At 64.4% G+C, this 110,900-nt stretch carries 110 protein-coding genes and 1 pseudogene; 70 read left to right on the top strand and 41 right to left on the bottom strand.

Annotation, left to right across the window (positions count from 1 at the left end):
• Positions 1 to 258 precede the first annotated feature (258 nt).
• A complete protein-coding gene (locus JQ573_RS10575; RefSeq protein WP_212309877.1) occupies positions 259 to 693 on the top strand; it encodes a twin-arginine translocation pathway signal in 435 nt (144 codons plus the stop codon).
• A 52-nt stretch (positions 694 to 745) separates the two neighbouring features.
• Here the strand turns inward: JQ573_RS10575 and JQ573_RS10570 are convergent, their stop codons facing one another.
• Together JQ573_RS10570 and JQ573_RS10565 are read right to left on the bottom strand one after the other, a co-directional pair.
• Positions 746 to 1,948: an FAD-dependent monooxygenase gene (locus JQ573_RS10570; RefSeq protein WP_212309876.1), complete on the bottom strand. Its 1,203-nt coding sequence runs from the start codon at positions 1,946 to 1,948 to the stop codon at positions 746 to 748.
• Between the two features lie 7 nt (positions 1,949 to 1,955).
• Positions 1,956 to 2,201: a zinc-finger domain-containing protein gene (locus JQ573_RS10565; protein WP_092115185.1), complete on the bottom strand. Its 246-nt coding sequence runs from the start codon at positions 2,199 to 2,201 to the stop codon at positions 1,956 to 1,958.
• Positions 2,202 to 2,450: 249 nt separating this feature from the next.
• Here JQ573_RS10565 and JQ573_RS10560 point away from each other — a divergent pair, with 249 nt between their 5' ends.
• The gene (locus JQ573_RS10560) at positions 2,451 to 3,596 is read left to right on the top strand and encodes a hypothetical protein (RefSeq protein WP_212309875.1); all 1,146 of its coding nucleotides are present in this window, start codon (positions 2,451 to 2,453) and stop codon (positions 3,594 to 3,596) included.
• Between the two features lie 64 nt (positions 3,597 to 3,660).
• Positions 3,661 to 4,413, top strand: coding sequence for an alpha/beta fold hydrolase (locus tag JQ573_RS10555; RefSeq protein ID WP_212309874.1), 753 nt, complete (start codon positions 3,661 to 3,663; stop codon positions 4,411 to 4,413).
• Between the two features lie 15 nt (positions 4,414 to 4,428).
• Here the strand turns inward: JQ573_RS10555 and JQ573_RS10550 are convergent.
• Positions 4,429 to 5,805, bottom strand: a pseudogene (locus JQ573_RS10550) (hypothetical protein); the annotation flags it as partial.
• A 197-nt stretch (positions 5,806 to 6,002) separates the two neighbouring features.
• Here JQ573_RS10550 and cysE point away from each other — a divergent pair.
• The gene (cysE, locus tag JQ573_RS10545) at positions 6,003 to 6,830 is read left to right on the top strand and encodes a serine O-acetyltransferase (RefSeq protein WP_212309873.1); all 828 of its coding nucleotides are present in this window, start codon (positions 6,003 to 6,005) and stop codon (positions 6,828 to 6,830) included.
• A 138-nt stretch (positions 6,831 to 6,968) separates the two neighbouring features.
• Positions 6,969 to 7,187 (top strand): DUF3126 family protein, encoded by a 219-nt coding sequence (locus tag JQ573_RS10540; RefSeq protein ID WP_050406403.1) that lies wholly within the window; start codon positions 6,969 to 6,971, stop codon positions 7,185 to 7,187.
• Positions 7,188 to 7,252: 65 nt separating this feature from the next.
• Here JQ573_RS10540 and JQ573_RS10535 read toward each other — a convergent pair whose 3' ends face one another.
• Positions 7,253 to 7,963 (bottom strand): hypothetical protein, encoded by a 711-nt coding sequence (locus JQ573_RS10535; protein ID WP_212309872.1) that lies wholly within the window; start codon positions 7,961 to 7,963, stop codon positions 7,253 to 7,255.
• Between the two features lie 219 nt (positions 7,964 to 8,182).
• On the opposite strand from JQ573_RS10535, the gene JQ573_RS10530 reads away from it, so the two are divergent.
• The gene (locus tag JQ573_RS10530; RefSeq protein ID WP_092115175.1) at positions 8,183 to 8,512 is read left to right on the top strand and encodes a DUF6949 family protein; all 330 of its coding nucleotides are present in this window, start codon (positions 8,183 to 8,185) and stop codon (positions 8,510 to 8,512) included.
• A gap of 155 nt (positions 8,513 to 8,667) precedes the next feature.
• Positions 8,668 to 9,198: a gamma carbonic anhydrase family protein gene (locus JQ573_RS10525; RefSeq protein WP_092115174.1), complete on the top strand. Its 531-nt coding sequence runs from the start codon at positions 8,668 to 8,670 to the stop codon at positions 9,196 to 9,198.
• 4 nt (positions 9,199 to 9,202) lie between these two features.
• On the opposite strand, the gene JQ573_RS10520 is transcribed toward JQ573_RS10525, so the two are convergent.
• Positions 9,203 to 9,457, bottom strand: a complete 255-nt coding sequence (locus JQ573_RS10520) for a hypothetical protein (RefSeq protein ID WP_212309871.1) — start codon at positions 9,455 to 9,457, stop codon at positions 9,203 to 9,205.
• 87 nt (positions 9,458 to 9,544) lie between these two features.
• On the opposite strand from JQ573_RS10520, the gene JQ573_RS10515 reads away from it, so the two are divergent.
• From JQ573_RS10515 to JQ573_RS10505, 3 genes are all read left to right on the top strand, one after another.
• Positions 9,545 to 9,856 carry a hypothetical protein gene (locus JQ573_RS10515; RefSeq protein ID WP_212310808.1) on the top strand — a complete coding sequence of 104 codons (312 nt, stop codon included), beginning with the start codon at positions 9,545 to 9,547 and terminating at the stop codon, positions 9,854 to 9,856.
• Positions 9,857 to 10,011: 155 nt separating this feature from the next.
• Positions 10,012 to 10,512, top strand: coding sequence for a hypothetical protein (locus JQ573_RS10510; protein WP_212309870.1), 501 nt, complete (start codon positions 10,012 to 10,014; stop codon positions 10,510 to 10,512).
• 202 nt (positions 10,513 to 10,714) lie between these two features.
• Entirely contained in the window at positions 10,715 to 10,864 is a 150-nt protein-coding gene (locus JQ573_RS10505; RefSeq protein WP_212309869.1) for a hypothetical protein, read from the top strand.
• 504 nt (positions 10,865 to 11,368) lie between these two features.
• Here the strand turns inward: JQ573_RS10505 and JQ573_RS10500 are convergent.
• The 3 genes from JQ573_RS10500 to JQ573_RS10490 all read right to left on the bottom strand — a co-directional run bounded on the left by JQ573_RS10500 (position 11,369) and on the right by JQ573_RS10490 (position 13,215).
• A complete protein-coding gene (locus JQ573_RS10500; RefSeq protein ID WP_212309868.1) occupies positions 11,369 to 11,860 on the bottom strand; it encodes a hypothetical protein in 492 nt (163 codons plus the stop codon).
• A gap of 161 nt (positions 11,861 to 12,021) precedes the next feature.
• A complete protein-coding gene (fabA, locus tag JQ573_RS10495) occupies positions 12,022 to 12,561 on the bottom strand; it encodes a bifunctional 3-hydroxydecanoyl-ACP dehydratase/trans-2-decenoyl-ACP isomerase (RefSeq protein WP_409334663.1) in 540 nt (179 codons plus the stop codon).
• 24 nt (positions 12,562 to 12,585) lie between these two features.
• Positions 12,586 to 13,215, bottom strand: coding sequence for a TetR/AcrR family transcriptional regulator (locus JQ573_RS10490; RefSeq protein ID WP_212309866.1), 630 nt, complete (start codon positions 13,213 to 13,215; stop codon positions 12,586 to 12,588).
• A 71-nt stretch (positions 13,216 to 13,286) separates the two neighbouring features.
• On the opposite strand from JQ573_RS10490, the gene JQ573_RS10485 reads away from it, so the two are divergent.
• A complete protein-coding gene (locus JQ573_RS10485; protein ID WP_249131596.1) occupies positions 13,287 to 13,727 on the top strand; it encodes a hypothetical protein in 441 nt (146 codons plus the stop codon).
• A 128-nt stretch (positions 13,728 to 13,855) separates the two neighbouring features.
• Here JQ573_RS10485 and JQ573_RS10480 read toward each other — a convergent pair whose 3' ends face one another.
• The 6 genes from JQ573_RS10480 to JQ573_RS10460 form a co-directional block, all read right to left on the bottom strand.
• Positions 13,856 to 14,470, bottom strand: a complete 615-nt coding sequence (locus tag JQ573_RS10480) for a transglutaminase-like cysteine peptidase (RefSeq protein ID WP_092115167.1) — start codon at positions 14,468 to 14,470, stop codon at positions 13,856 to 13,858.
• Positions 14,471 to 14,804: 334 nt separating this feature from the next.
• Positions 14,805 to 15,422, bottom strand: a complete 618-nt coding sequence (locus tag JQ573_RS10475) for a PilZ domain-containing protein (RefSeq protein WP_092115166.1) — start codon at positions 15,420 to 15,422, stop codon at positions 14,805 to 14,807.
• Between the two features lie 149 nt (positions 15,423 to 15,571).
• A complete protein-coding gene (locus JQ573_RS10470; RefSeq protein WP_212309865.1) occupies positions 15,572 to 17,122 on the bottom strand; it encodes an FAD-dependent monooxygenase in 1,551 nt (516 codons plus the stop codon).
• A 255-nt stretch (positions 17,123 to 17,377) separates the two neighbouring features.
• Positions 17,378 to 17,617: a hypothetical protein gene (locus tag JQ573_RS40125; RefSeq protein ID WP_249131594.1), complete on the bottom strand. Its 240-nt coding sequence runs from the start codon at positions 17,615 to 17,617 to the stop codon at positions 17,378 to 17,380.
• Between the two features lie 5 nt (positions 17,618 to 17,622).
• Positions 17,623 to 18,336 carry an acyl-CoA desaturase gene (locus tag JQ573_RS10465; protein ID WP_249131592.1) on the bottom strand — a complete coding sequence of 238 codons (714 nt, stop codon included), beginning with the start codon at positions 18,334 to 18,336 and terminating at the stop codon, positions 17,623 to 17,625.
• 191 nt (positions 18,337 to 18,527) lie between these two features.
• Positions 18,528 to 19,055 carry a hypothetical protein gene (locus tag JQ573_RS10460; protein ID WP_212309864.1) on the bottom strand — a complete coding sequence of 176 codons (528 nt, stop codon included), beginning with the start codon at positions 19,053 to 19,055 and terminating at the stop codon, positions 18,528 to 18,530.
• Positions 19,056 to 19,302: 247 nt separating this feature from the next.
• On the opposite strand from JQ573_RS10460, the gene JQ573_RS10455 reads away from it, so the two are divergent.
• From JQ573_RS10455 to JQ573_RS10445, 3 genes are all read left to right on the top strand, one after another.
• Complete coding sequence (locus JQ573_RS10455; protein WP_212309863.1) at positions 19,303 to 20,454, top strand: zinc-binding dehydrogenase; 1,152 nt, start codon at positions 19,303 to 19,305, stop codon at positions 20,452 to 20,454.
• Between the two features lie 121 nt (positions 20,455 to 20,575).
• A complete protein-coding gene (locus tag JQ573_RS10450; protein ID WP_212309862.1) occupies positions 20,576 to 22,522 on the top strand; it encodes a cyclic nucleotide-binding and patatin-like phospholipase domain-containing protein in 1,947 nt (648 codons plus the stop codon).
• Between the two features lie 58 nt (positions 22,523 to 22,580).
• Complete coding sequence (locus JQ573_RS10445) at positions 22,581 to 23,720, top strand: amidohydrolase/deacetylase family metallohydrolase (protein WP_212309861.1); 1,140 nt, start codon at positions 22,581 to 22,583, stop codon at positions 23,718 to 23,720.
• Positions 23,721 to 23,876: 156 nt separating this feature from the next.
• On the opposite strand, the gene JQ573_RS10440 is transcribed toward JQ573_RS10445, so the two are convergent.
• Complete coding sequence (locus JQ573_RS10440; RefSeq protein WP_212309860.1) at positions 23,877 to 24,569, bottom strand: hypothetical protein; 693 nt, start codon at positions 24,567 to 24,569, stop codon at positions 23,877 to 23,879.
• A 275-nt stretch (positions 24,570 to 24,844) separates the two neighbouring features.
• On the opposite strand from JQ573_RS10440, the gene JQ573_RS10435 reads away from it, so the two are divergent.
• The gene (locus tag JQ573_RS10435) at positions 24,845 to 25,693 is read left to right on the top strand and encodes an SDR family NAD(P)-dependent oxidoreductase (RefSeq protein WP_212309859.1); all 849 of its coding nucleotides are present in this window, start codon (positions 24,845 to 24,847) and stop codon (positions 25,691 to 25,693) included.
• A gap of 25 nt (positions 25,694 to 25,718) precedes the next feature.
• On the opposite strand, the gene JQ573_RS10430 is transcribed toward JQ573_RS10435, so the two are convergent.
• The gene (locus tag JQ573_RS10430; RefSeq protein WP_212309858.1) at positions 25,719 to 26,939 is read right to left on the bottom strand and encodes an ABC transporter substrate-binding protein; all 1,221 of its coding nucleotides are present in this window, start codon (positions 26,937 to 26,939) and stop codon (positions 25,719 to 25,721) included.
• A 515-nt stretch (positions 26,940 to 27,454) separates the two neighbouring features.
• Between JQ573_RS10430 and JQ573_RS10425 the strand changes: the two genes are divergently transcribed.
• The gene (locus JQ573_RS10425; protein WP_212309857.1) at positions 27,455 to 29,464 is read left to right on the top strand and encodes an SPFH domain-containing protein; all 2,010 of its coding nucleotides are present in this window, start codon (positions 27,455 to 27,457) and stop codon (positions 29,462 to 29,464) included.
• Between the two features lie 495 nt (positions 29,465 to 29,959).
• Here JQ573_RS10425 and JQ573_RS10420 read toward each other — a convergent pair whose 3' ends face one another.
• Positions 29,960 to 31,570 carry an ABC transporter substrate-binding protein gene (locus JQ573_RS10420; protein ID WP_212309856.1) on the bottom strand — a complete coding sequence of 537 codons (1,611 nt, stop codon included), beginning with the start codon at positions 31,568 to 31,570 and terminating at the stop codon, positions 29,960 to 29,962.
• A gap of 360 nt (positions 31,571 to 31,930) precedes the next feature.
• Here JQ573_RS10420 and JQ573_RS10415 point away from each other — a divergent pair, with 360 nt between their 5' ends.
• From JQ573_RS10415 to JQ573_RS10395, 5 genes are all read left to right on the top strand, one after another.
• Positions 31,931 to 32,791 (top strand): xanthine dehydrogenase family protein subunit M, encoded by an 861-nt coding sequence (locus JQ573_RS10415; RefSeq protein WP_212310733.1) that lies wholly within the window; start codon positions 31,931 to 31,933, stop codon positions 32,789 to 32,791.
• 4 nt (positions 32,792 to 32,795) lie between these two features.
• The gene (locus JQ573_RS10410) at positions 32,796 to 33,278 is read left to right on the top strand and encodes a (2Fe-2S)-binding protein (RefSeq protein WP_212309855.1); all 483 of its coding nucleotides are present in this window, start codon (positions 32,796 to 32,798) and stop codon (positions 33,276 to 33,278) included.
• Positions 33,275 to 35,533, top strand: a complete 2,259-nt coding sequence (locus tag JQ573_RS10405) for a xanthine dehydrogenase family protein molybdopterin-binding subunit (RefSeq protein WP_212309854.1) — start codon at positions 33,275 to 33,277, stop codon at positions 35,531 to 35,533. The genes JQ573_RS10410 and JQ573_RS10405 overlap by 4 nt, the downstream gene beginning before the upstream one ends.
• Positions 35,534 to 35,785: 252 nt before the next feature.
• Positions 35,786 to 36,748 carry a type I pantothenate kinase gene (gene coaA, locus JQ573_RS10400; RefSeq protein ID WP_409334664.1) on the top strand — a complete coding sequence of 321 codons (963 nt, stop codon included), beginning with the start codon at positions 35,786 to 35,788 and terminating at the stop codon, positions 36,746 to 36,748.
• A gap of 185 nt (positions 36,749 to 36,933) precedes the next feature.
• The gene (locus JQ573_RS10395; RefSeq protein WP_212309852.1) at positions 36,934 to 39,477 is read left to right on the top strand and encodes an SIR2 family protein; all 2,544 of its coding nucleotides are present in this window, start codon (positions 36,934 to 36,936) and stop codon (positions 39,475 to 39,477) included.
• Positions 39,478 to 39,527: 50 nt separating this feature from the next.
• Here the strand turns inward: JQ573_RS10395 and JQ573_RS10390 are convergent, their stop codons facing one another.
• Positions 39,528 to 40,472: an ornithine cyclodeaminase family protein gene (locus JQ573_RS10390; RefSeq protein WP_212309851.1), complete on the bottom strand. Its 945-nt coding sequence runs from the start codon at positions 40,470 to 40,472 to the stop codon at positions 39,528 to 39,530.
• 142 nt (positions 40,473 to 40,614) lie between these two features.
• Between JQ573_RS10390 and JQ573_RS10385 the strand changes: the two genes are divergently transcribed.
• Both JQ573_RS10385 and JQ573_RS10380 read left to right on the top strand, forming a co-directional pair.
• Positions 40,615 to 41,355 (top strand): hypothetical protein, encoded by a 741-nt coding sequence (locus JQ573_RS10385; RefSeq protein ID WP_212309850.1) that lies wholly within the window; start codon positions 40,615 to 40,617, stop codon positions 41,353 to 41,355.
• Positions 41,356 to 41,578: 223 nt separating this feature from the next.
• Positions 41,579 to 41,965: a hypothetical protein gene (locus JQ573_RS10380; RefSeq protein ID WP_212309849.1), complete on the top strand. Its 387-nt coding sequence runs from the start codon at positions 41,579 to 41,581 to the stop codon at positions 41,963 to 41,965.
• Between the two features lie 111 nt (positions 41,966 to 42,076).
• Here JQ573_RS10380 and JQ573_RS10375 read toward each other — a convergent pair whose 3' ends face one another.
• Positions 42,077 to 42,658 carry an HdeD family acid-resistance protein gene (locus JQ573_RS10375; protein WP_212309848.1) on the bottom strand — a complete coding sequence of 194 codons (582 nt, stop codon included), beginning with the start codon at positions 42,656 to 42,658 and terminating at the stop codon, positions 42,077 to 42,079.
• Positions 42,659 to 42,898: 240 nt separating this feature from the next.
• Here JQ573_RS10375 and JQ573_RS10370 point away from each other — a divergent pair, with 240 nt between their 5' ends.
• Complete coding sequence (locus tag JQ573_RS10370; protein ID WP_212309847.1) at positions 42,899 to 43,120, top strand: dodecin; 222 nt, start codon at positions 42,899 to 42,901, stop codon at positions 43,118 to 43,120.
• A gap of 369 nt (positions 43,121 to 43,489) precedes the next feature.
• On the opposite strand, the gene JQ573_RS10365 is transcribed toward JQ573_RS10370, so the two are convergent.
• Together JQ573_RS10365 and JQ573_RS10360 are read right to left on the bottom strand one after the other, a co-directional pair.
• Positions 43,490 to 44,050 carry a GNAT family N-acetyltransferase gene (locus tag JQ573_RS10365; RefSeq protein WP_212309846.1) on the bottom strand — a complete coding sequence of 187 codons (561 nt, stop codon included), beginning with the start codon at positions 44,048 to 44,050 and terminating at the stop codon, positions 43,490 to 43,492.
• Positions 44,051 to 44,068: 18 nt separating this feature from the next.
• Positions 44,069 to 46,426 carry an Orn/Lys/Arg decarboxylase N-terminal domain-containing protein gene (locus JQ573_RS10360; RefSeq protein WP_212309845.1) on the bottom strand — a complete coding sequence of 786 codons (2,358 nt, stop codon included), beginning with the start codon at positions 46,424 to 46,426 and terminating at the stop codon, positions 44,069 to 44,071.
• 147 nt (positions 46,427 to 46,573) lie between these two features.
• On the opposite strand from JQ573_RS10360, the gene JQ573_RS10355 reads away from it, so the two are divergent.
• On the top strand, positions 46,574 to 47,743 hold the full coding sequence (locus JQ573_RS10355) for an acyl-CoA dehydrogenase family protein (RefSeq protein ID WP_212309844.1): 1,170 nt from the start codon (positions 46,574 to 46,576) through the stop codon (positions 47,741 to 47,743).
• Between the two features lie 39 nt (positions 47,744 to 47,782).
• Here JQ573_RS10355 and JQ573_RS10350 read toward each other — a convergent pair whose 3' ends face one another.
• The 4 genes from JQ573_RS10350 to JQ573_RS10335 all read right to left on the bottom strand — a co-directional run bounded on the left by JQ573_RS10350 (position 47,783) and on the right by JQ573_RS10335 (position 51,770).
• Positions 47,783 to 48,205: a cupin domain-containing protein gene (locus JQ573_RS10350; RefSeq protein WP_212309843.1), complete on the bottom strand. Its 423-nt coding sequence runs from the start codon at positions 48,203 to 48,205 to the stop codon at positions 47,783 to 47,785.
• A gap of 147 nt (positions 48,206 to 48,352) precedes the next feature.
• Positions 48,353 to 48,970 (bottom strand): tetratricopeptide repeat protein, encoded by a 618-nt coding sequence (locus tag JQ573_RS10345; RefSeq protein WP_212309842.1) that lies wholly within the window; start codon positions 48,968 to 48,970, stop codon positions 48,353 to 48,355.
• A gap of 376 nt (positions 48,971 to 49,346) precedes the next feature.
• Positions 49,347 to 51,080: an adenylate/guanylate cyclase domain-containing protein gene (locus tag JQ573_RS10340; RefSeq protein ID WP_212309841.1), complete on the bottom strand. Its 1,734-nt coding sequence runs from the start codon at positions 51,078 to 51,080 to the stop codon at positions 49,347 to 49,349.
• Between the two features lie 135 nt (positions 51,081 to 51,215).
• On the bottom strand, positions 51,216 to 51,770 hold the full coding sequence (locus JQ573_RS10335; RefSeq protein ID WP_212310732.1) for a PAS domain-containing protein: 555 nt from the start codon (positions 51,768 to 51,770) through the stop codon (positions 51,216 to 51,218).
• Positions 51,771 to 52,273: 503 nt separating this feature from the next.
• Here JQ573_RS10335 and JQ573_RS10330 point away from each other — a divergent pair.
• Both JQ573_RS10330 and JQ573_RS10325 read left to right on the top strand, forming a co-directional pair.
• On the top strand, positions 52,274 to 53,071 hold the full coding sequence (locus JQ573_RS10330; RefSeq protein WP_212309840.1) for a rhomboid family intramembrane serine protease: 798 nt from the start codon (positions 52,274 to 52,276) through the stop codon (positions 53,069 to 53,071).
• Between the two features lie 189 nt (positions 53,072 to 53,260).
• Positions 53,261 to 53,689: a CBS domain-containing protein gene (locus tag JQ573_RS10325; RefSeq protein WP_092115142.1), complete on the top strand. Its 429-nt coding sequence runs from the start codon at positions 53,261 to 53,263 to the stop codon at positions 53,687 to 53,689.
• Positions 53,690 to 53,692: 3 nt separating this feature from the next.
• Here the strand turns inward: JQ573_RS10325 and JQ573_RS10320 are convergent, their stop codons facing one another.
• Positions 53,693 to 54,724, bottom strand: coding sequence for a patatin-like phospholipase family protein (locus JQ573_RS10320; RefSeq protein WP_249131584.1), 1,032 nt, complete (start codon positions 54,722 to 54,724; stop codon positions 53,693 to 53,695).
• Positions 54,725 to 54,996: 272 nt separating this feature from the next.
• On the opposite strand from JQ573_RS10320, the gene JQ573_RS10315 reads away from it, so the two are divergent.
• Together JQ573_RS10315 and JQ573_RS10310 are read left to right on the top strand one after the other, a co-directional pair.
• Positions 54,997 to 56,067 (top strand): hypothetical protein, encoded by a 1,071-nt coding sequence (locus tag JQ573_RS10315; protein ID WP_212309838.1) that lies wholly within the window; start codon positions 54,997 to 54,999, stop codon positions 56,065 to 56,067.
• A 280-nt stretch (positions 56,068 to 56,347) separates the two neighbouring features.
• On the top strand, positions 56,348 to 58,843 hold the full coding sequence (locus tag JQ573_RS10310; RefSeq protein ID WP_212309837.1) for a bifunctional diguanylate cyclase/phosphodiesterase: 2,496 nt from the start codon (positions 56,348 to 56,350) through the stop codon (positions 58,841 to 58,843).
• A 177-nt stretch (positions 58,844 to 59,020) separates the two neighbouring features.
• Here JQ573_RS10310 and JQ573_RS10305 read toward each other — a convergent pair whose 3' ends face one another.
• Entirely contained in the window at positions 59,021 to 59,584 is a 564-nt protein-coding gene (locus JQ573_RS10305) for a nitroreductase (protein WP_212309836.1), read from the bottom strand.
• Positions 59,585 to 59,668: 84 nt separating this feature from the next.
• Entirely contained in the window at positions 59,669 to 61,714 is a 2,046-nt protein-coding gene (thrS, locus tag JQ573_RS10300; RefSeq protein WP_212309835.1) for a threonine--tRNA ligase, read from the bottom strand.
• Between the two features lie 229 nt (positions 61,715 to 61,943).
• On the opposite strand from thrS, the gene JQ573_RS10295 reads away from it, so the two are divergent.
• On the top strand, positions 61,944 to 63,245 hold the full coding sequence (locus JQ573_RS10295) for an ATP-dependent Clp protease proteolytic subunit (protein WP_212309834.1): 1,302 nt from the start codon (positions 61,944 to 61,946) through the stop codon (positions 63,243 to 63,245).
• A 120-nt stretch (positions 63,246 to 63,365) separates the two neighbouring features.
• The gene (locus JQ573_RS10290) at positions 63,366 to 64,502 is read left to right on the top strand and encodes an MFS transporter (RefSeq protein WP_212310731.1); all 1,137 of its coding nucleotides are present in this window, start codon (positions 63,366 to 63,368) and stop codon (positions 64,500 to 64,502) included.
• A gap of 1 nt (position 64,503) precedes the next feature.
• Here JQ573_RS10290 and JQ573_RS10285 read toward each other — a convergent pair whose 3' ends face one another.
• The 3 genes from JQ573_RS10285 to yidD form a co-directional block, all read right to left on the bottom strand.
• Positions 64,504 to 64,830: a GrlR family regulatory protein gene (locus JQ573_RS10285; RefSeq protein ID WP_212309833.1), complete on the bottom strand. Its 327-nt coding sequence runs from the start codon at positions 64,828 to 64,830 to the stop codon at positions 64,504 to 64,506.
• Positions 64,831 to 64,992: 162 nt separating this feature from the next.
• Positions 64,993 to 65,160: a hypothetical protein gene (locus tag JQ573_RS10280; RefSeq protein WP_212309832.1), complete on the bottom strand. Its 168-nt coding sequence runs from the start codon at positions 65,158 to 65,160 to the stop codon at positions 64,993 to 64,995.
• A 101-nt stretch (positions 65,161 to 65,261) separates the two neighbouring features.
• Positions 65,262 to 65,573, bottom strand: a complete 312-nt coding sequence (yidD, locus tag JQ573_RS10275) for a membrane protein insertion efficiency factor YidD (RefSeq protein ID WP_207830661.1) — start codon at positions 65,571 to 65,573, stop codon at positions 65,262 to 65,264.
• 282 nt (positions 65,574 to 65,855) lie between these two features.
• Here yidD and JQ573_RS10270 point away from each other — a divergent pair, with 282 nt between their 5' ends.
• Entirely contained in the window at positions 65,856 to 66,773 is a 918-nt protein-coding gene (locus JQ573_RS10270) for a hypothetical protein (RefSeq protein ID WP_212309831.1), read from the top strand.
• Between the two features lie 37 nt (positions 66,774 to 66,810).
• On the opposite strand, the gene JQ573_RS10265 is transcribed toward JQ573_RS10270, so the two are convergent.
• Positions 66,811 to 67,257: an iron-sulfur cluster assembly scaffold protein gene (locus JQ573_RS10265; RefSeq protein ID WP_029080129.1), complete on the bottom strand. Its 447-nt coding sequence runs from the start codon at positions 67,255 to 67,257 to the stop codon at positions 66,811 to 66,813.
• A gap of 240 nt (positions 67,258 to 67,497) precedes the next feature.
• Here JQ573_RS10265 and folE point away from each other — a divergent pair, with 240 nt between their 5' ends.
• The 10 genes from folE to JQ573_RS10215 all read left to right on the top strand — a co-directional run bounded on the left by folE (position 67,498) and on the right by JQ573_RS10215 (position 76,461).
• A complete protein-coding gene (folE, locus tag JQ573_RS10260) occupies positions 67,498 to 68,178 on the top strand; it encodes a GTP cyclohydrolase I FolE (RefSeq protein WP_212309830.1) in 681 nt (226 codons plus the stop codon).
• 28 nt (positions 68,179 to 68,206) lie between these two features.
• Positions 68,207 to 68,635 carry a phosphoribosyl-AMP cyclohydrolase gene (gene hisI / locus JQ573_RS10255; RefSeq protein ID WP_212309829.1) on the top strand — a complete coding sequence of 143 codons (429 nt, stop codon included), beginning with the start codon at positions 68,207 to 68,209 and terminating at the stop codon, positions 68,633 to 68,635.
• A gap of 250 nt (positions 68,636 to 68,885) precedes the next feature.
• Entirely contained in the window at positions 68,886 to 69,497 is a 612-nt protein-coding gene (locus JQ573_RS10250) for a c-type cytochrome (protein WP_212310730.1), read from the top strand.
• Between the two features lie 13 nt (positions 69,498 to 69,510).
• Positions 69,511 to 70,761, top strand: coding sequence for a c-type cytochrome (locus JQ573_RS10245; protein ID WP_409334665.1), 1,251 nt, complete (start codon positions 69,511 to 69,513; stop codon positions 70,759 to 70,761).
• Between the two features lie 113 nt (positions 70,762 to 70,874).
• Positions 70,875 to 71,054 (top strand): hypothetical protein, encoded by a 180-nt coding sequence (locus JQ573_RS10240; protein WP_212309828.1) that lies wholly within the window; start codon positions 70,875 to 70,877, stop codon positions 71,052 to 71,054.
• Positions 71,054 to 71,617 (top strand): cytochrome C oxidase subunit II, encoded by a 564-nt coding sequence (locus JQ573_RS10235; protein ID WP_212309827.1) that lies wholly within the window; start codon positions 71,054 to 71,056, stop codon positions 71,615 to 71,617. Before JQ573_RS10240 ends, JQ573_RS10235 begins: the two co-directional genes overlap by 1 nt.
• Positions 71,607 to 73,232 carry a b(o/a)3-type cytochrome-c oxidase subunit 1 gene (locus tag JQ573_RS10230; protein WP_212309826.1) on the top strand — a complete coding sequence of 542 codons (1,626 nt, stop codon included), beginning with the start codon at positions 71,607 to 71,609 and terminating at the stop codon, positions 73,230 to 73,232. The genes JQ573_RS10235 and JQ573_RS10230 overlap by 11 nt, the downstream gene beginning before the upstream one ends.
• Positions 73,229 to 74,020, top strand: coding sequence for a c-type cytochrome (locus tag JQ573_RS10225; RefSeq protein WP_212309825.1), 792 nt, complete (start codon positions 73,229 to 73,231; stop codon positions 74,018 to 74,020). The genes JQ573_RS10230 and JQ573_RS10225 overlap by 4 nt, the downstream gene beginning before the upstream one ends.
• A gap of 91 nt (positions 74,021 to 74,111) precedes the next feature.
• Positions 74,112 to 75,116, top strand: a complete 1,005-nt coding sequence (locus JQ573_RS10220) for a transglycosylase SLT domain-containing protein (protein ID WP_212309824.1) — start codon at positions 74,112 to 74,114, stop codon at positions 75,114 to 75,116.
• Between the two features lie 163 nt (positions 75,117 to 75,279).
• The gene (locus tag JQ573_RS10215) at positions 75,280 to 76,461 is read left to right on the top strand and encodes a DUF2336 domain-containing protein (protein WP_212309823.1); all 1,182 of its coding nucleotides are present in this window, start codon (positions 75,280 to 75,282) and stop codon (positions 76,459 to 76,461) included.
• Positions 76,462 to 76,520: 59 nt separating this feature from the next.
• On the opposite strand, the gene JQ573_RS10210 is transcribed toward JQ573_RS10215, so the two are convergent.
• The 3 genes from JQ573_RS10210 to JQ573_RS10200 form a co-directional block, all read right to left on the bottom strand.
• Positions 76,521 to 77,099, bottom strand: coding sequence for an Hpt domain-containing protein (locus JQ573_RS10210; RefSeq protein WP_212309822.1), 579 nt, complete (start codon positions 77,097 to 77,099; stop codon positions 76,521 to 76,523).
• A 9-nt stretch (positions 77,100 to 77,108) separates the two neighbouring features.
• A complete protein-coding gene (locus JQ573_RS10205; RefSeq protein WP_194460645.1) occupies positions 77,109 to 77,654 on the bottom strand; it encodes a response regulator in 546 nt (181 codons plus the stop codon).
• A gap of 108 nt (positions 77,655 to 77,762) precedes the next feature.
• Positions 77,763 to 78,542 (bottom strand): NAD kinase, encoded by a 780-nt coding sequence (locus JQ573_RS10200; RefSeq protein ID WP_092115127.1) that lies wholly within the window; start codon positions 78,540 to 78,542, stop codon positions 77,763 to 77,765.
• Positions 78,543 to 78,704: 162 nt separating this feature from the next.
• Here JQ573_RS10200 and JQ573_RS10195 point away from each other — a divergent pair, with 162 nt between their 5' ends.
• A complete protein-coding gene (locus tag JQ573_RS10195) occupies positions 78,705 to 80,288 on the top strand; it encodes a S10 family peptidase (protein ID WP_212309821.1) in 1,584 nt (527 codons plus the stop codon).
• 410 nt (positions 80,289 to 80,698) lie between these two features.
• On the opposite strand, the gene JQ573_RS10190 is transcribed toward JQ573_RS10195, so the two are convergent.
• Positions 80,699 to 81,580, bottom strand: a complete 882-nt coding sequence (locus JQ573_RS10190; RefSeq protein WP_212309820.1) for a LysR substrate-binding domain-containing protein — start codon at positions 81,578 to 81,580, stop codon at positions 80,699 to 80,701.
• A gap of 182 nt (positions 81,581 to 81,762) precedes the next feature.
• Between JQ573_RS10190 and JQ573_RS10185 the strand changes: the two genes are divergently transcribed.
• Together JQ573_RS10185 and JQ573_RS10180 are read left to right on the top strand one after the other, a co-directional pair.
• A complete protein-coding gene (locus tag JQ573_RS10185) occupies positions 81,763 to 82,224 on the top strand; it encodes a (2Fe-2S)-binding protein (protein ID WP_212309819.1) in 462 nt (153 codons plus the stop codon).
• Positions 82,225 to 82,226: 2 nt separating this feature from the next.
• Positions 82,227 to 84,404, top strand: coding sequence for a xanthine dehydrogenase family protein molybdopterin-binding subunit (locus JQ573_RS10180; RefSeq protein ID WP_212309818.1), 2,178 nt, complete (start codon positions 82,227 to 82,229; stop codon positions 84,402 to 84,404).
• A 275-nt stretch (positions 84,405 to 84,679) separates the two neighbouring features.
• On the opposite strand, the gene JQ573_RS10175 is transcribed toward JQ573_RS10180, so the two are convergent.
• A complete protein-coding gene (locus JQ573_RS10175) occupies positions 84,680 to 86,059 on the bottom strand; it encodes a M20/M25/M40 family metallo-hydrolase (protein WP_212309817.1) in 1,380 nt (459 codons plus the stop codon).
• Positions 86,060 to 86,240: 181 nt separating this feature from the next.
• Positions 86,241 to 87,137: a DUF2189 domain-containing protein gene (locus tag JQ573_RS10170; protein ID WP_212309816.1), complete on the bottom strand. Its 897-nt coding sequence runs from the start codon at positions 87,135 to 87,137 to the stop codon at positions 86,241 to 86,243.
• Positions 87,138 to 87,704: 567 nt separating this feature from the next.
• Between JQ573_RS10170 and coxB the strand changes: the two genes are divergently transcribed.
• The 6 genes from coxB to JQ573_RS10140 all read left to right on the top strand — a co-directional run bounded on the left by coxB (position 87,705) and on the right by JQ573_RS10140 (position 93,250).
• A complete protein-coding gene (coxB, locus tag JQ573_RS10165) occupies positions 87,705 to 88,538 on the top strand; it encodes a cytochrome c oxidase subunit II (RefSeq protein ID WP_212309815.1) in 834 nt (277 codons plus the stop codon).
• Positions 88,539 to 88,609: 71 nt separating this feature from the next.
• A complete protein-coding gene (gene ctaD / locus JQ573_RS10160) occupies positions 88,610 to 90,385 on the top strand; it encodes a cytochrome c oxidase subunit I (RefSeq protein ID WP_212309814.1) in 1,776 nt (591 codons plus the stop codon).
• Positions 90,382 to 91,086, top strand: coding sequence for a cytochrome c oxidase subunit 3 (locus tag JQ573_RS10155; RefSeq protein WP_212309813.1), 705 nt, complete (start codon positions 90,382 to 90,384; stop codon positions 91,084 to 91,086). The genes ctaD and JQ573_RS10155 overlap by 4 nt, the downstream gene beginning before the upstream one ends.
• 15 nt (positions 91,087 to 91,101) lie before the next feature.
• The gene (locus tag JQ573_RS10150; protein ID WP_212309812.1) at positions 91,102 to 91,824 is read left to right on the top strand and encodes a heme-copper oxidase subunit III family protein; all 723 of its coding nucleotides are present in this window, start codon (positions 91,102 to 91,104) and stop codon (positions 91,822 to 91,824) included.
• A gap of 9 nt (positions 91,825 to 91,833) precedes the next feature.
• Positions 91,834 to 92,241, top strand: coding sequence for a cytochrome C oxidase subunit IV family protein (locus JQ573_RS10145; protein ID WP_212309811.1), 408 nt, complete (start codon positions 91,834 to 91,836; stop codon positions 92,239 to 92,241).
• 100 nt (positions 92,242 to 92,341) lie between these two features.
• Positions 92,342 to 93,250 (top strand): heme o synthase, encoded by a 909-nt coding sequence (locus JQ573_RS10140; RefSeq protein WP_212309810.1) that lies wholly within the window; start codon positions 92,342 to 92,344, stop codon positions 93,248 to 93,250.
• Positions 93,251 to 93,383: 133 nt separating this feature from the next.
• Here the strand turns inward: JQ573_RS10140 and JQ573_RS10135 are convergent, their stop codons facing one another.
• A complete protein-coding gene (locus tag JQ573_RS10135) occupies positions 93,384 to 93,602 on the bottom strand; it encodes a GDCCVxC domain-containing (seleno)protein (RefSeq protein ID WP_212309809.1) in 219 nt (72 codons plus the stop codon).
• Positions 93,603 to 93,849: 247 nt separating this feature from the next.
• Between JQ573_RS10135 and JQ573_RS10130 the strand changes: the two genes are divergently transcribed.
• The 15 genes from JQ573_RS10130 (at position 93,850) to JQ573_RS10060 (ending at position 106,961) form a co-directional block, all read left to right on the top strand.
• Positions 93,850 to 94,407, top strand: a complete 558-nt coding sequence (locus JQ573_RS10130) for a sigma-70 family RNA polymerase sigma factor (protein ID WP_212309808.1) — start codon at positions 93,850 to 93,852, stop codon at positions 94,405 to 94,407.
• Positions 94,404 to 95,045: an NrsF family protein gene (locus JQ573_RS10125; RefSeq protein WP_212309807.1), complete on the top strand. Its 642-nt coding sequence runs from the start codon at positions 94,404 to 94,406 to the stop codon at positions 95,043 to 95,045. Before JQ573_RS10130 ends, JQ573_RS10125 begins: the two co-directional genes overlap by 4 nt.
• 86 nt (positions 95,046 to 95,131) lie before the next feature.
• The gene (locus JQ573_RS10120; protein ID WP_212408706.1) at positions 95,132 to 95,431 is read left to right on the top strand and encodes a hypothetical protein; all 300 of its coding nucleotides are present in this window, start codon (positions 95,132 to 95,134) and stop codon (positions 95,429 to 95,431) included.
• Between the two features lie 114 nt (positions 95,432 to 95,545).
• The gene (locus JQ573_RS10115; protein ID WP_212309805.1) at positions 95,546 to 95,905 is read left to right on the top strand and encodes a hypothetical protein; all 360 of its coding nucleotides are present in this window, start codon (positions 95,546 to 95,548) and stop codon (positions 95,903 to 95,905) included.
• A 102-nt stretch (positions 95,906 to 96,007) separates the two neighbouring features.
• Positions 96,008 to 96,415 carry a FixH family protein gene (locus JQ573_RS10110; protein ID WP_212309804.1) on the top strand — a complete coding sequence of 136 codons (408 nt, stop codon included), beginning with the start codon at positions 96,008 to 96,010 and terminating at the stop codon, positions 96,413 to 96,415.
• Positions 96,412 to 97,860, top strand: a complete 1,449-nt coding sequence (locus tag JQ573_RS10105) for an efflux RND transporter periplasmic adaptor subunit (RefSeq protein WP_212309803.1) — start codon at positions 96,412 to 96,414, stop codon at positions 97,858 to 97,860. The genes JQ573_RS10110 and JQ573_RS10105 overlap by 4 nt, the downstream gene beginning before the upstream one ends.
• A complete protein-coding gene (locus JQ573_RS10100) occupies positions 97,857 to 101,060 on the top strand; it encodes an efflux RND transporter permease subunit (protein WP_249131582.1) in 3,204 nt (1,067 codons plus the stop codon). Before JQ573_RS10105 ends, JQ573_RS10100 begins: the two co-directional genes overlap by 4 nt.
• 89 nt (positions 101,061 to 101,149) lie before the next feature.
• Positions 101,150 to 101,602, top strand: coding sequence for a hypothetical protein (locus JQ573_RS10095; RefSeq protein ID WP_312011448.1), 453 nt, complete (start codon positions 101,150 to 101,152; stop codon positions 101,600 to 101,602).
• A gap of 77 nt (positions 101,603 to 101,679) precedes the next feature.
• Positions 101,680 to 101,991, top strand: a complete 312-nt coding sequence (locus tag JQ573_RS10090) for a hypothetical protein (protein WP_212309802.1) — start codon at positions 101,680 to 101,682, stop codon at positions 101,989 to 101,991.
• A gap of 9 nt (positions 101,992 to 102,000) precedes the next feature.
• Positions 102,001 to 103,419 (top strand): TolC family protein, encoded by a 1,419-nt coding sequence (locus JQ573_RS10085; RefSeq protein ID WP_212309801.1) that lies wholly within the window; start codon positions 102,001 to 102,003, stop codon positions 103,417 to 103,419.
• 12 nt (positions 103,420 to 103,431) lie between these two features.
• Positions 103,432 to 104,787: a multicopper oxidase family protein gene (locus JQ573_RS10080; protein ID WP_212309800.1), complete on the top strand. Its 1,356-nt coding sequence runs from the start codon at positions 103,432 to 103,434 to the stop codon at positions 104,785 to 104,787.
• Between the two features lie 56 nt (positions 104,788 to 104,843).
• Entirely contained in the window at positions 104,844 to 105,305 is a 462-nt protein-coding gene (locus JQ573_RS10075) for a cupredoxin domain-containing protein (protein ID WP_249131580.1), read from the top strand.
• A 29-nt stretch (positions 105,306 to 105,334) separates the two neighbouring features.
• The gene (locus tag JQ573_RS10070; protein WP_212309798.1) at positions 105,335 to 105,631 is read left to right on the top strand and encodes a copper-binding protein; all 297 of its coding nucleotides are present in this window, start codon (positions 105,335 to 105,337) and stop codon (positions 105,629 to 105,631) included.
• A gap of 165 nt (positions 105,632 to 105,796) precedes the next feature.
• A complete protein-coding gene (locus tag JQ573_RS10065) occupies positions 105,797 to 106,546 on the top strand; it encodes a cation transporter (protein WP_212309797.1) in 750 nt (249 codons plus the stop codon).
• Positions 106,547 to 106,694: 148 nt separating this feature from the next.
• Complete coding sequence (locus JQ573_RS10060) at positions 106,695 to 106,961, top strand: hypothetical protein (RefSeq protein ID WP_212309796.1); 267 nt, start codon at positions 106,695 to 106,697, stop codon at positions 106,959 to 106,961.
• A gap of 95 nt (positions 106,962 to 107,056) precedes the next feature.
• Here the strand turns inward: JQ573_RS10060 and JQ573_RS10055 are convergent, their stop codons facing one another.
• Positions 107,057 to 107,602 (bottom strand): lipopolysaccharide assembly protein LapB, encoded by a 546-nt coding sequence (locus JQ573_RS10055; RefSeq protein ID WP_212309795.1) that lies wholly within the window; start codon positions 107,600 to 107,602, stop codon positions 107,057 to 107,059.
• A gap of 279 nt (positions 107,603 to 107,881) precedes the next feature.
• On the opposite strand from JQ573_RS10055, the gene JQ573_RS10050 reads away from it, so the two are divergent.
• The 4 genes from JQ573_RS10050 (at position 107,882) to JQ573_RS10035 (ending at position 110,422) form a co-directional block, all read left to right on the top strand.
• Positions 107,882 to 108,202 carry a His-rich protein BRANT gene (locus tag JQ573_RS10050; RefSeq protein WP_212309794.1) on the top strand — a complete coding sequence of 107 codons (321 nt, stop codon included), beginning with the start codon at positions 107,882 to 107,884 and terminating at the stop codon, positions 108,200 to 108,202.
• 218 nt (positions 108,203 to 108,420) lie between these two features.
• Complete coding sequence (locus JQ573_RS10045) at positions 108,421 to 108,861, top strand: hypothetical protein (RefSeq protein ID WP_249131579.1); 441 nt, start codon at positions 108,421 to 108,423, stop codon at positions 108,859 to 108,861.
• A gap of 392 nt (positions 108,862 to 109,253) precedes the next feature.
• A complete protein-coding gene (locus JQ573_RS10040; protein WP_212309793.1) occupies positions 109,254 to 109,970 on the top strand; it encodes an outer membrane protein in 717 nt (238 codons plus the stop codon).
• A 212-nt stretch (positions 109,971 to 110,182) separates the two neighbouring features.
• Positions 110,183 to 110,422 carry a DUF6719 family protein gene (locus JQ573_RS10035; RefSeq protein WP_050402822.1) on the top strand — a complete coding sequence of 80 codons (240 nt, stop codon included), beginning with the start codon at positions 110,183 to 110,185 and terminating at the stop codon, positions 110,420 to 110,422.
• Between the two features lie 63 nt (positions 110,423 to 110,485).
• Here the strand turns inward: JQ573_RS10035 and JQ573_RS10030 are convergent, their stop codons facing one another.
• Complete coding sequence (locus JQ573_RS10030) at positions 110,486 to 110,737, bottom strand: hypothetical protein (RefSeq protein WP_212309792.1); 252 nt, start codon at positions 110,735 to 110,737, stop codon at positions 110,486 to 110,488.
• Positions 110,738 to 110,900: the final 163 nt, after the last annotated feature.

The following is a 110,900-nucleotide window of genomic DNA, read 5'->3' as shown; positions in this document are numbered from 1 at the left end:
GGGCCGGCTGAGTGAACGACGTTAGTGCCGATCCGCGCGCGAGCAACTTTCGAAAATACGGGGCGCTCGTCTTCTTGGCCTAGCTCCGCTATCCGCTACTACCACGCGCGCTTTCAAAGGCTTAACCTGCGGCTTGCAATTCCATTTGCCTCGGCAGCCGAGCATTGGGATAAGCAGCGCGCCGCCGCGATTGAGCCTCAATCCGGACACCGGCGGCTGCTTTAGGCAATCTCAACACTGTCGGACTAAGAAAGCTGAATGTCTGTTCGTCTCCCACGCCGCCCAAATCTGTCGCGCGCGGCAGCCATCGTTGCGCTGCTCGCCTCGGCTGCGGGCGTTTCCGGCTGCGCGCAGATCGGCGACAGCGTGCCGTCGGCATTCGCCGATCCCGCCAAATACGATCTGTATGATTGCAAGCAGCTCGAGACCGAGCGCAAGAATCTCACGTCTCGCGCGACGGATCAGGAAAAGTTGATGGCCAAGGCGGAGACCGGCGTCGGCGGTACCGTGGTCTCCGAGATGGTCTATCGCAACGAACTGATCTCGATCCACGCCCAGCAGAGGCTTGCGGATCAGGCCTGGCGCGCCAACAAGTGCCATGAGAGCCCGCCAGACACGCCGGCGGCGGCCGCACCTGCGGCGCCTGCGCCGGGGGCAAAGGGCTCGCGCGCGCCGCGAGGCCTCGTTCACTAAAGTCAGCGTTTCCGGAAGAACCGGTAGCTGTGTGCGGGCAGGCGCGCTCGGCTCAGGCGCGCCAGTCGTAGATCCAGTCCTGCCGCGCCAGCATGCGCTGCGGACCGATGGCGCGGATCGCAAGATCGCGCGCGATCGCCAAGGGTCCGCTCAAATGATAGATGCGGCCCTGCTGCCGCGCCATGCGCTGCACCTTCAGCACGCGTCCGCGCCGCATCTCGGCGTAGCGCTTCAACGCGGCGGGAATGCCTGCGGTGTTTTCGCCGGTGCAGTCGGCCAGGGCCTTGGCGAGCACGGCCGCATCCTCGATCGCCATGCCGGCGCCTTGCGCGGCAAACGGCAGCATCGCATGCGCGGCGTCGCCGAGCAGTGTCACCGCGCCTTCGTTCCAGCGGCCGATGTCGGGCAGGGTGAACAGCGCCCATTTGCGCCAGCCGTCGACCGCGCCGATCAGCATCCGCGCCGTGGCGGGCCAGCGCGCGGTAGCGAACGCGCCCTTGATCTCGTTGATGTCGCCGGGCGCGCTCCAGCCCGGCCGGTTCCAGGTGCCCGACACGATCGCGACCACGTTGACCTGACGGCCGGCCGAGATCGGATAGGCCACGAGATGCGCGTCCGGCCCCATCCACAGCTGCACGCGCGGCGCGGTGTATTCACGCGGCAGGGCGGTCGCGTCCAGCGTGCCGCGCCAGGCGATCAGGCCGGAGAATTGCGGTTGTACATCCGGAAACAAATGTCCGCGGACCGACGACCAGATGCCGTCCGCGCCGATCAGCGCAACCGCCAATTCCTCCTGCCGTGCGTTGCCGCGGCGCTGCACCACCGTCAGCCCCTTGGCGTGCTTCGTCACGTCCTCGAACTGGCAGCCGAGCCGCAGATCGATATCGGGATGGTCGTTGACGGCGGCCTGCAACGCGGCCTGCAGATCCGCGCGGTGGATCACCCAATAGGGGGCACCGGCGCGGAACTCGGCGGCCCGGCCGAGCGGCATCCGCGCAATCTCGCCACCGGCCCGCGCGCTCAGGATGTTGACGGATTCCGGCGTGACCACGCGCCGCGCAAGCGGTTCCTTAAGCCCGAGCTTGACCAGGATGCGGCTGGCATTGGGAGAGAGCTGGATGCCGGCGCCCGCTTCCTCGAGCCGTTCGGCCTTCTCCAGCACGACGACGCGAAAGCCCTGTGCCGCCAGTGCAAGCGACGCCGTCAGTCCTCCGATCCCGGCGCCGGCAACGATGACGGTTCGCGTCAGCGCCACGGAGCGGTCAGGCGACCTTGTCTTTCAGCACGCATTCCGGCGGCCGTGCTTCGCCGGCAGCGAGGTCGGACGCGAAGCGATAGAGTGTCGAACAGTACGGGCAGATGATCTCGCTGTCGTTGCCGAGGTCGAGGAACACGTGCGGATGGTCGAACGGAGGGTTGGCGCCCACGCACATGAACTCCTGCGACCCGATCTCGATCACCGAGACACCGGCATCGTTATGGAAGTGCGGGACGACGTGGTCGGACATATTCTCACCTTGGTGGCAACGATGGGCAGACGCAATCAACAGCATGCGGCATCGCGAAATGCCGCGCACCATACTGGCGGGAACAGTTGATTCCTAGAGCCCCGATGGCTCATTTGCTCATGCAAATTCGACACAATCTTGTCGTCCCAGAGAAGCCCTTCTTTGGTCGGAGCCGTTGTGTCGCAAAAACGGCACACTATTTCCAAGGCGAGCTGAACAAGGCGAATTAAACTTGAGGTTTCAAGCGGAATGAACGGGGTGCGCCTCAGTTTGGCGGTGGCCGGCCTGGCAGCGAGCGCGGCCGTAGGCGCGGCCATTTGGCCGCACGCCCGCGACGCCGGTACGGTGCTGTCAGCGCGGAACGATCCGGCTGCGCTCGCCGACCTCAGGCTCAATTCCGTCCTGCGCAACAACCCGGCGTTGATATCGGACAATATCGAGGCGGCGCTCGCCTCCGGAGATGCCGATCTTGCGACCAGCTTTGTCGCGCTCGCAAGCGAGAAGAACATCGCGCTCAGTGATGAACTCACAAAGCGGGTCGACGACGCGCGCGCCGAGCAATCGTCCACCGCACATTTCGCCAAGGGATTTGCCACCGGCCTCGTGACCGGCAATGCAGACGACGTCGCAAGCCTGTCGGGCACGGTCGCGGGCGACCTGTTCGTGTTCGGTGACGTCAGGGACGTCGTGCGCGAGGGCAAGCATCTCGTGATGGGCGAGGACACCGACCGACTGGTGCTTGGCCTCGCGGCCGCCGGGCTCGCCGTGACTGCGGCTACCTATGTGTCGGTCGGCGGCGCCGCGCCGCTGCGCGCCGGATTGACGCTGGTCAAGGATACGCGCAAGGCCGGACGGCTGAGTGAGGGGATGATCGAATGGGCCGGGCGCTCGACCCGCGAGGTGGTCGATCAGCCGGCGCTGCGTGAGGCGGTCGCGTCCGGCTCGGTGCTGCGGCCGGCGGAAACTGCAACCGCGATCCGCGCGGCATTCCGCGCCGAGAAGGCCGGCGCGCTGGTGCGCGTCGCCAAGGACGTCGGGCGCATCGGCGAGGCGGCCGGGGTTCGTGCCGCGCGGGACACGCTGAAGGTCGCGGAAAACCCGCAGGAGATCGCGCGCGCGGCCCGCCTCGCGGACGTGAAGGGCGGCCAGACCCGCGCGATCATCAAACTGCTCGGCCGCGGCGCGCTGCTGCTCGTGGCCGGCACATTCAATCTCACCATGTGGCTGTTCGGCGCGCTGTTCGCACTGTTCGGCTTCCTGTCGTCGATCAAGGCCACCACCGAGCGAACCACGGCGTGGTGGCTCAGACGAAGCAAGGCGCTGCGGCTGAAGCGGCAGATGACCGCGCAGGCCGCGCTGGCGAGTATGCCCGCCCAAGGCCAGGTTTCACGCTAAGCTTGCGGTCGCCGGTCGATCGCAAATCCCAAATCCTAAGTCCCAAGAAAAAACGGAATCGAAGATGCCGAGTTTCCATCACGGCGATGTTGAGATTGCCTATATCGACGAAGGCGCGGGCGAGCCGATCGTGCTCGTGCACGGCTTTGCGTCGAGCAAGAACGTCAACTGGATCTATCCGACCTGGGTGTCGGAGCTCGTCAAGGCCGGCCGCCGCGTCATCGCGCTCGACAATCGCGGCCACGGTGAATCCGCCAAGCTCTACGATGTCGCGCAGTACGAGATCGCGACCATGGCAAGCGACGTGATCGCGCTGATGGATCATCTCGGAATCGCGCGCGCCGACATCATGGGCTATTCGCTGGGCTCGCGGATGACGGCAATCCTGGCGCGTGAGAATTCCGATCGGGTGCGTTCGGCGATCCTCGGCGGCATCGGTATCGGGCTGATCGAGGGCGGCGGCCCCGGCGAGGCCGTCGCGCTGGCGCTGGAGGCGCCGTCGCTCGACGATGTCACCGATCCGGTCGGCCGCACCTTCCGCGCCTTCGCCGATCAGACCCGTTCCGACCGCCGCGCGCTCGCCGCCTGCCTGCGCGGCTCGCGCCGCCTGATGACGCGCGAGGAAGCCGCCGGGATCCGCGTGCCGGTCCTGATCGCGGTCGGCACCAACGATGAGATCGCAGGCTCGGCGTCAGCGCTCGGCCGGATCATTCCGGGTTCGCAGGTGCTCGACATTCCGAACCGCGACCACATGCGGGCGGTCGGTGACAAGGTCTACAAGACCGGCGTCATCGACTTCCTGTCGCGGCGAAAATAGCTCGTCGGCATCGTTCTCGGCATCGTCCTTGGCGAAGGCGCGCGCCGCCGCGATCAGCACCACGAAGGTCGCGATCCACACCATGCGCGCGCCATAGCGGTCGTGCGGCCCCGAGATCACGCCACAGACGGCGGCATTGCCGAGCAGAGCGAGCGTCACCGTGCCCGCCAGCAGCGTCAACTCGTCGAGCCGTCGCTGCCACAGTCCACGGCCGAACAGGATCACGACCAGGAGCATCGAGGCCAGCGCGACCGGCACGTGGATGCGATTGATCGCGGTGAAGTCGAGGGCCCATTGTTGTTGCCGCGCGGCGCGCATCGGCGCGACCTGCTTGGGAATATAGCGCTCGATGATGCCGTAGGTATGCGGGATCCAGCCCGAGGAGCCTTCGCCGGTCGCGACATCCAACAGCTGGTCCGCGGTTGCCGTCAGCGCCGCCCTGGCCTGCCATGTCGGATATTCGGCCAGCGAACGCACCACGATGTGGCCCATCTCGTCATTCAGTCCCTGAAAGCGGCCGAGCGTGTTGAACATGCTGTGACCCCACAGGAAGTCGTCGGCGGTCGGCGGCAACTCGTCGCGATAGGGACAGAGCTTCAGGTTCTCCTTGGCGCAATGATCGCGCAGATATTGCGCGACGATGCCATCCTGCAGCATGCGGCCGAAGGCGACGCCATAGCCGCCGGGTGTCCAGGCAAGCTGTCCCGACAGCGCGAAGTTCGCCGCCAGCAGCATCACGGCGGCGGTGACGATGGTCAGGCTGCCTTGCATGAGCCCCGCGACCGGGACGCGGCGGCCGAGCCACGGACGCAGCATCCAGCCGACGCAGCACAGACCGAGCAGTACCGCGAGCGTCGCGCTGTGCGTGGCGGCGGAAAACGCGATGAACCCGAACAGCACCGCCTTCTCGAGCGTCGAAATCCGCTCGCCGTGCAGGACGAGGATAAAGAGCGCGAGCACCGAGAGGCCGGCAAAGATGTCGGTCAGCAGCATGCTGGCGAGCCAGGGCAGGGCGGTGGTGGCGATCAGTGCGAGGCTGATCGCGATCAGCCGGACCGGCCGGGCGAGCTCGAGCATGCGCAGGGTCAGTTGCAGGATCCAGAGCGTCGCCAGGGTCTGGATGCCGAGGTTGAGCCAGAATCCCGATGTCTCGCCGACATGGAGGTAGATGCCGAACACTGTGGACCGGCTCGGCACCAGATAGCCCTCGTACCAGCGCGCCAGATAGCCGCCGGTATCCCATTGGAGCAGCGGATAGCCGTTCCAGAAGGCAGGCGCGAGCAGGAGGAGGGGAATGGCAATGGTGGCGATCCAGACCGACCGTGCATCGGTCAGGCGCCCACGTAACGTCCGGGTATTGATGATGTTTCCCCCTTTATTGGGGCCGACCATGCCCAAAACCACACTCGGGACGAAATCCGCCAATAGTTGCAGAAGCACGGCTTGATTTCGGCAAAATCCCGACCAACTCCCCTAGACGTCGGCCCGGGGGGCGTTCGGCTGGGGTTTACCGTACCGAGCCTTCCCGGGACGCGCTGGGTTCACCGTGCTATAACGCACATCAGAACAACCGAATTGCGAGAGCAGCTATGGCAGTTCATCAGGTCAATCCGCAGGGGAGCAAGCTCGCGGCACTCGATCCGATCTGGGATCGAATCCGCGGCGAGGCGGAAGACATCCTGCGCCGCGAGCCGGAGCTCGCATCCTTCATCTATGCGACCGTGTTGCATCATGAGCGCCTGGAAGATTCCGTGGTCCATCGCATTGCCGATCGGCTCGACCACGCCGCGCTGTCGGGCGACCTGATCCGCCAGACTTATGGTGAGGCATTGCGCGATGAGCCCGATATCGGCAACGCCTTCCGCGCCGATCTCGTCGCCGTCTATGACCGCGATCCCGCGACCTCGCGCTTCATCGATCCCTTGCTCTACTTCAAGGGCTTCCACGCGCTGCAGACCCATCGTCTCGCGCACTGGCTCTATCAGAAGGGCCGCAAGGATTTTGCCTTCTACCTGCAGAGCCGCTCGTCGGCGGTGTTCCAGACCGACATCAATCCGGCGGCCAGGATCGGCCGCGGCATCTTCCTCGATCACGCCACCGGTTTCGTCTGCGGCGAGACCGCCGTCATCGATGACGATGTCTCGATCCTGCATGGCGTCACGCTCGGCGGCACCGGCAAGGAGAACGAGGATCGCCATCCGAAGATCCGCCACGGCGTGCTGATCGGCGCCGGCGCCAAGATCCTCGGCAATATCGAGATCGGTCATTGCGCGCGGATCGCGGCGGGCTCCGTCGTGGTCAAGCCCGTGCCGCACAACGTCACGGTCGCGGGCGTGCCGGCGAAAATCGTCGGCGAGGCCGGCTGTGCCGAGCCGTCGCGCACCATGGACCAGATGCTCAACGCGATCGGGCTTTGATTTCACTCGCTTTCTGATCGGTACCGCGCTTTAGCGTGTGCGCAACATCACGTCGCCAAAGCCTGAAAAGGCTCTGGCGATCTTTGCCGTCTCGTCCTAAAACTCCCCCGAAAATCATCGACCCGATTGGAGACGGCTGTGGACGTACAGGAAGTCAGGAAGCTCGACGCGTATCTCAAACGCGTGTTCAGCAATCCCAAGATCCGCGTGGTGCCGCGGCCCAAGAAGGACGACTCGGCCGAGGTCTATATCGGCGAGGAGTTCATCGGCGTGCTGTTCGTCGACGACGAGGACGATGATCGCTCGTTCCAGTTCCAGATGGCGATCCTGGAAGAAGATCTGGGCGAGCAGGGCTGAACGGCCTTAAGGCCGTCATTGCGAGGAACCCGCGGAGCGGGCGTCGCTCCGGCGCAATGACGGCGTTACCCCTTCGCGCTGTGCATCTGCGCGGAGAGGCGGTTCATCGCGGTGGCGATGTCGCGCCATTGCGCAAGCCAGCTGCGTGGAAAGCGGAAGGTCAGGTCGGCGCCCTCGATGCGCTGCTCACTCAGGCACATGCCGGGCGTCGAGGTATCGCGCGTGCAGCGTGCGATCAGCTGCGGCTCGCTCGCGGTGAACAGGTCCTCGCCGCCATAGGGCGTGCCGTCGCGGAACGCGCGTGCCGTCAGGCCGTCATCGGTGTTCGCACGCTCGTCGAGATAGCGCGGATAGATCGTGCGCAGCCGCATGTCCGGCGCGAGTGAATCGTGATGTGCCGCGATCGACACGAAGATCCTGTCGATCGGCTGCACCTTGTCCTCGACCGTATCGGCGCTGTAGTGCTTCGGCGCGGCAGGCGCCGCCAGCGACGGATAGAGGAAGCTCAGATCGACGCGCTCCTGCGGCCCGGAGTGGCGCTGGATCTTCATGCGCACGGCCATGGTCGGCACGTTGAACAGCGTGCCGCCGACGCTCACCGGCAGCCGCGACGGATCGCTCGGCGGGACGGTCGTATAGGTCGGCCACAGCAGATAGGCGACGAGCGCAATCGCACCGGCCGCGATGACTGCCGAGGCGATGATCGGAACGAGATGCGCGCGCGGATTGCGCCGGGTGTCGCGGGCGAGATGCTGGGCGGTCGAGAGTAGCGTCATGAGCCAGGCAAAGAGCAGGCCGGGAGTGGCCGAATCACCTGCCGAATATGCCACGTGACGCGGAATTTCCGTACGATTCCAATGGAATCCCGCAGCGAATGGCCATGCGCAAACGCCTCGCCGGGCGCGGCCGGTTAACCTTTCCTTAAGGATGATGTGGCGGCCCGCCGTCAATTCTGCGAAGCAGGGTGAGTGGCCTGTTGCGTAGCGGAAGTTCCGATGTCGCCCGATACCTTGAATTCCCTGTTCTCGCTCTTCATCGGCTTCGCGCTCGCCGGCGCATTGGCCAGCGGTTATCAGGCGATGGCGGAGCGTCCGGCCGGCTTCGGCCTGCTGCAGGAGGGCGTGGCGCCGAGGACCTTTGCCGCGGTCCCGTTTCTCGTCTTCGCTGCACCGTTCATCATCATGCGCAACACGCTGCGTGGTGCGCGCATCGAGCGCCGCCGTTTCGAGTTCGTGATGATGGCAACCGTCATCTCCGGCTTCTGGAGCCTGATGTCCGGCACCTTCTTCGTGATGACGCTGCGCGCTGCCGGCGTGATCGGGTGATCCGCGCCGGATCCTGATCCGTGTCCGGATCATGGGCGGGCTTGCTTGAATCGACGTCGTCCGCTGTGCCAAGGTCACTTTGATCTGAGCTTCGACGCGTTTTCTTCACGCGAGGCGGCGTCCACTTCGCTCGAAAGCGCTCCAGGGAGACCTTCATGGCGATCTACGAACTCGACGGGCAGGGGCCCGATCTTCCCGCCGACGGCAGCTACTTCATCGCCGACAATGCCGTCGTGATCGGCAAGGTGCGCCTCAAATCCGCGGCGAGCGTCTGGTTCGGCGCCGTGCTGCGCGGCGACAATGAGTGGATCGAGATCGGCGAAGGCTCCAACGTCCAGGACAATTCGACCCTGCATGTCGATCCCGGCTTTCCCCTGACCATCGGCAACAACGTCACGATCGGCCACAATGCGATCGTGCACGGCTGCACGCTGGAAGACGGCGTGCTGATCGGGATGGGATCGATCGTGATGAACGGCGCGCGCATCAGGCGCGGCAGTGTCGTCGGCGCCGGCTCCGTCATCACCGAGGGCAAGGAGTTTCCGGAAAACTCCCTGATCATCGGCGCGCCCGCGCGCGTGGTGCGTACGCTGGACGCCGCGCAGGCCGAGGCGTTGTCGCGGCCGGCGAAGTCCTATGCGATCCGGGGCCCGCAGTACAAAGCCGGACTGAAGAAGATCGGCTGAAGCCTCAGCGCTTCCGGCCCTGCTTACGTGCGCGCTTCGGTGTTGCGGGGCCTGGCTTTGCCGCCTCCCGCGGTCTCGCTGCTTCCTGAAGTCTTGCGCTCTTGCGCAGCGCATCCTTCAGGTCGATCGGAATACCGTGCTTCTTGAGGAGGTCGGCGAAGGCCTCGTCCGCCAGCTCCTGCAACGTCGCCATCCGGTCGCGCCCAAGCTGCTTCAGCTTGTCGGCAGTGTCGTCGTCAAATTCGATCAGCTTGCGCAAATTGCATTGCTCCCAAACTGTATTGCCCCAACGCCTGTGGGAACCGGCGTTTTGCGGACCCGTTGATGTCCGCAAGGGAGAATTGCCATGCGCAAATTATCCGTCACCGCCGCAGTCGCGACAATCGCCATTCTGCTGGCGCCCACGATTACCGTTGCTCAAGGCACCGGAAGCGGCGCTGGGAGCGGGAGCCCCTCGTCAGCCAGCCCGACATCGCCGCAAGTCGCGCCACCGCCGCCTGGCACCAACAGCGCCGGCACGGCGCAATCCTCCGGCCGGCTGAATACCGGTGAGGGCGTCACCACCGGCTCGGCGTCGAGCGAGAGCATCGACAGGGCGATCGCCGACGAGAACAGGACGGTCGACCGCCGGGTCAATGGCATCTGCCGCGGCTGCTAACTTTTGACGGCTGCGCCTTGATGAACGCGGGTCGCGCAGAAGTGAGCGTGACACAAGCGCGCGGTTGAAGCCGCGGTCCTACATTGAGTTAGCATGCGCGGGACGCGGCGGAGGAGGCTTGCAAAGAAAAGCCTTGGACAGAGGAGTGACGGGTGATGTTGCGTAAAACGATGATTGCCTTGCTGGCGACGGCCACGGTCGGCCTGTTCACGGTCGATGCCGCGTCGGCGCGCGGTGGTTTTGGTGGCGGCGGCTTTCACGGCGGTGGTGGCTTCCATGGTGGCGGCGGCTTTGGCGGCTTCCACGGTGGCGGCGGCGCCTTCCGCGCCATGGGCGCGGGCGGTGGCTTCCGGTCGGCTGCAATCGGCGGTGGTTGGCACGGCGGCGGCTGGCATGGTGGAGGCTGGCACGGCGGAGGCTGGCATCGGCGCGGCTGGGGCTATCCGTTCGCGGCGGCCGCGATCGGGTTCGGCCTGGGCTATGGCGCCTACGATTACTATGACGGCTACTACGGCAACCCGTACTACGCCGGTTACGGCTACGACGACGGGTATGGCTACGGCTATGGTTATGGTGACGGCGGCTGTTACGTCGTGCGCCGTCGCATGCTGACGCCGTATGGCTGGCAGGTGCGACCGGTGCAGGTTTGCAACTGAGACATCTGCCGACGCATGGCCGGTCCATCGGATCGCCATGCTGATGGTCTTGGAATGATCGGCGCGGCCTCGGTGTCTTGATGCCGGGGCCGTCGCGCATTGGTACGCTGCTTGCAGCACATTGCAGCAGTCTGTGTGTGAACGCGTCGCGAAAACAAACGGTCCGGCTGCGATTGGAGCCGGGCCTCAGAGGATATCAGAGATGCTGACCATTCCTGATCTGACATTGTTGTTCATGGTTGTTGTTTCGGGCCTCGCCATCGCATTCGTCTACATGCTCCACGAGCTCGAGCCGAAGCTTGCACGGCTGCGGCAGCGAAGCGATCGCGTCCTGCGCGACCGCACCAGGTAGGCGGCAACGCGGATCGCTGCGGCTTCAGCGGCAGCGATGTCGCGCGTGCAGAGCCGTCACCCGAGCACGCCTTATTTCTTCAGCTGCGCCTGCATCTGATTCCATTCGTCCTCGGCCGCTTCCTTGTGGGGTGGCGAGCGCAAGCCGGCTTGCCGACCTCGCGCGCGTGAAGGCCGCTCTCGATGTCGGGAGTCAGATGTTTCCGGGGTGGGCGGCCCCAAAAAACAAGGCCGTCGACGTAGTATACCGTCAACGACCTTGCCAGCCCCGGATATTGAAATCGGCTCACGCCATCCGGTGATTAAAGATGACTCGGATTCGAAGTCGGATATGTGAACCAGTTCACAAAGTCCGGATTAATTCACGGTAACGGGCACTCATGCGGGGCTGCTGCCGGCAGGCCTGGAGCCGGAAATTCCACCTTAGCTCCTGATGTTGTTCGAGATTTGGTACATTTTGATGGCCGCGCTGGTGACCGCGCTCGGCGTCTTCGGTCTTCGGTCGTCAACTGCGCGATCTGTGGCGCTTCCGGTTGGCGCTGCGGGTGGCCTTCGACCGCTTGCGCGGCTCGGACTCCGCGACCGGCTCATTGGCCTGCGCGCTCGCGAGCGACTGGCGCAGGCCCTCGACCTGTTCAGTCAGTGCGGCGACCTGGTCGGAGAGCTTCTTGGCGTCGCCCTGCTGCGCGGCGAACTGTTTGCGCATGGCCAACAGCTGGTCCTGCACCTCCTGCAACTGGTCGATGGATTCCTGCTGGGTCAACTCCATCCCCTTGGTCTTTTCAACCAGGGCCTCGGAGACCTGCGCGGTCCGCGCCTGCAACTGACGGACGGCGACCATCCGGTCGGTCTCCGGCACGTTGCCGCTGAAGGCGCGCCACAGCGTGATCGAGCCGATCCCGAACAGCACGAGCACCAGCGCCACGGCGCCGATCGCGATCGGCTGCACGCCGATCAGGCTGCTGGCTTGTGCATTCCGGGGGGCAAGTTCGACCATGCGACCAGAACCGGACATCAATTGAAAGGTTCCGAATAGCACAACCTCGGCGCGGGCAAAACCCCCGGGGATTCAAGCAGGTGGCGAGGGGAGTGCAAAACTCGCCGCAAATTCCGGGGGCTCCTGCCTCAAAACGGGACTGTCCGGCGCGCGTCCGTGGCTCAGTCCGTAGGCGCGATCAGGCCGACCCTCATGTCCTTCGCCAGATAGACGCACGCGCCGTCGGCGAGCACGCGGCCGTCGGCGATGCCCAGCACCAGCCGGCCGCGCCTGATCTGACGCATGTCGACCTCATAGCGCACGAGCCTGACGCCCGGCGTGATGTGGCCCCTGAACTTGACCTCGCCGACCCCGAGCGCGCGGCCTTTGCCCGGCGAGCCCGACCAGCCGAGCCAGAAGCCGATGATCTGCCACATCGCGTCGAGCCCGAGGCAGCCGGGCATCACGGGGTCGCCGGCAAAGTGACAGGCGAAGAACCAATGGTCCGGTGCAACGTCCAGTTCAGCGGCGACGCGGCCCTTGCCGAAGGCGCCGCCGTCGATGCCGATGTCGGTGATGCGATCCATCATCAGCATCGGTGGCGCCGGCAGCTGCGCATTGCCGGGGCCGAAATAGCCGCCCGCGCTCGAGCGCAGCAGATCCGGCTTGCTGTAGGACGATTGCGGCGTGTGAAAATCATGCGGGTTGAACAAGATGGCCACCGACCTTGGGGTTATAGTTGAACGTTAGAAGCGGCTGCGCCGCGTGGCTTTTGGCCTCACCGGCGGGGACTTGGCAGTCAGGCGCAGCGCCGCGGCCATGAAGGCCCAGATGTCGCCGGTCAGCCTTGCCGGATCCGGCCGCCGGTCGGCAGTGAGCGCGCCGATCAGCGCCTGGCGGATGCCGCCGATCATCAGCGCGATGGTGAGGTGAGGGTCGAGGTTGCCAGGTACGATCCCGTCGCGCTGCGCGGCTTCCAGCATGCGCGCACCGCCTGCAAGCTGGCGGCTGGTGAAGGCGGTCTCGACATCAAGCACTTCGGGCGCCCGGCTCAGCGGTCCGATCACCAGCGGCGCAAACGGGTGCTCATAGTGAAAGGCGACATAGGCGCCGATCCGCGCCTTCTCCCGGTCGGCCCAGTTGCTGGCGGGCAGTTTGGCGCCGCCGAAGGCGGCCTCATCCAGATGTTCATAGAAGTCTTCGACCACGGCGGCGATCAGGCCGGCCTTCGATCCGAAGTGGTGATAGGCGAGCCCGACCGAGACCTGGGCCCGTCTCGCGACGGCCTGCATCTCGAGATGCCCTTGGCCTTCGATCAGCTCCCGTTGGGCTGCGGCGAGCAGCCGCTCGCGTGTCCCCTGGCTCGTTACGCCCATCGCTTGCCCGTTTCTTGAATTGAATTCAATTCAATAGAGCGGATGTTAGGATGTCAAGCTTGGGGCGCCGGATGGCCGAGCGTACCGGTGCAGGGCATGCGATGGCGTTTGCGATCAAGACCGAGATCTCCGAACCGCGGGCGAATACGTTCGTCTTCACCGCGCAGAAGACCATGTATGGCGGCAAGCACATCGCGGCCGACGACATCGTGTTCGTGTTCGCGAGCGAGAACGAGGGCGGCAACGGCCTGATCGCCCGCGCGGTGGTGACCTCCGTCGAACCGGTGCCGCGCAAGCCGGGTAACGCCAGGCAAACGCCGCGTGTCAGCATCGCGGTCAGGAGTGTTGCGCTGTCGAAGCGGCCGCTGGGACGCGACGCGCTCAAGCGCTTCAAGGATTGGGACGACGGGCGGCCCGAGACCGAGCTCAATTTCAAATTCTACCGCCAGGCCACCAACAAGATCGTCGGCATCTCGGACCAGACGGCGGCCTTCCTCGATCGGTTCTTCTGATCGGTCACCGTGTCCCCTCAAAAAGGTTGCGCCCACCCTTTGGGGGAAGGGTGGGCGCGCGCGAACCGGTCTGGGACGGGGAGGGGTGGGGATGTGACCGGGTCGCGAACTCGATTGCTTGTTGCCGCTCAGCGCGAGCTTGCGGTTGAAACTGCCGGGCGGTTGTCGCCGAGCGAGACCCACACGTTGGGATCGCTCTGCGATTGCCGCTTGACGAAGCGGTAGCCGGTCTCCGTCCAGGCGACGATGCTCTCGTTCTGATTGTCGAGCACGAATTCGCCCTTGTCGGTCTTCACGGTCAGCACCGCGTGGCCTTCGCCCTTCTTGTCGCGGACCACCGTGATCAACAGCGCCTCGCGCGGCCAGCCGGCGTCCATCAGCATCTTGCGCTTCAGGAGCACGTAGTCCTCGCAGTCGCCGTAGCCGTCTGATGGCAACGACCATTTCTCGATCACGCCCCAATGATCCATGTCGGTCATCGGCTTGATGGATTCGTTGACCCACTTGTTGACCCGCACGAGGTCGCGCCAAGCGGTCTGCGACAACACGATGTCGCGTGGTTGCGTCTTGCCGCCGCGGCACTCGGCGGGATTGTCGGCGCAGAATTCGACCCAGCCGATCGGCGAGCGCGCAACGTCACCCAGGCTGGCGTAGACCACGTCGCCGGCCTTGGCCGACACGCACGTCGCAAACAGAATGGCGGCAACCGCCAAACCTTTCCCCTGTCCCCTGAACCCAAACATCGTGGCCCCCGTTCTTCTTGTTGGGACCACGTTTCGCACAAAGCTTTTGCGCCGCCGCTAAGTGCGCGAAGTAGATTTGACGCGAATACTGGTAAAAGCTGCGGCGAATTCGATCTTTACTTGAATCTAATTTGCGTAAAATTTGAAACATCTGCAATTGATTCAAATTTTATCTATTAACGCGGCAAACGCTGCGCTTGCACGGTTTGTTGCCTCAAACGCTCTGGCCGTTAACCGCCGATTTTACTGCGCCAAACGCGCCGAAGGCGGCCACCGGGTGCACCGGAGGCCGCCTTCGCGGGCTGAAAACGGGCGACTTGAGCGGTTTTTCGCTTTACCTCGCGGTAACGCTCTCTTCGAGCGTTTCCGCCGACTGCTCGTGGACGAACTCGAGCGCGAAGCCTTCCTCGAGATTTCGCACCACACGCGCCTGCACCCTGCCGAGCATCACGAGCGACTTCAGCGGCGGGCGGTTCTCCGCGGCGATCGCAGCACCGGACAGCGAAAGGTCGATGATGCGGCAGGTCATCCGCGAGCCGTCTTCCTGGGTGAGCAGGGCAATCGGGTTGCGCGGCACGATACGGTCGTGGCGGCGATCCTCGGGCAGATTGAGGATGTCGCGGTTGGCGAGCCAGGTGAGCTGGGCGGCGAGCTTGTCGCGCTTGCGCGCGGTGGCGCCGATCGTCATCGCAAAGCCGTTGTCGATGATGCGGGTGATGCGGCCCTCGACCCGGCCGATATGGTCGAGATAGGCGATCACTCGGTCGCCGACATTGCCGATGCCGGGTGCCAACAGCGCGAGGCCGCCCGGGGACATGTTGATAATCTGGCAGGGAAACTCGCGCCGGTCGGGCAGCATGTAGCGGCCGAGCAGGTGCACCTTGACGCGCTGGAAGCGCCGCCGCTCCTCGGCAACGGGGACGACGGTAGTTTTCTTTTGTGCAAACGACATCACAACAAACCCGGCCACCGTCCATTCGGAGCCCCGACGACCCTAAGGCTGATAGGGTTAACGGGGCGTTACGGTTGTGAAAGGGAACCCGGACACGGAGCGAGAGTGACAAGTGAAGCTCACGTGCGCCGTATCCAGGGACGTTAGGCTCATTCAGATGCCGCGTCAGGTTCTCCGAACCATCGCGCTGCGGCTTGAGCAGTCTCCTCCAGATCCGGTTCGATGTCTGTGGCCCAAGCCACAAACCCGTCGGGGCGCACCAGCACCGCGTTCAAGCCCAGCCGATCCAGGGCATCGCTAGTGAGATAGCCGATCCGCCCGCACCAACGCTCGGCCAACGCGCGCAGAGGGGAGCGCGGCTCGAAGTCGAGCAGCAGGCCGCGCCCGTCTCTGAGCAATTCGCCGAGCCTCGTCCCGCAGGCGAGCGCGAAGTCGGGCGCGCTGCGGCCCACCAGCGGATGGTCGCCGCCAAGATCGTAGCGCAGCGAGACGCCCCACACGCGCTCGGCAAAATAGGTCGCGCCGTCGGGCGTCGCGATCAGATCGCGGATGATGGCTTCGAGCGCGCGCGAGCTCCGGCTCGGCCGCATCAGCGCGACCTGGGCGCGCGACCAGTCGAGGATCTGCGCGCCCACCGGATGCCGTTCGCTGCAATAGCTGTCGAGCAGACCGGCCTGCGCGTCGCCGCGGATCGTGGCCGCGAGCTTCCAGCCGAGATTCATCGCATCGCCGAGCCCGAGGTTGAGGCCCTGGCCGCCTAGCGGGGAATGGATGTGCGCGGCATCGCCGGCGAGCAGCACGCGTCCCCTCCGGTAAGCCGTCGCGTGACAGGCGCGATCGGTCCAGGTGGTGGCAAGCTGGAGCGCCGTCAACGTCACGTCGGTCCCGGAGACACGGCGCAGCACCGCCTGCACATGCTCGCGCGTGATCTCTTGGGTGCGGTGGAAGGCGCCGCCGTCGAAATCGACCATCGCGATGGTGCCGGGCCGCGCGTAGGTATACATGCCGGTCGGCGTGTAGTGGCGGCCCGGGCGGAGCGTGTCCGGATCGGCGATCTCGACCTCGACCGAATAGCCGGTGAACTCCGGATCGGTGCCGACAAATTCAAAGCCGCCGGCCTTGCGCACCGTGCTGCGCCCGCCGTCACAACCGACCAGCCAGCGTCCATGAAACGTCTCGCCGCCGGCGCGAACGATCACGCCGTCATCCGACTGATCGAACGCCTCGACGGCCGCGCCGCGCCTGATCTCGACATCCATCGCGATTGCGCGCGCGGCGAGCGCGGATTCGAGCGACTCCATGTCGACCGCCATGCTGGTGCCGGCCGGACCCGGCAGGCGAAACGGCCATTTCGCAGTGTCGATATCGTCGTGATAAAACTGGATGCCGGCGAAATGGCCCGCCGGGCGGCGCGGCTGCTGCATCCAATGCGCGCCGTTCGACGCATTGCTGCCCGAGCCATCATTCGCACGCGGCGGCGCCGCGATCTCGTCCAGCATCCCGCGACGATAGAGGGCCTCGATGCTGGGCGCCGAGAGGCCGCGCATGCCGAACGGCAGCCGTTTCAACGGCGAGCGCGGGTCTGTGGCCTGCTCGAGCACCAGGACTGAGAGCTTTGCGAGCCGCAGCTCGCAGGCGAGCAGCAGTCCGACCGGGCCGGCGCCGGCAATCACGACATCATGGGGAAGGGGCTGGTGCACGAACTACTCCTTTGTCGATGTTCGACCGGAGCGGTTCGTCGGATTGAGAACCACACGGACGAACAATGGACGCTTCGACAGCGTCCGGTGTTCGTCGTGGGGATCTCATGCACGCAGCGGGAGACCAGAGCTTTCGTTTTCGAAACGACTTCGATTTCGAAAGGACTTGGGCTTACCAAACCAAGTCTGCCTTTTCCGACACGGGCGATATAGCGGCATCGCGACAGCTCCGCAATGGCGATCCGTGCGTGCAGGTTATGGGAACAACGCAGGGCCGCGATGTCCCGGTGCGACCGCATCGGCGTTATCAGGACCGCCGACGCGGCGCGAGCCCGGGCGCGGCGCGAGGTTGTCTGGCGTCTTGATGTTGCTGGCGAGGCCTGCTGCCTCGAACGCCTTGATCAGCCACCAGCCGAGATCGATCTGGCCCGGCAACAGCCCGAGCTTGGCGGAGCCCGGATAGGCGTGGTGATTGTTGTGCCAGCTCTCGCCCATGCTGATCAGCCCGGCGATGCCGACATTGTAGCCCTGGGCTGCAACGCCTCGATGACCCAGGTCTGTCCGCCCTTGCGATGCGAGTAGTGACCGATCAGCCAGTGACCGGTGACGCAGACGGCGACCCGGACGCAGATGCCCCAGACCAGCCAGCTCCACGAGCCGATCGCAAAGAACAGCAGCGCCCAGGGCAATTGCTGCCACATCCAGCTTCGTTCGACGAAGGCATAGAAGCGGTCGTTGGCGAGCCGCGGTTCGACCCGGAAGACCGGCGGCTGCTTCAGCACGAGCGTGCAGTGCAATTGCCACCAGCCATCGCGCCAGAAGCCGGCGCGGTGGCAGGAGTAGTCGTGGCAGGCCGCCTGGCGTTGCGCCCAGTCGCGGAAATCGTGCAGCCGCACCATGCCGTAGGGGCCGGCCATCCCGACCAGCGTGCCGAGATAGACGCAGAGCCGTTCGAGCCATAGCGGGCAGTCGAAGCTCGCATGGATCAGGCGGCGATGCATGCCGACCGAATGGCCGAAGCACAGCGTGATCGCGCTGGTCACGACGAACAGCGCGAACGCGCTCCACGAGAACAGCAGCGGCCCGAACACGATCGCGACCGCGGTCATGCCGCCGAGCCACAACGACTTTGCCGGCGCCCATTGCACGCGCCCGTCGAGCGGGTCGGTGCTGTCGTCCGCGAAGATGCGCTCGGACCCGGGTTGCAGCTTCATTCCGTAACCTGAAATTGTGCTGAAGGTTGGGGTGAAGCGGCCGTTGCTGTCAATCCGCCGCGCACCTCCATCATGTCGCAGCAGATCGGGCACGACCTGATGTCGTTCGTGATCTCTGACAAGGTCGAGGCGTTCGCGCCCGACGGCACCGCGATGAAGTGACGATCTCCGTGCGAAGGCGGCGCAGCGGGTTACTTGGCTTCGGCGTCCATGGCCGGTTCGGCCGGCACCGCCGGTGGCTCAACAGTCACGGCCTTGAGCACCTTGCGTTTCGCCGCGCGGATCTCGAGCTGCAAAGGCGGCTGGTAGGAGCCGGCTGGCGGTTCGAACATGAAGCCGTGGTGCCCATCGCCCTTGTTGAGCTTGAGCAGATCCCTGCGGAATTGATCGGCGACGACTTCGGCAACATGATCGCCGTTGAAATAGATATCGATCGTGACTCGTTTGTCGGGGTGCTGGTCGTACAGGGCCCAGCCGGCGATCCGGTTCTCGTTGAAGACGTCGACATGGCCGGTGACCTCGCCCGAAAGGCTCTCGATGCCGGCTTCGATCACCTCGAGGTCGCTCTTGTAGATCGATCGCGTGACGTCGAAGCTGAAATGCGCGGTGTCGACACATTGGTCGAGCAGGTTCTGCCGATGTTCCTTCATGCGTTGCAGCGTGTCCAACTCGCCCAGCTTGACGTACATGCCGACGATGCCTTCGATACCAGGATTCATGGTGTCGTTCCCCGCAATGCTACAAGCCTATTGGCCCTCAGTTGCGTTCACAATCAACGGTTCTTTGCGATGCTTCCTTGCGGAAAAATACTCCGGTCAAGACTTGAAGCGCGTCGTCCCGCCAAGCCTTTCATCAAGGTCTGTCATGAAGGCCTTCATGACAGGCGTTCATGACATCCCGATCATCCTGACCTAAAGTCGGTGCGGCCGAACCCGGCCCAATGACAAGGACAGGGAGAGCGAACCGATGCAGCAGATCCGCGTATGCACGCATGACGGACCTGGAGCCAAGCCTGTAATCCGGACCGTGCCATGGCCGGATGTCGGCAAAAAGGCGGCCTTGATCAAGGTCGGCGCCTGCGGCGTTTGCGGAACCGACCTGCACATCCTGAAGGGACACTGGCCGAAGCCGCTGCCATGGCCGTTCACGCTCGGCCACGAGCTCGGCGGTGTGATCGTCGAATGCGGCCCGGAGTTCACCGAAGACTTCATGAGCAAGCCGCTGCAGGTGGGATCGAAGGTGATGATCCCGCCCTTGATGCCGTGCGGCCGGTGCTATTACTGCATCCATTATCCCGAGAGCGCCAACAAGTGCCTGACGCCGGTGTATTACGGCCGCTATCTCGGCTTCGACAAGGCGCCGCACATGTGGGGCGGCTGGGCCGAATATGTCTATGTCGATCTCGACATGCTGCCCGGCACCAAGATCTACAAATTGCCTGACGATATGTCGCTGCGGCTGGGCGCACTCTCGGAGCCGCTGACCTCCTGCATTCGCGCCTTCAACCGCGCCACCCGCGCCGGCGGCTTCAGCTGGGGCGACACCGTGGTGATCCAGGGCTCCGGGCCGATCGGCATCCTCGCGGTCGCGGCCGCGCAGGAGATGGGAGCGGGGCGGGTGATCTGCGTCGGCGCGCCGGAAACGCCCCGGCTGGCGCTGGCGCGCAAGTTCGGCGCCGAGGCGACCGTCGATATCGAACGGCTGAAGACGCCTGAGGAGCGCATCAAGGCGGTGCGCGACATCGTCGGCGGCTTTGGCGCCGACCTCGTGATGGATTGCTCGGGCCATCCGACCGCCGGCCCAGAGGGCATCGAGATGCTGCGCGACGGCGGCACCTATGTCGAGATGGGCCAGTTCACCGACGCCGGCTCGATCAATACGTCGTGGCACCGCATCTGCACCAAGGACCTCAACGTGCTCGGCTCCTGGGGCTTTACCGGCAACGACCTGCCGCTCGGCGTCGACATGCTCTACCGCACGCGCAACAAATATCCGTGGCTCGACATGCAGACGATCTATCCGTTCACCGAGGACGGCGTCGCGCGCGCGGTGGCGGACGCGATGGCGATGAAGACGGTGAAGTCGACCATCGTGCCGTGGCCGGAGCTGGTCGGGTGATGCAGGCCAATGGAAGCCTCGCTATTCCTGTTGCAGTGCTCCCAAGGAATGCCGGCCGGCCGCCGTCAGGACCGGCCTGATATCGCTCGCCGGGACGGCGGCCCGGCGCTAACATCCGTGCATGCAATCGAACCGTGTGCCGCCGAGCGCAACGTTTGCGTGGGGAAACCTGTCCGAGGACTTCGCGCTGTTCCGTACGCTCAGCGCGGAGCAGCGGCTGATCGCCTTTGGCGCGATGACCCGGCGCGACCTGGTGCGTGGCGAGCTGCTGGTCGAGCAGGGCGGCGCCTCGGATTCATTGTTCCTGGTGCTGCACGGCGCGCTCGCCGTGCACCGGACCGATCATCCCGAGCCGATTGCGGAGCTTCGCGCCGGCGAGCTGGTCGGCGAGATCGGCTTCTTCGCCAACATCCCGCGCACGGCCAATGTGATCGCGATCCGCGATTCCAGCGTGCTGGTGCTGACGCGCGCGGCCTACGCGCGGCTTGTCCAGGAAGCGCCCGGCATCGTCGAGGCGCTGCTTGCCGCGCTTGCGCAGCGGTTTGCCGTCCAGACCGCGCGCCTGTTGCCCGTCCGGGCGTCACCGAAGGCGCGCACCGTCGCGCTGATTGCGGGCGGACGGGAGCCGGTGCCGGCTGCCTTTGAACAAAGGCTGCGCCTGAGCCTTGCCGCCGCAGGTGCCGAGATCGTCGATCTCGCGCGCATTCAGGCCATGTTCCCCGGCCGCGCGCTGGACTCGTCCGAGGTCGCCGACTGGCTCAACCGGATCGAGTACGACGCGCCGCTGGTGGCTTATTTCGGTGGTGCGGAAGCATCCGAATGGGCGCGCAAGACCATTCGCCAGGCCGACCTCGTGGTGTTCGCCTGCCGCGGTGATGCTCCGCCGCCGGTTCTCACCGAGATCGAAAGCTTCGCCTGCGCCGTGCATCCGGCGTCGGCGCGGCGCCTGGTTCGCGTTCATGATATCAGGCAGCACGAGGTCAGCGGCACCGCGGCCTGGCTGGCGCGGCTGCCTTGCTTCATGCATCACCATGTCGCGCTCGAAGACCAGATCGATATCGAGAGCCTGGTTCGCTTCCTGTGCGGCCGCGCGGTCGGGTTTGTCGCCGGCGGCGGCGGCAGCCTCGGCACCGCGCATGTCGGCATCTACAAGGCGTTCCGCGAGCGCGGCGCGATGTTCGACATCTTCGTCGGCACCAGTGTCGGTTCGGCGATGGCGGCAGGCTTTGCCAAGAACTACGACGCCGAGCATCTCGAGCGCGGCACGCATGAGATCTTCGTCTCCAGCCGCAGCTTCCGCCGCCCGACCTGGCCGCGCTACGCGCTGCTTGACCACAAGGCCTTCGATCGGGCGCTTGCCGATCAATATGGCCACACCTGCCGGATCGAGGATTGCTGGCGGCCGTTCGCGGCGGTCGCGACCAATCTGTCGACGCACAATCTCGAATTGATCCGGACCGGCCTGCTCTGGCAGGCGGTGCGGGCATCCAGCGCCATCCCCGGCCTGCTGCCGCCGTTCTACACGAAGGACGGTTCAATGCTGGTCGACGGATGCCTCGTCGACAACGTTCCGCTGGCGCAAATGCATCAGATGAAGAGCGGACCGAACCTGGTGGTCCATTTCGGCGAGCCGGCGACCGAGATGTTCGACGTCGACTATGCCGCGCTGCCGGGAAGGTTCGAGCTGCTCGCGTCGCTCTTGACGCCGTTCCGGCGGAAGGCGCTGCCGGCGGCGCCGAGCGCCGTCAACGTGCTGTGGCGGAGTCTCGTTGCGCATCAGCGCTACGATACGCTGCCGACGACGCCGCTCGACTTCGTGATGCGCCCGCCGACGCCGGATGGCGTCGACGTGACCGATTTCGACCGTCATCAGGAAATCTTCGAATCCTCGTACCGCTGGGCTCAGGAGACTATCTCCGCCTCGGAGGCGGCGCATCATCCGGCCGTTGCAGCGATCGTCGCGTCGGCCAAGGGGACGGACACGGGTGCGGAGTTGGCCGCGAACAACAGCGCGGATCAGACGACGACGGTGACCGCACCCATTTCCCACCAGGCCCGCGTCGGCTGAACGTCTTGCAGGCGGCGTCGAAGTCGATCATCGTGCCGGCCGAAATCCGGAGATGACGATGCCTTTCGATTTGATTCTGCGTGGCGGACGGGTGATCGACCCGTCGCAAGAACTCGATGCGGTGACGGATGTCGCCTTTGCCGGCGGCAAGGTCGCCGCGGTCGGCCGGGAGCTGAAGGCCGATCCCGCAACCGAGGTCCGCGATGTCTCGGGGCAGATCGTCTCGCCGGGGATCATCGACCTGCACACCCATGTCTATTGGGGCGGCACCTCGCTCGGCATCGACGCGGAGGAATTTTGCCGCAACTCCGGCGTCACCACCTCGGTCGACACCGGCAGCGCCGGTCCCGGCAATTTCGCCGGCTTCCGCAAGCACGTGATCGAGCCGAGCCAGGTCCGCATCCTCGCTTATCTGCATGTCTCGCATGCCGGCATCTTCGGCTTCTCGGACCGTGTGATGGTCGGCGAGAGCGAGGAACTGCGGCTGATGAATCCGGTCGAGGCGGCGCGCGTGGCGGATGAGAACCGCGACCTCATCGTCGGCATCAAGGTGCGGGTCGGCCTGTTCGCCTCGGGTACCTCGGGGCTGGTGCCGCTCGAGATCGCGCTCGAGGTTGCCGAGCAGGTCGGCATGCCCTTGATGGCGCATATCGACCATCCGCCGCCGAGCTACGAGGAGGTGCTCGCGCGCCTGCGCCCGGGCGATGTGCTGACCCATGCGTTCCGACCGTTCCCCAACACGCCCGCGACCGCGCAGGGCACGGTGAAGAAGGTGGTGCTGGAGGCGCGCGAGCGCGGCGTGCTGTTCGACATCGGCCATGGCAAGGGTTCGTTCGCCTTCAAGACCGCGCGTGCGATGCTCGCCAACGGCTTCTACCCCGACACCATCTCCTCCGACATCCATCAGCTCTGCATCGACGGTCCCGCCTTCGACCAGGTGACGACGATGTCGAAATTCCTCTGCATGGGGATGTCGCTGCCGGACGTGATCGCGGCGTCCACCGTCAACGCCGCGATGGCGCTGCGGCGGCCGGAGCTCGGCAGTCTCAAGCCCGGCAGCGTCGGCGACGCCACGCTGCTCACGATCAGGGAAGGGCAGTTCGATTATGTCGACGTGGTCGGCGAACACCTGACCGGCGATCGCAAGATCGCGTCCGAAGGCGTTGTGATCGGCGGACGCTGGCGGCATCCGAGATAGAGCGTACGCTCAAAGAATCCGCATCGGCTTCTCCCCAAAAGCCGGCTTCGAGGGCGGTCCGAATCGATGCTGGGAATTGAACGTTTCGCAGGCATCCGGCAGCAATTACCGGGTCATACGCAATGACCGCTTCGGGCCAAAGGGGGCATCCTTTCGTCAGTCATTTTTATACCCCTTAAGCACAGCTGACATCTGGCCCTTTTCCTTCAGCCATTGCGGCCAATTTTCTGGCCGCGGCGTCACTGGATCGTCGGTCAATTGTAGGACGACACGTTTGAGCTGGACGCCTGGCCCAAAATTCGCAGCTAAGTCATCGGGCGGAAGATCGACATACCTGTGCTGACCGTCGATATCGACGAACCGTATTAGCCGTGGCAGCGTGACAAATGGCACGTCGCGCGGCCCGCGTTGACGAAGCAAGTCTTCAAGCGCCGTCTTCTTCCGAGCATAATCGGCCGCTCCACCGGATAAGCGATAGGCCGCAAAGGGCAGGCATCCGATATCGTCAAACAGGCAGAAAACCTGCTCATTGCGCTCGGCACGCTGCGCGGCTGTCCTTGTCGCATTCGAGAATGTTAGAAACAGCAAGCCCTTTTCGCCGAGATCGACGGTTGGTGCATATCCGACAGGCAGCGGAAATGAGTTGTACTGGCTGGGAGACCAACTCGGCTCTATATTGTAAGAGAGGTCAATGACGCTCGATCCGGTCTTGATCTGGTCGCCGTCCTGTACCTCGACGGTGAGCCGGTAGCGGACGTGAACGGTATAAAAATTGAGCCACAATAAGCCGACCCCAGCGATCACCAGACCTACGGGTACGCCGAGCGCTGTCAGGCAGCCGTTCCGCATTCGATATCTCTCAAGCCCAAAGCTTTACGGATCAACCAATCGCCAAATATTACTGGTTGTATGAAATATCGTCGTCAACCGATAATGTTTCCAATGCTCAATTTTGAATGAAGCAGGCGACTTCCGTTCTGGGTCCAGGAGTGGACATTCCGCACACTTCCCAATCGCTTGAAAGTGCGGTCATATGGCGGCCGGTGACGCTTGCACCTTTGACATTGGACGTTGACACTTGGCGCCCTGGGGCGAGGGTGTCTGCTTGCACGGGGGGAATGCGCGTGAAGGAACTCGCTGGAAAGACTGCGTTTGTCACCGGTGCAGCGTCGGGCATTGGATTGGGGATTGCGACCGCTCTCGCCCAGGCGGGGGTGAAAGTCATGCTGTGCGATATCGAAGAGGCGGCTCTGTCCGCGGCGCTCGAGCAGCTGAGGCGCACCAACGTCGATGTTGACGGCGTGAAAGCCGACGTCTCGCTCAAGGCCGAGCTCGCGGCGGCCGCCGAAGCCACGACTGCCCGCTACGGCAAGGTGCATATCCTCGTCAACAACGCGGGCGTCGGCGGCGGTGGGCCCTATGGCGCCTGGACCGACGCGGCATGGGATTGGACCATGGGCGTCAACCTGATGGCGACCATTTGGGGGATCGAGATTTTCGGCCCGTTGATCGAGCAGCATGGCGAGGGTGGACACATCGTCTCCACAGCCTCGATCGCTGGCCTTATTTCAGGGGAGAGCAATGCATACAACGTTTCCAAGTATGGCGTCGTCGCGCTGTCCGAGGGCCTGCGGCGTGAACTCGCGCCCCGAGGGATTGGCGTATCGGTGCTGTGTCCCGGGTTCATCCGCACTCAAATCGTGGACTCAAGGCGCAACCTCCCCAAGCGCTTCGACGGGGCGGTCCGTGCCTTGCCGACTTCAGGCCCACGTGCCGAGCAGATCAGTCTGATCCGGGAGCGCATCTCTCAGGGCATAGAACCCAACTATGTCGGTGAACTCGTCCGCGAAGGCGTCGAAAACGACTGGCCCTATATCTTCACCGACCTCGAATTCGAGCCGATGGTCGACGCGCGCTTCGCCGCAATCAAGCAAGGCTTCGACCACATTCGCGGGCGCAACCCGAAACGTTGAGCATCCGAGATGACCGGTGGATCCTCTAGTCGGCGACGATTGGCCCGAACGGTTCCCATCGTTCGCCGGTGAAGTGCATCATCCGGAACTGCTTGATCACACGATAGTCGGTGCGGCTGGTGTTGATGGCAAGGCCCGGCAGCAGCAGGTCGAGCTTGACGTCCTTCAGACTGGCGGCCTGACGCATGATGTTGTCGCGCGAGACATCGTCGCCGCATTGTTGCAGCACGCGCACCAAGAGCTCGGCTGCGCTATAGCCGTAGACCGTGAAGAGGCTCTTCCTGTCGCCGTCCGCATAATACGAGTCCATGAACGCGCGCCATCGCTTCATGCCCGCATCGTCGGCCCAGGTCGGGTCGGCGGCCTCCTTGAACGAGCTTGCCGAGATCAGCCCTTTGGCATTCTCTACTCCCGCCGGCACCAGCACCGCGTCGATCGAGGACGAGCCGACGCCGAGCAAATGCAGCGGCTGCCAGCCGAGCTCGGCCGTCTTGCGGATGGCCTGGGCGGCGAATTTCGGTGCAGCCATGTCGATCAGCACATCGACCGCTGCGGCCTTGAGCCGGACCACCTGCGTATCGATGGTCGGGTCCGTCGCATCATAAGGGGCTTCGGATGCCAGCATGGCCGGCGCCCGCGCGCCGAGCGCGTCCTTCAGCCCCGCGAGATACTCCTTTCCGCTCTCGTCATTCTGGTAGAGCAGGCCGATCCTGGCGTTCGGATGATTGTCGAGAATGAACCGCGCATAGACGCGGATCTCGGTCCGCAGGTTCGGCGCGAATCCCATGGTCCAGGGAAAGTTGACCGGATCCTCGAACCGCGTGGCGCGCCCACCCGCGAACAGCTGCGGGATATGGCGGTCGTTGAGATATTTCTGCACCGCAATGTTTGAGGCGTTACCGACGCCCTGGAACGTGAACAGGACCTCGTCGCGCTCGACGAGTTTGCGAACCTGCTCGACCGTCTTGGCCGGCGTTGCGGCATCGTCATAGGAGATCAGGTTGATCCGGCGGCCGTTGATGCCGCCGCCGTCGTTGATCATCCGGAAGTAGGCGGCCTGCACCTTGCCGATGACGGAGAAAGCCGACACCGGGCCGCTATAGGGCATCGTCTGTCCGATCCTGATTTCGCTATCGCTGGCGCCGGGATCGTATTTGCGGTCTTCGGCGAGCAGGTCGGCCGCAGCAAACAGACTGAGGCTGATGATTGCGGCTCCGGCTGCCGGTCTGTACCAGCTCTTACGCATCACGCGGCTCTACGGCTGCCGATGTCGTCGACGGGACGTCGCGCGCGCCGGCCTGCTGCAACGCAAGCATTCCCTCATGGTAGAATCCGCGTGCTTCCATGCCGGTTTCTCGCGACGCCGGTTCAGCAAACAGACTCCATAGCATTGGCGCGCGCATGCGGTCTCGCGATGTGTCGGGCGTTTTGCCCGAAGCGGCGTCGACATATTCCCGGCTGATCAGCGAGCCACATTGCTATGAAGGCGTGAGCTCCCCGGCCGGGACTTCGCGCCTCTTGCGCGCCAACGCCGCGTCAAGCGCGCCGCTGCGAATGATGTGCAATCGCAGCACGCCGTTCGCGCCGATCGATGTCGCGCGATCAGTCCAGCGGTTCATGCTGTCATCAAAAAAAGATTGGCGGTGCGAATAATGTTCACGCCTTGCGCCACCTAGCCCTCGCATCACATCTCCGCATCGCAATTCTTGGGTGCAGGTTTGGGCTCCCAAACCGCCCAGTTGCGAATTGTGGAGATGGACTATGGACTTCCTCGGTTTTCTTAATGGTTCAGGTTTAACCCAGCCTGCCATTTGGATCGCTGCAGCGGTCGCGTGTGTGATCCTGCTGCGCATATCGAACGTATTTCGCTACATTCCCAACAACCAGGTCGGCATCGTCGAGAAGCTGTGGGCGATCAAGGGCTCGATCGACGGCGGCTTCATCGCGCTGAACGGCGAGGCCGGCTACGAGCCGGAGGTGCTGCGCGGCGGCCTGCACGTGATGTTTCCCTTCATGTACCGGATCCACCGCTCGGACCTCGTGACCGTCGGCCAGGGCAAGATCGCCTATGTGTTCGCGCGCGACGGCGCGCCGCTGGAGCCTTCGCAGGTGCTCGGCGCCAACGACAGCGAAGACAAGTCGGACTTCCAGGACGCGCGCCGCTTCCTGCTCGGCGGCGGCCAGAAGGGACCGCAGCGCAAGATCTTGCGCGAAGGCACCTATGCGATCAACACCACGCAGTTCGCCGTCATCACCGACGAGCGTGTCTATGGCCATGCGCTCAGCGAGCGGGAACGCGGCGTGCTGGAGAGCATGCAACTCACGATCACCGAGCGTTGGGGCTTTGCGCCGGTCGTGCTGGCGGCCGATCACGATCTGGTCGGCATCGTCACCGTGCATGACGGCCCGTCGCTGCCTCCGGGCGAGATCATCGCGCCCGAAGTCGGCATCGAACTGCGCGACGCGGCGACCTTCCACAACAATTTCCAGGAGCCCGAGAAATTCCTGCGCGCCGGCGGTTATCGGGGCCGCCAGCTCCAGGTCATCGTCGAGGGCACCTGGTACATCAACCGCCTGTTCGCGACCGTCGAGGCGGTGCCGAAGACGGTGATCCCGGTCGGTAATGTCGGCGTCGTCATCTTCTACACCGGCCCGCGCACCGACGATGTCTCGGGCGAGCAGTATCGCCATGGCGAGCTGGTGCTCAACGGCGGCCGCGGCGTCTGGAAGGACCCGCTGCTGCCCGGCAAGTACGCCTTCAACACCTATGCCGGCAAGATCGAGGTGATCCCGACCGTCAACTTCATCCTGAAATGGGTACGCGGTGAGGTCGGTTCGATGAAGCTCGACGAGAACCTGTCGGAGATCTCGCTGATCACCAAGGACGCGTTCGAGCCGACGCTGCCGCTCTCGGTGGTGATGCATATCGACTACAAGAAGGCGCCGATGATCATCCAGCGCTTCGGCGACGTGAAGAAGCTGGTCGAGCAGACGCTCGACCCGATGGTCAGCGCGTTCTTCAAGAACATCGCGCAGAAGATGACGCTGATCGAGCTGTTGCAGAACCGCGCCGCGATCCAGGAGGAATCGGCGCAGGTGATGAAAGCGAAGTTCGAGGGCTATTCGCTCGACCTACAGGAGGTGTTGATCGGCACGCCGCGCGCGGCCGCGAACGACCACACCATCGAGAACATCCTGATCCAGCTCCGCTCGCGCCAGATCGCGCGCGAGCAGATCGAGACCTATCAGGAGCAGGAGAAGGCCGCGGTGCAGGAGCGCGCGCTCAACGAAGCCAAGGCGACGGCGGCGGCGCAGACCGCACTCACGCAGTCGCTGATCCAGGTCAAGGTCAACGAGAACGAGGGCGCGGCTGCGCTCGCCCGTGCGCAGAAGGATGCCGAGACCCGCAAGGTGACGGCAGCGGCGGTCGGCGAGCAGTCGCGGCTCGAAGGTCAGGGCGAGGCCGACCGGGTGCTGGCGGTCGGTACCGCCAACGCGCAGGCGACCAAGTTGTCGGTCGATGCCTATGGCGGGCCGGAATACCGGCTTGCCGAGCAGAACTTCGCGAAGTTCGCCGATGCGCTGACGCGGATCAACCAGCCGCTGGTGCCGCAATTCCTGATGTCGGGCGGGCAGGGGCAGGAGGGCAACAGCGCGGGCCTGATCCCGACCGCGATGCTGAGCTCGATGTTCGGGCAGATGATGCCCGGCGCATTGGAGAAGCTGAAGGGCGAGGCACCGAAGGCCGCGCGCCGCACCAACGGCCAGTGAGGCGGCGATACTCAGGCGAGTCGAATAGCAGGGAAGTGTGCTCCCTCTCCCGCTTGCGGGGAGGGGCAATCGCATATGGCAGCGAAAGCTTGGCGCTGCTATTTCCACATCGTCATGGCCGGGCTTGTCCCGGCCATCCACGTCTTTTTTCACGCGGAAACCAAGACGTGGATGCCCGGCACAAGGCCGGGCATGACGAGTTTGTGGAGGGATCGAGCGCATATGCGATAGCCCTGCGCTTGCGGGGGAGGGGCATTTGCATGAATTCGGAATATTAGAAATATATTGGTGATTTGCCCGACGTGTCAAGTTGCCCGGTGGCGGCCGTCGGCTACTTTGCATGGGGTTGTTTTCGATATTTTCGCGGCGCGCAGCGGGGCGGCCCGGGGTGGAGGCTCGCTCCGCGAGCCAGGTTCTGGAGAAAGCCGATCAACCTGCCTGCGTGCTGCGGCTAACCTAACGATGATCTGCGGCGCAAAGATCGCGCCGCCGATCCTATTCGGTCTTGTCGACGTTCCAGAACACCGGCGGCGCCGGGCCTTCCAGCACGCCGGTGAGCGATTTGCGCCAGGCGCTCGGCAGGCGGAACTGGCCGAGCGGGACATAGATCACCTGCTCGTAGGCTTGCTTCTGGATCTCCACCGCGAGCTTCTTCTGCTCCTCAGGTGAGGTGGCGCGGGCGTAGGCGTCGCGCATCTGCTCGAGCTTGCCGTCCTCGGGCCAGCCGAACCAGGCCCGCTTGCCGTTCGCGGCGATCTGGTTGTTGACGATCGGGTTCATCACCTCGGTCGCGCCTGTGAAGGTGAAGAACAGGTTCCAGCCGCCTTCCTTGGGCGGCTTCTGGCTGGCGCGGCGGCTCACTACGGTCTGCCAGTCGGTCACCTGCGCGTCGACGTTGAAGCCGGCTGTGCGCAATAGCTGCGCCGCGACGGTCGGTGGCCCCTTCAGCGTCTGCACGTCGCCGGGGATCATGATCACGACGGGCGTGCCGTCATAGCCCGAGGCGGCCAGCGCCTTCTTCGCCTCGGCCATGCCGTTGCCCTTGATCAGCGTCTCCGCGCCGGCGTCGCTGGCGAGCGGCGTGTCGCAGGCGAAATAGGAGCCGCAGATCTCGTAGTACTTTGCGTTGCCGACGGTGGCGTCGAGCACGTCCTTCTGGTTCATCGCCAGGAATGCCGCGCGCCGGATCTTGGGATTGTCGAACGGCGGGTGCAGGAAGTTCATCCGGCCCTCGATCTGGAAGCCGAACTTGTTCAGCACGGCCACGGTGAGATCGGAATTGGCTTCGAGCACCGGCACCAGGTCGATCGAGGGCTGTTCCAGGAAGTCGATGTCGCCGGATTGCAGCGCGTTGATCGCGGTCTGCGCGTCGGGCATCGTGATCCATTCGACGCGATCGACCTTCGCGACCTTGCCGCCCGACAGCCAATCCGGCTTTTCCTTGCGCGGCAAATAGTCGGCGTTCCGTTCATAGACCGCCTTCACGCCCGGCTGGAATTCGGCCTGCACGAACTTGAACGGCCCGCAACCGATCTGCTCGGCGATCTGCTTGCCCGGTGGCGTCTCCGCGAGCCGCTTCGGCATCATGAAGGCGACGTAGGAGGAGGGCTTTGCCAGCGACTCCAGCACCAGGCCGTACGGCTCCTTGAGCTTGAGCACGATCGTCTTCGGTCCGCCGGCCTCAAGGGAGGCGGTGAATTCGGCCAGCTTCTGCGCCATGCCGTCAACGACGGTCCAGCGCTTCAGCGAGGCGATGCAGTCCTCCGCCGTGACCGGCGCGCCGTCATGCCATTTCAGGCCGTCGCGCAGTGTGAAGGTGTAGGTCAGCTTGTCGTCGGAGATCGTCCAGTCCGCCATCTGCGGCCGGACCTTGAAGCTTGAATCGATGCCGAGCAGCGTGTCGTAGACCATGTAGCCATGGTCGCGGGTGATGTAGGCGGTGGTGAAACCGGGATCGATGATGCGTAGGTCCGAGTGCATCACCGCCGAGATGGTCTTGCCCTTGCCGGCGGCGATGGCTCTCGATGAGAGGATAGCCGGGGCCGCCATCGCCGGCGGCACGCTGGCCGCGAGCTTGAGGAGCGTTCTGCGCGAAACATCGACCATTCGCCGTCCCCCGATTTTGTCGTTGCGCCGGCACGTAGGCCGCAGCGGCCTGCATGCTTCACCAATCCGTGACGCAAAGCAAGCAAGGGCCATGCCGCCAATCTCAGGATTTCGGCGGCGGGTTCGCGTGGACCGTGACGTGAACGTTCGATGACCGCGGCCGCGTCGCGCGCCACCGCCGGCACCGCGCAAGCGCGCATCCTGCATAGGAGCCTGCGCTTCCTGCCGCACCTCGCAGGCTGTTCGGACGGCGATCCGCCGTGTAGGCTTGCGGTCTGCCGGCCAGCGATAAGGCCATATCCCGCACATCCCTGAGGGAACAAGCAGCCGAGGGAGACCAGAAGAACCGTCATGACCGATATCCGATACGTAGCACCGCGCACGCTTGATGAAGCGATCGGCGCATTTGCTGCCGCCGGGAGTGCCGCCCGCATTATGGCAGGGGGTACCGACTTATTGGTGCAAATGCGCTCCGGCCTGGTGCGGCCGGGATTGATCGTCGACATCAAGAAGATCGGCGAGATGACCGAGATCACCGAAACCGCCAATGGCGGTTTCCGCGTCGGCGCTGCCGTCTCCGGCATGGAGCTCGCCGACCACGCACGCTTCGGCAAGGTTTGGCCCGGCGTGCTCGAGGCGGTGAACCTGATCGGCTCCAAGCAGGTGCAGGGCCGCGCTTCCGCCGGCGGCAATCTCTGCAACGGCTCGCCGGCCGGCGACAGCGTGCCGGCGATGATCGCGGCGGGCGCCGTCGTCACCGTGCAGGGCCCGAACGGCCGCCGCGAGCTCAAGGTCGAGGATGTGCCGGCCGGACCGGGACGGACCAACCTCAAGCCGGGCGAGATCCTCGTCAGCTTCACCTTGCCGCCGCGGCCCAAAGGCTCGGGCGACGCTTACTTGCGGATGATCCCGCGCACCGAGATGGACATCGCGGTGGTCGGCATCGGCGTCAGCCTGACCTTGAAGGACGGCGTCTGCACCGCGGCTCGCGTCGGCCTCGGCGCGGTGGCGCCGACCGCGCTGCTGGTTGAACCGGCGGCAAAGGCGCTGATCGGCTCGGAGCTCGAGGACGCCGCGTTGGAGGCGGCTGCTGCGGCATGCCGCGCCGCCTGCCGTCCGATCGACGACAAGCGCGGCACCATTGCTTACAGGACAAAGACCGCCGGCGTGCTGCTCAAGCGCACCGCCGCGATCGCCGCCCAGCGCGCCGGAGGACACTAGCACCATGCCGAAACTGCACGTCACCACCTCGGTCAACGGCGAGCCGGTCGAATTCCTGTGCGAGCCGTATGAGACCATGCTCGACGCCTTGCGCGGACAATTGGGCTTGACCGGCTCCAAGGAGGGCTGCGCCTCCGGCGATTGCGGCGCCTGTTCGATCACGCTCGACGGCAGCCTGATCTGTTCCTGCCTGATGCTCGCGGCCGAGGCCGAGGGCCACGAGATCCGGACCATCGAGGGCATGGCCACGGGCGACAGGCTGCATCCCTTGCAGCAGAAGTTCCTCGAGCATGCCGCGCTTCAGTGCGGCATCTGCACCTCGGGCATGCTGGTCGCCTCCGAGGCGCTGCTCGCCAAGAACTCAAATCCGACCGAAGAGGAAGTCCGCTTCTGGCTCGCCGGCAATCTCTGCCGGTGCACCGGTTACGACAAGATCGTCCGCGCGGTGATGGAGACCGCCGCCGAAATGCGGGAGATGCGGCCATGAACGTCGTCAACAACAAATGGATCGGTCAGCGCACCATCAGGCCCGATGGCGTCGACAAGGTGACCGGCCGCGCGGCGTTCGCCGCCGACACCACCATGCCCGGCATGATCTGCGGCAAGGTGTTGCGCAGCCCGCATCCGCATGCCCGCATCAAGTCGATCAACACCACCAAGGCCGAGGCGCTGCCCGGCGTGAAAGCGGTGGTCACTTCGCGTGACATCGTCGACTTCACGATCGAGAAGGGCGCCGTGATGCTCGGCATCCAGGACATGCGCTGGATGTGCCGCAACGTGATGGCGCGCGACAAGGCGCTGTTCCCCGGCCATCCCGTCGCCGCCGTCGCCGCGACCACGGAGGCGATCGCCGCGGAAGCCTGCAAGCTGATCGAGGTCGACTACGAGGTGCTGCCCTGGGCGATCGAGATCGACGACGCCTTGAGGCCTGACGCGCCGATCCTGCACGAGTTCAACAGATTCGACGGCAAGCCCTCGAACATCATGGGCCGCATCGAATCCAAGAAGGGCGACATCGCGCAAGGCTTCAAGGACGCCGACATCGTCGTTGAGCGCTCCTTCACCACGCGACCGGTGCACCAGGGCTACATCGAGCCGCATGCCTGCCTGATCTCGGTCGCGGCCGACGGCAAGACCACGATCTGGTCGTCGAGCCAGGGCCAGTTCATGGTGCGCGCGATGACCTCGATGCTCACAGGCATCCCGCAGAGCGACATCCGCGCGATTCCCGCCGAGATCGGCGGCGGCTTCGGCGGCAAGACCATCGTCTATCTCGAACCGCTTGCGACCTTGCTCGCCAAGAAATCCGGCCGCCCGGTCAAGATGGTGATGACCCGCGAGGAGGTGATGCGCGCCACCGGGCCGACCTCGGGCTCGAAGAGCACGGTGAAGATCGGCGCCAAGAAGGACGGCACCATCGTCGCCGCCCATGGCAGCTTCTACCTGCAGGCCGGCGCCTTCCCGGGCTCGCCGATCCGCGGTGCGGTCGGATGCAGCTTTGCGCCCTACGACATTCCGCATGTGCTGTCGGAAGGCTTTGACGTCTGCTCCAACCGCTCCAAGGTCGCGGCCTATCGCGCACCCGGCGCGCCGATCGGCGCCTATGCGGTGGAATGCGTGCTCGACGAGCTCGCAGAACGCCTCAAGATCGATCCGTTGGCGCTGCGGCTGAAGAATGCGGCCAAGGAAGGCACCAAGGCCGCGCACGGCCCGGTGTTTCCGCGCATCGGCTATATCGAGACGCTGGAGGCCGCCAAGAACCATCCGCATTACGCCGCGCCGCTCGGCAAATATCAGGGCAGGGGCGTTGCCTCCGGCTTCTGGTTCAACGCCGGTGGCGAATCCTCCGCGCAGGTCAACATCACCGAGGACGGCAATGTCGTCGTCACCACAGGGCATCCAGATATCGGCGGCTCGCGCGCCGGCATCGCCAACATCTGCGCCGAGCTGCTCGGCATCGACTACAAGCGGATCTCGGTCATCATCGGTGACACCCAGACGGTCGGCTTCTCCAACCTCACCGGCGGCAGCCGCGTGCTGTTCGCCTCCTCGATGGTGGTGACGCAGGCGGCCGACAAGGTGATCGCCACCTTGCGCGAGCGCGCGGCGAAGATCTGGGAGATCGACCCTGAAGCGGTGAAATGGGAGAACGGCGCCGCGCATCCGGTGAGCCCGAATGCCGGCCAGTTCGAGCCGTTGACGCTCGCGGACCTTGCCGAAAAGGCGCCGTCGCAGGGCGGCCCGATCGGCGCCAGCGTGCAGCTCAACACCCAGGGCGCCGAGGGCGGTTTCGGTACGCACATTTGCGACGTCGAGGTCGACGTCGATCTCGGGATCGTGCGCGTGATCCGCTACACCGCCGTGCAGGATGTCGGCCGCGCCGTGCATCCGAGCTATGTCGAAGGCCAGCTGCAAGGCGGCGTCGCGCAGGGCATCGGCTGGGCGCTGAACGAGGAGTACATCTACAACAAGGACGGCAAGGTCGATAATCCGGGCTTCCTCGATTACCGGATGCCGGTCTGCTCCGACCTCCCGATGCTCGACTGCGCGCTGGTCGAGGTGCCGAACCCGAAGCATCCGCAGGGCGTCAAGGGTGTCGGCGAGGTGCCGCTGGTCCCCGTCATGGCCGCGGTCGCCAATGCCGTCCACAACGCCCTCGGCAAGCGCTTCTACAGCCTGCCGATGTCGCCGCCGAAGGTCTCGGCGGCACTGGACGCACCGGCGCAGCAAGCCGCGGAGTGATTGTGTAGGGCGGATTAGCCGAAGGCGTAATCCGCCGTCCTTCCGTGCATCGAGATGCGGCGGGTTACGCTTGCGCTAACCCGCCCTACGATTCTGGCCGAGACAGTCACCTTGTAGCCCGGATGAGCGAAGCGATATCCGGGGAGAGACCTTCCCGCATATCGCTTCGCTCATGCGGGCTACTCGTTTGCCATCAAGCCTCCGGCGCAGGGCCATTGACGCCGCTGGCTTCACCTCGGCAAGATCGATCGGATGCATCAGGCTCACCGTGAACGGATGAGAATGACCCACCCCGACGAGCTCTCCGCCTACATGATGTTCGGCCGCGGCGACTGGGCGGCATTGCGCTCCAGCACGTCGCTGACACTGTCGGACGGCGATCTCACGGCGCTTCGCGGCTTGAACGGGCCGATTACGTCGGCCGAAGTCAGCGACGTGTATCTGCCGCTGACGCGCCTGTTGAACCTGCATTTCTCGGCGGCCCGCAATCTGATGCAGGTCAAGGCGGAGTTTCTCGGCCGGCCGGCCCGCCCATCGCCCTACATCGTCGCGTTGGCCGGGAGTGTCGGCGTCGGCAAGAGCACGTTTGCCCGTGTGCTGTGTGCGCTGCTGGCCGGCTGGGCCGACCACCCGCACGTCGAGCTGGTGACGACCGACGGCTTCCTGCATTCCAACGCTGTTCTGGAAGAGCGCGGCCTGATGCGGCGCAAGGGCTTTCCCGAGAGCTACGATCTGCCGCGGATGCTGCGGTTTCTCGCGGCAGCCAAGGCGGGTGAAGGTGAGCTCGAGCTGCCCGTCTACTCGCACCTGATCGGCGATATCGTGCCGTCGGAACGGCAGGTCATCCAGCAGCCGGACATCCTGGTGTTCGAGGGCCTCAACGTGCTGCTGGCACGCGGCACGGCGCCGGTGGTGGTCTCGGATTTCTTCGACTTCTCGATCTACCTCGATGCCGATGAGGCCGACATCCAATCCTGGTATGTCGAGCGCTTCCTCAGGCTGCAGCCGACCGCGTTCCGAAACCCCGCCTCCTATTTCCACCATTACAGGGACCTGCCGCCCGGCGACGCGCGCGAGGTCGCGGAGCGGCTGTGGCGTGAGCATCATCGCGCCAATCTCAGGGAGAACATCTTGTCGACGCGGACGCGGGCCGACATCGTACTGCGCAAGCGCTCCGACCATTCGATCGGCGAGGTCTGGTTGCGGGAGACGTAGCAAAAACGTAAATTTGGCCCGGAGAGCGAACCGAAATCGGATGGAGCTTTTCGTGCATTTTGTTGCGCCGATGGGATAAATAGTTCGTCGGCTTGTCGGTTTGTCGGATTTACTCTTAAGGGCCGTCTTGCAATGATGCGCGCATACACCTTTGGATTGTGCGGTGCATTCATTGCGAGGGGATCATGCAAATCGACGATGCGGACAAGCAATATTTGCTCACCTCTATGAAGCTTGGCGAAGTAATTCTCATTCTTGGAGCTGGGGCCTCGGCCAGCAGCAAAAATTCGAAAGGCGAAGACGTTAAGGTCGGGCTGAATCTTGCGAAGGTGGTCGCTGAGCGCGCCGGCATGCCTTACAATCGTGAAAAATTAACCGATGTCCTTGCCGCCACAAGCTCGGTACTGAGCAGAGCGCAATTGATTGACTTGCTGCGCCGAGAGTATGTCGGAATCATACCATCCAGTGAATTGGAGCACTTGTTCTCGTACAGCTGGAGACGAGTTTATACATGGAATATCGACGATGCGCTGTTGAACGTGAGGCGGCGCTCCGTCCAGCATCGACGCTACTATAACGGCCTAATCGACAAAGCTGCCGAATTAGAAGGGCTTGAGCAGCTCCACGTCGTCTTCCTCCACGGTGAGATTACCAAACCGGAACACGGCTTTATTCTTACAGAAACCGAGTATGCTACTTGGCTGAAGTCGGACAAGCATTATTGGTACAACCGCGCAGCGCAAGATTATCTGGCATTTTGCCCGGTTTTCATCGGTTCTTCGCTACAAGAGCCGATTTTGAACGCGGAGCTCGAGCGCGCGCGTCGAGAAGCAAATTCGAACTTTGGACGAGCATTCCTCGTTACTCCTGACAAATTGAGTCCGATTGAGGTCGGGAGTCTTAGGGCTCGAGGCATAACTCACCTTAGGGGGACGCTCGAAGAGTTCTCCAATTGGCTATCCGTGAATTTGCCCGGAGGGCGAGCGCCTAAACAGGTTGTTGCGGAAAACAACAATTATTCGAACGAAGCGTTGGACTCCTTGACCCGCGAGGATATGGCCGCTGCGCACTTCCTGCACCATGTTTCGAACCAACAGCTGAGCCAAGCCCTTGGCAGCATGTCTGCCACTGCAAAGTCGACCATGGCGAGACAATTTCTGCGCGGGTTTCCTCCAAGTTGGAGGATCGCGTCATCAGATATTCCAGTTCAATTGGAGGCATGTAGCAAGCTTTACGAGACCCTCTCCGCTGCTGTCGGCGCCAACCAGCGATTGTTCATCGTTACCGGTCAATCCGGGAGTGGGAAGACCACCGCGGTCATGATGACTTTGCTGCGTTTTATACATGAGCACCAGGACGTAGATCTATTCGAGCTGAGCCCTGACGTGCGATCTGCAAGACGAGCGTTTCAATTGTTGCGCAAAGTCAGCGACCGCAAAACGATAGTTTATATCGGGGACCTTTTTCTTTTCGGCGACGCCTTTCGCGAAGATCTCGATGTTTTGTCGGGTCAGGATGTAATGGTCGTATCGACCGCGAGATCCGGTGAGTGGCGAGATCGGCTGGCCCGAAATCTTCCTGATATCGAGCCGTTTACGTTTCAACGTTTCGGCAGGAAAGATTATGACCCGCTTATCGATCGGCTTATTCAGTATGTTCCTTCGCCTCGATTTCGTAAGTTGAGCCGCGCAGATCAGCACAAGAAGTTGGCCGAATCGGGCAGCCAACTCCTAATCGCGTTAAGAGAGGCAACCGAGTCGCAGAACTTTACCGATATTATCACGGACGAGTTTGAGAACTTACCTGATCAAGACACGAAGTTTCTTTTGCTGATTGTCGGATTATCGACAATGGCGCGCGTCGGAATTAGCCGAGAGGGCGCGATTGAGGCTTACGGCACGTCCGCTAAGGGGCGCTCATTTGAGGCTGCCCTCGCTGCCCTTGAGGGCATAGTCGATCAAGCCGATAATAGAAGGCTTTACGCTCGTCACGAACTTTACGTACGGCATATCGTGGAAAACATCGCGACTTTTGCAGAGTTCTCTGCCGTAATTAAGTCGATACTGCGTACATACCTCAAGTACAACATTCCGATAGTTCGCAGCGTCAATCGGCTAGACTCGCAGCTATTCAAATTCTTACTCAATCATGACTTCATTTTTGTGCACGCCGACCGGCACGGGGATAGGGCTTCAGGCCAGGAAATATACGCCGAATTCGAGGTGGAATTCCAATTGGATGGCCACTTTTGGCTTCAATACGGTCTGTACCTCGCTGAGATCAACGATTTGACGGGCGCAATCGATAAGTTGCGCATGTCGGTGAAGGCTTATCCCGATAATCCGTATGTTGTTCATGCGCTGGCTGACGTCCAACTTCGCGTAGCTAAGAATCGTGCAGCGTACGATACGTTGACAAGGGTTCTTATCGACGAAGCAGTCAAGGCTCTCAAACTTCAAGATGCGTCGGCGATCGAAAGCGATATCTATCCCATCGTTACGCTGGCGAATGGCCACATCTCAGCGCTCCTGCGACACAAGCAAACCGCCGCGGCTCGCAATGTTGCCAGCCAATACTTCGACCGTCTACAACAGCTCGAAAAGAGGCTGGCATCTCCGTCATTGACGACCATGAAGGAAAAGGTTTTTCGCTTCGTGACCTTGAATGAATGGCACGACAGACCTATGCACGTCAAAAAGCGCTCTGATCTCGGCAAGTATGATGCCTAGCGCGGATCAGTGTGAAAGGCGCGAAGCGTCTAGTCGAAAACTTATGCACATTACCTCAGCTCTTTCCCCAACTGTGCGAACACCGTCTCGCAGGTCATCAAGTCCAGATGCCCGCCGCCGGCGTTCTTGAAGAAGGTGATGTCGTCGGCGGACAGGCGGCCGGCGACCTTGCCGGTCGCGAGGTCGTAGTGATCGCCGAGCACGTCACTCTCCTTAATCGCGCCGCTCGCGATCGGCGCCAGAATGTCGCCGACGCCGTCGAAGGCGGATTCCCTTCGGTCAACGAAGATGCGCGAGCGCCGCGCCGCCTCGTCGTCGGACTCGCGGGTGTCGGGGGTGAAGCCGCCGACCAGATCGAGATGGGCGCCGGGCTTCAGGTTCGCGCCCTTGACCAGCGGCTCGCGCGAGCGGGTGCAGGTGGTGATGATGTCGGCCTCGCGTGTCGCGGCGTCGAGATCGGTGACGACATCGGCGGCGATGCCGTCGCCGTCAAGCTGTGCGGCGAGCTCGTACGCGCGCTCGGCCGTCCGGTTCCAGATCCGCACCCGCTTCAGCTGCGGCCGCACCGTGCGGTGGCCGCGCACCAGCCAGTGCGCCATCTCGCCGGCGCCGACCACCAGCAGCGTCGCGGCATCCGGCCGCGCCAGATGCTTGGCGCCGAGCGCGGAGTCCGCGGCGGTCTTCCAATGGGTGATCTCGGCGGCGTCCATCACCGCCAGCGGCCGCCCGTCATTGCCGTCGAACAGCACGCAGACCGCCTGCACGGCCGGCAGCTTGCCGTGCGCGAGGTTGCCCGGGAAGCTGGTGTAGAGCTTGGTCATCATGAAGCGGCCGGCATCGACCGCGCTGCGGGTCACCAGCTGCTGGCCCCTGTCGTCGCCGAGATAGCCGTCCTTGACCGCGATCTTCGGCCGCCGGTGCGCGGCCTCGATCGCTTCGATCAGGATCGGAAAGGTCAGGACGCGGTTGACCTCGCGGTCGTCGACAATATGCACTGTTTCTCTCCTCGGGCGCGCCGGACGCCCCAAAAGCGCTCCGGACTGATAGCGCGTAGGGAAGGCCAGTCAACCGGACATGCGCCGCCGCGCGGCACTTGCTATCCTGCGCACCTGATTCTCTCGCAGGTCCTTGCAAGCCGTGGTTGCAGTCGTCGTCGCCATCCTGATCTTCATGCTGCTCGGCGGCGCCGCGCTTGCCACCATGGCGATCCATGGCCGGCTCCAGGACCATCACCGCAGCGACGAGACCAATACCTCGGTACGCCTCGTCGCGACCCTGTTCGTCACCATGCCGTCGCTGCTGCTCGGTCTGATGATGAACAATTCGGCCAACACCTATGCGGCGGTTGACCGCAACCTGCACGTCTTCGCGACCGACCTCATCCTGCTCGACCGCAGCCTGCGGCCGCTCGGCCCCAGCGCCGACGAGCCGCGCAAGCGGCTGCTCGCCTATGTCGAGCAGGCGCTCAAGGATGCCCCGATCTCGCGCGCGAACGAGGTGTCCGAACATCTGCTCGACGAGGTCGGCAACAGTCTCCGCGAGCTGAAGTTCAACGACGAGCAGAGGATTGCGCTTTGGAACGACGCCCGCTCGGTCTATCGGCAGGCGGTGCAGCAGCGCTGGACCTTTGTCGAGCAGTCCGACGGGTCGTTCCCGTCACCGCTGATCTGCATCCTGGTCGGGTGGCTGACGCTGATGTTCGCGACGCTGGGGTTTCGCGCGCCGCGCAATGCGGTGGTGGTCTCGACCTATATCGCCGCCGCGGCGCTGATCTCGGCCGCGATCTATCTGATCCTCGAAATGAGCACGCCGTTCTCCGGCCCGATCCAGCTCTCCGACCGCCCGCTGGTGCGCGCGGCAGAGGAGATCAGACGGTAAGCATCAGGTGCTGTAGCCCGGATGAGCGAAGCGATATCCGGGATAGTCTCCCGCATATCGCTTTGCTCATGCGGGCTACGGGCCGGTATCGGCACGCGCTCTCGCCTTTATTCCCCTCACGCCCGTCTCTCGGCCGAAAATTCTTCGCGCGCAGCCAACGGAATACGGTGCGTCCTCCGGCGTCCTACGCATGCAAGCCATTTGCATTCGAAAGGGAGACACCATGAAGACAACGCTCGCACTCGCGTTCGCTACTGCCGCTTCGTTTGCGCTCGCGTCCGCCGCCTTTGCCGCGCCGCCGACCAAGACCGGCACCACGGCGAAGGGCTCAGTCCTGACCGACGCCAAGGGCATGACGCTCTACACCTTCGACAAGGACAGCGACGGCAAGTCGGCCTGCAACGGCCCCTGTGCCACGAACTGGCCGGTGCTGAAGGCGGAAGCCAGCGACAAGGCCGAAGGCGGCTACACCATCATCGCGCGTGACGACGGCTCGAAGCAGTGGGCCTACAAGGGCAAGCCGCTCTATACCTTCGCCAAGGACCAGAAGGCCGGCGACATCACCGGCGACGGCTTTCTCAACGGCGCCTGGCACCTCGCGCAGCCCTGAGCATTGCAGGGAGAACTGCAGCGAGGGTTAGCGCAAGCGTAACCCGCCATCGTTCCGCCTGTGAGATTTGCGGCGGGTTACGCTGTCGCTAACCCGCCCTACATTCGCGCGTCACGCTCGCTGCTTCAGCGCCATGCCCATGCTGATCCAGCTGACGCCGGCGCAGATCAGGTCGACGCTGAGGAAGATGCCAAGCACGTAAAGGCTCGACACCGGCCAGCGCGCCAGGATCATGACCCCGAGCACCAGCGTGATCAGCCCGGAGATCGCGACCATTCCCCACGGCGCTGCCGAGTTCATGCCGAACGCCAGGAAGATGCGGACGATGCCGGAGACCACCAGCGCGATGCCGAGGAATAGCGTCAGGGTCGCTGCGGCGAGCAGCGGGTTCTCGAAGGTGATGAAGCCCGCGACGACATAGAGCGCGCCGAGCAGCAGCCAGAACAGGAACTTGCCCCAGGTCTTGAACTGGAATGCGTTGATGATCTCGGCAACGCCGGCGACGATCATCATCGCGCCGACGAACAGCACGCTGACGACGGTGGCAAAGAACACGCTGCCGAAGGCGAGCACGCCTGCGATCAGGTAGATCACGCCAAGGGCGACGATCCAGCCCCACTTGGCGCGAAGGTTGGCAAGCCCGGATCCGAGGCTGTGAGGAGGTGTGGCGGGTGAGCTGGACGCTGTCGACATCGTATCGCTCCCGAATACTTGGTCAAACCATGCTACCATAGGTCATGGCGCGGACAAAGCCAGGCGCCCGGCTGGCACCAAATGCATGCTGGCACCAAAGGCGCCGCAACACGTTGATTCAAGTCAACCGGTGTGTTGCCGCGCAGCATTCGTCGTTTGACGACAGCCCGTACCGGACGACGGACTGTCCGGATCGGAGTGCGAATTGTCCGGATCGCGCATCCACCCAAGGAGGTCGACATGCCCACCACGCACGACAAGGACCACGTCTACAAGATCCTCGAACTGGTCGGATCATCGGACAAGAGCATCGAGGCGGCGATCGAGAACGCCGTCAGCCGCGCGTCGAAGACGGTCCGGGAAATGAAATGGTTCGAGGTGGTGCAGACCCGGGGCCATATCGAAGACGGCAAGGTCCGCCACTACCAGGTGGCGCTGCGGGTCGGGTTCACGCTGGAATAGGGCGCTCAGGGCAGCTTATCGCGAGAGCGCGAGGCTGAATCGCATCCTCATCTGTCATCGCCCGGCCTGTGCGCAATTGCGCACATGGACCGGGCGATCCAGTACGCCGCGGCTTCTCGGCTCAAGCACAGCCGTCTCTGGAATACTGGATCACCCGCATGCGCGGGTGATGACACCGCGTGTGTGAGGCCTTGAATCGAGAACCATCCTCATCGTCGTCCTGGCGAAAGCCAGGACCCATTACCCCAAATGTCAATTGTTGTGCGACGCTGGGGCCGCTGTCCCGTTCATCACCGAATGCGGTGGTTATGGGTCCTGGCTTTCGCCAGGACGACGAATGGCAGGGAGCCGCGCAGCCCCCATCACCCATCACCGCCGCGACAGCGGCGCGGGTGGCGGCGGGGCGGTCGAGCCGGCGGCGAGCGAGCGCTGCACCATCACGGTGTCGGACCAGCGGCCGTAGCGATAGGCGACACCGGGCAGATGGCCGACGCGGGCAAAGCCGAAGCGGTCGTGCAGCGCCAGCGACGCGGCGTTGTCGCTGTCGATGTAGCCGATCATCTGGCGGAAGCCGGCCGCAGCACAAGCGTCGACCAGTTCCTGCAACAGCCGGCCGCCGACGCCCTTGCCGGTGAAGCCGTGGTGAATATAGATCGAATGCTTCACCGTGTAGCGATAGGCCGGACGCTTGCGGAACTGGACCACATAGGCATAGCCGACCACTTCGCCCTCGCACAGCGCGACCAGATGCGGCAGGCGGGTGTTGCGCAGATTCTTGCGGCGGTCGCGCAGGTCGTCGGGCTCCGGCGTGCCGCTGTCGTCGACGCTCTCCTCGATGCCGTGGCGGATGTGATAGCGGTAGATCGATAGCATCGCATCGACGTCGCCGTCGCGCGAGGGTCGGACGGTGATCTTGTGATCATTCTCCATTGTGTTGCGTCCGCTGGCCTATTCGGACACGACATAGGTGTAGAAGCGGACGCGGCCCGCGTCGTCGATCTCCTTGTAGATGCCCTGGACCTCGACCTCGAAGCCCGGGAACGCATTGAAGCTCGCCTCGAACATCCGCAAGTAGTCGATCATCGGCTTGCTGCGTTCCGACAGTCGCTCGCCGGGCACGATGGTGGCGATGCCGGGCGGGTAGACCACGAACGGCGTCGCGGCGATGCGGCCGAAGATCTGGTCGATCGGCAGATAGTCGACGTCGTTGCGGATCAGATATTGCGCCGCCTGGCGCGGCGACATCGCGATCTCCGGGAGATGCTCGGGCAGGAATTGCTTGGCCTGCAGCGTGCTGACGCCGCCGTCGCGGAAGAAGCGGTGCATGTCGCCGCAGAGGTCGCGCAGCCGCACTCCGGTGTAGCGTTGCGGGCGGCGGCGGAAGAATTCGGGGATGACGTCCTCGACCAGCGCGTTGTCGTCGTGCAGCTTCTTGAAGGCGACGAGCCCGGACACCAGCGTGCCGGCCTTGCTGGCCTCGACGCCCGGCGTCAGCAGGAAGAGCAGGGAGTTGAGGTCGTTCTTCTCGGCGACGATCTGGTTCTCGCGCAGATATTGCGCGACGACCGGGGCGGGGATGCCGTGATCGGCATAGGCGCCGGTGGCGTGGTCGAACCCCGGCGTCAGCAAGGTGAGCTTGTTCGGGTCGGTCATGGCAAATCCCGCGGTCAGCTCCGGGAAGCCGTGCCAGGTTTCGCCCGGGCTGAGCTGCCAGTAGGACGGATTGGTCGCGAGCTGATCGGTCGAGATCGTCTCCCAGGCGACATTGTGCACGCCGTTCTCGCGCGCGACGTCGGGGATCATCACGCGGTCCGGCACGAACGGCTCGAAGAACCAGCGCCGCTCGGCGCGCGTCTCCTTCTCCTCGAACTCGCGCTTCACCGCGCGGATCTTCTTGCGCAGCTCGATGCCGAGCCGGATCGTGTCGTCCCAAAGCACTTCGCCGGAGCGGCCTTTCATCATCTGCGCGCCGACGTCGAGCGAAGCGAAGATCGGATAGAACGGCGAGGTCGAGGCGTGCTGCATGAAGCTTTCGTTGAAGCGGCGGTGCTCGACCCGGCGCTTCTGGCCCTTGATGTGGCGGTCGCGGATGTGGATCTGCGAGGCCTGCGAGAAGCTCGCGAGCTGCTTGTGGGTCGATTGGGTGGCGATGATGCCAGGCGCCTCGGGGCCGAGATTGGCGAGCCCCATCGCGAAGCGGCCGGAATAGATCGGGTGGAACTTCATGAAGCCGGCCCAGGCCTCGTCGAACAGGATGTAGTCGCAGAGATGGCCGATCCGCTTGAGGATCATCTCGGCGGAGTGGATGGTGCCGTCATAGGTGCACTGCTCGACCACGGCGACGCGGAACGGACGCTCCTTCTTCCAGGCGTTCTCGTCCTTGACCAGCGGGTGCTTGCGGATCTGGTCGCGCAGCGCGCCCTCGTCGAGCAGGTCCCAGCGCATCGGGCCGATCAGGCCCCAGGCGTTGCGCACCGTCGGCACATAGACCGGGATGCCGCCGCCGATCAGGAGCGCGCCGTGATGCGCGGCCTTGTGGTTGTTGCGGTCGAACAGCACGAGATCGCCATCGGTGACCAGCGAGCCGAGCGCGACCTTGTTGGATGTCGAGGTGCCGTTGAGCACGAAATAGGTCTTCTCGGCGCCGAAGATCTTGGCGGCTTCCTTTTGCGCCCGCAGCGCCGGCCCCTCATGGGTGAGAAGGTCGCCGAGATCGAGCACGGAATTGTCGAGGTCGTCGCGGAACACCGCCTCGCCGAGATGTTCGACGAACACCCGGCCGATCGGGCTGCGGCTGTAGAACACGCCGCCATTGTGGCCCGGGCAGGTCCAGAGCTGGTTGCCTTCCTCGGCATAGTCGACCAGCGCCCCGAAGAACGGGGTCTTCAGGTTCTCGGCATATTGCTTCAGCCTGGAGATCAGGTTCTTGGCGATGAAGGGCGGGGTTTCCTCGGACAGGAACACGTAGCCGTCGATGAAATCGAGCACCTCGACCGGCAGGTCCTCGAACCGCTTGCGGCGGATCAGCAGGAGGATCGGGAAGTCGAGGCCGCGCCGGCGCATCAGATTGATCAGCGCCGCGGTCTTGCCCTCGAGACCCTTCTTGCCCCAGTCGACCACCATGCAGCCGATCGCCGCATCGGTCTGCACCGCGATCTCGGCATCTTCCAGTTTGCGGGCGCGGACCACCTCGAAGCCGGAGCGCTCGATTTCGGCGATGATCTGGTTGAAGCGGATGCCTTCGAGGTCGTCGGCCTCGAAAACCGGCGCCGCGAACAGGAAGTTGAAGCGTTTGAAATAGTCCATGCATGTCCCCGAAACTGGTCCGCTGAACCTGTCTGCACAATTCATGACAAAGAGATGACGGTCCCTCTGCGACGCCAAGCCCGATGGTCAAATTCGCGTCCACGCGCTGAATTCCCGATATTGCCAGCTCTCGGAAAGGAAGGCGTCATGCCCCAGCCTGCCAAAGATCCTGCCAGATCCAGCGTTGCAGACCATTTGACCGCGCTCGAGCGGCTTGCCCCGCTGATTGCCGAGCAACGGGCGGATTTCGATCGGGAGCGCCGGCTTCCCGACGCCGTGGTCCGCGCCCTGGCCGAGGCCGGAATGTTTCGGCTGTATCTGCCGAAAGCGCTGGGCGGGCCGGAATTCTCGCCGCTCGACTTCATGACGATCGTCGAGGCGGCCGCCGCGCTCGACGGCTCGGTCGGCTGGCTGGTCGGTAATGGCGGCGGCATGAGCCGGGCCGGCGGCTATCTGCCGGAGGAGGTGGTGCGGGGCTGGTTCGCCGATCCGCTGGCGTTCATCGCGAGCGCCACCGGGGCGATCGGGACGGCGGTCGAGGTCGAGGGCGGCTATCGCGTCAGCGGACGCTGGCCGTTCGGCAGCGGCGCGCCCCACGCGACCAGGTTCATGGGGCTGGCGAGCGTCAAGGGGCCCGACGGCAAGGACAGCCCGCCGATCTGCTGCTACGTCGATCGCGCCGACGTCCGCCTCCACGACACCTGGTTCGTGTCCGGACTGCGCGCCACCGGAAGCTGCGACTTCGAGATGCAGGACTGTTTCGTGCCTGACAGCCACACCCATCCGCTGGTCGACTTCAAGCCGACCCAGCCGGGTATCCCGTACCGGCTGCCGGGGCTCGCGGCGTTTTCCTGGACGGTCTCGGTCGTGCCGCTCGGGATCGCGCGCGGCGCGCTCGACGCCTTCATCGCGCTCGCGGGCAAGAAGCCCCGGCTCGGTGGCGTCGGCCAGCTGCGCGACGGTGAACTGGTCCAGTCGATGGTCGGCCGAGCCGAAACGGCGCTGCGCTCCGCGCGGGCGCTGCTGGTCGAGGACATGACGGAGCTGATGGCGGCGAGCGAGGCCGGAGGCGAGCGGCTGATTGAAGCGCGGCTGCTGCACCGGATCGCCTGCGCCAATGCCGGCGAAACCGCCGCGCGTGTCGTCGAGATGATCGCGGCGGCCGCCGGCACGGCCGCGATCTTCGAGACCGGTACGCTGGAACGTTCGATCCGCGACGTCCAGGCCGCGATCAAGCATGTCGCGATGACCCCGATCAGCTACGGGCTGGTTGGCCGCGTAAAACTCGGCCTGCCGCTCGGCACGACGCGGTTTTAAGCAGGGCCGCCGGCGGTGCAGGCTTCTTGCGTCGAGCGGTCAGGAAGCGACCGGCACCAGGCCGTAGCGCAGCATCGTCTCTTTCATCCTGGCTGGATCGGGCGCACCCCCCGCCATCAGGGCCGCCATGTCCTTGAAATATTGCGGTCCGAGCGCGCCGGGGCTGAGGAGGCAGAGGCAGGTCGCCGGACCGTTCGAGCGGTTGGTGAAGCCGTGCACGACACCGCGCTTGATGAACACCGACTCGCCGGGCCCGATGTGGATCTCCTTGCCGTCGACCCGCCAGGTCGAGACGCCCGAAAGCCCGTAGATCGTCTCGTCCCAGCTCTCGTGATAGTGCGGAATCGGCATCCGGGCATTCGGTTGCAGCGTCATCTCGAACAGATCGACGCTGCCGCCGGTGGTCTCCTTGCTCTGCAGGAATTTGAGCTGCAACGTACCGAAGTCAATCAGATCGGGCATGACGGACTCGCAAATGGTTCGGGTGCCCACGATAGCGGACGGCGCCGAAGGAAGCCAACGGCGCGTGCAGCCCGGACGCGCGATGCGATGTCCGGGCCGGATCTAGTGATCCCGCATTCCGCTCATGTCGGCTCCGCGCCGGTGCGCTCAGTAGACGAGGTTCGTACCCGGCGGCTTCTCCAGTGCGGCTGCCAGCGTGCGATACTCCTCGCAGTCGGTGCCGCAGATCTCGCCGATCCGCTGCAGATGATACTGCGCCTGGTCGCGGTTGCCTTGTTCGATCTGCCACAGACCGTAGTAGTTCCACGTCAGCACGTGGTTGGGATCGGCCTTCAGCGCGCGCTCGTACCAGACCTGCGACTGCTTGTAGTCGCCGAGCTTGCGATAGGAGTAACCGATCAGGTTCGCGACATCAGGATGATCATCGCGGCCGAGCGCGTGCAGCTGATCGATCGCGGCGGCGTAGTCGTTGCGTTCGTAGATCGTCGCATAGGCCGCGCGATAGCTGTCGCGGAATGCCGGATCATCGAAGCCGGATTGCTTGATCGGCTTCTTGACCCTGTGCGTGGTCTTTCTGTCCTTCTGCTGGGGATAGGCCGGCGCAGGCGTGCTGTAGCTCGACCCGTAGAAGTCTCCGCCGCCCGCTCCTCCTCCGCCGCCACCACCACCTCCACCGGCGGCGAGGGCAGTGTGCGGTGGGAACAGGATGATCGGCGCTGTCAGAAATGCCGTAAGCATTGCGAGCTTCATCGGTGACTTGATCATGCGCACCTCCCGACTAGACGTGGACAGTCATTGATCTGAAGCACTAACTCCCGATCGCGAGAGACATTCCGCGCGTTCTGAAAAATTGTTTGCCGATGCGGCAATCGCACTGTCGCTTCCGAACGTCGCGCGTGCACGTGCGCCGAATGTTTTGTTCGCACCATCGAATGGCGGAGTGGAAACTAACATCGGTGTTAGAATTGGGCCGGTCGCACATGGGCAGTGTGAAGGGCAGGTCAGCGTCAATGCGTGTAGTCCGGATGAGCGAAGCGATATCCGGGATCTTTCTTTCCGCATATCGCGGAGCCCGTCATCGGGCGCGCATGTCGCGCGAGCCGTTGACTCATGCGGGCTACAACCGCCGTTACTTCCGCCGCTACTTCTGCTCCAGGTACCAGGCGCCGTCCCAATCCGCCGCCGGCAGATTTTGCCTGAACGCTGCGACGCGTGCCTTCATGGCGATCGACGGGCCGTCGCCCGGCGCCGCAGCCAGTGCCGCAGTGAAAGCTTGCTCGGCGTCGTCCCAGCGGCGGTCGCGATAGGCGGCGAGACCATCGGCGTAGCGCTGCCGCAACTCGGTCTGCGCCGGCGTCAGTTGATCCTTCTTGCCGAGTATCTCGAACACGGCGACCGGCTGGGTCTGGCCGACGGCGACGAGGCGGTCGATCTCGCGCAGCTCGATGGTCGCGGCGCAGGCGCTCGCGGTGGCTTCCGAGATCAGGCTGCGGCTGCCGTAGAACTTGTTGGCGCCTTCCAGCCGCGAGGCGAGGTTCACGGTGTCACCGAGCACGGTGTAGCTCATCATGAATTCGGAGCCGATGCTGCCGACCAGCACTTCACCGGTGGCGATCCCGATCCGGATGTCGCAATCGGCCGGGATGGCGCGCACACCGAGCAGTTCGGGCAGATCCTTGCGCAGCTGGTTGACCTGGCCGATCATGTCGATGGCGGCAAGCGCGGCCAGATGGGTCTGTTCGGCTTCCTCGACGAAGGGGGCGCCCCAATAGGCCATGATGGCGTCGCCGATATATTTGTCGATGATGCCGCGATGCGCATGGACCGGCGCGGACATCGTCGACAGATACAGGTTCATGATCTTGACGAGGCCGCGCGGCGTCACGCCTTCGCTCAGGCTGGTGAAGCCCTTCATGTCGCAGAACATCACCGTCATGATGCGGCGCTGTCCTTCGGTGGCGGCGATCGCCGGCTGCTCGAGCAGGCCCTCGGCGATCCGCGGATTGATGTAGCGGCCGAAGGTCTCGCGGATGCGCTGGTTGTGACGCAGCGTCTCGATCATGCGGTTGAAGGCGGCGGAGAGCTGGCCGATCTCGTCCTGGGTCGTGATCGCGATGGTGCCGTCGAGGCGGCCCGCCTCGACCTCGCGGGTGCCTTCCAGCAGCCGCATCACCGGGCGCGTGATGCCGCTGCCGACCAGCATCGCGAACACGAAGCCGAGGATCGCGGCAATCGCGGTCACGACACCGGAGATGATGATCGCCCGCTGCTGGGCACTCATCACCTTCGCGGCGGCCGAAGCGACCTGCGCCAGCATGTCGGTGCGAATGCCTTCGATCTTGTTGTTGAAGTCGTCGCGCAGGACGTCGGCGCGGAGCGTGGTCGCTTTCGCGGCCGCGAAGTCCTGGGCGTCGAGCTGGTCGAGCAGCGTCTTGTTCTCGGCGTTCAGGCGCATCAAGAGATCGTTGACGGCATTGTCGATGCGGTCATCGAGGCGCCCGAGGGCGGCGTTGTCCGACGGGGTCGAGGGATCGGCGATGATCGAATCGATCAGCACGCGCGCCGCATCGGCCTCGCGTTTGATCGTCGGCTCGATCTCGTCGAAGGTCTTGCGCGCCGCGTCGTAGCCGCTGGCTTCCCCCGGCGCCTGCATCTTCGCCATCATCATCCGGCGCATCGCCAAAGACCGCTCCAGCGAGCGGATGTTGACGCGGGCGAGATGACCATAGGCGGGGATGTAGCGGTTGGTGAGCTCATCCAGGAGATGGCCGACCTGGCCCGCCATCACCATCGAGAGCAGCGAGGTGATCACCGCGAGGACGATGAGTCCCGCGGCGATGCCGACGATCTTCTGCCTGATCGAATTGCGAAACATGCCCAGCCCGGCCGCAGCTGCAATAAGCGGATCACCCCCGCCATGGCGGCGAACCAGCTAATAGAGTTCCGCGGCCCGCGGTGCAAGCGACCGGCGTGGCCTGTCCCGTCGCCGGGCGGCGGCTGGCATCGGGGGCTAGCGCAGTCCTTCGTAGACCATCAGGCCGCGCGCGATTGCGAGCTTGCGCAGGGTCCGCGGCACCAGCCGCTCCTGGGGATGCAGGTAGCGCCACGAGGTCAGGACGAGGTCGTGCAGCGGGGTGACATCGTCCTCGAACGGGGCGAGCAGGCCGGTCAGGCTCGCCGGCATATGGACGCGGGCGGTGAAGGGCAGCAGCAGCAATTCAAGGTGCGCCTTGGAGCCGGTTTCGGTCGTGGCGGTGACACCGGCGATGGCCGGCAGGGTCTCTTCGACGACACAGGTGATGATGTCTTCGATCTCGCCGCGGCTTTCGCCGGTGAAAAGGGCGGAAAAGCTGCGGTTCTTGAGGTCGCAGCCGAGCAGGGCGGAGGTGCGGGTGCCGGCGACGCGGAACGGAAAGCGGGTTTCGCCGTCATAGGACAGCACGAAGATGTCGGACAGCAGCTCGCGCACCGCGGACGGTTCGAATTCACTCCGGTCGGGTGCACGCGCAGTGCCGCGCTTCGCATTCCAATAGGCGAAGAATTCGCGGCTGGAGCTGTGTTTCATATAAAGAACCTTGCCCGGCACCTGGCTCGGCGGGACACATCTGTCCCGGTTTTGCTCAGGCGCCTTCCCTTCTCTGTTGTGCAGGGAAGGCTGTGCAGCGTCCATGCCGTGGCCGCGGTTTGGGCGGCTTATCGGCAGCTTTGTGTTGTTAACGTAAATTTAACTATGTTCTTGGCGTCGGTGGAACCTGCGCGTAGGGTCCGCGCGTTCCCGTTTGCCGGCTGCCCCAAGCGCCGGCGTGGTTGGTACATAGGTGGCGTCAAACAGTTTGGTCACCGTGCGGGGAGGGGTGGGGATGTTCTCCCGATCCCTCTGGGGCACGAGAAGACCAGCCGATCAGGGAGGGCGTTCTCAGCGCCCTCCCTTTTCTTTGTCCCGATCGCTTTTGTCTTGATCCTGGTGCCGCGGGACACCCCGTGTCCGATTTCGGGATTGTGCACTTGCACAGCGGTATGAAAGCCGCCTATCTGGGATGCACAGCCGCGTGCGAGGTCGCCGACCCCTTGGACTCCCATCCCGAATCCCCGCTCGAGCCGCCGCCGGAGGCGCCGCGCGAGCCGATCCTGACCTTGCCGCCGGCGCTCACCGCCTACATCCTCCTGATCGCGGTGATCCATCTGCGGGTGCTGCTGCCGCCGGAGATGGAAAACTGGACCATCGACGTCTTCGGCTTCATCCCGAAGCGCTACGATTCGACGCTGCTCGACATCACCTTCCCGGGCGGAGACGGCGCCAAGGTCTGGACCTTCGTCACCTATTCGCTGCTGCACGCCAACCTCACCCATATCGGCTTCAACGTGCTGTGGCTGCTGCCGTTCGGCAGCGCGCTGGCGCGGCGCTTCGGCGCGGTGCGGTTTTTTGTCTTCATGGCGGTGACGGCGGCCGCAGGCGCGCTCGCGCATCTGTTGACCCATGAGCACGCCATTGCGCCGATGATCGGCGCGTCAGCCTCGGTGTCGGGAACGATGGCGGCGGCGATGCGCTTCGCCTTTGTGAAGGGCAGCTTCCTGTCGTTCAGCCGCGGCGATGCCGACGCGGCCGCCAAGGTGCCCGCGCTGTCGCTATGGCGGGCGCTGCGCAATGGACGGGTGCTCGCGTTCCTGGCGATCTGGTTCGGCGTCAATATCCTGTTCGGCGCCACTTCGCTGTCGCTCGGTGCTGAGGACGCGAGCGTCGCCTGGCAGGCGCATATCGGCGGCTTCCTCGCCGGGCTGTTGCTGTTCTCGCTGTTCGATCCGATTCCGCGTGCGCGAGATGATGCTGCGGATGCGTCGTCGCTGGACCAGTCCGGCCGCGTCTGATCGCCGCTTGCGGCTCGGTTCGAATTCCTCCATCATCTTTGCGACACAGAACAAAGCGGGCCGACACATCGAGCCCAGCTACCGACCGCGCCCCGAAACCGAAATCTGCGCGGAACTGTTGATTGAAGACTCTGGCGAACAGGCTCGACCCCGCTGATGCGGGGAGCGAACGGATTCAGGGAGACGACAATGACGGTACGTTCCATTCTCGATGCAAAGGGCCATCAGGTCATGAGCGTCGCGCCCGGCGCGAAGCTTTCGGCCGCGGTCAAACTGCTCGGCGAGCGTAAGATCGGCGCCGTGCTGGTGATGGAGCAGGGCCGGATGGAAGGCATCCTGTCGGAGCGCGACATCGTGCGCGTGCTCTCAGAGCGCGGCGCGGGCGTGCTGGAGGAACCGGTGAGCGCGGTGATGACCAAGAAGGTCGTGAGTTGCCGCGAGTCCGATACCGTCAGCGGCCTGATGGAGATGATGACCACCGGCAAGTTCCGCCATCTCCCTGTCGTCGAGGACGGCAAGGTGGTCGGGCTGATCTCGATTGGCGACGTCGTCAAGCGCCGCGTGCAGGAATATGAGCACGAGCAGGAAGCGCTGCGCGACTACATCAAGACCGCCTAAGCGCTACTTCCCGGTGGTGCCCGTGCCGTTGGACGGCGGCACCAGGATATCGATGGCTTCCTCGATCGCTCCGATGGCGCGTTCGGCCGCGCGAATGCCGTGCGCGATCAGGTCGTCGGCGCGGTGGAAGTCGAACCAGCCGATCTGGCCGACGCGCGGCGAGATCAGCATGTCGGGCGGATCGCCGGCGAGGCGCGCACGGGTGATGCGGTCCTGCATGATGTTGAAGGCGTCGACCATGACGCTCGAGATTCCGGGCCGGCTGGCGCTGCCGAAAAATTCCCGCTTCACGGTCCGTTCGGCGGAGAAGAAGCGGCCGAACCGCCGCTTCGGCGGTTCTGGCTCGATCTCGGCCTCGGCAGTCACCGCGACCGTCACCTCGGGCGCGGCGGACGGCCCGTGATTGTAGATCGTGGTCGAGTGCGCGAACACGTCGCTGGAGAGGTTCGCCGCAATGACAATCTCGGCGCCGAGGGCGCGGGCGGCCGAAACCGGCACCGGATTGACCAGCGCGCCGTCGACCAGCCAACGGTCGCCGATCAGCACCGGCGCGAAGATGCCTGGCAAAGCGTAGGAGGCGCGCATCGCGTCGACCACACGGCCTTGGGTCAGCCAGATCTCGTGCCCGGTGCGGACTTCGGTTGCGACGCTGGCGAACTTGACCGTGAGGTCCTCGATCATGACCTGGCCCAGCGCGGCCTCGATCTCGGCGGCCAGCTTGGCGCCGCCGATCAGGCCGGAGCCATTGAGGCGGATGTCGAGGTAGCCGAGCACGCTGCGCGGCTGCAGGCTGCGGGCCCACTGCTCCAGCTTGTCGATATGGCCGGCCGCATAGGCGCCGCCGACCACTGACCCGATCGAGGTGCCGACCACGACGTTGGGGACGATGCCATGGGCGAGCAGGGTCTTGATGATGCCGATATGGGCAAAGCCGCGTGCGGCGCCGCCGCCGAGCGCAAGCCCGATCACCGGCCGGCGAACCGTTCCCAGTCCTACCTTGTCGGGGCCGTCGGAGCTCTTTTGGCCTCGGCCCATCCAGCTATCCAACACGGCAAATCTCCTGCCAGCGCGAGACTAGGCCGCGCGGCATCGCTGCGCCAGCGTCGTCCGGTTTCATGGTTATTCCCCACAGGCATGATTCATGCCCCGGGTGGACCGCGGTAGGCAGGGAATGTGACTTGACCGCGACAATAGGACTAACATCGGCTTGATCGAGCGGTTCCAAACCGGGGACGGCGGCCCCGGGACTGTGACAAAGCATTGGACGAAGGCTTGAATTTGCCGCGTTTTCGTTGAAAAGCATGGTGATGACTTCAAGGGGCAACGGCATCGGCGGATGCGGGCGGGGCATGCGGCTCCTTCCGCTATTGACGCTTGCGGCATTTTTGCTGGCCCTGGTCCCGACTTCGGTGTCGGCGCAGTTCTTCAGCGACCGGCCGCCGCCAATCCCGCCTGCCTCGGTTCCGGATGTACCGTCCGGCCCGGCGCTCAATTTGGCGCCGCCGTCCGGACCCGGTTCGGGGCCCGTTCTGCCCGGTCCGCTGACCCAGCCGACCATCGTCCAGCCGTCGATCGCGACCGTGCCTCCGGTGACGCCGCCGGCCGGCTCGCCGACCGCCGGGCAGGCGGTGCTGTCGCTGACGGCGCGATACGGCAAGGACCTGCCGGTGATCAATGCCGGGCTGGTGTGGCGGGTGTTCGCCGACAAGCCGGATGACAACGGCACCTACAAGCTGATCCGCGAGGAGCGCGGGGCGACGCCCAACGTCGTGCTGCCGCCCGGCAACTATGTGGTCCATGTCGCGCTCGGTCTCGTCAGCGCGGTCCGCGCCGTCAGCCTGAAGTCGGAGACCGACCGCGAGTCCTTCGTGCTGCCGGCCGGGGGCCTGCGGATCGAAGGCCGGGTCGGCTCCAGCAAGATCCCGGCCAACCAGATTTCATTCGCGATCTACAAGGGCAGCCAGTTCGACGGCTCGGACCGTGGCCCGCTGGTGCCCAACGTGTCCGCCGGCGACGTCGCGCTGCTGCCGGAGGGCACTTACTACATCGTCTCCAACTATGGTGACGCCAACTCGGTGGTGCGCTCCGACATTCGCGTCGGAGCGGGCAAGCTGACTGATGTCACGGTCACGCATCGCGCGGCCGTGATCACCCTCAAACTGGTCAGCGAGAAGGGCGGCGAGGCGCTCGCCAACACCGCATGGTCGGTGATCACGCCGGGCGGCGACGTGATCAAGGAATCGATCGGCGCGTTCCCGCGCGTCGTGCTCTCCGAAGGCGAGTATCGTGCGATCGCCAAGAACGAGGGCAAGGTGTTCGAGCGTCCCTTCAACGTCGTCAACGGCGTCGATGGCGAAGTCGAGGTCGTGGCGCGCTGACGTCCGACCGCGCTGCATTCATGCAGCTGTCATAGTCTCTAACGTGAACTAACCATCGCGCCAGTTTGAGCTGTCATAATCGCTGGCGGCGACGCACGGGCTCGCTATTTTTACATGGCGTTAAGCCGCGGCATGACTTGGATGCCACGGGGACTAAAGCGCGCTGAGTTCAAATTGTGTCGTCATCGCGCCTTGGCTTTTTGCTTGAGCATGATCCCATCGGAAAGCTGTTTCGCACTTTCCGGATCATGCTCCGGCGTTTGCGTGAACGGGGCGTGCCATGATCATGGCCAACAAGAATTCAAAGACATCGGCCAAGTTCAGTTCCGAGATGTTCGCCGACGTTCCGGTCCTGCAACGCAAGTGGCAGGCGGCAGTCCGTCCCGGTGAAAAGCTGCCGCACTATGAAGACGTGATGCTCGGCAGTCTCGGCCGGCTCGCCGATCACATCGTGCTGCTGCGGAACGTCGATGGCGTGCTCAGCGTCTCGCACACCGGCCGCTACGTCCAGACCTGGCTGAACGACGAGCGCTGGGACATTCCGCTCAGCGCGCTGCCGCCGGACTGCGCGACGGCATTGACCGAAGCCACCGCGAATGCGCGCGAGAACTGCCGGCCCTATCTCGCGGCGGCGCATTGCGTGCGCGACGGTCTGGTACGGACCTTCGACGTGCTGGCGCTGCCGACGCGGTCGCGCTGGGGCGGCATCCTGGTCGGCGTCTATGTCAACGAGCGCAATGCGCAGTACAATCTTCTCGATACGATCTTCTCGGCCACCGATGAGGGCGTGCTGTCGCTCGCCGCGATCCGCGACGCGCGGGGCGAGGCGGCCGACTTCCAGATCGTGCATCTCAACCAGGGCGCCGCAAGGCTCCTGATGCAGCCCGCGAACGAATTGCTGTGGCGCCGGCTCAGCGCCGGCGGCAATCCGCTGGCGGCGCCGGCGGTGATGAACCGCCTGCGCGGATTCGTCGGCAGCGGATTCGTCGGCAACGGTCCCGGCGGCCAGTTCGAGATCGACAGCGGCGATCGCTGCCTGCGGCTCGGCGTCACGGCGTTCGGCGACATGCTGTCGCTGACCGTCTCCGACGTCACCGCGCTGAAGCAGCGCGAGCAGTCGTTCCGTCTGCTGTTCGAGAACAACCCGATGCCGATGTGGGTATTCGACGCCGGCACGATGGAGTTCCTCAGCGTCAATGACGCCGCCGTTCAGCACTATGGGTACAGTCGGGAGAGATTTCTCGGCATGACGCTGCGCCAGATCTGGCCGGAGGATGAGTGGGCCATGCACAGCGCCGCCTTGCGCGAGGTCGGCAACGTCTATCAGTCGAGCCGCGACTGGCGGCACATCAAGGCTGATGGCACCGAGATCCATGTGCTGACCTTTGGACGCAGGGTGGCGTTCGAGGGCCGCGACGGCTATCTGGTCGCGGTGGTCGACATCACCGAACGCCGTGCCGCCGAAGCGCGGATCGCGCACATGGCGCACCATGACGGTCTGACAAACTTGCCGAACCGCGATTTTTACCAGGAGCGCCTGCGCGAGGCGCTGGAGCGCGGCCGCTCCGGCAATCGGCGCGTCGCTGTGATGTGCATCGATCTCGATCTGTTCAAGAACGTCAACGATTCCTTCGGGCATCCGATGGGCGACCGGCTGCTCAAGCTGGTGGCGGAGCGGCTGCGCGAGGTGGTCCGCGACGACAACGTGGCGGCCCGTCTCGGTGGCGACGAGTTCGCGATCGTGCTTGCCGCGGATGTCTCGCCCAACGAAGCGAGCGCTTTCGCCGAGCGGCTGATCGATGCCCTGAGCGCGCCCTACAAGATCGACGGGCTCGAGGTCGTGGTCGGCGCCAGCGTCGGGATCGCGCTGTCGCCGGGCGACGGCACGACGTCGGAGGACCTGATGCGCAATGCCGACATGGCGTTGTATCGCGCCAAGTCCGACGGCGGCGGCGTGCATCATTTCTTCGAGCCGGAGATGGATCAGCAGGCGCAGAAGCGCCGCGACATGGAGCGCGATCTGCGCGCCGCCTTCAGCAACGGCGAATTCGAGCTGCACTACCAGCCGCTGGTCGACATCGCCGCCGACCGCATCAGTGGCTTCGAGTCACTGCTGCGGTGGCAGCACCCGCAGAAGGGCATGATCTCGCCCGCGGAGTTCATCCCGGTTGCGGAAGACATCGGCCTGATCGTCGCGCTCGGCGAATGGGTGCTGCGCGAAGCCTGCACCGAGGCGATGAAGTGGCCCGCCGACGTGAAGGTCGCGGTCAATCTGTCGCCGGTGCAGTTCCGCAGCCGCAATCTGGTCCAGGCGGTGATTTCGGCGCTGGCGCATTCCGGCCTGTCGGCGCGGCGGCTCGAGCTCGAGATCACGGAGTCGGTGTTTTTGGCGGAGACCGAGGCCAATCTCGCCATCCTGCATCAGCTGCGCGAGCTCGGCGTCAGCATCTCGATGGACGATTTCGGCACCGGCTATTCCAGTCTGAGCTATTTGCGCAGCTTCCCGTTCGACAAGATCAAGATCGACCGCTCCTTCGTGAAGGACCTCGCGCGGCGCTCCGATTGCCTGGCGATCGTGCGCGCGATCTCGGGCCTCGGCCGCAGCCTCAAGATCACCACGACCGCGGAAGGGGTCGAGACAACAGACCAGCTCGACTGGCTGCGCGCCGAAGGCTGCAACGAGGTCCAGGGGTTCCTGTTCAGCGCCGCAAGGCCCGGGCACGAGATTGCGGCCCTGCTGCGCGGCTTTGCGGAGCGCGCGTCGAAGGCGGCTTAGGCGCGTTCAACTCGTCATGCCCAGCAATGACGACGGAACTCGTAGCCCGGGTGAGCGAAGCGACACCCGGGGCGAGGGTCCCGCATATCGCTGCGCTCATGCGGGCTACATAGCTTCAGAAGAGTCTTTCGGTGGATCGATTGCCGGGTCGAGCCCGGCAATGACAGGTTTACGGTTTCAGAACCGCGTCACGATATCCGACAGCGCCGGGCGCGGGCGGTCCTCGCTCGGCTTGGTCGGCGTCCCGATGTGAATGAGCCCGGCGAGCTTCTCGTCCGGTTTCAGGCCGAGACCGTCGAGCACGTCGCGGTCGAAGGCGAACCAGCCGGTCAGCCAGCAGGCGCCGTAGCCGAGCGCGGTCGCCGCGGTGACGATGTTCATGGCGCTCGCGCCGGCCGACAATTCCTGCTCCCACGGTGGCACCTTCGGGTGCGGCTTGGTGAAGGAGACCACGCCGATCACCAGCGGCGCATCGGTCAGGCGCTTCTTCTCAACCTCGATGTCGGTCGTGGGCGCGCCGGGGTTCTTGCGGGCAAACACCTTTGCGATCACGTCGCCGGCGCGGGCGCGGGCCTCACCCTCGAACACGATGAAGCGCCAGGGCGCCAGCTTGCCGTGGTCGGGCACGCGCGCACCGATGGTCAGGATAGTCTCGAGCTCGGCCGCGGACGGGCCCGGGCCGGTCATCTCGCGCGGTTTCATCGAGCGGCGTGTCTTCAGGAGTTCAATGGCATCGGGCACGGAAATGTCCTTCAAGTGGAGTCGTGCCCCCAAGATGGGGGCACGACCAAGCCGACGAAAGCCAGTTTAGACCGATTGTGAAGATCAGGCGACCGATCGCGCCCGTTTCACGTCCGGTGGTGTCGCTTCATCCACTAGCGCTGCGATCGCCTCATCGGTCGGCATCACGGTCTGGCGCTCGCTGCCGAGGCGGCGGACCGAGACCGAATGCGTCTCGGCTTCCTTCTTGCCGACGACGAGCAGGGCCGGGATCTTGGCCAGCGAGTGCTCGCGGACCTTGTAGTTGATCTTCTCGTTGCGCAGGTCGATCTCGACGCGGAGGCCGGCGCGGCGCGCCGCGGCCGCCACCACCTTGGCGTACTCGTCGCCCTCGGAGGTGATGGTCGTGACCACGAGCTGGGTTGGCGCCAGCCAGAGCGGGAAGTTGCCGGCATAGTGCTCGATCAGGATGCCGATGAAGCGCTCCATCGAGCCGCAGATCGCACGGTGCACCATCACCGGCGCCTTCTTCGAGCCGTCGTGATCGATGTAGAACGCGCCGAACCGCTCCGGCAGGTTGAAGTCGACCTGGGTCGTGCCGCATTGCCAGTCGCGGCCGATGGCGTCGCGCAGAACGTATTCGAACTTCGGCCCGTAGAACGCACCTTCGCCCGGGTTGATCTCGGTCCGGATCCGGTTGCTGCCGTTGGCCTTGATCTCCGACAGCACGGTCGCCATCACGCGCTCGGCGTGATCCCACATCTCGTCGGTGCCGACCCGCTTTTCGGGCCGCGTCGAGAGCTTGACCGTGAGCTCGCCGTCGAAGCCGAAATCGGCGTAGGTGGACAGGATCAGCTCGTTGATCTTGAGACACTCGTCGGCGAGCTGCTGTTCGGTGCAGAACACATGGGCGTCGTCCTGGGTGAAGCCGCGCACCCGCATCAGGCCATGCATCGCGCCCGACGGCTCGTAGCGATGCACGACGCCGAACTCGGCGAGCCGCAGCGGCAGGTCGCGGTAGCTCTTCAGTCCGTGCTTGAAGATCTGCACATGGCCGGGGCAGTTCATCGGCTTCAGCGCGAACCAGCGCTTGTCCTCGGCCTCGTCGCCGGCGGACTGCGCCGCGAACATGTTCTCGCGGTACCAGTCCCAATGGCCCGAGGTCTCCCAGAGCACCTTGTCGAGGATCTGCGGCGCGTTGACCTCGCTGTAGTCGCCGAGCAGCCGGCGTCGCATATAGGCGATCAGCTGCTGGAAGATGGTCCAGCCCTTCGGGTGCCAGAACACCACGCCGGGGCCTTCCTCCTGGAAGTGGAACAGGTCGAGCTCGCGGCCGAGCTTGCGGTGATCGCGCTTCTCCGCTTCCTCGATCTGCTTGAGGTAAGCGTCGAGGTCCTCCTGCCTGGCGAATGCGGTGCCGTAGATGCGGGTCAGCATCGGATTGTTGGAATCGCCGCGCCAATAGGCGCCGGCCACCTTCATCAGCTTGAAGGCGTTGCCGATCTTGCCGGTCGACGTCATATGCGGGCCGCGGCAGAGATCGAACCAGTCGCCCTGGAAATAGATCTTGATCGGCTCGTTGCCGGGAATCGCGTCGACCAGCTCGACCTTGAAGGCCTCGCCTTTGTCGCGGAACACCTGCTTGGTCTTCTCGCGATCCCAGACTTCCTTGGTGAACGGCTTGTCGCGCGCGACGATCTCGCGCATCCGCTTCTCGATGGCGGCAAAATCTTCCGGGGTGAACGGCTCGTTGCCGAAGAAGTCGTAATAGAAGCCGTTCTCGATCACCGGGCCGATCGTGACCTGGGTGCCCGGCCACAGCGACTGCACGGCTTCGGCGAGCACGTGCGCGGCATCGTGCCGGATCAGTTCCAGCGCGCGGGGGTCTTCACGGCTGATCAACTCAATCTTGGCGTCGGCTTCGATCGGATCGTTGAGATCGGCGAGCGTGCCGTCGAGCGCCATCGCGACGGTGCGCTTGGCGAGCGAGGGCGAAATGCCTTTGGCGATGTCGAGGCCGGTGGTCCCTTTCGGGAAATCGCGCCTCGCTCCATCAGGGAAGGTGAGGGCGATCTTGTTCACGGGTTCTGCGGGCTTGAGGTTGGAGAGGCTGTACTGGAATCCGGAACCGGATTTGGGCGTGTCTGCCATCGATGTCTCCTGTAGCTCACTCCTGCGAACGAGCGCAGGTAAGCGGAAAGCAGCGGTATAGCAGGGGATTTGACGCCTGCAATCCGGCAATATCAAGAAAATGGGCCTCCGGCCGCACCGATTCGAGAGAAGCTCGCCTGCACCTGACGGCACCAAGCGTTGCGACGCTGCCGATCATCGTCTAACGTCGAATGTCCACTTTCCCGCCATCGTGCGATCCGCAAGGTTCATGTTTTCCCGTCTCCTGCTTTTCGTGGCGTTGCTTCTGGTCCCCTGCGTCTTGCGGGCGGAAGAAGCACCGGTCGAGAAGGCCGGCTTTGCGAAAAGGCTGACCATCTATCTCGCCAAGGGCCCGGCGAATGCCTGCGGCGCCGGTTGCGATCGCTGGATCGCGATCGAAGGCGAGATCGATCGGAATGCCGCGGCGCGGATTCGCAGCTTCCTGCTTGCCGTCAAGGACCCGCAGCTTCCGATCTACCTCCATTCGCCGGGCGGAAACGTCGAGCAGTCCTATGCGATCGCGCGGTTTCTGCGTGCACGCAAGGCGATTGCCCGGGTCGGCCGCACCAGCGTGCCGGCCTGTTCCACGGGCACGCAGATCGACGCCGCCTGCGAGAAGATCAAGGCTGTGAAAGGCGAGGTCGAGGCCGAACTCACCACGCGCAACGCGATGTGCGTTTCGGCCTGTGCCTATCTGTTCCTGGGCGCGACCGATCGTGAAGTGGCGCCCGACTCGGTGCTCGCGGTGCATAACTCCAGGCTGATGTTCGTGGTCCACGGCAATCCGCCGCCGCAGGTTGTCGCCGACTTCAGGCGGCGCGAGATGGTGAGTGCCGATCGCGATCGCAACCTGTTCCTCGCGGCGATGGGAATCAGCCATGAGCTCAGCGAGCTGATCCGGACGGTGAAGTTCGAAAGCCTGCACGTGCTGACGCGGCCGGAGCTCTATCGATTTGGAATCGATACGCGGCCGTTGCCGGAGACGCTGTGGGCGGTGGAGAAGGAAACCCGGCCCTATGTCCGCAAGATCGCGCAGCAGAGAAAAGGCGACGGCAGCTCGTTCCGCATGATGGAGTGGCGGCTGTTCTGCGAGAACAGGGATCGCGGGCGGCTGATGTTCGTGCGCGAGTTCGACGAGGGCGCCGTCGGCAAAGGCACGGTGGTGATGATGGCCGGCGCCACCAAGGCGATCGCATTCGGCAGGTTGCCGGCGCGGTTCGGCAAATACGAGGTCTGGAGCGACCCGGTGGGGTCGGACATCGTCAAGACGATGCTGGCGGTCCCGCATCTGCAGATCGGCGAAAGCACGCCGTTGTCGGACGGCAAGGCCGATCCCAAGTCCGATATCAAGTCCGATCTCAAGCCTGACTTCGCGACATTCGATCTCGACACGACCGGGCTGGAGCAGGGCTGGACGCAGCTATTGGCGTCGTGCCCGGCAACGAGCGCCGGCCCGAAGCCTGCGAGCCCGTTGCCAGCCGCTGTGTCGCCGAGCGTCAACGCGGTGCCGGCCGCATCGCCGTCGCCATGAGCGCAACCGGCGCCATTCGATCACGTGCCATCGATCACGTGCTATGCATTTAGATGCAGTTGCATTGATTTCGGGGTCTGCTATCAACGCGGCGTGAAACGCTTCGCTCCCACCGCATTGATGCTCGGCAATATCGTCACCGGCTGCTCGGTGCTGGCGCCGGCCGGCATGCTGTCGGAGCTGTCCAACGGGCTCGGCGTCACGATCCACGCCGCCGGTCTCCTGATCACCTTCGGCGCGATCGTGCTGTGCGTGGGCTCGCCGGTGACGGCGTGGCTGACCAGCCGGTTCGAACGGCGGGCGCTGCTGACGGCGACGCTCCTGGTGCTGACGCTGACCAACGCGGCATCGGCCTTCGCGCCGGATTACGACAGTCTCTTGATCATCCGCCTGGTCATGCTCGCGGTCGGTGTCCTCTACACGCCACAGGCGGCAGGCACCGCGGCGCTGATCGTGCCGGTGGAGAAGCGCGGCAGCACGATCGCCTATATCTTCCTCGGCTGGTCGCTCGCCGCTGCAATCGGGCTGCCGTTGATCACCTTCATCGCAAGCCGTTACGGTTTTCGCGTGACCTATGGCGCGATCGCGCTGACCGGGCTCGTGAGCTGCCTGCTGCTGTGGTGGCGGTTGCCCGGCGGGTTGCATGGCGCGCCGGTCGACCTGAGGACCTGGGCCGATCTCGGCCGCAATCCGACCGTCATCCTGCTGCTCTCGATCACGACGTTGCAGATGTCCGGCCAGTTCGTGGTGTTCACCTTCATGGGGCCGCTGCTCGGCAAATTGACCGGCGCCAACGCGGACGCCGTCGGCATCGTGTTCGCGCTCTACGGCATCTTCGGGTTCGTCGGCATTGCGATCGCGACTCGCATCGTGGATTCCTGGGGGGCCTGGAAGACGTCGGTGCTGTTCACGGTGCTGCTGCTCGTAGGCGTTGCCGGCTGGGCGCTGAGCGCCGGTGCCTACGCATTGATGGCCGCCTCGGTTGCGGTGTGGGGCCTCGGCTTTGCGTCGACCAATTCGATGCAGCAGGTTCGTCTGGTCGGTGCGGCGCCGACGCTCGCGTCGGCGTCGGTCTCGCTCAACACCTCGGTGCTGTATATCGGCCAGGCCATCGGCTCAGCGGTCGGCGGATTGCTGTTCGCGCGCGAATGGCTCTACAGCGCTGGCTATGTGGCCACGGCCTTCGTCGCGGCGGCCCTTGCGGTCGTGGTCATGACGCGGCCGCGGCCGGCCGCGCGCGCTGCCGCCGCTGAGTGAGTTAATCGGCGATCCGGGTCAGGAACGCCTTGAAGCTCACGCCCGGCAGTTGCAGGGCCTCGCCCTCGAAGTCGACCATGTCGCCGTTCGCGGTGCCCTTCAGCATCAACGTGATTATGTCGGTCCCGAACAGCGGCCGGAAGGCGGGATCGGGATTGTGCCGCTGGGTCGAGACCTTGACATGAATGCCGTCACCGCGGTCGGTGTAGTTGCCGACGAAGGCAAAGGCCGAGTTGCCGCCGCGCAGCTTGCCGCCCGTCGCGTAGAGCACACCGGTGCCGGTGCCGTGAACGGTATGAAATTCGAGCTTGTACAAGCCTTCCTGCAATGCCCACCCCCGAGAAAAATATCTGTCCCAATGGTTGAAGCCTATGGTGCATGCGGGATGCAGACAATGCCGCGCGGCGCAGATCGCTCGGTGGTCAACACCACATGGGGTGAGGTCAGCGCCTGGTCCGGGGCTCGGCGCTGTGGCTGCTCGCTCTGCGCGTCACCACTTCACGCTCTGGCTGGGCACGATGAATGCCGTCGTGCTCGGCTTGTTCGGATTGTGGGTGAAGTAGCCGTAGGCGGCAACGATCACGAGGAGCAGGGCAAGCACGGCCAGCAAATCGATCTGCCGGGGATCGTGCCCATTGTGGCTGAGTTTCCAGCGCATTGTTGTTTCCTCCCCAAGGGGACGATGAAACAATGCGCCAAATATCGCCACAGTTCCGCCGGAACAGCTATGCGCGTGGCGTTTGGGAGCGCCGCAACAGATCAAGCGTCGTTGACGCCGCGCCAGCGGCCGTAGCGCCAGGGCAGATACCAGTGTGCCCCCGGCGGCCTCGTCTGCGGGACATTATCGATGCCGGAGGTTCCCCAGGGCTGGCAGCGCAGCAATCTTGCCAGCGTCATCCACCCGCCGGCCCAGAGTCCGAAGCGCTCGATCGCTTCATCGCCATAGACCGAGCAGGTCGGCAGATGCCGGCAGTTGTAGCCGACCAGCGGCGACAGCGTGTGCCGGTAGATCCAGATCAAGGCGCGGCCAAGGTTGCGCGGCATGCGGCGCATGGTGGTGGCACAGTCCATGCATCGCGGATGGTGTGTCGTTGAATGATCGGTCGGTGACATACGCAAGTATGTACGTAATCTTGCGGGGGTTCCAAGCTAAGGAACTGTTCAATTGCAGATATTTACGCCACAGTTGGCCACTATTGCACAGCACCGGTCGCGCTGCAGCAAGGGCTCTATGGACGGTCCAAGGCAGCAACGCTACCGTTCCCATTACGCGCCGATGACAGATTCGTGGCGCATTGCCATGGGGCCATTGCCACCGCTCGCATCACCAAGGGCTTGGGGGAAGGAACCAAATTGAGGCTCGCGAACTCGCTTTCATTGCGCAGTTGGGTGCTCACCGGCGCCGTTGCCCTTTGCTTCGCGGTTTCCGGCACCGCCGCATGGGCGGGTAACTCCACGCAGACCAGCTCGACCCTCGAAGAACGCAAGCTGCCGATGAAGTTCAGCTGGATCGCCTGCCAGCCGAATTGCCGCGGCTGGGTGTCGGCGGTCGGCATCATCACGGCCGATAGCCCCAAGGAATTCGACGAGTTCGCGCGCAGCCGCCAGCTTGGCGGCGCTACCATCGTGCTCGACTCCAGCGGCGGCTCGGTCAACGACGCGATCGCGCTCGGCCGCCGCTTCCGCGGTCTCGGCGCTCTGACCACGGTCGGCACCAGCGTTGTCAATGCGGCCGCGCAAGGCGACCGCGCCAGCGTGCTGCCGGATGCCTATTGCGAGTCGATGTGCGTGTTCCTGCTGTTGTCGGGCAAGACGCGCTATGTTCCACCGGCCGCGCACATCCGGGTGCATCAAATCTGGATGGGCGATCGCGCCGATGACGCCAAGGCCGCCAGCTACACCGCGCAGGACCTGATGATCGTCGAGCGCGATATCGGCCGTCTTGCCAAATACACCTTCGAGATGGGTGGTGCGGGTGAGCTGTTGTCGCTCGCACTCAGCGTGCCGCCGTGGGAAGATTTGCACGAATTGTCGGCGACTGAATTGCGGCTGACCAATCTCGTCACCACGGATGCAGTCGCCGACGTGCTGCCGCATCAGGACAACGCAATCCCGGTCGCCGATGCGAAGCCGAAGAACGCCGATCGCTTCGCGAGCAGCGCGATGGAAGGCGAGGCGCTGCCACAGGCCGCGAAGGCGACCAAGACCGCCGAGGCCGTGGTGCCGACCGGCGGCACCGCAGCGCCGGCGCCGGTCCAGCCTTCGCAGTAGTCTAGGTTGGCAGTAAGGTTGAGGCTGGCGGTCGGGCTTACGCCGGCTGCTTTGCCTTGGCCTCGATCTGGCCGATCGCATCGACCACGGCATCAAAAGTCAGCAGGGTGGAAGCGTGGCGGGCCTTGTAGTCGCGCACCGGCTCGAGCAGCGCGATGTCGGCCCATTTGCCGCCCTGCGGAGGCTGGCCGTTCTCCTTCAGCATCTTGCGGACGGTCTCGCGCAATTCGCGCAGCTCATCCGCGGTCGACCCGACCACATGGCTTGCCATGATCGAAGAGGAAGCCTGGCCGAGTGCGCAGGCCTTCACGTCATGGGCGAAGTCCGTCACGACGGGGCCGTCCATCTTGAGGTCGACCTTGACGGTCGAACCGCACAATTTCGAATGAGCGGTGGCACTGGCGTCCGGTTCGGCCAGCCGTCCGAGGCGCGGAATATTGCCGGCCAACTCAATGATCCGCTTGTTATAAATGTCGTTCAGCATGGGGGTAGATGCCTGGTTCCGGCTGCGCCGGGCGCTCTTGGCGGCTGGGTCTCACCGTCCTATATATGAACCGCATCGTCCGAAACATAGCCCGGCTATGCTTCCACCGCGGGCCACTTGCGCCGCGGCGGTGCTACAAAGATGGGACTCAGGCGCCCGGCGGTTCGACGATCCGCCCCGTCTGCCCGGTGACACATCCGGTCCAAGGGCAAATGCCAGGGCCGGTCGAACGGAGAAGACATGGACGCCTTGATCAAACCGATTCGCCCCAACAAGCCGGCCGACGCGAAGGCCAGCGAGCTCGACCCTGCAGAATTCATGGCGGCGGCCGTCCGTGCCGATCAGCCGCGCCCGTCGCGGGCGGAGGCCGAGGACGCCGTGAAGACGCTGCTCGCCTATATCGGCGAGAACACCGGCCGCGAGGGCCTGCTCGACACGCCGCGCCGCGTCGTCGAGGCCTATGACGAGCTCTATCAGGGCTATCATCAGTGCCCCGCCGAGGTGCTGAACCGCACCTTCGGCGAGACCGCCGGCTACGACGATTTCGTCCTGGTCCGCGATATCGAATTCACCTCGCAGTGCGAGCATCACATGATGCCGTTCTACGGCAGGGCGCATATCGCCTACACGCCGGTGGAGCGCGTCGTGGGTCTCTCCAAGCTGGCGCGGCTGACCGACATCTTCGCCCGCCGCCTGCAGACCCAGGAGCATCTCACCGCGCAGGTCGCGGCCGCGATCGACGAGGTGCTGAAGCCCCGTGGCGTTGCCGTGCTGATCGAGGCGGAGCATACCTGCATGTCGGTGCGCGGCGTCGCCAAGCATGGTGCATCGACCTTCACCAGCCGCTTCACCGGCATGTTCCGCGACAATCCGGCGGAGCAGCAGCGTTTCCTGTCCCTGGTGCGAGGACCGAGCCGGTAACCTCGCGTTTTCTCGAGCGAGGTTTTCCGTGTCCGCATCGACCCACGATCACGACCGCGAAGAAGGGCTGGCCTTCCAGCCCAAATTCGACGCGACAGGTCTTGTGACCTGCGTCGCGACCGATGCCGCGACCGGCGACGTGCTGATGGTCGCGCACATGAACGACGAAGCCCTGCGCAAGACCATCGCGACCGGCGAAGGCTGGTACTTCAGCCGCTCGCGCAATGCGCTGTGGCGCAAGGGCGAGAGCTCGGGCCAGACCCAGCGCGTGATCGAGATCCGGATGGATTGCGATCAGGACGCGGTGTGGATCAAGGTTGAGCAGATCGGCGCGGCCTGCCACACCGGACGGCGCTCCTGCTTCTATCGCGCCGTGAAGGGCGAGGGTGGCAATGTCAGCCTGGCCTTCGTCGACGCCGAGCGGCTGTTCGATCCGGCGCAGGTCTATCGCAAATAGCGCATGGATATGAATCAATTGCGACGCGTCGAGCTGAATCAAATTCGTTGCGTCGCATTCAAGCCGCGGCGCGTCGAAGCATTGAGCTCCGTTGCTCGCCCTCTCGCGATGTGCCTATAATTCCCCATCGTCGTCGCGCTGGGGGTGAACTGTGGCGCATCGTCTGATACCGCTGCTTGCGCTTCTTGCCTGGGCTGGGTTGCCGATCGGTGCGGCGCAATCGCAGACAACCGAGCGCGCACCCGACACCATGGCCGCCCGCGTTCTTGCCTGCGCGCCCTGTCACGGCGCCGAAGGCGAGGGCACCAGCGACGTTTATTTCCCGCGCCTTGCCGGCAAGCCGGCCGGCTACCTCTATAACCAGCTGATCGCGTTCAGGGATGGACGGCGGAAATATCCGCCGATGAACTATCTGCTGGAGTTCCAGACCGACGATTATCTGAAGAAGATCGCCGAGTATTTCGCTTCGCTCAGGCCGGCATTTCCGCCGCCGGTCCCGCCGGTCGATAGCAAGGAGATCCTGGCGCGCGGCGAAGCGATCGTGAAGAACGGCGACCCGCAGCACGGCATTCCGCCCTGTTCTGCCTGTCATGGTCCGGCATTGGGCGGCATGGAGCCCGGCATTCCGGGCCTGCTCGGCTTGCGCGCGGCCTATATCAGTGGCCAGCTCGGCGGCTGGCGCTACGGCACGCGGACCGCGCTCGCCCCCGATTGTATGCAGATCGTCGCGAGCCTGCTGACGGAGGACGACGTGAAGGCCGTGGCTGCCTATTTGTCGTCGCGTCCGGCGCCGGCAGATCCGTCCTTCGCGCCGCGAGGCAGCCTTCCGATGCCGCTGGAATGCGGCAGCGAACCGCACTGAAGGGATCGTGCCGATGTCGCGAACCTCCACTGGACTGCTGGTCGGACTGATGCTGGCATTCGCGCCCGTCGCCGCACGCGCGCAGCAGAAGGCGGCCGATCCGGCCGTCATCGCCAAGGGCGAGTATCTTGCGCGCGCCGGCGATTGCATCGCCTGCCACACGGCGCGCGAAGGCAAGACCTTCGCCGGCGGCCTTCCGATGAAGACGCCGTTCGGCACGCTTTACACCTCGAACATCACGCCCGACCCGCAAACCGGGATCGGCACGTGGACGTCGGATCAGTTCTACCAGATGATGCATAATGGCCGCTTTCCCGATGGCGGGCTGGTCTATCCGGCGATGCCGTTCGCGTCCTACACCCAGGTGACGCGCGAGGACAGCGATGCGATCTACGCCTATTTGCGCACCGTGGCGCCGGTCAGGCAGCTCAACAAGCCGCATGACCTGACATTCCCGTTCAACAACCGCTCGCTGATCCTCGGCTGGCGCACGCTGTTCTTCAGGGAAGGCGAGTTCAAGCCGGATCCGGGCAAGTCCGCCGAGTGGAACCGGGGCGCATATCTCGTCGAAGGGCTCGGCCATTGCGGCATGTGCCATACCCCGATCAACGCGCTCGGCGGCAGTTCGCAATCGCAGGCCTTCGAGGGCGGCCTGATCCCGATGCAGAACTGGTACGCGCCCTCCTTGACCTCGAACAAGGAGACGGGCCTCGGCGACTGGACGATCGAGGAGATCGTCGACTATCTGCGCAAGGGCGTCTCCGCCAAGGGCGCCGTGTACGGGCCGATGGCCGAGGTCGTCTACAACAGCCTGCAATATCTCAATGACGACGACGTGCACGCGATGGCGATCTATCTGAAGAGCCTTGCGCAGCGCGGTTCGCCTGAGAAGCCGTCGACGCCGCTGCCGTCGGCCGAGAGCAGCCTGCTGCTCTCCTTCGGCAAGCCGATCTATGACCGTGAATGCGCGAGCTGCCATGGCGCGACCGGGCAGGGCATGCCGCCGGACTATCCGCCGCTCGCCGGCAACCAGTCAATCCAGATGGTTTCCGCCGTCAACCCCATCCGCATGGTGCTCAATGGCGGCTATCCGCCGGGCACATCAGGCAATCCGATGCCGCACGGCATGCCGCCATTCGCGCAGAAGCTGTCGGACGACGAGGTTGCGGCGGTCGTGACCTACATTCGAACGGCGTGGGGCAACCGCGGCGAACCGGTGTCGGCGCGGCAGGCCAACGAATTGCGTGCAGCAACGCTGAACTAAAGCATGATCCGGAAAAGTGCGACGCGGTCTTCCGAAAAGATCATGCTCAAACAAGGAGCCAGGGCGTGATGACGATTCAACCTGATCCCATCGCGCTCTAGGGGAAAGCGATCATGATCAACTCATCTTCGCCGCAACCGCCTGCATCCGTCTCGGAAGACGAGGCCGTCGAGACCATCGTTCGCGCGGGCCCGAGCGGCGCGGTCGCGGTCGCAGGCGTTGCGACGGCCATCGTGGTTGGCTTGTGGTTTGCGTTCTATCTGCTCGTCTTCCTGCCGCGGAGCGCTCCCTGATGGCGACCGAGACGGACCATAGCCCCGGCGAGGCGGTTGCCGCACGGATCGAGCGGCGCTGGGCGACGCTGTCGATCGTCATCGTCGGCCTGCTGGTCGGCGTGGCGGCCTATATCGGCATTCATCAGGCGACGATGCCGCAGGGCCGGGTCGAAACCGCCGATCCCAAGGCGTTGCATCTGTCCGGCGAATTCATCGAGAGCAATCTCGGCAGCGAAATGGAGGCCGACGGCTCGGTCACCGTGCGCGCCATCGGCCAGCAATATTCCTTCACGCCGCAATGCGTTGTGGTGCCGGCGGAGACCCCTATCACCTTCCGCGCCACCAGCGCGGATGTCGTCCACGGATTCCTGATCGAGGGCACCAACATCAACACGATGCTGGTGCCGGGCTACGTCACGGCCCTGCCGGTACGCTTCAAGGCGCCGGGCGATCACGTGATGCCATGCCAGGAATTCTGCGGCATCGGCCACCAGGGCATGTGGGGCAAGGTCAAGGTGATCGACAAGGCCGCGTTCCGCGACATGGCCGCAGCGAAGCGGAGGCTGACCTGTGTTGACTAACAGACGGCTGATCGCGGCGCATTTCTGGCTCGCCTTCATCGTGTTCGGCGTCGCGCTGGTGCTCGGCGCCTGGCAGATGTTCGTGCGCAGCCCGTTGAACGCCTGGCACTTCAACCCGGAATTCTACTATCGCTCGGTCACCGCGCACGGCTCGGCGATGGGCTACGTATTCCCGACGCTGATCGCAATGGGCTTCGGCTACGCGATCACCGAAGCCTCGCTGGAGAAGGCGCTGGTTGGACGGCGCTGGGCCTGGGCCGGCTTCTTCCTGGTCGCCGTCGGCGCCGTTGTCGCGATGATCCCGGTGTCGCTCGGGCTCGCCTCGGTGCTCTACACCTTCTATCCGCCGATGGTCGGCAATCCCTTCTATTACATCGGCGTCGTCATGGTCGTGGTCGGCTCATGGATCTGGGTCGCGTTGATGGTGACCAATTTCGTGATCTGGAAGCGCGACAATCCGGGCAAGCCGGTGCCGCTTGCGATGTACGCCAATGTCGCGGGCTCGTTGCTCTGGGGCTGGACCGCGGTCGGTGCCGCGCTGGAAATCCTGTTCCAGATCCTGCCCGTCGCGCTCGGGCTCAAGTCCACGATCGATGCGGGGCTGGCGCGCGTTTTCTTCTCGTGGACCCTGCACGCCATCGTCTATTTCTGGCTGATCCCGACCTACATCGCCTACTACACGATCTTCCCGCGCGCGATCGGCGGCCGGCTCTTTAGCGACGCGATGGCGCGGATTTCGTTCATCCTGTTCGTCGTGGTGGCGATGCCGATCGGCGTGCACCATCTGTTTGCCGATCCGCAGGTCGGTGCCGGGTTCAAGTTCATGCACTCGGTGTTCACCGGCCTCGTCGCGCTGCCGACGCTGCTCACGGTGTTCACGATCTGCGCATCGGCGGAGATCGCGAGCCGCCTGCGCGGTGGCCGCGGCGCATTCGGCTGGGTCGGTGCTCTGCCGTGGTCCAATCCGATCATGCTGGCGACGGCGCTGTCGCTGGTCATGCTCGGTTTCGGCGGCGCCGGCGGCCTGATCAACATGAGCTATCAGCTCGATGCCGCCGTGCACAACACGCAGTGGATCACCGGCCATTTCCACCTGATCTTCGGTGGCGCCATCGTGATCATGTATTTTGCCATCGCCTATGATCTGTGGCCGCATCTGACCGGGCGGGCGCTGGACAGTTTCGGCATGATGCGCACGCAGCTCTGGCTGTGGTTCATCGGCATGATCGTGACCACCTTCCCGTGGCACTATGTCGGTATTCTCGGCATGCCGCGCCGCATGGCATATTATGACTATGCCAACCCGGCGATCTCGCCGCAGGCTTTCTCGGTTGTGATGTCGGTGATCGGTGGGTTCATCCTGCTGCTGTCGGGGCTGCTGTTCCTGCTTGTGCTGATCCGCGGCCAATTTGGCGCGCGGGGCGAGGCGGGTGCTTACCGTTTCGCGGTACCGCTGCACATGCCGGCGCGGATTCCGGTCGCGCTCAACTCGTTCGGTCTCTGGCTCGCATTGATGGTCGGTCTCACCGTGGTGAACTATGGCTTCCCGATTGTGCAGCTGATGGCGCTGAAGGAGACCAGCGTGCCTGCGGTCTATGTCGGAGCAGGCCGATGAGTGATCAGCCGCTGTTCTCCCCGCGCAATCCGTGGTTCGGCATCAGCGTCGGCGTCACGGCCGCCATTGCCGTGCTGTCGGCCATCGCTGGCCTGATCTGGTTGCCGCTGGCGCAACCCAACCTCAAGCTTGCAGGCGTCTGGGACGCGATCTGCAGCGCCGCCGGCGTGCCGCGTGCCGCCGTGCAGGAGGCCGGCGTCAAGCCGGATTTCAAGACCTCCAACGTTGTCATGACGTCGGAGATGCTGACCAAGGTCGATCAGGTCTCGATCGGGCGGGGCGCGACGCTGGCGCAGCGTTGCGCGATCTGCCACGGACCGCAGGGCGTCAGCGACGCCCATTCACCGAACCTTGCCGGGCAGTTTGCCGCGGTGACGTACAAGGAGCTCAACGACTTCAAGTCCGGCGCGCGGGTCAACGTGGTGATGAGCCCGTTCGCGGCAGCGATGAGCGACCAGGACATGAAGGACGTTGCGGCCTATTACGCCTATCTGCCGCGGGTGCCTTCGGACAATCTGGATACCGGGCGTGCCGCGCCGGCGGTCGTGGTGACGGGGGCCCCGATGCGCAACATCCCGCCTTGCGGCTCCTGCCACGGCGACATCGACAACAAGGCGGGAAGCCCCTGGCTCGGCGGCCAGTCGGCGGTCTACATCAAGGCGCAGCTCGAGGCCTTTGCGTCCGGGGCCCGCCGCAACGACATCAGCCAGCAGATGCGCAACATCGCCCGCCAGATGACCGCCGAGGAGATCGACCAGGTTGCGCACTACTACGAGGCCCAGCCCTGAGCCGGAAGTCTTAACGCGCCGTTAACCATAATTGCGGCAAGTTGAACGGACATGGGTGCCGATTGCCGGCGCCCGGCAAGGCACCCGATAGATGGCGGTCGACCTCTTCAATGCGACGGCTTCGGCAGGTGTCGATGCTTCGCGCCTGAAGGTCGCCGGTTCGATCAAGCAGGCGGCCGCGACCACCGGCACCAGCTTCGAATATTTGCTCACGACCGCGAAGATGGAATCCAATTTCAATCCGCGGGCGGGCGCCACGACCTCGTCGGCGCATGGGCTTTATCAATTCATCGACCAGACCTGGCTCGGCACCGTCAAGGAGGCCGGAAGCCAGCTCGGCTACGGCCAGTATGCCGACGCCATCACCAAGAACTCCGACGGCAGCTATTCGGTCAGCGATCCATCCGCGCGAAGCGCGGTCATGAAGCTGCGCGACGATCCCGATGCGGCGTCGTCGATGGCGGCGGTGCTGACGCAATCCAACAGCTTCAAGCTCACCGGCACGCTCGGCCGTCGTCCGACCGATGCCGAGCTCTATATGGCGCATTTCATGGGCGTCGGCGGCGCCGGCAAGCTGATCTCGAGCGCCGAGGACAGTCCGAGCGCCAATGCGGCTGCGATGTTTCCGAAGGCTGCGGCCGCCAACCAGTCGATCTTCTATGACAAGTCGGGCAGCGCGCGCAGCGTCAGCCAGGTCTATTCGGTGTTGACCACACGCTACGCCGCGGCTGCGAATTCAAGCGACACGCGCACGGCCTTTGCAGCGGCGGGCGGCGGCACCATGAGCCCCAATGCGATCGCAAGCGCTGCGCCGACACAGGCGCAGGCCATGGACACTGCGTCCTATCTCTCGACCTTCCCGAATGCCCGCGCGGCCTCATCAGCCGGTGCGACCTCGGCCGTCGCATCGGCGCAGCCGGCGCCGGCCTTCCGCTCGCTCTACCAGGGCGGCGACCGTTCGGAGCCGATCTCGCCGGCGGTGCAGGAACTGTGGGGCAATTCCGCATCGCTGACCACATCGGCGACGCCAAAGGTCCGCGCGCCCGGGCGGCTTGATCTGTTCAGCGACCCGAACGGCACCTACAGCAGCGGCTAGCGCCGTCTTGCTGCACGCGCGAAGCCCTGCGCCGTGGCCGTCTTAACGAAACGTCAATAATCCCAAACGTTTATGGTGAACCCTTTGTTAAGCGTCATGGTTTATTTTTCCTTGTAGTGGCGTCGTATGTCGATGCCGTCTCGTTGCGTAAGCCGGCAGGACCATGATCGTTCGGCAGTTCATTAGTTGGATTAGGACCGCACCAGCGGGCGAGCGGGCAGAGGCGACGCGGGCGTTGGCCCGGGCCTGGCTCATTTCGGATCTCACCGAGGACAACCGCATCGCGGCCGAAGGCGCGCTGCTGATGCTGCTCGACGACCCGTCGCCGCTGGTGCGACAGGCGATGGCCGAGGTGTTTGCATACAGCGCGGAGGCGCCGGCTACGATCGTGCAGGCGCTGTCGGCCGACCAGCCGGCGATCGCGCTGCCGGTGCTGGAGCATTCACCGCTCTTGATCGATGCCGACCTGGTCGACATCGTCGCGACCGGCTCCGACGAGATGCAGTGCGCGATCGCGCGCCGCGCCAATCTGCCGGCCTCGGTCGCCGCGGCGATCGCCGAGGTTGGCTCGGCGGCGGCTGCGCTCGAGCTGATCGAAAATCCATATGCCGGCCTCGCGCCATTCTCCTGGGACCGCATCGTCGAGCGCCACGGCCATCTCGCCGCCATCAGGGAATCGATGCTGCAGCTGGAAGATTTGCCGTCGGCGACGCGGCTCGCGCTGGTCGCAAAGCTCTCCGACACGCTGGCGCAGTTCGTCGTCGCGCGAAACTGGCTCGGCGCCGACCGCGCCGACCGCATCGCCGGCGAGGCGAAGGAGCGCTCCACGGTGAACATCGCCGCGCGTGCCTTCGGCGACGACATGCAGAATCTGATCACGCATCTGCGCGCCACTGGCCAGCTCACCGCCGGGCTGATCCTGCGCGCGCTGCTGTCGGGCAATCTCGACCTGTTCGGAGCCGCGCTCGCCGAACTGTCCGGACTGCCCTATGGCCGGGTTTCCGCGCTGTTGAACGACCGCGGCGGCAACGGCCTGCAGGCGCTGCTGCGGCGCGCCGGCCTGCCGGAATCCACCTACGCGGCGTTCCGCGTCGCGCTCGAAGCCAGCCACGAGGTCGGCTATGTCGACAGCGGCGACGGTGCGGCGCGGCTGCATCGCCGCATGGTCGAGCGTGTGCTGACCCATTGCGAGACCGATCATTCGGCCGCCGAGCCGCTGCTGATCCTGCTGCGCCGCTTTGCGACGGAATCGGCCCGCGAGGATGCGCGCATGTTCTGCGAGGAGCTCGCCGCGGAAGACGCGATCGCGGTGCTGCCTTACGACGACGATCTGATCGCGGCCTGAAGGCCGCGTTTCCCGAGATTGACGATAGTTGAAGCCGTGGCCGCCGCCGCGGCGCGCTGTTATTCGCCCGGCACAATGCTCGGCGCGAGGATGGCCTCGAGATGCTCGGGGCGGTCGCGGTTGGCGTGGGTCAGGAACTCGTCGGCGATGCCGCGGAGCTGCTTGCTCAGCACGCCGGCCACGACCGCGGTGTCGAGCTTGGTGCGGTTCCGTACGATCGCCTGAACGGCATTGATGTGGTGCGCGATCAGCTGTTGCGGCACCGCGGCGAGGTCAGGCGCGTGCTCGATGATGCGGCACAGGCTCTCGGCCGCCGCCGCCGCCGAGGGATAACCGAATGTCGCGGCATCGCCCTTGATGTCATGCGCGGCGCGGAACAGCTCCTCGCGCGTCCTGTCGTTAAAACCCTCGCGCTGCACCGTGTCGTGCGCGGCGGAGAGGCGGTCGGCCTCGATCGTCATCCATTCCTTGAATTCGCCCGACAGCCCGGCGAGCGCCTTTTCGGCGCGGCCGACCGGATCATCGAGATCGCTCTCGGGGACGCGCAGCAGCACCTTGCGCAGCGGGTTCGGCTGCGTGATGACATGGTGGGTGCCGAAGCTCTTGACCTCGATCGTCCCGGGTTTGTCTTTCGCCATGGCGATATCCTAAATGCTCGAGCGCGCCTTCTCGAGCAGCGACGGCTGTTGCAGGATTTCGACCTCGCCGCTGCCGCGGCGTTCGGGGCCGATATAGGTGTTGGTGGTGTTGCGGCGGCGGTCGGGGCCGAAATAGGTCTTGGTCTTGATGAACGGGCGCGGATTGGCGACCACGTTCATGATGCGCTGGTAGAGGCCCTTGGCCGAGATCGGCTTGGCCAGGAATTCGGTGACGCCGGCATCGCGCGCCACGGTGACGCGGCGCTTCTCGGAATGGCCGGTCAGCATGATGATCGGCGCGTAGGGATTGCCCTTGGATTCCGGCTGCCGGATCATCTGCGCGAGCTCGAGCCCGTCGAAGATCGGCATCGACCAGTCGGTGATGACGATGTCGGGCACGTAATGGGTGTACATCTCGAGCGCGGTCGCGCCGTCCTCGGCCTCATAGACCTCGCGCGCGCCGAACGAATGCAGCAGCGTCCGCAGGATGCGGCGCATGTGCGGATTGTCGTCGCAAATCAAAAATCGCAGCTTGTTGAAATCGATGCGATACATGGTCCGGTCCCGAACGGGCATACCGGGCCAATGCGGTATTACCCAGCGTTAACCATATCCCGCCCGGGGTTAATGATTGGTTGCCGGGCAGGGTGGGGCGGCGCGCCGTCAGTAGCCGAACTGCTCGCGCAGGATTCGCTCTTCGAGCGAGTGGCCGGGATCGAACAGCATCCGCATCGCGATCGTCTTGTCGGAGAGCACCTCGACGCGGCGGACGTCGCGGACCTCGTCATGGTCGGCGACCGCGGCAACCGGGCGCTTCTCGTCCTCGATCACCTCGATCACCACGAAGGCGGAGTTCGGCAGCAGCGCGCCGCGCCAGCGCCGCGGCCGGAACGCGCTGATCGGGGTCAGCGCCAGGAGCGCCGCGTTGATCGGCAGGATCGGCCCCTGGGCGGAGAGATTGTAGGCGGTCGATCCGGCCGGCGTCGCCACCAGGATGCCGTCGGCCATCAGCTCGGGCATCCGCTCATGCTCGTCGATCAGGATGCGCAGCTTGGCGACCTGGTAGGTCTGCCGGAACAGCGCGACCTCGTTGATGGCGTGGTGCAGATGCACCGCGCCGTGGATGTCGGTCGCGCGCATCAGCAGCGGATTGATCAGCGACTCCCGCGAAGCGGCCAACCGCGTGCGCAGATCGTGCGTCGAATATTCGTTCATCAGGAAGCCGACGGTGCCGCGGTGCATGCCGTAGATCGGCTTGCCGCTGCGCATGTTGGCGTGCAGCGTCTGCAGCATCAATCCGTCGCCACCGAGCGCAACCACGACGTCGGCATCGGCGGCCGAATGGTTGCCGTACATCGCGGCCAACTGCTCGAGCGCGGTCTGCGCTTCCGCGCTGGCGCTGGCGACGAAGGCGATCTTGTCATACCGCTTGGAGCTAGCCATCGCTCACGAACTCGTTTGGCACGGAACACGCCGCGCTCGTCTATACATCCCGGGCGGCCTTGTCGAGATGGTCCCGTGAGAGACCCGATGCCCGACGGGTGCCGCCAGACTAGCGCAGTTCGCTGGTGATATGCGTAAATGTCGGCCCAGGGAGTGAACGGCATGGCTAACAGTTTTGCGACACAGCTCACCGCGGCGTTGCTGGTGGCCTGCCTCGCAACCGCGGTGCGGGCCGACGACGAGACCCCGCAGCCGTCGCCGTCGCCGAGCGCGCAGGCCCCAAGCGGTCAGAACCCAAGCGGCCAGAAGGGACGGGCAGGGCGCGGCGAGACCGGCTCCGGCGCCAACGCCGCGGCCAACGCGCCTGCCGCCGAGCAACACCGCCTGCCGCCGGATTCCACGACCAAGCAATCGGTCGCGCTGCCCGGCCGCACGCTCGCCTTCAGCGCGACCGCGGGCTCGATCCGTGTGTTCGACGACAAGGGCGAGCCGCTCGCCGACATCGCCTACACCTCCTATCAGCTCGACGGTGCCGAGAAGGCGAGCCGCCCGGTGACGTTCCTGTTCAACGGCGGGCCGGGCTCCGCGTCCGCCTGGCTGCAATTCGGCAATGTTGGGCCGTGGCGACTGCCGTTCGACGGAGCGGTGGCCTCGGCCTCGCCGGAGCTGCAGCCGAATGCGGACACCTGGCTCGATTTCACCGATCTTGTCTTCATCGATCCGGTCGGCACCGGCTACAGCCGTTTCGTCACCACCTCGGAGGATGCGCGCAAGCGCTTCTTCACCGTCGATGGCGATGCCAATTCGGTTGCGCTGGTGATCCGCCGCTGGCTGGAGAAATACGACCGGCTGACCTCGCCGAAATACGTTGCCGGTGAAAGCTATGGCGGCATTCGCGGACCCAAGGTGGTGCGCAATCTGCAAATGCAGCAGGGTGTCGGCGTACGCGGCCTGATCCTGATCTCGCCGGTGCTCGATTTCCGCGACTATACCGGCTCCAGCCTCCTGCAATATGTCGCGAGCCTGCCGACCATGACGGCGGTCGCGCGGCAGGCGAAGGGGCCGGTGACGCGTGAGGATCTTGCCGACGTCGAGAGCTACGCGCGCGGCGATTTCCTGCTCGATCTCGTCAAAGGGCAGGCCGACACCGAGGCCACCGCGCGGCTCGCCGACAAGGTCGCGAGCCTGACCGGCATCGATCCGGCGGTGAGCCGCAGGCTCGCCGGCCGCTTCGACATCGGCGAATTCCGCCGCGAGTTCGATCGCAAGAACGGCAAGGTGACCGGCCGCTACGATGCCTCGATCGAAGGCTTCGATCCCTATCCGGACTCCAGCTCCTTCCGCTTCAACGATCCGTCCGGCGATCCGCTGATGGCGCCGCTGACCAGCGCCGCCGTCGACCTCACGACGCGCAGACTGAACTGGCGGCCGGACGGTTCGTATCATCTGCTCAGCGAAAGCGTGAGCAAGGGCTGGGAGTTCGGCCACGACATCAGCCCGCCGGAATCGGTGACGCAGCTGCGCCAGATGCTGGCGCTCGACCCCAAGCTGAAGCTCCTGATCGGTCACGGCCTGTTCGATCTCGCAACGCCGTACTTCGCCTCGAAGATCATCCTCGACCAGCTGCCGGCCTTCGCGGGTCCGGGCCGCACCAGGCTCGCGGTCTATCCCGGCGGCCACATGTTCTACTCCCGCGACGGCTCGCGCCAGGCATTCCGCAAGGAGGTCGAGGCGCTGGTGAAGTGAGGGCCGGCGTGGCGGCATGGGTTGCGCCGCTGGCGCCACGTATACCGCCGTCGTCCCTGCGAAAGCAGGGACCCATACGCCGCGGCGGATGCTGTAGGCGGGACTCGTCGTTCCAACGTCGCGCATCAATTTACATTGGTGGTTATGGGTCCCTGCTTTCGCAGGGACGACAGTGAGTTTGTTGCGCCGCCCGCTGCAAACATTCTCGTCGTCCTGGCGAAAGCCAGGACCCATAACCACCGAATTCGACTATGAACGAGATCGTGGCCCCAGCGTCGCGCAACAACTGCTATTTGGGGTTATGGGTCCCGGCTTTCGCCGGGACGACAGCGAATGTGTTGCTTGGCCAGTGAGTCATACATCCGCGTTCTCGAGACATGATCTTCCGAATTGCACCGGGTCAATTGGTCTCAGCCATAGGTCTCCACAATGAAGTCGATCAGGGCGCGGAGCTTCGGTGTCATCTTGCGGTGCTTCGGCCACAGGATCTGGCGCGCGCGGGCTTGCGTCGAGTAGTTCGGCAGCAGCACCTGCAGCCGGCCTGCGGCGATATCGTCGGCCAGCAGTTCGTCGCGCATCAGCACGATGCCAGCGCCGGCCAGCGCCGCATAGCGGATGCCGAACGCGCTGTTGATGAAGAAGCGGCTCGCGACATCGACATGCACTTCGCCCTCCGGTCCGACGAAGGTCCATCGCTGCCCGTCCGACCAGCCGGGATAGCGCAGGCATTCATGGTGGGTGAGATCTCCCGGATGCGTTGGTGTGCCGCGTTCGGCGAGATAGCTCGGCGCGGCGCACACCACTCCTGTGTAGGGCGACAGCGAGCGCGACATCATGGTGGAGTCGGTCAGCGTGCCGACGCGGATCGCGGCGTCGAGGCCTTCCTCGAGCAGATCGACCATCCCGTCGCTGAGCACGAGGTCGACCGAGACTTCCGGATATCTCTTCATGAAACGGACGAGCGCGGGCGCCAGGCTGTACGACCCGAAGGCGACCGAGGTCGCGACGCGGAGCTTGCCGCGCGGCGCGCTCAAGGCCTCCTCGACCAGCGCATCGCCGGCCTCGGCCTGTTCCAGCAACTGCTTGCAGTGATCGAGATAGCTGCGGCCGAGCTCGGTGAGACCCTGCCGCCGCGTCGACCGGTTGATCAATTGCGAGCCGAGCCGGTCCTCGAGAAAACGGATATGCTTGCCGATCATGGTCGGCGAGATCCGCAGCTCTTTGGCCGCCGCGGTGAAGGAGCCGAGATCGGCGACACGGGCGAACACGGCCATACTGGTCAGTCGGTCCATGGATTATAAACCAATGGTTATTTCATTGCGCATCATCGCGCCGCTTATGCGGCGTTGGAATTGGATTTATTACCACGAGTGAGCAATCGGCGCGAATGGGCGTGCGATCGCTTTGGAATGTCGCGGTTGCGCCCGGAGGGGCGCAGTCCGGGCGGGTCTCGAACCAGGACAGGAGTGTCAGGATGCCTTTCCAGATCATGATCAATGGGACCAGTCATTCGGTCGATGCCGATGGCGATACGCCGCTGCTGTGGGTGCTGCGCGACGTGCTCGGCATGACCGGCACCAAATTCGGCTGCGGCATGGCGCTGTGCGGCGCCTGCACGGTGCATCTCGATGACAGCGCGGTGCGCTCCTGCATCACGACGATCGACAGCATCGGCGACTCCAAGATCACGACCATCGAGGCGGTCGGCAACACGCCGGCCGGCAAGAAGATCCAGGACGCCTGGCTCGCGCATGAGGTGCCGCAATGCGGCTACTGCCAGTCCGGGCAGATCATGTCCGCCTCGGCGTTGCTCGCAAGCAAGCCGAAGCCGACCGATGCTGACATCGACGACGCGATGTCGGGCAACATCTGTCGCTGTGGGACCTATGTCCGCATTCGCGAAGCCATCAAGCAAGCCGCGCAGTCGGGAGGTTGATCATGACGCTGATGAACAATGTGTCTGAGCGCTCCGCCGATCTGTCGCGCCGCAACTTCCTTCGCGCCAGCGCGATCGCAGGCGGCGGCCTGCTGCTCAGCGTGAGCCTGCCGTTCGCGAGCCGCGAGAGCGGAGCCGTGGCCGCCGGTGACTTCGCGCCGAATGCCTTCATTCGGATCGGCGGCGACGGCAAGGTCGTGCTCACCATGCCCTATGTCGAGATGGGGCAGGGCACCTACACCTCGATCCCGATGCTGATCGCCGAGGAGCTCGAGATCGGCCTGACGCAGGTGCAGCTCGAGCACGCGCCGCCGAGCGACAAGCTCTATGCCAACCCGCTGCTCGGCGTGCAGGCCACCGGCAATTCGAATGCGATGCGCGGCGCCTGGCAGCCGATGCGGAAAGCCGGCGCCACCGCGAAAGCGATGCTGGTCGCGGCCGCGGCGAAACGCTGGAACGTCGAACCCGGCTCGTGCCGCGCCGAGAACGGCGAGGTGCATCATGCTGCGTCGGGACGAAAGCTCGGTTACGGCGAACTGGCGGCCGATGCGGCGCAGATGCCGGTGCCGGAGAACGTGGCGCTGAAGAGCCCGGCCGAGTTCAAGCTGATCGGCACGCCGGCCAAGCGGCTCGATACGCCCTCCAAGGTCAACGGCTCGGCGGTCTACGGCATCGATGCACGGCCACCCGGCGTGAAGGTCGCGACGCTGGCGCAGTCGCCGGTGTTCGGCGGGCGGGTCAAGCGCGTGGATGATGCGGCGGCAAAGGCCGTCAACGGCGTGCGCCAGATCGTGAAGCTCGATGACGCGGTCGCCGTGGTGGCCGATCACATGGGGGCGGCGAAGAAAGGTCTCGCGGCGCTCACGATCGAGTGGGACGAGGGGGCTCACGCCAAGCTCGCCACGTCAGATATCGCGCGCGAGCTCGAAGCCGCCACCACGAAGCCCGGCGCGGTCGCGCAGAATATCGGCGACGCCGACAAGGCGATGGCGGGCGCGGCGACCAAACTCGAGGCGACCTATCAGCTGCCGTTCCTCGCCCATGCCACGATGGAGCCGATGAACTGCACCGTGCATGTTCGCGCCGACGGCTGCGAAATCTGGGTCGGCAATCAGGCGCTCTCGCGCGTGCAGGCGGTAGCCGCGAAGATGCTGGACCTGCCGCCCGAGAAGGTGGTGGTGCACAATCATCTGCTCGGCGGCGGTTTTGGCCGCAGGCTCGAGGTCGATGGCGTCATTCGCGCCGTGCAGATCGCAAAGCAGGTCGATGCGCCGGTCAAGGTGGTGTGGACCCGCGAGGAGGACATCCAGCACGACATGTACCGGCCGTACTGGTGCGACCGGATTGCGGTCGGTCTCGATGCATCGGGCAAGCCGGTGGCCTGGAACAATCGGTTCGCGGGTTCTTCCGTCATTGCGCGGTGGGCGCCGCCGGCGTTCCGCAACGGTCTCGATCCCGACACGACAGAGGGTGCGATCGATCTCGTCTATGACATTCCGAACTTCCACGTCGAATATGTCCGGGTCGAGCCGCCCGGCATTCCGACCGCGTTCTGGCGCAGCGTCGGGCCCTCGCACAACGTGTTCGTTACCGAAAGCGTGATCGACGAGATGGCGGCGGCCGCCAAGCAGGACCCGGTCGATTATCGCCGGGCGTTGCTCGGCAAGTCGCCGCGCGCCAAGGCGGCGCTCGAGCTCGCGACGGCCAAGGCCGGCTGGGGCGGCAAGTTGCCTGCCGGGCGCGGCCGCGGCGTGTCGCTGCAATTCGTGTTCGGCAGCTACCTCGCACAGGTCGCCGAGGTCGAGGTTGCCAAGGACGGTTCGGTCCGCGTCCACCGCGTCGTCTGCGCGATGGATTGCGGCACCGTGGTCAATCCCGACACGGTGCAGGCGCAGCTGCAGAGCGGCATCAATTTCGGGGTCACCGCCGCGCTCTATGGCGAAATCACGCTGAAGGACGGCCGCATCGAGCAGAGCAATTTCGACAGCTACCAGATGCTGCGGATCGATCAGGCTCCGGCCATCGAGGTCCATATCGTGCCGAGCACCGAGCCGCCCGGCGGCATGGGCGAGACCGGGACATCGGGAATCGTGCCTGCGATCAACAATGCGATCTTCGCGGCAACCGGCAAGCGGCTGCGGAAGATGCCAGTCGATCCGGCGGTGTTGAAGCAGACGTGACCGATTGAGGGATGGCACAGCTGTGCTTCGCGGGCCGAGGGTGACTTCGGCTCGCGCGCGGCACCGCATTCTCGCGACATGATTGTCCGAGTTCTGCTCTTCATTCCGCTCTCTCGCTTGAAGAGGGCGCAGGGAAAGCCGGGTGCCGATCGCACCCATGAGTCCGGTGCAACAAAAAGCACGGGAGGTAGGGCCACAGGTGTAACCGGAGCAATCCCGGCCTTCCCTGCACGATGGCCTTACGGGTCTTGTTCTATTGCCTCGACAGGCGGGGTCTAGCCCTCGCGCCGGAACTGGCCGAGTTCGTGCAACAATGCAGCCCCGGTCCGCAAGCCGCTGTAGAAGCAGTCCAGCGTCATATTTTCGTTCGGCGCATGGTTGGCTTCGTCCGGATTGGCATAGGGCGTGACGAAGGCGGGGATGCCCAGGAGCTTGGTGAAAACGTAGTTGGGCAGACTGCCGAAGCCGGCCGGTATCAGCAGCGGCTCCTGGCCATGGGCGGCAACGAAGGCGCGGCGCAGCGGCGCGGTGTAGGGCGAGGCGATCGGTGTCTTCGAGGGCTGCATTCCCATGTCTGCAGCGACGAACTCGACCTCGGGCGCATGCTTGGCGACGTGAGCGCGGACCTTGCGCAGGATGTCCTCGGCGTCCTGAGCCTCGACGAGACGGATGTCGCATTTGACGACGGCCTCGTTCGGCAGCACCGTCTTGGTGCCGGGGCCGCCATAGCCGCCGTGGAAACCGTTGATGGTCAGCGTCGGCTGGAAGCAGAGACGCTCGTAGAAGGGGCGGTCGGCAGGCGCGTCGAGGCGCTTCAGTGCAAGGCTCGCTTTGACGGCCTCGATATCGAGCGGCAGGCGCTCGATCGCCGCCAGTTCCTCAGCCGCCGGTGGCTCGACGGCATCATGCAGCCCCTCGATGGTGATCTCACCGGCCGCGTTCTTCATCGTGCCGAGAAGGTGGACCAGCGTCCAGATCGGGTTCGGCACGACGCCGCCGAAGTTGCCGGAATGGACGTCGCGGCTGGCATGGCGGCAGCGCAACTCGAAGGAGACGACGCCGCGCGAGCCGAATTTGATCGTCGGTGCGCCGCTGGCATGACGCGGGCCGTCGGCGGTGACGGCAAGATCGGCCTTCAAAAGATGCGCGTTGGCGCGCACGAAACCGGCGATGTGCGGGCTGCCGATCTCTTCCTCGCCCTCCAGCAGCAGGATGACGTTGCAGGGCAGTTCGCCGTGCACCTTGAGATGGGATTCGATCGCCAGGATCTGGGCGAGGTGCTGGCCCTTGTTGTCACCGACGCCGCGTGCATAGAGCCGGCCGTCCCGGATCGTCGGCTCGAACGGCGGCGATATCCATTTCTCGAGCGGGTCGGCCGGCTGTACGTCATAGTGTCCGTAGAGCAGGACGGTCGGCTTGCCTGGTGCCTTCTCCCAGCGCGCCACCACCATCGGATAACCCTCCGTGAGAACAAGGCCGGCTTCGAGGCCGATCCCTGTGAGCATCTCGACCAGCAGGGCGCCGACCTCAGCGATGCCGATGTTCTCGGCGCTGATGCTCGGATGGCGCAGATAGGCGATCAGGCGCTGCAGGAAGCTGTCGCGGTTGGCTTCGATATGAGTGAAGACGGCAGCCAATGCATCGGAAGAAGCCATGATGAGCACCTGGCAATGGAGCGGTCGTCGCACCGGAAGACGCCGGCGCGATCAGCGTCGGATTGCGCGAGTGCTTTACCTCCCGCCAAAGAGACAATCAACGGGAGACGTCAATCGCCATCGGCGCGACAACAACTACGTCCGCCATGCCCTGCGAGCGATCAAGCTCGCGCCGGTATCGCTAACGCTCACGGCTCCACGGGAAGAGCGAGGCCGGGAAATCGGCCGCGTAGCGGTGACCGATCGGCGGGCGGGGCTCCTCTTGTGGAGGATTCGGGTCAGGCTCGATCACCTTCCTGTAAAGATGCCAGGTCGCATGACCAAGCACCGGCAGAACGACGCAGAGACCGACGAAGAATGGCAGCGAGCCCACGGCGAGCAATACCGCAACGATCAATCCCCACGCGGCCATCTCAATTGGATTCATCATCACGGCCCGTATCGAGGTACGGATCGCATCGATCGCTGTCGCATGGCGGTCGAGCATCAGTGGAAACGAGACGACGCTGACGCACAGAGCAACCAGGGCGAACAGGAAGCCGACGCCGCATCCGACGACGATGAGCGACCAGCCTTCGGGTGTCGTCAACACGCGCTCTGCGAAATCAGGGATGCTCGCAGCCGGAGCATAGCCGAAAGTCGCAATGTAGATCGCGTCCGCGGCGGCGATCCAGACCCCGAACAGAACGAACAGGAGAATGCCAAGTTCGAGCATGGCGCCGAACGACGGCGCGCGCAGCACCTGCATTGCATCCCAGGCTCCTGGCTCCTCGCCCCGCTCGCGGCGGCGGCTCAGTTCGTAGAGGCCCAATCCGGCGAAAGGACCGATCAGGGCGAAGCCGGCGGCGAGTGGAAACAGCAGCGGCAGCACCGAATAGCCGATCACAAGTCTGAACAGGACAAGTCCGAGGACGGGGTACATCACGCACAGGACGATGGCGTGGGTCGGGATGGCCTTGAAGTCTTCCCAGCCGAGGCGCAGCGCGTCGCCCAGGTCGGAAAGGCTGATCTTGCGAACGACAAAGGCAGTCGAGACGCCAAACAATTGCAGTTTGGGTCGTGCGAATACGGTGGTCATGGTTCCGGTCTCCTTGCTTGTGCCCGCAGGGGAACGGAGCGCCATCAACACACGCACATCCGCCTCATGCGCGAAAATCGCGACTGAGTCCGGCAAATCAGATTCAACCAGAAGGAGCTTGCCGGACGACATCTGTCGCAACCGGTCCAATCAAACTAGTCCGATACGCAGCAGAAGCAAGATGGCGAACGCGGTCGGGAGAATTGTGCAATCGCACAAGCCAGCTTTTGCGATGCACCATCTGATGGCGGGTCCCGATCGGTGCTCTCCGGCACGCAATGCATTCGCGCCAACGCGCGCCGGACAGAGGTGGGACATACTCCTCTATTGACGCCGGGCTCGACGAGTACCATCTTGAATGATCTGAACGCCCCCAAGCTCCGATGAGATTGCGGCCGTGACGTTGATCCTTTGTCATGATGTCCCAGCGTCGCGACCGGCAGAATGGGCGAGGCAAAAGGCACGGTGATGGTGTACGTGGCACCATACCTTTGACACCATACCTTTGACGTGAGCTCCGCCCTTTCGTTCGTCTCCGTAGCCTTCAATGGCAAGGAGGAATGAGGGATGGCTGTCGCGCTCGTACTGCTCCTGGTTGCGGTCGCCTCGGTGCTGTTTCATATCTACAGCCCGTGGTGGTGGACGCCGATCGCCTCAAACTGGCGTTACATCGACGACACGATCAATCTGACGTTCTGGATCACCGGTGCGGTTTTCTGCGCGGTCATCGCGTTCATGGCCTACTGCGTGTTCCGCTTCCACCACAAGGAGGGACGGCGGGCCGCCTACAATCCCGAAAACAAGAAGCTCGAATGGTGGCTCAGCATCGTGACGGCAGTCGGTGTCGCCGCCATGTTGGCGCCCGGCCTGGTCGTCTGGCACCAGTTCGTCACCGTTCCCGACGACGCGACCGACGTCGAGGTCGTTGGACAACAGTGGATGTGGAGTTATCGGCTTCCGGGAAAAGACGGCCGGCTCGGCACGTCAGATGCGCGCCTGGTCAGTCCCGACAATCCTCTGGGGTTGAATCCCAACGATCCGAACGGACAAGACGACATCGTCGTTCAAAGCGACGATCTGCATCTGCCGGTTGGGAAGCCGGTGAAGGTGTTGCTCCGCTCGATCGACGTTCTGCATGATTTCTACGTGCCCGAGTTCCGGGCCAAGATGGACATGATACCGGGCTCGGTGACCTATTACTGGTTCACGCCCACCCGCACCGGAACGTTCGACGTCCTCTGTGCGGAGCTGTGCGGTACCGCGCACGCGCAGATGCGGAGCAGGGTCGTCGTGCAGGAAGCGAAAGAATACCACGCGTGGCTCGAGAGGCAGCGGACGTTTGCGGAGTTGTCAGGGAAGCACGACGTCGCGAAGGCCGCGTACAGGACTGGTCGCGAATGAACATGCCGACGAGGATCAGCCGGATATGAGGTGAACTCGTCGCTGAGCGGAAGACCAAGGAGGCTATTCCGATGGTCGATATCCCGTTTGATGAGGTTGCAGGCATCCCGCCCGCCGAAGTAGGTGAGGTCGAGCTCTATCACCCGCACAGCTGGTGGACGAGGTACGTCTTTTCGCAAGACGCCAAGGTTATCGCCGTCCAGTACTCGATCACGGCGATGTCGATCGGAATGGTTGCGCTGGTGCTGTCGTGGATGATGCGGCTGCAACTGGGATTTCCCGGCACATTCTCCTTTATCGACGCCAATCAGTACCTTCAGTTCATCACCATGCACGGCATGATCATGGTGATCTACCTGCTCACGGCGTTGTTCCTCGGCGGCTTCGGCAACTACCTCATCCCGCTGATGGTCGGCGCGCGGGACATGGTCTTCCCCTACGTGAACATGCTGAGCTACTGGGTCTACCTGCTCGCCGTGCTGGTGCTGGTCGCGACGTTCTTCGTGCCCGGCGGGCCGACCGGCGCAGGCTGGACGCTTTATCCACCCCAGGCGATTCTCTCCGGTACCCCCGGGCAGGATTGGGGCATCGTCCTCATGCTGGCCTCGCTGATCCTGTTCATCATCGGCTTCACGATGGGCGGGCTCAATTATGTGGTGACGGTGCTGCAGGCCCGCACGCGCGGCATGACGTTGATGCGGATGCCCCTGACGGTGTGGGGCATCTTCACGGCTACCGTGATGGCGCTGTTGGCCTTCCCGGCGCTGTTCGTCGCCTCGGTGATGCTGTTGCTGGACCGTCTCCTGGGAACCAGCTTCTTCATGCCGACGCTGGTCGAGATGGGCCAGCTGACGAAGTATGGCGGCGGCAGCCCGATCCTGTTCCAGCATTTATTCTGGTTCTTCGGCCACCCCGAAGTCTACATCGTCGCCTTGCCGGCCTTCGGCATCATTTCCGATCTGATCAGCGTCCACGCGCGAAAAAACATCTTCGGCTATCGCATGATGGTTTGGGCGATCGTGGCAATCGGTGCGCTCAGCTTCGTCGTATGGGCGCACCACATGTATGTGAGCGGCATGAACCCGTATTTCGGGTTCTTCTTCGCCACCACGACACTCATCATCGCCATTCCGACTGCGATCAAGGTCTACAACTGGGTGCTGACGCTGTGGCGCGGCGACATCCATCTCACGGTGCCGATGCTGTTCGCGCTCGCGTTCATCATCACATTCGTGAACGGCGGCCTGACCGGACTGTTTCTCGGGAACGTGGTTGTGGACGTTCCGCTGTCGGACACGATGTTCGTTGTCGCGCACTTCCACATGGTGATGGGTATCGCGCCGATCATGGCCGTGTTTGGCGGGATCTATCACTGGTATCCGAAAGTCACCGGACGCATGCTCAATGAGGCGCTTGGACGCTTCCACTTCTGGGTGACGTTCATCGGGGCCTATGCGGTCTTCTTCCCTATGCACTATCTGGGCCTGCTCGGGATGCCCCGCCGCTATCACGACATCGGCGAGACAACCTTTGTCCCGGCATCCGCGCATGACCTCAATGCGTTCATGAGCGTGGCGGCGCTGATTGTCGGCTTCGCCCAGCTTGTCTTCCTGTTCAATCTCATCTGGAGCCTGCTCAAAGGAAAAGAGGCTGGCAGCAACCCCTGGGGAGCAGCCTCGCTGGAGTGGCAGACACCGGAAACCCCGCCCGGACATGGTAACTGGGGCAAGGACCTCCCGATCGTCTATCGCTGGGCCTACGATTACAGCGTGCCGGGCGCTGCGGGGGACTTTGTGCCGCAAAATGAACCGCCGGCCGGATTGGCGACGCAGGGAGCCCATCCGTGAGTGCCATCATCCTGTTCACTGTTACAATCGCAGCGATCGCGGGATGGTGGCTCTCGCAGCAACGGCTGGCGGCCAAACCATGGCTCGAACAAGGAGTGGACGTCGATGTTCGCGGGGAGCGCGGTTCGTCCGTGCCGACGGCGAAGATCGGACTGGGCGTATTTCTCGCGGTCGTCGGCTCGTTGTTCGCGCTCCTGATCAGTGCTTACTCGATGCGCAACAGCATGGTGGACTGGCGGGAGCTGCCCCTGCCCAGGCTGTTGTGGTTCAATACGGGCGTCCTGATCATCAGCAGTGTGGCGCTGCAATGGGCGTACATGGCCGCGCGACGCGACGATATTGACGGCTTGATCGTCGGCCTGCTGATCGGCGGAGCATCCGCCGTGACCTTCCTGGCCGGGCAGCTATTAGTCTGGCAGCAGCTGAAGGCCGCCGGCTATTTCGTGGCGTCCAATCCGGCCAATTCCTTCTTCTACCTGATCACCGCGGTGCACGGACTGCATCTGATGGGCGGTCTGGTGGCGCTCGGCAGGACGACCGCCAAGGTGTGGCGTGGCGCGCCGATGATGCAGATGCGCCTGAGCGTGGAGCTCTGCGCCATCTATTGGCATTTCCTGTTGTTGGTCTGGCTGATCTTGCTCGGTCTGCTGACGGGCTGGACCGACAATTTGGTCGACATCTGTCGCCAGTTGCTCACCTAGCGAAGGCGGGAAGCGATGACGGAAACCACACTTGCACCCCCCCAGACGTCGCCCGGAACGATACCCGGATTGCGCGGCATCGCCGCCGACTGGGCCTCGGACCAGCGTGCCTTCAAGCACGTGTCCTGGGGGAAGGCCATGATGTGGATCTTCCTTCTGAGCGACACCTTCATCTTCAGCTGCTTCCTGCTGTCGTACATGACGGCGCGAATGTCGACGACCGTGCCGTGGCCCAATCCCAGCGAAGTCTTCGCGCTCAATCTCGGCGGCAAGCACATCCCGCTCATCCTGATCGCGATCATGACTTTCATCCTGATCAGCAGCAGCGGAACGATGGCGATGGCCGTCAACTTCGGTTACCGCCGGGATCGCCTCAAAACGGCAGCCTTGATGCTGGCCACCGCGGCATTTGGCGCGACGTTCGTCGGAATGCAGGCCTTCGAATGGACCAAGCTGATCATGGAGGGCGTGCGGCCGTGGGGCAATCCATGGGGCGCGCCGCAATTTGGTGCATGCTTCTTCATGATCACCGGCTTCCACGGCACCCACGTGACCATCGGCGTGATCTTCCTGATCGCCGTCGCGCGAAAGGTTTGGCGGGGAGACTTCGACGTCGAGCGGCGTGGCTTCTTCACGAGCCGGAGGGGGTATTACGAGATCGTCGAGATCATGGGCCTGTACTGGCACTTCGTCGATCTGGTGTGGGTATTCATCTTTGCCTTTTTCTATCTCTGGTGAGGTTGGCGCATGACAAACGCAGCGGTACATGTGGAAGGGCAGGCAACGCAACATGGGCTGCACGCGTATGTGCACGACGCAGTCGCATCAGGAGCCTCGCACGCCAAGGGCCAGCAGCATCCGATCAAGCTCTATCTCGTGGTCTGGGGATGGCTGTTCGTGCTCAGCACTTGCTCATACCTCGTCGACTTCTTCGGCATCCATGGCCATCTCCGCTGGTCACTGATCCTGCTGTTCATGGTGCTGAAGGCCGGCCTGATCGTTGCCGTGTTCATGCACATGGCCTGGGAGCGGTTGGCGTTGGCCTACGCCATCCTGTTGCCGCCGGTGCTCGTGCTGGTTTTTGTAGGGATCATGGTGTTCGAATCCGACTATACGCACCTGCTTCGGGTCATGTTTTTCGCGCCAGCGAGCTAGAAGCAGGACGGCTGAGAACTCGCCACGTCATCTGGGACTCTGCGAAGAAGGCCTTCAACCGATGGCCTTTTGAGTATCGAACTGACGAGGAATCAATCTCGTGCAAATCAATCGTTCAATTCTTCGCCGGAGCTATACCAACATCGGAGACTACGTCGCACTGACGAAACCGCGCGTCATGTCGCTGGTCGTCTTCACCGCACTGGTCGGTCTCATGGTCGCACCAGGGGGCATCGATCCCGTCACCGGCGTCGTTGCTCTTGCTTGCATAGCTGCGGGAGCCGGCGCCGCAGGTGCGCTCAATATGTGGTACGATGCCGACATCGATGCGGTGATGGCGCGGACCGCCATCCGTCCAATCCCCGGCGGCCGTGTATCGCGCCCGGAAGCACTGGTTTTCGGATTGATGCTCGGGACGTGCGCCGTCCTGGCCCTCGGCACTTTGCTGAACATGGCCGCTGCTGCACTCCTTGCTTTCACGATTTTCTTCTACGTCGTCGTCTACACGATGTGGCTCAAACGCCGAACACCGCAAAATATCGTCATTGGCGGTGCCGCTGGCGCACTCCCTCCGGTGATCGGCTGGGTCGCGGTCATCGGAAGCGTCGGGCTCGAGCCGCTCATCCTGTTCTTGATCATCTTCCTTTGGACGCCACCCCACTTCTGGGCATTGTCGCTCAATCTTGCCGGAGAATATGCCCGCGCCGGTGTGCCGATGTTGCCGGTTGTCGCCGGCAAGACTGAAACAAAGCGCCAGATTCTTCTCTATAGCGTGCTTTTGGCTCTGATCTCGCTGCTACCCTATGCACTGGGATTCGCGGGGGGCATCTATGGCGCGGCCGCGGCGATGCTGGGAGCGATCATGATCTTTCTCGCATGGCAAGTGCGTCGAAGCCACGACAAGGAGAGGCGGCCAGCTCGTCGCTTGTTCGTGTTTTCGATGCTCTATCTGGTGCTTCTTTTTGGTGTGCTGCTGTTGGATGCCGCACCCTACGCCCAGTCCTACTAACGCGACGCATTCGAATCGACGGCCGCGGGGCTTACTTCATGCTGGCCCCGGCGAGACCGGGCTTGCCTAGCCGACAAACCGAAACATCTTCGCCGCGGGAGCGTGCGCCGCCGGGCAAATCAGTGGCGGGGGCTCAGGCTGCCCCTGATCCGCCACAGCATGCGCCGCGCGTCTGCACCGGAGGGCAGGGGACCGTCCCGTAAGAGCAGAACACGCAGCAATCCCCGGCAAGCGGCTTGAGGCGGGTGCCGCAGCCGCGGCAGTCGTAGAAGAACTGGCAGGCATCGGTCGGCATGGTTTCGGTCGCGGCGAATCCGGAGGCCGGACAGGTCAGGGTCGAGACGAGTTGCATGGGCCGCGGGTCCGTTGGTCAGTCCCTCATGTCATTTCGGCGATAGCACAGGTCAAGGCCCCATCTGGCAAGATTGTGGTCGGCGGCCGCCAAAGACGGGCTCATCCAGCCGGGATGAAGCCGCAAACTGTCGGGATGATGTGCGAACTGAGCTCGACCCGTCGCGGCTTCGAAAATATTCGTGGTCCGGCCGATCGGGCTGTAACCAAACCGGTCGCCTCAGCGAACCAGACCATAGAAGCGCTGCATGACGACCGCGGAAAACGAGCTCAAGCCACTGATGCTTGCCAGCCAGGATGGCGACGCGGCGGCCCACCGGGCGTTGCTCGAGCGCCTGAGCCGGCATTTGCGTGCCTACTACAAGAGCAAGCTTGCGAGGACCGGCCGCGGCGCGGCGGAGGCGGAGGACCTGGTGCAGGAGGCCGTGTTGGCAATTCACCTGCAGCGGCACACCTACGACCCGGCACAGCCACTGACGCCCTGGGTGCACGCGGTCGCGCGCTACAAGCTGATCGATTTCCTGCGTCGCACGCGGGCCTCGCGCGCCGACGTGCCGATCGATGAGGCCGACGACATCACAGCCCATGACGACCATATCGGCGCCGAGAGCAGCTTCGACCTCAGGCGATTGCTCAAGCAATTGCCTGATAACATGCAGTGCGCGATCGCGGCCGTAAAGCTCGATGGATTGAGCGTCGCAGAAGCGGCGCAGCGGTGCGACATGTCGGAATCCAGTGTGAAGGTCAGCATTCATCGCGGGCTGAAGGCATTGGCCGCGTTGATCGCCGGGAGGACGAAGCCATGAAGACCGATGAACTCATCGCGGCGCTGAGCAACAATGTCGAGCCGGTCGATCGCCGGCTGGTCGGCCGGGCCGTCGCTATCGCGCTCGGGCTGGCGCTGGTTGCCGCGCTTGGCCTCGTGTTTGCCGGGCTTGGCGTCCGCGCCGACCTGACCACGCCGCGTGCCGTGACCTTCCTCTTTTTGAAGCTCGCATTCGCGCTGGCGACTGTCGGCGCGGCGTCGGTCTATCTGACCCGGCTGGCGCGGCCGGGCGGCGAGCGAAAGATCTCGCTTGGACTGGCCGCACTCCCGTTCGGGGCGATCATGCTGCTTGCCGCCATCAACCTCGGACAGGCGCCCAGCTCCCACTGGGACAGGATGGTCATGGGAGACCAATGGCTCGAATGCCTCATCTCGGTTCCGATCATCGCGATCGTGCCGTTTGCCGTGGTGATCTGGGCAGTCAGAAAGGCGGCGCCGACCAACCTGGTGCAGGCGGGGGCATTCGGCGGCCTTGTCGCAGGCGGTGTGAGCGCCGTCGCCTATGCACTCCACTGCACCGATGACTCGTTGCCCTTTGTCGCGCTGTGGTACGGCGGCACGATCGTGCTGTGCACACTTGCAGGCGCGGCATTGGGACCGCGATTGCTGCGCTGGTGAAAGGCAGTGATCGGACCTCTCACGTCGGCGTGAGCGTGTAACCGGGGAAACATCGGCTCCGAACTCATGATCAGAAGCGCAAATCAATGCGCTTCAGGAAAATGATGGAGCCGATGATGTCGATCAACAAATGCCTGCTTGCCTTCTCAATCCTCGCGCCGCTTGCGGTGGCGTCGGCAACCGCGCAAGCGGGCCCGACCGCCTCCGACAGGAGGTACCTACCCAACGAGGCCGCAGAAACCGCACCGGCGGCTACGGTTGCGGCGCAACGCGACCCGATGTCTGCATTCGGCTACGATCCGGGAGCGGCGCGCTTGCAGCCGGCGAGCGTCCCGGACGCAGCCCGGACGCCGTGGCGCTATCACGGCGGCCCGAAGTCTCGATAGGCGAGGCATGCGGGCGCCAAGCCGGGATGAACGATTAACCACCCAATCTCCCGCTAGTGCAGTTGTGAACAGGGTGACCTTTTCAGCGCCCGTCCTTTGTGAGACTGTCGCGACATGAATGTTCGCCAATTGTTCAGATTGCTGCTCGCCGTCCTCGTGACGGCAGGCCTGACAATTGCGCCGCTGGCGACGCCCGCGGCGGCCGGATCTGCGCTGACCGGTATGAGCCAGATGGCGGACATGTCGGACATGGCGGCCGATATGCCGTGCTGCCCCGACAAGCAGAACAGCAATGATTGCCGGGATTGTCCGCTGGTTGCGATTTGCATGTTGAAGGTCCTGCACGAGGGACCATCGACCGTCGGCCTCGCGGTGCGGCCGTCGACGCAGCTGCAATTGCATCCGCATGACGATCTGGTCGCTGACGGGCTGGTCCGTCCGCCTCCCGACCATCCTCCTCGACATTTGGTCTGACTGGCGCCGCAAGCGCCGGTTGCTGCCGCGCGACCTTTGGGGCGCGTGGACGTCGCGTGCCGCGCAAGCGGCAGACCAAATCCAATCGAGGAATAAAACGAAATGACGTCGTTCAATACGCCGCGTGCCGTAGCGGCCGCGCTCATCGGCCTCGCGCTGACTGGCACCGCCACTGTCGCGCTCGCCGACATCAAGGACTACGAATTCCAGCTCGTCGACCAGACGGTTCAGGCCGGTCCGGACAAGGTTGTCACCGTCCGGCTGACGAACACCAAGACCGGCAAGGCCGTACCTGACGCCGTGATCTTCGCGACGCGGCTCGACATGGCCCCGGACGGCATGCAGGAGATGGCCACCAAGGTCACGCCGATGCCGGGGACCGAACCCGGCACCTATCGGTTCAAGGCGAATTTCGGCATGGCCGGGCGCTGGCAGCTGTCGCTCGGCGCGAAGGTGCAGGGCGAGACCGGCACGGTCGAAAGCAAGCTCGTGGTCACGGCCGGAAAATGAACCGGCTCGCTCTGGCAGGCGTTGCCGCTGCGATCGTTGCAGCGGCAGGCGTCGCATATCTCGGTCGCGGCGTGCCGCCGTGGCCGGGCGCAAATCTCGTTGCTCCTGCTGCGCAAGCGGCGGAAGCCGGCGCGCCGATCTATTTCCGCGATCCGGACGGCAAGCCGTCCTACTCGCTGACGCCGAAGAAGACGTCTGACGGCCGCAACTACCAGCCCGTCGCCGCCGGCGCCGATCTCAGCTTCGACGAGCCGGACGCGCCAATGTCGATGCCGGCGGACGCCAAGGGCGCGCGCAAGGTCAAATATTATCGCAATCCAATGGGGCTTCCCGACACCTCGCCGGTGCCGAAGAAGGATTCAATGGGGATGGACTACATCGCGGTCTACGACGGCGAGGACAGCGACGACGGCTCGATCACGCTGTCGCCCGGAAAAATCCAACGCACCGGCGTCAAATCCGAAGCGGCGGAGATGCGTCGCATCCGCACGCTCGTGCGTGCCCCCGGCACGATCCAGCTCGACGAACGGCGCGTCTCCGTCATCGCGATGCGGGCCGAGAGCTACGTGCAGAAGGTCGCCGACATCACGACCGGCAGCCGGGTGACCAAGGGGCAGCCGTTGATGGAGATCTACAGCCCGGCGGTGTCGTCCGCCGCGGCCGAATATGTCGCGACCATGACCTCGAAAGCGATCGCGAATATCGAGCCCTACGGACGCGGCTCCAAGCAGCGGTTGACCAATCTCGACGTTCCCGAGTCCATCATCGCCGAGATGGAGAAAAGCCACGCGGTGCCGCTCGCGATCCAGTGGCTGTCGCCGCGTGACGGCATCGTGTTGCAGCGTTCCGCGATCGAGGGCATGCGTGCCCAGCCCGGCGACGTGCTGTTCCGGATCGCTGACGTCTCTGTCGTGTGGGCACTGGTCGATGTCGCCGAGCGCGATCTCGGCAACATCGTGGTCGGGCAGAAGGTCGCGGTGCGGGCCCGCAGCTATCCCGGCCGCGCGTTCATGGGCCAGATCAGCGTGATCTATCCGCAGGTCAACAAGGACACGCGCACCGCGCGGGTGCGGATCGAACTGCAGAATGCCGATCTAGCGCTGCTGCCGGACATGTATGTCGACGCCGAGATCGACATTGGCAGCGCGGCGCCGGTGCTGACGGTGGCGGAAAACTCCATCCTCGACACCGGAAGCCGGCAGACCGTGCTGATCGACCGGGGCAACGGCCGGTTCGAGCCGCGTGAGGTCAAGCTCGGGCGGCGCGGCGACGGCTATGTCGAAATCCGCGACGGGATCGCGGAGGGCGATGCGGTCGTCACGTCGGCGACCTTCCTGATCGATGCCGAAAGCAACCTGAAAGCCGCGATCAAGGGCTTCGCCGAGGCCGGCGCTGCGCAAGGGGCAACAGCCGACGGCCAGATGACGGACGGAGGCCGGCCATGATCGCCCGCATCATCGCCTGGTCGGCGCGCAACCTGCTGTTGGTGCTGTTCGGCACCGGCTTTGCGGCTGCCGCGGGTCTCTACGCGTTGCTGCATCTGCCGCTCGATGCGATCCCCGATCTCTCCGACACCCAGGTCATCGTCTACACCGAGTATCCCGGCCAGGCGCCGCAGGTGATCGAGGACCAGGTCACCTATCCCCTGACCACGGCGATGCTGACGGTGCCGAAGTCGAAGGTCGTGCGCGGCTTCTCGTTCTTCGGCGTCTCCTTCGTCTACGTCATCTTCGAGGACGGCACCGACATCTACTGGGCGCGCTCGCGGGTGCTCGAGTTCCTCAACGGGGCGGCGTCGCGGCTGCCGGCCGGCGTGTCGCCGACCATCGGTCCCGATGCGACCGGGGTGGGGTGGGTCTACCAATATGCCGTGATGTCGAAAGAGTTGAATCTTGCCGACACCCGGACCATCCAGGACTGGAATCTGAAATTCGCGCTCGCCAGAGCGGAAGGCGTCGCCGAGGTTGCGAGCGTCGGCGGCTTCGTCAAGCAGTACAATGTGATCCTCGATCCGCAGCGGATGCGCGACCGCGGCATCACCATGCAGCGGATGCGCGATGCGATCCGCGCCAGCAATGCCGACGTCGGCGGCCGCACCGTCGAGCTCTCCGAATTCGAATATGTCATTCGCGGCAAGGGCTATCTGAAGGACATCAACGATCTCGGCAACATCGTGCTGAAGACCGACAACGGCACGCCGGTGCTGCTGCGCGACGTCGCCCGCGTCGAGCTCGGCCCCGACGAGCGGCGCGGCATCGCCGAATTGAACGGCGAGGGCGAGGTGGCGAGCGGCATCGTGCTGCAACGCTTCGGCGTCAATGCCCTCGACGTGATCGAAAACGTCAAGAAACGCTTCAACGAGATCGCGACCAGCCTGCCGAAGTCGGTCGAGATCGTGCCGGTCTATGACCGGTCCAACCTGATCTATGCGGCGATCGACACGCTCAAGCGCACACTGTTCGAGGAGAGCGTCGTGGTCGCGCTGGTCTGCTTCGTGTTCCTGCTGCACGTCCGCAGCGCGCTGGTCGCGATCCTGATGCTGCCGGTCGGCGTGCTGATGGCGTTCGGCGCGATGAAGCTGCTCGGGATCGGCTCCAACATCATGAGCCTCGGCGGCATCGCGATTGCGATCGGCGCCATGATCGATGCGGCGATCGTGATGATCGAGAACGCGCACAAGCGCCTGGAGCGGGCCGAGCCCGGCCGGTCGCGGGTCGCGATCCTGATCGAGGCCGCGGCGGAGGTGGGACCGGCGCTGTTCTTCAGCCTGCTCATCATCACCGTGTCGTTCATGCCGATCTTCACGCTGGAATCGCAGGAGGGGCGGCTGTTCTCGCCGCTCGCCTTCACCAAGACGTTTGCGATGGCGGCAGCGGCGCTGCTGTCGGTGACGCTGGTGCCGGCGCTGATGGTGATCTTTGTCCGCGGCAGGATCGTCCCCGAGCACAAGAATCCGATCAATCGCTTCCTGATCTGGATCTACCGTCCGGTCATCCACGGCGTGTTGCGGGCCAAGACGCTGGTGATCCTGCTCGCGCTCGCAGCGATCGCCGTGACGGTCTGGCCGGCCCGGCAACTCGGCACCGAGTTCATGCCCGACCTCAACGAGGGCACGCTGCTCTACATGCCGACCACGCTGCCGGGGATTTCGGTGACCAAGGCGGCCGAGCTGCTGCAGATGCAGGACCGCATCATCCGCAGCTTTCCCGAGGTCGTCTCGGTCTACGGCAAGGCCGGCCGCGCCGCGACCGCGACCGACCCGGCGCCGTCGGAGATGTTCGAGACCGTCGTCAACCTCAAGCCGAAACAGCAATGGCGCAAGGGCCTCACGCTCGACGGCCTGATCGCCGAGATGGACAAGGCGCTGCGATTCCCCGGCGTCTCCAACGCCTGGACCATGCCGATCAAGGCGCGCATCGACATGCTGTCGACCGGGATCCGCACCCCCGTCGGCGTCAAGGTGATCGGCCCCGATCTCGCGGTGATCGACAAGCTCGCCCGCCAGATCGAGCAGGTCGTGAAGGGCGTGCCTGGCACCTCGTCGGCCTATGCCGAGCGCGGCCTCGGCGGCTACTACCTCGAGATCACGCCGAACCGCGAGGCGTTGTCGCGCTACGGCATCGCGGTGCAGGACGTGCAGGACACGATCGCAACTGCGCTCGGCGGTCAGACCGTGACCACGACCGTGGAGGGGCGGCAGCGCTTCACCGTCAACATGCGCTATCCGCGCGACCTGCGCGACAATCCGGGCGCGATTGCGAGCGACATCCTGGTGCCGATGCCGGCGGGCGGCGCCGTGCCGCTCGGCGAGGTCGCCGATATCACGCCGGCGCGCGGGCCGACCACGATCAGGACCGAGAACGGGCAGCTTGCGACCTACATCTATGTCGACATCCGCGATCGCGATCTCGGCGGCTATGTCGCGGATGCGCAGCGCGCGGTGCAGGCCGCCGTGCAGTTTCCGCCCGGCGCCTACGTGATCTGGAGCGGTCAGTACGAATATCTCGAACGCGCCGCGGCGCGGCTCAAGATCGTGGTGCCGGTGACGCTGACAATCATTTTCCTGCTGCTCTACCTCAACTTCCGCTCGGTGGCGGAGACCATGATCGTGATGCTGTCGCTGCCGTTCGCGCTGGTCGGCGGGCTCTGGCTGATGTGGGCGCTCGGCTTCAACCTGTCGGTTGCGGTCGCGGTCGGCTTCATCGCGCTGGCCGGGGTCGCCGCCGAGACCGGTGTCGTGATGCTGATGTACCTCAACCAGGCGCTGGCCGAGATCACCGCGCGTCGCGTCGCCGAGGGCCGCACGATCGGTCGCGACGATCTCAACCACGCGATCATCGAGGGCGCGGTCGAGCGGGTGCGGCCAAAGATGATGACGGTGGTTGCCATCATGGCCGGGCTGCTGCCGATCATGTGGAGCACCGGCACCGGTTCCGAGATCATGCAGCGCATCGCGGTGCCGATGATCGGTGGTATGATCTCGTCGACCTTGCTGACGCTGATCGTGATTCCCGCGATCTTCGCCGTCGTGAAGGGCTTGGCGCTTCGCACGAGGGTGCCGGAAGCGGATGTCGTTGCGCCGGTCGTGCGACCGCGTGTAGCAGGGGTTGCGAATTCGTCGGCTGGTTCAAACCGGATTGAATGATACCCTGCGGGGGTATATAGGATGGCGGTTCGCGGTCAACTGATTTGCTGTCGGGGTGCGGGCGAGGCGAGTTCGGGGCGATCACGCAAGTGTTGGTGCGATTGACGAGGTCAGGGCGGATACGGGCGGGATGTTCCATCATCCTGGCCTATCTGTTTTGCGTCCTCGCGCCGTCCGTCGCGCTCGCGTTCGGGGCGCCGTTTCCGTGCCTGACCGATGAGGTCCAGCCGGCCGCCGCGGTACAGGTGCATGATGCCTCGATGGTGCATGCGGATGGCGCCGCGCACGATCATGCCGCCCACGATCATGGCGGCATGCATATGCATCACGCCGCCGATGGCGCTGAACCACCGGTGAAGCACAGCCACGACGGCAAGAACGCGCCGGGGCCGTGCTGCGCGATGATGTGCGTGTCGGCGCTGCCGGCCGATCTTCCGTCCGTCGCTGCTCCCTTGCACCCGATCGCGACCCGTCTCGCCGAGGCCTTCCAGAGCCTGCACAGCGAGGCGCCCGCGCGGCTCTATCGTCCCCCCATCGCCTGATCCTCAGCTGACATCGTGGCTGCGCCGCGCGCTCGCGTGCGCATGCCTGTCATTCATCTGACGATCGGGACAGATCCATGTTTTCGCATTTCGGGGCGAGACTCGCCGCCGTGGCCACACGGCTTGGCAACAGGCTTGGCCGGCGTACGCCATCCACATTCTTGTCGCGGATGGCCGCCGCCGTCATCGCGGCCGCGCCGCTCGCCGGCTGCATGGCCGACGGCCGGCCGCTTGCCGTCGCAGGCGATCCGGCAAACCCGTCGGCGGGCAGCGCCAGCGTCGGCGACCGCTCGACGATCGCGCCCTACAGCAGCCTGCGTCCGGCGACGCCGCTGCCCTGGCGCGCGCGCAACGACGGCGTGACGCCGCCGACCAATTCGAATCGGTAGGAGGGCGCCATGCGACATCTGGCCATCGTGCCGATCCTGCTGCTGACATCCGCGCTCGCGGGATGCGCGTCGTTCTCGCCCGACAGCGGCATGGGCGTCGTCTCCGAGGTGACCGAGCAGGCGATCGGCAAGGACGTTGCCTTCGTTCGCACCAAAGACGAAGCCACGACCGTCGACGCCGCGGTGAAGCGGCTGCTGGCGCGCGACCTGACCGCGGATGCCGCCGTCCAGCTCGCGCTGCTGAACAACAAGGGCTTGCAGGCAGCCTATAACGATCTGGCGTTGGCGGAGACGGACCTCGTCGCCGACCGCCTGCCGCCGAACCCGACCTTCTCGTTACAGCGCATCACCGGAAACGGCGCCAGCGAGGTCGAGCGGCAGGTGGTCGGCGACATCCTGGCGCTGGCGACGCTGCCGGCGCGCTCCGAAATCGCGCGCGAGCGCTTCCGCCAGGCACAGCTCAAGGCCGCGCTCGCTACCCTGCGGCTCGCTGCCGAGGTGCGGCGTGCCCATGTCGCTGTTGTGGCCGCGAACGAGACGATCGCGCTGCTGACGGATGCGAAGGCGACTGCCGAATCGACCGCGCAGCTCGCCAAAAAACTTGGCGAGACCGGCGGCATGAACAAGCTCGACCAGGCCCGCGAGCAGGTGTTCTACGCCGAGATCACGGCCGACCTCGCCAGCGCGCGGCAGAACGCGGCGAGTTCGCGCGAGCGGCTCGCGCGTCTGCTCGGGCTCTGGGACGGCGATCTCGGCTTCCGACTCCCCAGCAAATTGCCATTGCTGCCGAAGCGGCCACTGGAACAGCCGTCGATCGAGGTCGCGGCGGTCGGTCATCGCGTCGATCTGCAGATCGCGCGGATGGAGATTGTCGCGCTTGCCAAGGCGCTCGATCTCACCGAAGCGACGCGCTTCGTCACGCTGCTCGATGTCGCCGGCATCGACAGGCGGACGCGCGATCCGGAAGGCCCGCCGTTCAGGGAGCGCGGCTTCGACGTCCAGTTCCAGATCCCGATCTTCGACGGCGGCGAGGTGCGGGTGCGTCAGGCGGCCGAGACCTACCGGCAGGCCATGAACCGGCTGACCGAGAAGGCCATCAATGTCCGCTCCGAGGCGCGCGACGCGTACCGCGTCTATCGCTCCACTTACGACATCGCGAGCCACTACCAGCGCGAGGTGCTGCCGTTGCGGCAGATCATCACCGAGGAGATGCAGCTGCGCTTCTCCAGCATGCAGGTCGACGTGTTCGCGCTGCTGACCGAAGCGCGGCAGCGGCTCGGCTCGCTGCGCGCAGCGATCGATGCCAAACGCGACTTCTGGCTGGCGCAATCCGACCTGCAGACCGCGATCAACGGCGGCGGCCCGGCGGCCGCGCCATCGACACCATCCGCCATCGCCTCGACCGCACCTGCGGCCGGCGATCATTAAGAGGAGACGTAGATGTTTTCACGTCGAGGATTTTTGGGGAGCGCGGCGCTGGTCACGGCAAGCGCGGTCAGCGGCCGCGTCCAGGCTGCCGGCATTCCGGAAGCGCAGACCATGGACAGAGCGGTGATGCAGCCGCCGCTGCATCCGTCGAGCGGGCCCGACTACCGGCCTGTGGTGACGCTCAACGGCTGGTCGCTGCCATGGCGGATGAACGGCGACTGGAAGGAATTCCATCTCGTCGCCGAGCCGGTGGTGCGCGAATTCGCCCACGGCATGAAGGCCAATCTGTGGGGCTATAACGGCCAGGCGCCGGGACCGACCATAGAGGCGGTCGAAGGCGACAAGGTCCGCATCTTCGTCACCAACAAATTGCCTGAACATACCACGGTGCACTGGCACGGCATGATCGTGCCGTCAGGCATGGACGGCGTCGGCGGCCTCAACCAGCCACACATCAAGCCGGGCAAGACCTTCGTCTACGAGTTCGAGCTGAAGCACAGCGGGACCTTCATGTACCACCCGCATTCCGACGAGATGGTGCAGATGGCGATGGGCATGATGGGCATGTTCATCGTGCACCCGCGCGATCCGGCGTTCCGTCCCGTCGACCGCGACTTCGTCTTCATCATGAGCAGCTATCTCATCGACCCCGGCACCTATCTGCCGAAGGTCAATGAGATGACCGACTTCAACATGTGGACCTGGAACAGCCGCGTCTATCCCGGCATCGATCCGATGCCGATCCGGCTCGGCGACAGGATCCGCGTGCGGATCGGCAATCTGACCATGACCAACCATCCGATCCATGTGCACGGGCACAATTTCGCAGTGACCTGCACCGACGGCGGCTGGGTGCCGCAGAGCGCGCAATATCCGGAGACCACGACCGACGTGCCGGTCGGCGCCGTCAGGACGTTCGACATGCTCGCCGACAATCCGGGCGACTGGGCGTTCCACTGCCACAAGTCGCACCACACCATGAACGCGATGGGCCACGACGTGCGCAATTTCATCGGCGTGTCGCGTCAGGATCTGGCGAAGGCGGTCGGCAAGCTCGCGCCCGACGCCATGGTGATGGGATCGACCGGCATGGCGATGGGCAACATGGAGATGCCGGCGCCCGACAACACGCTGCCGATGATGACCGGAACGGGACCGTTCGGGCCGATCGAGATGGGCGGCATGTTCACCGTGATGAAGATCCGCGAGGGGCTCGGCCGCGACGATTACGCCGATCCCGGCCCATACAACTATCCGCCGGGCACCGTTGCCTATGAGGTCGAGGCGCCAGTGGCCGAGCCCGCGCGGCAGCAACCGGCCGCGCCCGAGCGGAAGAGCAAGCCATCGATGAAGGGAATGAAGATGTAGCGGATCGACGCGCCGTCCAACGAAAAGCAAGCAACAAACTCAGAATGGAGAATCCAATGAATCACCGCACCACGATCGGCATCGCGCTCATTGCGCTGTCGATCACCGCGGCGCCGTCGCGCGGTCACGAAAAACACGGTCACCAATCCTATTCGGCCGGCGAGCCCGGCGATCCGAGCAAGCCGTCGCGCACGGTCGAGGTCGAGATGAAGGAGATGGAGTTCACGCCGTTCCGCATCGAGGTCAAGCGCGGCGAACAGATCCGCTTCGTGATCAAGAATGCCGGCACCGAGGATCACGAATTCCTGCTCGCGACCACCGAGGAGAATTTGAAGCATGCCGAAGTGATGAAGAAGCATCCGCATATGGAGCATGACGATCCGAACGGCGTCCGCCTCGCGCCCAAGAAGACCGCGGAGATCGTCTGGAAGTTCACCAAGGCCGGAACATTCGAATATTCCTGCCTGATCCCCGATCACCGCGACTACGGGATGACCGGCCGCGTCATCGTGAAATGAAACCAGCAACGAGAGAAAGGACGACAACGATGAACAGGATGATCCGGATTGCAGCCGCAGCTTTGCTGGCGCTGACATTCGGCGGCGCTTTCGCGCAGGCCGCAGCCATCAACGGCGAGGTCAAGAAGATCGACGAGGGCGCGGGCAAGATCACGCTCAAGCACGGCCCGGCCAAGAGCCTCGGCATGGACGAGCCGATGACGATGGTCTACCGGGTCAAGGATCCCGCGCTGCTCAAGCAGGTCAAGGTCGGCGACAAGGTCAAGTTCGAAGCCCAGGAGGGCGACGGCGGCTACACCGTCACCGCGATCCAGAAGGCGAAGTGAGGCGACACCCGTATCGTCGCTTCGCGCGCGATGGGCTGTCGGCTGAAGCGCAGCCGGCAGCCGCAACTAGCACGAGACATGATCGTCAAAGCAGAGCTGTTCCAGGCGGATCGGCTTGAATGCGTTGCACGGGTGGACTTATCCTGTGGTCTGGAAGGACAAGCCATGAGCGATTGCTGCGAGCAGAAGACCTCCGAATGCTGTGCGCCACCGCCGCTGACGTTGCCGAAGAAGGCCGGCGCGCCGGCGTCGGATCGCAACCTCACGGCTGATGCGTGTGGCTGCTCGGGCGGCGTTCCGGTGTTTGACGGCCTCGATCCGCGCTACAAGCGCGTGCTCTGGACCGTCATCGCCATCAATGGCGCGATGTTCCTGACCGAGATGATCGCGGGTCAGCTTGCCGGATCGCAGGCGCTCAAGGCGGATGCGCTCGACTTCCTGGCCGATACCGTCACCTATGGGCTGAGTCTTGCGGTGATCGGCGCCGGCCTGCGGATGCGTGCGTCGGCGGCGCTGCTGAAGGGCACTTCGCTGAGCCTGATGGCGCTCTGGGTCGTCGGCTCCACGGTCTACCAGACCCTCATTCTCGGCGTTCCGAAGGCCGAGGTGATGGGCGCGATAGGGACGTTGGCGCTTGCGGCGAATCTGTCGTCCGTTCTGCTTCTGCTGCCCTACAAGAACGGTGACGCCAATATTCGCTCGGTCTGGCTCTGCTCGCGCAACGATGCGATCGGAAATCTCATCGTGATGGTGGCCGCGCTCGGCGTGTGGGGAACGGCCACCGCCTGGCCCGATCTCGCGGTCGCCGCGGTGATGGCGATGATATTCCTCACCTCGTCGGTGCAAATCCTGCGGCAGGCGTGGGCCGAATATCGCGAGGCGGCGCTGCGCAGCCCGACGGCGGCGCATGGCTGATTGAGTCGCACCTGCCCGTGTGCTGCTGCCCGAGGCGTGGCAAGGGCGCGGGAATTCGCCTTGCATTTACCTTAAATGATGGTGCCGGGGGAACGTCCGCGGCAGCGGCGCGTTGCTGTGCATCATTCATGCGCAGAAGGCCCCCTCCATGACAGTCAACGCGGCAATACTGATGGCGGCATTGGTGCTATCGGGAACCGTGTTGGCGCAGAGCTCCGGTCCGTCGGCCGGCTCAGCGGGGGCCGGGCAGGCCGCCAACATCACCACCGGCCAGGCGATCAACACCAGCAAGCAGACCGGCGACGGCGGCCTGCCGATCGCGAAGGCCGCGCACCCGGCGAAGCCAGCTGACGGCAGCACGGTCGGCGCGAGCCGCCCGCAAAAGCCCGACCGGCGCCTCGAGCACTACCCGTAGGCTGCGCTCCACCCATCCTGCGGCTTTACGGCGCAGCAAAAAGCCGGCGGGTCCTGCATGACCGCGCCGGCTTGATGTTTGAACGGTTCGCCTGCTCAGTAAACCAGGCCGGTGCCCGGGGGCTTCTCCAGCGCTGCGGCGAGCGAGCGATATTCGTCGCTGCTGGTACCGGCGAGCTGGGCGATGCGGTTGAGGTGGTATTGCGCCTGATCGCGGTTGCCCTGTTCGACCTGCCAGAGGCCGTAATACTGCCAGGTGCGCACATGGGCCGGGTCGGCCTTGAGTGCGCGCTCGTACCAGATCTGCGAGACCTTGTAGTCGCCGAGCTTGCGATAGGAATAGCCGATCAGGTTGGCGACGTCGGCACGGTCATCCTGACCGAGCGCCTTCAGCTGGTCGATCGCGGCGGTATAGTCGTGCTTGTCGTAGATCGTGGCATAGGCGGCGTGATAGCCGGCCAGGAACTTCTGATCGTCGATCGCGGAGCTCTTGTCCTTCTTCGCCTTCTTGCTCTTGCTGCCGCTGTCGGAAGCCGGCGGGGAGGGATTGTCGCCGCCTGCGGCGTAGGCCGAGATGACCGGCCCGGCGGCGAGCGTCATCGAGAGCACTGCGAGGCCCAAAAATTTCGTCGTCCTGCTCATTCCTGGTTGCTCCTGATCGTTCCTGATCGTGCTCGGTAATCCTACACCCAAGCCTGCTGACTTGAACACCCGAGGGTGCAGAACATTCCCGCCTGGTCCCACGATTGCGTGATCCTCGCCGGTGGGGACGGCCAACATGACCAAGATGTCATTCACATGAATGAATACCGTCAGCGCCCTTCAGAACGGGTTCAGTGCGCGGCCCATAAGGTCACGTGCATTGATCGGTGAGGCCGACCATCCGGCCGGAGACCTCTCGATCCCGCAGAGGAGACCACCATGCTGAAGACGATTTCCGCCGCGCTGCTCGCCATGTCCGTGATCGCAGCGCCCGCGCTCGCCGCTGAGGCCGGCAAGACTGCTGCGCCCGCGCCGGTGACCACGACCGCCCCGGCGACCAAGGCCGCTCCCGTCATCAAGAGCGAGCAGCTGCCGTCGAAGGTGCGCAACGCCAACGCCAAGATGCACCACAAGCACTATCGCCATCACCGCCACCACAAGCACATGGGCATGCTGAAGGTGAAGGCGCCGAAGCATGCGACCAAGCACATCCATGCGAAGGTCGCCACCAAGCACGTCGTGCCGGCCAAGCGCGGCTGATCAAGCGCGGCTGAGCCTGATCCGAAGGGCGTCGTTCGATCCACATTGCCCCGCTGCGCCCTTGGGATGCAGAACCGGCCCGTCCGTCCATTGCTTCCCCAATGGCGGCGGGCCGGAGTGCGTCGGGGCTTCCGTTGCGACGCTGGGCGCCGGCTCGGCAGGAACAAGCGAGTTGCGAATTCCCCGCCTGGCGGTTTATGAGACGCGGCCGGGGACTCATGAAACAGCGTCGTTTGCGGACTTCATCAAAACTGGCGGCGATCCTGCTGCTCTCGATCCCGCTTGCCGGCTGCCTCACCAGCGACGACGGCGGAAGCTCGACCACTTTCACCGACGATCGCGGCGTCGCCAACCAGCCGTTTCCGGACCGGTACCGCGACCAGATCCTGGCCTTCATGCGGACCTACCTGAACAATCCGGTCGGGGTCCGCGAAGCCGGGATTGCCGAGCCGGTGCAGCGCACGGTCGGCGGCCGGCTGCGCTACGTGGTCTGCCTGCGCTACAGCGCAAAGGATACCGACGGCAATTACCGCCCGGCCCGGGAGCGCGGCGTCCTGTTCGTCGACGGCCGGCTCGACCGCATCCTCGACAACGCCGCCGAGCCCTGCGCCGGCGCGTCCTACGCGGCATTTCCGGATCTGGAAAAAATGGCGCGCTAGGCATGATCCGGAAAAGTGCGAAGCGGTTTTCCCTCGCGACAAACGCGTAGCGTTTGCGCGGAGATCATGCCCAAACAAGGAGCCAAAGCGCGATCTCATCGCGCTTTGGGGCACAGCGGGCCGTCGCAGCAGCAAGCCTGAGCAGACCGTTAGCGAACTCCGATCACTTTTCGGGGAGCGCTGAACTTCACCTTAGCCGTTTGCGACTTACATACAGCCGAAATGCGGCTGCTTAACCCGTGAAAAAAACCTTCTGTGCCAAGGAACAAACGGGCGTTGTTGCGACCCTGTCACAGGTCGGAAACATCACAGGTCAGGCATTGCCCCAAAGCAACCTAATTGGCGTCACGTTGTTTGGCTTAACAGCGCAGCGTTCGTAACGGGGATCAGAGATGAAGACGTTCTTGCTCGGCACAGTCGCGCTGGCCGCCCTTGCGGGCCCGGCATTTGCGGCTGATATCCCGGCCCGGACCTATACCAAGGCACCGCCGCCCTATACCGCCCCGGCGCTCGTCTACAACTGGACCGGCTTCTATATCGGCGGTCATGTCGGCGGCGCGTTCACCGACGGCACCAATCTGATGGGCAGCGACGCGCGCTTCATGGGTGGCGTGCAGGGCGGCTTCGACTATCAGTTCGCGCCCAACTGGGTGATGGGTGTCGAGGCGCAGTACTCTTGGCTGCCGAGCTCCTCGAACAATGGCCTGACGTTCCCCGCCGGAACGGTCGTGACCGGCAATACCGACCAGCTCGGTTCGGTGACCGGCCGCCTCGGCTACACCTGGGGTCCGGCGCTGCTCTACGCCAAGGGCGGCTACGCCTGGCGCGACAACAACAACATCACGGCGTCGGTCGGCGGCGTGCCGGCGGCCTTCACCACCGATGGCGGTCACAAGGACGGCTACACGGTCGGCGCGGGCCTCGAATACATGTTCGCCCCGAACTGGTCGGCGAAGGCCGAGTACCAGTATTACAATTTCGGCAAGACGACGTTCACCAGCGGTCCGGCCGACGTTGTCGGTGCGAGCTTCCGGAACGACGAGCACACCGTCAAGCTCGGGGTCAACTACCGCTTCGGCTGGGGCGGTCCGGTGGGCTCCCGCTACTGATCGCGTCGTCGTATCATCGAGATCGAAAGGCCGGCCTTCGGGTCGGCCTTTTTTGTTGGCCTGCCGCTTTGTTGGCCTGCCGCGGGCCCGCGCACCCACATTCACCCGATGTTCAGGCCTGATCGTGCAATGCAAAAAATAATTCCTGCATTGCACGGAACTTTCATCGTGATGCGCTATTGTGGGATCGCCGGGCTGGTGGACAAACAAACATGCGTAGCTTTGCGTTAGGGCTGATCATCTCTGCGGTCTCTGTGCCGTGCTTTGCCCAGACCATCCTGAAATCCGAACCCTTGGCGCTTGCGCCTTACGAGGTCGTGTTCGTGCAGGACGCCTCCTGCACGGCCGGGAAGGTGCTCAAGGTGACCGGGTCGATCCGCGGTCTGCATCGGCGGAAAATCTGCGTGTCGCTCGCCGCCGAACAGGCGTCGCTAGCGACGGCGACGCCGTAAGGGCAACACGACGGCCGCATCGACATCCGGTCCGCGCCTGCGCACCGGACGACCAACTGTCCCTCAGTTCAACCGCGGCTCCAGACGCGCTTCGCGATCGGCATCGGCCTTGTTCTTGACCGGGTCCTCATTCGGCTCGGGCTGGCACGGCCGGATCTCGTAGTCATTGTCCAGCACCGGGCGCGGCGAGGACTTCTCCTCCTCGGAGACGGTATCCACCACCAGGCCCGACTTCCGGGCAAGCTTCCAGACATCGGCCTCGGTCGGGTAGGCCTTGCTCAGCTTGGCGTCTTGGTAGAATAGCGCGTACGGCATTCGTCGTTTCCCCAAACAACCGACAACGCCAGGGCCCCGTCCCGGGTTTCACACGAGATCGCCGTTCCGATCACGGAACCGTGAGCTGGATTCGGGCAAGCATCTGAAAACATGAGTCATTTCGGACCTTTTGCCGGAGGGCCTGAGTCCTTAATGAGCGGTA

Source organism: Bradyrhizobium sp. AUGA SZCCT0105 (assembly GCF_018129565.1).
Taxonomy (GTDB): Bacteria; Pseudomonadota; Alphaproteobacteria; order Rhizobiales; family Xanthobacteraceae; genus Bradyrhizobium.
This window is presented reverse-complemented; position numbering and strand designations above follow the sequence as displayed.

What these genes read in the sequence shown, in the direction of transcription:
- JQ573_RS40125 (WP_249131594.1), bottom strand. Translation starts at nt 17,617, where the DNA reads ATGGGCGAGAGCTGGCACAACAATCACCACGCCTATCCGGGCTCCGCC.
- JQ573_RS10200 (WP_092115127.1), bottom strand. Translation starts at nt 78,542, where the DNA reads ATGGCTAGCTCCAAGCGGTATGACAAGATCGCCTTCGTCGCCAGCGCC.
- JQ573_RS10035 (WP_050402822.1), top strand. Translation starts at nt 110,183, where the DNA reads ATGCGTAGCTTTGCGTTAGGGCTGATCATCTCTGCGGTCTCTGTGCCG.
- JQ573_RS10455 (WP_212309863.1), top strand. Translation starts at nt 19,303, where the DNA reads ATGCAGCAGATCCGCGTATGCACGCATGACGGACCTGGAGCCAAGCCT.
- JQ573_RS10175 (WP_212309817.1), bottom strand. Translation starts at nt 86,059, where the DNA reads ATGGCTTCTTCCGATGCATTGGCTGCCGTCTTCACTCATATCGAAGCC.
- JQ573_RS10460 (WP_212309864.1), bottom strand. Translation starts at nt 19,055, where the DNA reads ATGAATCCTGGTATCGAAGGCATCGTCGGCATGTACGTCAAGCTGGGC.
- JQ573_RS10195 (WP_212309821.1), top strand. Translation starts at nt 78,705, where the DNA reads ATGGCTAACAGTTTTGCGACACAGCTCACCGCGGCGTTGCTGGTGGCC.
- JQ573_RS10150 (WP_212309812.1), top strand. Translation starts at nt 91,102, where the DNA reads ATGACGGAAACCACACTTGCACCCCCCCAGACGTCGCCCGGAACGATA.
- JQ573_RS10130 (WP_212309808.1), top strand. Translation starts at nt 93,850, where the DNA reads ATGACGACCGCGGAAAACGAGCTCAAGCCACTGATGCTTGCCAGCCAG.
- JQ573_RS10135 (WP_212309809.1), bottom strand. Translation starts at nt 93,602, where the DNA reads ATGCAACTCGTCTCGACCCTGACCTGTCCGGCCTCCGGATTCGCCGCG.
- JQ573_RS10100 (WP_249131582.1), top strand. Translation starts at nt 97,857, where the DNA reads ATGATCGCCCGCATCATCGCCTGGTCGGCGCGCAACCTGCTGTTGGTG.
- JQ573_RS10325 (WP_092115142.1), top strand. Translation starts at nt 53,261, where the DNA reads ATGACGGTACGTTCCATTCTCGATGCAAAGGGCCATCAGGTCATGAGC.
- JQ573_RS10090 (WP_212309802.1), top strand. Translation starts at nt 101,680, where the DNA reads ATGTTTTCGCATTTCGGGGCGAGACTCGCCGCCGTGGCCACACGGCTT.
- JQ573_RS10125 (WP_212309807.1), top strand. Translation starts at nt 94,404, where the DNA reads ATGAAGACCGATGAACTCATCGCGGCGCTGAGCAACAATGTCGAGCCG.
- JQ573_RS10290 (WP_212310731.1), top strand. Translation starts at nt 63,366, where the DNA reads ATGCTCGGCAATATCGTCACCGGCTGCTCGGTGCTGGCGCCGGCCGGC.
- JQ573_RS10105 (WP_212309803.1), top strand. Translation starts at nt 96,412, where the DNA reads ATGAACCGGCTCGCTCTGGCAGGCGTTGCCGCTGCGATCGTTGCAGCG.
- JQ573_RS10410 (WP_212309855.1), top strand. Translation starts at nt 32,796, where the DNA reads ATGCCGAAACTGCACGTCACCACCTCGGTCAACGGCGAGCCGGTCGAA.
- coaA (WP_409334664.1), top strand. Translation starts at nt 35,786, where the DNA reads ATGCATCAGGCTCACCGTGAACGGATGAGAATGACCCACCCCGACGAG.
- JQ573_RS10565 (WP_092115185.1), bottom strand. Translation starts at nt 2,201, where the DNA reads ATGTCCGACCACGTCGTCCCGCACTTCCATAACGATGCCGGTGTCTCG.
- JQ573_RS10185 (WP_212309819.1), top strand. Translation starts at nt 81,763, where the DNA reads ATGCCTTTCCAGATCATGATCAATGGGACCAGTCATTCGGTCGATGCC.
- JQ573_RS10265 (WP_029080129.1), bottom strand. Translation starts at nt 67,257, where the DNA reads ATGCTGAACGACATTTATAACAAGCGGATCATTGAGTTGGCCGGCAAT.
- JQ573_RS10395 (WP_212309852.1), top strand. Translation starts at nt 36,934, where the DNA reads ATGCAAATCGACGATGCGGACAAGCAATATTTGCTCACCTCTATGAAG.
- thrS (WP_212309835.1), bottom strand. Translation starts at nt 61,714, where the DNA reads ATGGCAGACACGCCCAAATCCGGTTCCGGATTCCAGTACAGCCTCTCC.
- JQ573_RS10335 (WP_212310732.1), bottom strand. Translation starts at nt 51,770, where the DNA reads ATGAAACACAGCTCCAGCCGCGAATTCTTCGCCTATTGGAATGCGAAG.
- JQ573_RS10070 (WP_212309798.1), top strand. Translation starts at nt 105,335, where the DNA reads ATGAACAGGATGATCCGGATTGCAGCCGCAGCTTTGCTGGCGCTGACA.
- JQ573_RS10575 (WP_212309877.1), top strand. Translation starts at nt 259, where the DNA reads ATGTCTGTTCGTCTCCCACGCCGCCCAAATCTGTCGCGCGCGGCAGCC.
- JQ573_RS10560 (WP_212309875.1), top strand. Translation starts at nt 2,451, where the DNA reads ATGAACGGGGTGCGCCTCAGTTTGGCGGTGGCCGGCCTGGCAGCGAGC.
- JQ573_RS10445 (WP_212309861.1), top strand. Translation starts at nt 22,581, where the DNA reads ATGCCTTTCGATTTGATTCTGCGTGGCGGACGGGTGATCGACCCGTCG.
- JQ573_RS10245 (WP_409334665.1), top strand. Translation starts at nt 69,511, where the DNA reads ATGTCGCGAACCTCCACTGGACTGCTGGTCGGACTGATGCTGGCATTC.
- JQ573_RS10190 (WP_212309820.1), bottom strand. Translation starts at nt 81,580, where the DNA reads ATGGACCGACTGACCAGTATGGCCGTGTTCGCCCGTGTCGCCGATCTC.
- JQ573_RS10075 (WP_249131580.1), top strand. Translation starts at nt 104,844, where the DNA reads ATGAATCACCGCACCACGATCGGCATCGCGCTCATTGCGCTGTCGATC.
- JQ573_RS10280 (WP_212309832.1), bottom strand. Translation starts at nt 65,160, where the DNA reads ATGCGCTGGAAACTCAGCCACAATGGGCACGATCCCCGGCAGATCGAT.
- JQ573_RS10080 (WP_212309800.1), top strand. Translation starts at nt 103,432, where the DNA reads ATGTTTTCACGTCGAGGATTTTTGGGGAGCGCGGCGCTGGTCACGGCA.
- JQ573_RS10315 (WP_212309838.1), top strand. Translation starts at nt 54,997, where the DNA reads ATGACTTCAAGGGGCAACGGCATCGGCGGATGCGGGCGGGGCATGCGG.
- JQ573_RS10425 (WP_212309857.1), top strand. Translation starts at nt 27,455, where the DNA reads ATGGACTTCCTCGGTTTTCTTAATGGTTCAGGTTTAACCCAGCCTGCC.
- JQ573_RS10380 (WP_212309849.1), top strand. Translation starts at nt 41,579, where the DNA reads ATGAAGACAACGCTCGCACTCGCGTTCGCTACTGCCGCTTCGTTTGCG.
- ctaD (WP_212309814.1), top strand. Translation starts at nt 88,610, where the DNA reads ATGGTCGATATCCCGTTTGATGAGGTTGCAGGCATCCCGCCCGCCGAA.
- JQ573_RS10170 (WP_212309816.1), bottom strand. Translation starts at nt 87,137, where the DNA reads ATGACCACCGTATTCGCACGACCCAAACTGCAATTGTTTGGCGTCTCG.
- JQ573_RS10215 (WP_212309823.1), top strand. Translation starts at nt 75,280, where the DNA reads ATGATCGTTCGGCAGTTCATTAGTTGGATTAGGACCGCACCAGCGGGC.
- JQ573_RS10450 (WP_212309862.1), top strand. Translation starts at nt 20,576, where the DNA reads ATGCAATCGAACCGTGTGCCGCCGAGCGCAACGTTTGCGTGGGGAAAC.
- JQ573_RS10205 (WP_194460645.1), bottom strand. Translation starts at nt 77,654, where the DNA reads ATGTATCGCATCGATTTCAACAAGCTGCGATTTTTGATTTGCGACGAC.
- JQ573_RS10050 (WP_212309794.1), top strand. Translation starts at nt 107,882, where the DNA reads ATGCTGAAGACGATTTCCGCCGCGCTGCTCGCCATGTCCGTGATCGCA.
- JQ573_RS10490 (WP_212309866.1), bottom strand. Translation starts at nt 13,215, where the DNA reads ATGGGCGTAACGAGCCAGGGGACACGCGAGCGGCTGCTCGCCGCAGCC.
- JQ573_RS10040 (WP_212309793.1), top strand. Translation starts at nt 109,254, where the DNA reads ATGAAGACGTTCTTGCTCGGCACAGTCGCGCTGGCCGCCCTTGCGGGC.
- JQ573_RS10475 (WP_092115166.1), bottom strand. Translation starts at nt 15,422, where the DNA reads ATGTCGTTTGCACAAAAGAAAACTACCGTCGTCCCCGTTGCCGAGGAG.
- JQ573_RS10365 (WP_212309846.1), bottom strand. Translation starts at nt 44,050, where the DNA reads ATGGAGAATGATCACAAGATCACCGTCCGACCCTCGCGCGACGGCGAC.
- JQ573_RS10420 (WP_212309856.1), bottom strand. Translation starts at nt 31,570, where the DNA reads ATGGTCGATGTTTCGCGCAGAACGCTCCTCAAGCTCGCGGCCAGCGTG.
- JQ573_RS10145 (WP_212309811.1), top strand. Translation starts at nt 91,834, where the DNA reads ATGACAAACGCAGCGGTACATGTGGAAGGGCAGGCAACGCAACATGGG.
- JQ573_RS10250 (WP_212310730.1), top strand. Translation starts at nt 68,886, where the DNA reads ATGGCCGCCCGCGTTCTTGCCTGCGCGCCCTGTCACGGCGCCGAAGGC.
- JQ573_RS10310 (WP_212309837.1), top strand. Translation starts at nt 56,348, where the DNA reads ATGATCATGGCCAACAAGAATTCAAAGACATCGGCCAAGTTCAGTTCC.
- JQ573_RS10030 (WP_212309792.1), bottom strand. Translation starts at nt 110,737, where the DNA reads ATGCCGTACGCGCTATTCTACCAAGACGCCAAGCTGAGCAAGGCCTAC.
- JQ573_RS10505 (WP_212309869.1), top strand. Translation starts at nt 10,715, where the DNA reads ATGCTGACCATTCCTGATCTGACATTGTTGTTCATGGTTGTTGTTTCG.
- JQ573_RS10510 (WP_212309870.1), top strand. Translation starts at nt 10,012, where the DNA reads ATGTTGCGTAAAACGATGATTGCCTTGCTGGCGACGGCCACGGTCGGC.
- JQ573_RS10360 (WP_212309845.1), bottom strand. Translation starts at nt 46,426, where the DNA reads ATGGACTATTTCAAACGCTTCAACTTCCTGTTCGCGGCGCCGGTTTTC.
- JQ573_RS10370 (WP_212309847.1), top strand. Translation starts at nt 42,899, where the DNA reads ATGCCCACCACGCACGACAAGGACCACGTCTACAAGATCCTCGAACTG.
- JQ573_RS10500 (WP_212309868.1), bottom strand. Translation starts at nt 11,860, where the DNA reads ATGGTCGAACTTGCCCCCCGGAATGCACAAGCCAGCAGCCTGATCGGC.
- JQ573_RS10225 (WP_212309825.1), top strand. Translation starts at nt 73,229, where the DNA reads ATGAGTGATCAGCCGCTGTTCTCCCCGCGCAATCCGTGGTTCGGCATC.
- JQ573_RS10180 (WP_212309818.1), top strand. Translation starts at nt 82,227, where the DNA reads ATGACGCTGATGAACAATGTGTCTGAGCGCTCCGCCGATCTGTCGCGC.
- JQ573_RS10110 (WP_212309804.1), top strand. Translation starts at nt 96,008, where the DNA reads ATGACGTCGTTCAATACGCCGCGTGCCGTAGCGGCCGCGCTCATCGGC.
- JQ573_RS10045 (WP_249131579.1), top strand. Translation starts at nt 108,421, where the DNA reads ATGAAACAGCGTCGTTTGCGGACTTCATCAAAACTGGCGGCGATCCTG.
- JQ573_RS10525 (WP_092115174.1), top strand. Translation starts at nt 8,668, where the DNA reads ATGGCGATCTACGAACTCGACGGGCAGGGGCCCGATCTTCCCGCCGAC.
- JQ573_RS10465 (WP_249131592.1), bottom strand. Translation starts at nt 18,336, where the DNA reads ATGAAGCTGCAACCCGGGTCCGAGCGCATCTTCGCGGACGACAGCACC.
- coxB (WP_212309815.1), top strand. Translation starts at nt 87,705, where the DNA reads ATGGCTGTCGCGCTCGTACTGCTCCTGGTTGCGGTCGCCTCGGTGCTG.
- JQ573_RS10480 (WP_092115167.1), bottom strand. Translation starts at nt 14,470, where the DNA reads ATGTTTGGGTTCAGGGGACAGGGGAAAGGTTTGGCGGTTGCCGCCATT.
- JQ573_RS10240 (WP_212309828.1), top strand. Translation starts at nt 70,875, where the DNA reads ATGATCAACTCATCTTCGCCGCAACCGCCTGCATCCGTCTCGGAAGAC.
- yidD (WP_207830661.1), bottom strand. Translation starts at nt 65,573, where the DNA reads ATGGACTGTGCCACCACCATGCGCCGCATGCCGCGCAACCTTGGCCGC.
- JQ573_RS10065 (WP_212309797.1), top strand. Translation starts at nt 105,797, where the DNA reads ATGAGCGATTGCTGCGAGCAGAAGACCTCCGAATGCTGTGCGCCACCG.
- folE (WP_212309830.1), top strand. Translation starts at nt 67,498, where the DNA reads ATGGACGCCTTGATCAAACCGATTCGCCCCAACAAGCCGGCCGACGCG.
- JQ573_RS10340 (WP_212309841.1), bottom strand. Translation starts at nt 51,080, where the DNA reads ATGTTTCGCAATTCGATCAGGCAGAAGATCGTCGGCATCGCCGCGGGA.
- JQ573_RS10235 (WP_212309827.1), top strand. Translation starts at nt 71,054, where the DNA reads ATGGCGACCGAGACGGACCATAGCCCCGGCGAGGCGGTTGCCGCACGG.
- JQ573_RS10555 (WP_212309874.1), top strand. Translation starts at nt 3,661, where the DNA reads ATGCCGAGTTTCCATCACGGCGATGTTGAGATTGCCTATATCGACGAA.
- JQ573_RS10350 (WP_212309843.1), bottom strand. Translation starts at nt 48,205, where the DNA reads ATGCCCGATCTGATTGACTTCGGTACGTTGCAGCTCAAATTCCTGCAG.
- JQ573_RS10345 (WP_212309842.1), bottom strand. Translation starts at nt 48,970, where the DNA reads ATGATCAAGTCACCGATGAAGCTCGCAATGCTTACGGCATTTCTGACA.
- JQ573_RS10375 (WP_212309848.1), bottom strand. Translation starts at nt 42,658, where the DNA reads ATGTCGACAGCGTCCAGCTCACCCGCCACACCTCCTCACAGCCTCGGA.
- JQ573_RS10530 (WP_092115175.1), top strand. Translation starts at nt 8,183, where the DNA reads ATGTCGCCCGATACCTTGAATTCCCTGTTCTCGCTCTTCATCGGCTTC.
- JQ573_RS10085 (WP_212309801.1), top strand. Translation starts at nt 102,001, where the DNA reads ATGCGACATCTGGCCATCGTGCCGATCCTGCTGCTGACATCCGCGCTC.
- JQ573_RS10120 (WP_212408706.1), top strand. Translation starts at nt 95,132, where the DNA reads ATGCGCTTCAGGAAAATGATGGAGCCGATGATGTCGATCAACAAATGC.
- JQ573_RS10055 (WP_212309795.1), bottom strand. Translation starts at nt 107,602, where the DNA reads ATGAGCAGGACGACGAAATTTTTGGGCCTCGCAGTGCTCTCGATGACG.
- JQ573_RS10440 (WP_212309860.1), bottom strand. Translation starts at nt 24,569, where the DNA reads ATGCGGAACGGCTGCCTGACAGCGCTCGGCGTACCCGTAGGTCTGGTG.
- JQ573_RS10220 (WP_212309824.1), top strand. Translation starts at nt 74,112, where the DNA reads ATGGCGGTCGACCTCTTCAATGCGACGGCTTCGGCAGGTGTCGATGCT.
- JQ573_RS10295 (WP_212309834.1), top strand. Translation starts at nt 61,944, where the DNA reads ATGTTTTCCCGTCTCCTGCTTTTCGTGGCGTTGCTTCTGGTCCCCTGC.
- JQ573_RS10320 (WP_249131584.1), bottom strand. Translation starts at nt 54,724, where the DNA reads ATGGGCCGAGGCCAAAAGAGCTCCGACGGCCCCGACAAGGTAGGACTG.
- JQ573_RS10210 (WP_212309822.1), bottom strand. Translation starts at nt 77,099, where the DNA reads ATGGCGAAAGACAAACCCGGGACGATCGAGGTCAAGAGCTTCGGCACC.
- JQ573_RS10355 (WP_212309844.1), top strand. Translation starts at nt 46,574, where the DNA reads ATGCCCCAGCCTGCCAAAGATCCTGCCAGATCCAGCGTTGCAGACCAT.
- JQ573_RS10535 (WP_212309872.1), bottom strand. Translation starts at nt 7,963, where the DNA reads ATGACGCTACTCTCGACCGCCCAGCATCTCGCCCGCGACACCCGGCGC.
- JQ573_RS10485 (WP_249131596.1), top strand. Translation starts at nt 13,287, where the DNA reads ATGGCCGAGCGTACCGGTGCAGGGCATGCGATGGCGTTTGCGATCAAG.
- JQ573_RS10515 (WP_212310808.1), top strand. Translation starts at nt 9,545, where the DNA reads ATGCGCAAATTATCCGTCACCGCCGCAGTCGCGACAATCGCCATTCTG.
- cysE (WP_212309873.1), top strand. Translation starts at nt 6,003, where the DNA reads ATGGCAGTTCATCAGGTCAATCCGCAGGGGAGCAAGCTCGCGGCACTC.
- JQ573_RS10430 (WP_212309858.1), bottom strand. Translation starts at nt 26,939, where the DNA reads ATGCGTAAGAGCTGGTACAGACCGGCAGCCGGAGCCGCAATCATCAGC.
- JQ573_RS10060 (WP_212309796.1), top strand. Translation starts at nt 106,695, where the DNA reads ATGACAGTCAACGCGGCAATACTGATGGCGGCATTGGTGCTATCGGGA.
- JQ573_RS10405 (WP_212309854.1), top strand. Translation starts at nt 33,275, where the DNA reads ATGAACGTCGTCAACAACAAATGGATCGGTCAGCGCACCATCAGGCCC.
- JQ573_RS10115 (WP_212309805.1), top strand. Translation starts at nt 95,546, where the DNA reads ATGAATGTTCGCCAATTGTTCAGATTGCTGCTCGCCGTCCTCGTGACG.